The organism is Bacillus sp. FSL W8-0770 (genome assembly GCF_038008705.1).
Classification (GTDB): Bacteria; Bacillota; Bacilli; order Bacillales; family Bacillaceae_G; genus Bacillus_A; species Bacillus_A cereus.
The window spans coordinates 4,755,344-4,870,686 of sequence record NZ_JBBOZR010000001.1 but is presented as its reverse complement, the minus strand read 5'-3'; the positions used below and the strand labels follow the sequence as shown (position 1 = coordinate 4,870,686).

The window sequence follows — 115,343 nt, the reverse complement described above, 5'->3', positions numbered from 1 at the left end:
TCTGTATGTAATCATTATGGCGTTGATATGGATGTGCCTGTGAAAAATATACCGAAAGATTTATTTGATAAAGTGTTATACGGAAGCGGTGAAGAGAAGGTTTATTTCCGCTATGTAAATGAATTTGGTCAAGTAAAGGAAAATGAGATTTTATTTGAAGGTGTTATTCCAAATATTGAACGTCGTTATCGTGAAACGAGCTCCGATTACATTCGTGAGCAAATGGAAAAATATATGGCAGAACAAGCTTGTCCGAAGTGTAAAGGTGGACGCTTAAAGCCTGAGAGCTTAGCTGTATTTGTTGGCAATAAAACGATTGCTGACGTAACGAAGTATTCAGTTCAAGAAGTACAAGAATTCTTCTCGAATGTAGAGCTAACGGAGAAGCAACAAAAAATAGCTCATTTAATTTTAAGAGAAATTCAGGAGCGCGTTGGGTTCTTAGTGAACGTTGGTTTAGATTATTTAACGTTAAGTCGTGCCGCAGGAACTTTATCAGGTGGTGAGGCGCAGCGTATTCGTTTAGCGACGCAAATTGGTTCTCGTCTAACTGGCGTACTTTATATTCTTGATGAACCTTCAATTGGTTTACACCAGCGTGATAACGATCGTCTTATTCGTACATTGCAAGAAATGCGCGATTTAGGTAATACGTTAATTGTTGTTGAACATGATGAAGATACGATGATGGCTGCTGACTATTTACTTGATATAGGGCCTGGTGCAGGTATTCACGGTGGACAAGTCGTATCAGCAGGTACACCGGCTGAAGTGATGCAAGATGATAATTCATTAACAGGGAAGTATTTAAGCGGTAAAGAGTTTATTCCTGTTCCACTTGAAAGACGTAAAGGTGACGGAAGGAAAGTGGAAATTGTCGGCGCAAAAGAGAATAACTTAAAGAATGCGAAGATGTCATTCCCGCTTGGTACGTTTGTAGCGGTAACAGGGGTATCTGGTTCTGGTAAAAGTACGATGATTAATGAAGTACTATATAAATCGCTAGCTCAAAAGTTATATAAAGCGAAAGCGAAGCCAGGTACTCATAAAGAGATTAAAGGTCTTGAACATTTAGATAAGGTAATTGATATTGATCAATCACCAATCGGTCGTACACCACGTTCTAATCCAGCGACGTATACAGGTGTATTCGATGATATTCGTGATGTGTTTGCACAAACGAATGAAGCGAAAGTGCGCGGATATCAAAAAGGACGTTTCAGCTTTAACGTAAAAGGTGGCCGTTGTGAAGCGTGCCGTGGTGATGGAATTATTAAAATCGAAATGCATTTCCTACCAGATGTGTATGTTCCGTGTGAAGTTTGTCACGGTAAACGATATAATCGTGAAACGTTAGAAGTGAAATATAAAGATAAGAATATTTCTGAAGTGTTAGGGATGACAATTGAAGATGGAGTAGAGTTCTTCGCTAATATCCCAAAAATTAAGCGTAAACTTCAAACGCTTGTAGACGTTGGGCTTGGTTATATGAAATTAGGGCAACCAGCTACGACGTTATCTGGTGGTGAAGCACAACGTGTAAAATTAGCTTCTGAATTACACCGTCGTTCTACAGGACGTACGTTATACATTTTAGATGAACCAACGACTGGTTTGCATGCGCATGATATTGCACGTCTTCTAGAAGTGTTGCAACGTCTTGTTGAGAGCGGTGAGACGGTACTTGTAATTGAACATAATTTAGATGTAATTAAAACGGCTGATTATATCGTTGACCTTGGACCAGAGGGTGGAGATAAAGGTGGACAAATCGTTGCTTCCGGAACGCCAGAGCAAGTAGTGAAAGAAGAGCGTTCATATACAGGTAAATATTTAAAAGAGATTTTAAATCGTGATAAAGCAAGAATGAAAGAGAAGATAAAAGAAGTAGAGTTATCTCAATAAGTGTATTACGAAAAACCGAGTGGAAATGGCACTCGGTTTTTCGTTCATAGGGGGAGAAAATGGAATTTGTAGATGTTTTAAGAAAGAAAAATATGAAGGTAAGAGAGTTTCAAAATTGGGGTGTATATTTTCGGAAGCGCTGGGAGGATAACTTTGCAAATCATTTAAGTGATGAAGAAAAAGAAGACATTTTTCTTTATGGAGATAAGTATGGATGTGGGTATCTTTGGCACATATTTAGTTATGAGAAAAAGAAGTGTTTAGAGGGTAAAGAAGCAAAGAACGCGTTTCATAATGAAGTGAAAAAGGATTGCTACATTTTCTACCAACACTGTGATGAGGTACTGTTAATAAAGGATGCGAGTTTGTTACATATGGATGATATATTGTGTGAGAGGGACGATATGTATAAGGGTGACATCTATATTGTAGATAAGGAGTTCACTTGGACTTTTGTAAAAACTCATGAACATAGATGGTGCGGCCCTTATTTTACTAAGAAATGTTAGTAGGTATACAAGCATGAAAGATAGAATAAGTTGATATAAGTGTTCGTATCATACTTGCGTTTCTTATCTATTAGCGTATGATGAAATATATATGTTTAAAAGGATGTGTAACGAAATGAGATGGATTGTATCACTTCTTGTAAATAGCGTTGTGTTAATCGCTGTATCGGGACTTTTAAAAGGGATTGCACCAGATGCATTTTACGTAGCAAATATACAAACTGCAATTATTGCGAGTATTATATTGGCGGTTTTAAATGTGTTCGTAAAGCCATTTTTAATTTTAATTACGCTACCAATTACTGTTGTAACTTTCGGCTTCTTCTTAATTGTTATTAATGCGATTACGTTAAAAATAGCAGATTCATTATTAGGAGATGCTTTTAATATATCAGGATTTGGTGTAGCGATTGTTGCGGCAATTTGTATTTCAATTTTTAATATGATAATTGAAAAGGCAATTGTTGAGCCTCTATATGAAAAAAAGAGAAAGTGACAAAAAGAAAAACATTTCATTATTCGTATGAAATGTTTTTTTCTATTTATTAGAAACCGTATTTCTTGTTTTCAGAAAAAAATGGTACAATATCCGATAGAATGGAATTTTACATCAAACGAGACTGAACCCGCAGCGGAGTGGAGGTTTATACATATGCCGAAAGTAAGGACAAAAGATTTAATTGAACAATTTCAATTGGAGTTAATCAGTGGTGAAGAAGGTATTCATCGTCCAATTGATACAAGTGATTTATCACGACCTGGAATTGAAATGGCAGGGTTTTTTACATATTATCCAGCAGATCGTGTGCAGCTTCTTGGTAAAACGGAGCTTACTTTCTTTGACACGTTAACGTCAGAGCAAAAACAAGAGAGAATGAAAGCGCTTTGTACTGAGGAGACGCCATGTATTATTGTAACTCGTAATCAAGATGTACCAGATGAGTTATTACAAGCATCACGTGAATCAGGTATGCCTTTATTACGTTCTTCTCAAACGACAACGAGATTATCAAGTCGTTTAACAAACTATTTAGAAGGTAAGTTAGCACCAACAACAGCTGTGCATGGTGTGTTAGTAGATATTTACGGCGTTGGTGTTTTAATTACAGGTCAAAGTGGTGTTGGTAAAAGTGAGACAGCTCTTGAGCTTGTAAAGCGTGGTCACCGTCTTGTTGCGGATGATAGTGTGGAAATTCGTCAAGAAGATGAAGACATGTTAGTCGGAAGTTCACCAGATTTAATCGAGCATTTATTAGAAATTCGTGGTCTAGGTATTATTAACGTTATGACGTTATTCGGTGCAGGGGCTGTACGAAATTATAAGCGTATTACACTTGTTATTAATCTTGAAATTTGGGATCAAAAGAAAAATTACGATCGCTTAGGTCTTGATGAAGAGAAGATGAAAATTATTGATACAGAGCTTACGAAGATTACACTTCCAGTTCGTCCTGGTCGAAACTTGGCTGTTATTATTGAAGTAGCAGCGATGAACTTCCGTTTAAAACGTATGGGAGTCAATGCAGCACAGCAGTTCTCTGAACGATTAATGAGTGCAATTGAGTTAGGAAATCAGGAGTAAACTTTGGAGAGGGAGGTCATATACATATGCTGTTAGCTTCTGTACCACAGCTTGACCGTGTAGCTATCCAACTTGGGCCGTTTCCTGTGTATTGGTACGGGATTATTATCGGTACAGGTGTGCTATTAGGTCTTTGGCTGGCAACTCGCGAGGGAGAAAGGCTAGGTATTCCAAAAGATACATTTGTTGACCTTGTATTAATTGCAGTACCGATCGCTATTCTTTTTGCGAGAATGTACTATGTTATTTTTGAATGGGAATATTACGCACAAAATCCGAGTCAAATTATTAATATTCGTCAAGGTGGTTTGGCGATTCATGGTGGTTTAATCGGGGCTGTTATTACAGGTGTTCTTTTTGCGAAACGACGCGGGGTTTCCTTCTGGAAGTTGGCAGATATTGCTGCACCAAGTATTTTACTAGGACAAGCAATTGGCCGATGGGGAAACTTTATGAACCAAGAGGCGCATGGTGATGAAGTAACGAGACAGTTTTTAGAAGGTCTTCATTTACCAGATTTCATTATTAATCAAATGTATATTGAGGGTGTGTACTATCATCCGACGTTTTTATATGAATCATTATGGAATTTTGCAGGCGTAATTTTACTACTTGCATTAAGAAAAGTGAATTTACGTCGCGGGGAGTTATTCTTCACATATTTAATTTGGTATTCAGTAGGACGCTTCTTCGTAGAAGGCTTACGTACAGATAGTTTAATGCTAGGACCACTTCGTATTGCACAAGTAATGTCAATTGGACTTGTTGTTATTTCTATTATTTTCATTATTGTGAGACGAAAAATGGGGCAAGCTGATAAAAGATATTTAGAAAATTAGAGACAAGTAGCATCTTATTATAAGATGCTGCTTCTTTCATATTCAGGAAGGCGAAAGGACTAAGGCGATGAGAATAAATACCGTGTTATTTGATTTAGATGGAACTTTAATTAATACAAATGAACTTATTATTTCTTCGTTTTTACATACTTTAAATACATATTATCCAAATCAATATAAGCGTGAAGATGTGTTGCCATTTATCGGTCCATCTTTGCATGATACTTTCAGCAAGATTGATGAAAGTAAGGTTGAAGAGATGATTACTAGCTATCGCAAATTTAACCATGATCATCATGATGAATTAGTAGAAGAATATGAAACTGTATATGAAACAGTTCGAGAGTTGAAGAAGCAAGGTTATAAAGTTGGTATTGTTACAACGAAAGCGAGACAAACCGTTGAGATGGGATTACAGTTGTCAAAGCTTGATGAATTTTTTGATGTTGTCGTGACAATTGATGATGTAGAGCATGTGAAACCACATCCGGAGCCACTTCAAAAAGCGCTTGAATTATTAGATGCAAAACCAGAAGAGGCATTGATGGTTGGGGATAATCATCATGATATTGTCGGTGGTCAAAATGCGGGGACGAAAACAGCTGCGGTTTCATGGACGTTGAAAGGTAGAGCGTATTTGGAGGCTTACAAGCCGGACTTTATGCTAGATAAAATGAGTGATTTGTTACCGATTTTGTCTAATATGAACCGTTCATAAAGGTCCAAGTAAGTTAGTAGAGGAGCGAGCTAAGTGCGACGGACAACGCGCTATCCTGTTTCAGGAGAAAATTCGTTATGGAATGTGTATAAAACAGTGTCTTTTTGGAAGGTAATGAAAAACTTTATTATTATCCAAATTGCGCGTTACACGCCATTTTTATCCGTAAAAAATTGGTTGTACCGCACTTTTTTACGGATGAAAGTAGGAAAGAAAACATCATTTGCGCTTATGGTAATGCCGGATATTATGTTCCCAGAAAAGATAACTGTGGGAGAGAATTCGATTATTGGCTATAACACAACGCTTTTAGCACATGAATATTTAATTCGTGAATATCGACTTGGCGAAATCGTCATTGGAAATGAAGTAATGATTGGAGCGAATGTAACAATATTACCAGGTGTGAAAATTGGAGACGGTGCGACTGTCTCAGCTGGCACACTTGTTCATAGAGATGTACCGAGCGGTGCTTTCGTAGGTGGAAATCCAATGCGTATTATTTATACGAAAGAGCAAATGACCGCAAGAGAAGGTTCATGGTGAAAATGTAACATTTCTCCTCTTTTTTTATGAATAAAAAGGAAATAATTGAGTATAATATACTGTTTTGTTTTTTACGGAATCGTTTATACTTATAGATAGAAGAATGTGTGAACGAAGAAAACAAAAAACTGGAGGATATATGGGGAAAAATCAAAGGATATATAAGGAGAACGGACAAGTTATCTCTTTTAGTCAATTAGCGGACTTCTTTTATAAAAAAGGGATGAGAGCTTACAAAGGACAAAAATTGCAAGATGCAATTAAATATTTTCGAAGAGCGGCACAAAGTGAGAAGGAGCCGTTTATTTTATGTCAATTAGCATCAGTATTATCTGAGGCTGGTGAATATCAAGAATCGAATCAAATCTTCTTAAAGTTAGTTAGATCTAATCCAGAACTTGAACAGTGCTATTATTTTATTGCAAATAATTATGCATATATGGGGTTATTTCAACAGGCGAAGAAATATGCAGATCGTTATTTAGAAGTTGCAAAAGAGAAGGAATTCGTAGAAGATACGTTAGAACTTCTTGAGATTATGGAAGAAGAAGCAATGGGTGCGGAAGAGATTGAAGATGAAGATGATTTAATTGTTATGCAGGAAGAAGCGAATCGCTATATTCGTAATGGACAATTGGAAGAAGCAATTGCTACATTAGAAATTGTTACGAAAGATTATCCGGAATTTTGGTCAGGTCATAATAATTTAGCCATTGCACATTTTCAATCTGGTAATGTAGACAAAGCACTGAAGTTAACAGAAATGATTTTAGAGAAAAATCCTGGCAATATACATGCGCTTTGTAATACGCTTATTTTTCTATATTCAATTGGAGAGCATAAACAAGTAGAGGCATTAGCGGGACAGCTAGTTTCGGTATATCCGATTTCATTTGAACATCGTTTGAAACTGGGAACTACACTCGCAACAATTGGTTATTTCGAGCATGCATATAAGTGGTTCAAACTATTAAAGCGTCAAGGATATGAGGGAGACGTTAGTTTTTATTATTGGTTTGCATATTCTGCGTATATGGTGAAAGACCAGCAACTAGCTGAAAAAATGTGGCAATATGTCGTGGAATTACATCCTGATAAAAAGGGAAAAGAACCGTGGAATGCGCTGAATTTAGCAGATGAAGGGCAAAATGTGTTATTTGAAGAATTACGAAAATCATTTCAGCAAAGTGCGACGCTAGAAGAACAAATGCTAGCTTTATATTTAATGAATGAATTGTCAACGCCGGAGAAGGTTGGATTCTTCTTTGATATAACGCAAGCGAAGAACGGTGTTCCCATCGTATCGCAACTTGCAAAGTACTTCTTTTTACTTAATAGTCATAAGAGTATTCCAGCTGATTTACAGCAATTTGAGCAGTGCGCGAGAATTGCGGATGCATTATACAATTATACGAAAAAAGATGATGAATTAATTGAAGAGTGTTTACACTTTTGGTTTTGTACGTTCATACGTTTATATACATCTGGAGACATATTTACAAATGTGTACGGCTGGTCAGCTGCGATTGAATACATTGTACGCGGCGAACAAGGAAATAAAATGACACAGTCGGAGCTTGGAGATGTATATAATGTATCTGTAGCGACTGTCCGAAAGTATGTGCAAGCTGTTAAGCGTACGCACACATAAGATAAGCAAATCATTGGGAAAAAAATGATGCTAACAGTATAATGAGGGTAACTTAATTGTGTAGGAATGGATAGGAGTGAATAGTGTGTCAGAAGAAAAAATTTATGATGTCGTTATTATTGGTGCAGGACCAGCTGGTATGACAGCTGCAGTATATACATCTCGTGCAAATTTAAGCACATTAATGCTTGAGCGTGGTATTCCAGGTGGCCAAATGGCAAACACGGAAGAAGTAGAAAACTACCCAGGTTATGAGTCTATTTTAGGACCAGATTTATCAAATAAAATGTTTGAGCATGCGAAGAAATTTGGTGCTGAATATGCATACGGTGATGTGAAAGAAGTCATCGATGGTAAAGAATACAAAACAATTATTGCTGGTAAAAAAGAATATAAAGCACGTGCAATTATCGTTGCAAGCGGTGCAGAGTATAAAAAAATTGGTGTACCGGGTGAAACAGAACTTGGCGGCCGCGGTGTATCATATTGTGCAGTATGTGACGGAGCATTCTTTAAAGGAAAAGAGCTTATCGTAATTGGTGGCGGAGATTCTGCTGTTGAAGAGGGTGTGTTCTTAACACGCTTCGCATCAAAAGTAACGATCGTTCACCGTCGTGACACGCTTCGTGCACAGAAAATTTTACAAGACCGTGCTTTCCAAAACGAAAAAGTAGATTTCATTTGGAATCACACTATAAAAGAAATCAACGAAGCAAGTGGTAAAGTAGGAAGTGTAACACTTGTGGACGTAAATAGTGGAGAAGAGAAAGAAGTCAAAACTGACGGCGTATTCGTATACATCGGTATGTTACCTTTATCAAAACCATTTGTTGAACTAGGTATTACAAATGAAAATGGTTACCTTGAAACGAACGAGCGTATGGAAACGAAAATTCCTGGTATTTTTGCAGCTGGTGATGTTCGTGAAAAAATGCTTCGTCAAATTGTAACTGCAACAGGTGACGGTAGTATTGCAGCGCAAAGTGCACAACATTATGTAGAAGAATTATTAGAGGAATTAAAAACTGTATCAGAAAAATAAGGGATAATATACCTTTTGAGAAGAAAGCTACCGACAGGAGCTTTCTTCTTTTTTTGTGTGAAAATGTCAAAGTTTTGTCAAAAAATATAAGGATTATAAGCTTTCTTATTGATATACTGGACTTTACGGAAAAAATCACTATAAGAAATGAGGAATTTATTCAGTATGGAATGGCGTAATATATATCGTGGATTTTGTATGGGCGTTAGTGATTTAATTCCTGGTGTGAGCGGCGGTACAATCGCTGTTGTGTTAGGGATTTATGAACAATTGCTTGCGGCAATTAGTGGATTCTTTAGTCGTGAATGGAAAAAACATTTAGGATTTTTAATTCCCCTTGCAGCTGGTGTGGCAGCTGCATTTTTAACGTTAAGTCACGTTATTAAATATTTACTTGCAAATCATTATGAACCGACTCAATTTTTCTTCCTCGGTTTAATTATTAGTATATTACCGATGTTAATGAAGGAAGCTGATGCAAAGTCATCGTTTAAAGGTAAGCACATCGTTTTATTAATAGTTGCAGCAATTCTTGTTGCGATTACAGCTTTCTTTAAACCAGATAAGGCAGCAGATCCAATTACGACTTTAACAATTTTAAATGCAATTGGTTTATTTTTCGCAGGATGGATGGCTAGTATGGCCATGCTGCTTCCTGGGATTAGTGGATCGTTTATTTTATTAATTATTGGTGTGTATCCAACAGCAATTAACGCTTTAACTACACTTAATTTACCTTTAATCGTGGTTATCGGTGCTGGTGTTATGGTCGGATTTGTTGTAAGTAGTAAAGGCATTAGTTTTTTATTAGATCGTTATAAAAGTATGACATTTGCGGCAATTATTGGACTTGTAATCGGTTCGATTGTAATTGTATTCCCTGGGATTCCGACTGGTGGATTTACAATTATAAGTTCAATCATTACCTTTATTTTAGGATTTGCGATTGTTACTTATTTCGGTAAGAAATAAGGGCTTTAATCCCCTTGGCGATAAAAATCGTTAAGGGGATTTTTCATGCTATTCATTAAAAGTCTAAGCATTTACATTGCTTGTTATAGAAAGCTTTTTTAAAATTGCTGAGTAGCATATGCTTAGCGAAAGAGGACTGGCTCCTTCGTTGTAGCAAACTGTTTTTGATAGTATAATGAAAGAAGTATGCAGTGAGGAATTTTACTGCAAGTAGCTGAGGTGAAGAAACATGCAAAGAGTGACAAACTGTGTGTTAATTAGAGATAATGAAGTACTCTTACTCCAAAAACCTCGCCGGAATTGGTGGGTTGCACCAGGCGGGAAAATGGAGCGTGGTGAGACTGTAAGAGATTCCGTTGTTCGCGAATATCGCGAAGAAACAGGTATTTATTTGAAAAACCCAGCGTTAAAGGGGGTCTTCACCTTTGTCATCCAAGAAGGTGATAAAGTTGTTTCTGAATGGATGATGTTCTCCTTTTTAGCGACAGATTTTGCAGGAGAAAACAAACTAGAGAGCGAAGAAGGCATCATTGGTTGGCATACATTTGATAAAATTGATGATTTAGCAATGGCGCCAGGAGATTATCACATTATTGATTATTTAATTAAAGGAAATGGCATAATCTACGGTACATTTGTATATACCCCAGATTTTGAGTTGCTTTCATATCGATTAGATCCGAGTTAAACCGTCAAGGAGAGGATACGATGACAGAGAATAATGATATAAAAATGGTAATTATTACAGGGATGTCTGGAGCTGGAAAAACAGTAGCTTTACAAAGTTTTGAAGATTTAGGATATTTTTGTGTAGATAATTTACCACCGATGTTATTGCCAAAGTTTATTGAGCTTATGGCGGATTCAAAAGGGAAAATGAATAAAGTGGCACTTGGTATTGATTTACGTGGCCGCGAGTTTTTCGAACATTTATGGGGAGCACTTGATGATTTATCAGAACGTACATGGATTATTCCTCATATTTTATTTTTAGATGCGAAAGATAGTACGCTTGTAACTCGTTATAAAGAAACGAGACGTTCGCATCCACTTGCACCAACTGGTTTGCCGTTAAAGGGAATCGAAGCAGAGCGCAATTTATTAACAGATATGAAAGCACGAGCGAATATTGTGCTTGATACATCGGATTTAAAACCGAAAGAATTACGTGAAAAAATTGTTCACTTGTTCTCAACAGAAACTGAGCAAGCATTTCGTGTAAATGTTATGTCATTTGGATTTAAGTACGGTATTCCAATTGATGCAGATTTAGTATTTGATGTTCGTTTTTTACCAAATCCATATTACATTCCACACATGAAGCCATTAACAGGACTAGATGAAGAAGTTTCTTCGTATGTACTGAAATTTAATGAGACACATAAGTTTTTAGAGAAGTTGACGGATCTGATTACTTTCATGCTGCCTCATTATAAAAGAGAAGGCAAAAGTCAACTTGTAATTGCAATTGGATGTACAGGTGGACAGCATCGTTCTGTTACGCTTACAGAATACCTTGGGAAACATTTGAAACCAGAGTATAGTGTTCATGTATCTCATCGTGATGTGGAGAAGAGAAAGGGCCATTAAGGGATGAAAAAAGAGAGAAAACCTAAAATTGTCATCATGGGAGGCGGAACTGGACTCTCAGTTTTATTAAGAGGATTAAAGCAATATCCTGTTGATATTACAGCAGTTGTTACAATCGCTGATGATGGTGGCAGTTCGGGTCGATTACGTGATGAGCTAGAAATTCCACCTCCAGGTGACATCCGTAACGTACTTGTTGCGTTATCGGATGTAGAGCCACTGGTGGAAGCTTTATTTCAGCACCGTTTCACAACAGGAGACGGACTGAAAGGTCATGCGTTAGGAAATCTATTATTGGCAGGTATGACCTCGATTACAGGAGACTTTTTCCATGCAATTACAGAAACAAGTAAAGTATTAAATGTCAGAGGACGTGTATTACCAGCAGCGAATCAAAGTGCGGTACTTCATGCGGAACTTGAAGATGGGGAAATTGTAACAGGTGAATCAAAGATTCCTTATTACGGAAAGAAGATTAATCGTGTCTTTTTAACTCCAGAAGATGTAGAGCCATTGCATGAAACATTGGCTGAGATTAAACGAGCTGATTTACTTGTTTTCGGTCCTGGCAGTTTGTATACGAGTATATTGCCCAATTTAGTTGTTAACAAAATTGGAGACGCTGTTCTTGCTGCAAAGGCGAAGAAGGTATATGTATGTAACGTTATGACACAAGCGGGTGAAACGATGGGATATACTGCTTTTGATCATGTGCAGGCGTTACACGATCATTTAGGGCAACCATTTATCAATACTGCAATTGTAAATAACCGTGAGATTCCTTGTGAATTACGTAAGTTATATGATGAAGAAATGTCTACACCAGTTGTAGTGGATGAAGAACGTTTTGTTGAAAATAATATTGATGTTATTCAAGAGGGATTAGCGAAGTATGATGATCATGTTGTAAGGCATGATACGTTAAAGTTAGCTTCCATTTTATATTCATTGTTATAAATATGCGTTGCCTCGTTTGAGGTAGCGCTCCTCATTCATATAGGACAAGAATTTTGTTCCGCAATAATCGTATAAGGAGGTGTTGACTGTGTCATTTGCATCAGAAACAAAGAAAGAGTTGACGAATCTTGAGATGAAGGAATGCTGTGAGAAAGCAGAATTATCAGCGTTACTTCGAATGAACGGGTCGCTTTCTTTTTCAAACCGTCGTCTATCTATCGATATTCAAACGGAAAATGCGGCAATTGCAAGAAGGATTTATACGCTTTTGAAAAAAGGATATGATGTGACGGTAGAATTGCTTGTTCGTAAAAAAATGCGCTTGAAGAAAAATAATGTATATATTGTGCGGCTTGTTGAGAAGTCTCGTGAAATATTAGCTGATCTTCATATCGTTCGAGATGACTTTTCATTTATTCGAAATATATCACAAGAATTGATTGAGAAGAAGTGTTGTAAACGATCGTACTTACGCGGCGCATTTTTAGCAGGTGGTTCAGTAAATAACCCAGAAACATCATCTTATCATTTAGAGATCTTTTCGTTATATAAGGAACATAATGATGCTATATGTGAACTGATGAACGGATTTGATTTAAATAGTAAGACGTTGGAAAGAAGAAAAGGGTACATTACGTATTTGAAAGAAGCAGAAAAAATTACAGAGTTTTTAAATATTATAGGTGCTCATAATGCACTTTTAAGATTTGAAGATATTCGAATCGTACGTGATATGCGTAATTCTGTAAATCGTTTAGTGAACTGCGAAACAGCTAATTTAAATAAAACAATTGGTGCAGCACTAAGGCAGATTGAAAATATTCGTTACATTGATGAGACAGTTGGTCTTGATATATTGCCGGATAAACTACAAGAGATTGCACAATTACGAAGAGATTATCAAGATGTAACATTGAAAGAGTTAGGTGAGATGGTATCCGGGGGGAAGATTAGTAAGTCGGGTATTAATCATCGTTTGCGTAAAATCGATGAAATTGCAGAGAAATTACGCGCGGGGGAAACGGTAGCAAAAAAATAAGAGGTTAAAGGGGAAATGGAGCTGTGGTTCAAAAACGAGTTCAGGTTTCATTAAAAAACGGTTTACAAGCACGTCCGGCTGCGTTGTTTGTACAAGAGGCAAATCGCTTTCATGCAGATATCTTCATCGAGAAAGATGGAAAGACAGTAAATGCAAAGAGCATAATGGGGATTATGAGCTTAGCAATTGGAACTGGAAGCATGATAACAATTACAACAGAAGGTTCAGATGCAGAAGAGGCTTTAGAAGCATTAGCTGCATATGTACAATAAAAAGCTATCGCGTATATGCGATAGCTTTTTTGTTTTGTTGTCTGTGCGAATTAGCGGGGAGGGGTATTTAAGGAGAATGTGCTTGTCGAGGATTGTCGGTAAGTCGATAAGTGGTGTCGAAACGTCGATATATTAAAATAATCGCCGATATAATCGGAGTTACGGTCGATATATTTGAAAAATCGCTGATATATTTAGGTGAATACCAGGGTGGGTATCCGGACGGAGGTGCATGATAATAAAAAAGCGCCCTGTAATAGGGCGCTTTTTTATGTATCTAGCTTCAGCGGCTAGAATCTCCGGTTGTTTCGCCCCTTCATTCGAGGCAAAAAGCGCCTCGGAATCAGGTGCTCCATCGCCCTGCGATTCTGGCCGAGCCGCTTCCGCTTTTAGTTATATCCAGCTCCAGCGGCTAGAATCTCCGGTCGCTTCGCCCCTTCATTCGAGGCAAAAAGCGCCTCGGAATCAGGTGCTCCATCGCCCTTTGATTCTAAACGAGCCGCTTTCGCTTTAAATTAATTAACGATTTGTAAAGATTTTATCGATTAAACCGTATTCTAAAGCTTTTTCTGCTGTCATGAAGTTGTCGCGGTCTGTGTCGCGTTGTAGTACTTCAAGTGGTTGACCAGTGCGGTCAGCAAGAATTTGGTTTAGTTTTTCACGTAAGAATAGGATACGTTTTGCAGCGATTTCGATTTCAGTCGCTTGACCTTGTGCTCCTCCAAGTGGTTGGTGAATCATTACTTCACTGTTTGGAAGTGCATAACGTTTTCCTTTTTCACCTGCTGCAAGTAAGAATGCACCCATAGATGCTGCCATACCGATACAGATTGTTGATACTTGTGGCTTAATAAACTGCATTGTATCATAGATTGCCATACCTGCTGTGATAGAACCACCAGGGCTGTTGATGTAGATGTGAATATCTTTTTCTGGATCTTGAGATTCCAAGAATAAAAGCTGGGAAACGATTGAGTTAGCTACGTTGTCATCAATTGCACTACCAAGCATAATGATGCGGTCTTTTAATAGTCGAGAGTAAATATCGTAAGCGCGTTCTCCACGATTTGTTTGTTCAATTACTGTAGGAATTAAATTCATCTGTTATTTCCTCCTTATAAAGCTTTCTTAGTCTTATAATACAATTATGGTCAATAAAGGTCAAACGAAACCACTTTAAATCAAAAAAATATGTAGTTGTACCATGAAATATTCGCTATGTTTTCGAAATTCCCTGCTTATGTATCTTCAACATCATAACCGAATTACATAAATTTAAACGTTATGAAAACTGGAGAAAAAAGAAAAGAACGCCTTTTAACTGAAGCGTTCTTTCGATAATTAGTCTTTTAAAAGATAGGTTACTTTATTTAAAATCTTTTCGATTTGTTTCGCGTTTTTACTATACATTTCGCTTGCTGATTTCGACTTTGTTTCTAGGGAAAATAGTTCAAGATCAGCATGACATTTTTTTAAAGATGCTAATAATAAAGGTTTGTTTTGAGGAGAAGGCATTTGGAGTTTGTCATTGTAAATGTCGATAGTAAGTTGTCCGTATGAATCCACTTGACCGAGGAAGACATTTTCAATAACAACACCGAGTTTTTCTAATTCTGAATGTAGCCAAGCGCGGTTATGTCCGCTTGCTGAAAGAGGTTCATCTAGTACATTTCCATCCATAATAACAGTTTGTGGTTCTTTCTCGTTTGGTACTTTTAAACCGATATCTTTTGCTGTAAGTGGCTGGGAATCTTTCTTTAATAATACATTTAATTCTCCGCTCGGTTCTAAGACAGCAAATTCGACTTCAGCTACGCTGAACGCACTTTTTCCACGGAGAAGTTCCAGTAATTCGTCACTCGTATATTTTTCTTTCTTTAAGTTATCTTCGAGTATCTTTCCGTCTTTTATTAATACGGTAGATTTCCCTTCAAAGAAGTCCCGAGCTGTTTTGTTCTTTAAAGAGAGGATTCCTGTTAAAAAAGGTACCACAGCGAAAATGAGTATCGCAAAGACGCCGTGAAAAAATTTTGAATCGAGCCCTGTAGATACTTGGGCAGCGATGTCACCAATCGTCATTCCGGCTATGTATTCAAAAAAGGAAAGCTGAGAGATTTGTCTTTTCCCTAACCATTTCGTAATAGCGAATAAAATAATTAATATGAATACAGAGCGAAGAATGACAAGTGTCCATTCCGGCAGGTGAGACATAGTCGTTTCCTCCAGTCTACTTAAAACCCTTTATATTGAGGTTCTTCACGTTCTAATACTGAAATTCTATCCTTTAAATCAGCGATGACGCTGTCCATTTCTAACATACATTCATGAAATACGCGTTTTGATTCTTCGTCTTGTGAATTTAATGAAAGGGAGCTTAAACTTGCTTGAGCGCCCCTTACACTAGCAAGGCAAGTTTTTACGCTAGCGATAACAGTCATATAAACACCTCTTATCCTTTCGGTTTGAATAACAATGCTCCAATGAAGCCGAAAATAATAGCCGCTGATACACCGGCGCTCGTTACTTTAAACATGCCGGTAATAACGCCAACGATGCCATGTTTTGCAGCTTCTTCCATTGCGCCATGAACGAGGGCATTACCAAAGCTTGTAATAGGTACAGTTGCCCCGGCTCCAGCGAAATCAATTAATGGCTCATACAAATTAAATCCATCTAATATAGCTCCAGCAACAACGAGTGTTGCCATTGTATGAGCAGGTGTTAGTTTGCCGACATCAAACATAAGTTGGCCGATTACACATATGAGTCCGCCAATGACGAAAGCCCAGAAAAAAATCATTGCGTTGCACCTCCAAATTCAATCGAAACGGCGTGAGCGATACACGGAATCGTTTCTTCTTGTTGGAATGTAAGTGGAGATAGTAAAGCGCCTGTCGCAACGACAAGTATTTTTTTGAACTCTCCTCTTTTCATTCGGTTTAATAAATGACCGTACACGACTGTTGCAGAACATCCAGGTCCGCTAGCACCAGCTATGACAGGTTGTCCTTCTCTATAAATGATAATTCCGCAATCTTGAAATTGTTCGCTCGTTACTTTCGTGCCGTGTTTATGTAGTAAGTCATAAGCAATTTCGCGTCCTACATGTCCGAGATCGCCTGTTACGATTAAATCGTAGTAAGAGGCATCAATTTGACGTTCACGTAAATGGGCTTCAATTGTATCAACTGCAGCTGGAGCCATTGCGCCTCCCATATTAAACGGATCCGTTAATCCCATATCAACCACTCGGCCGATTGTTGCAGAGGTTACTCTTGGACCGTGTCCAGTATCGCTTAATATAGCGGCTCCTGCTCCGGTTACTGTCCACTGTGCAGTAGGCGGCTTTTGTCCACCGTATTCGGTAGGGTAGCGGAACTGTTTTTCTACAGCTGTATTATGGCTTGAAGCTCCAGTTAATAAATATTTTGCACCTTTTGCATTTACGATACTTGCCCCAAGTGCTAAACCTTCCATAGAAGTAGAGCAAGCCCCGAATAATCCGAGATAAGGAGTCCCAAGTGTGCGGCAAGCAAAGCTTGTTGGAGTAATTTGATTAATTAAATCTCCTGCGAGTACGAATTGAATATCATCTTTACGAAGTTCTGCTTTTTCAGTAGCGCGACTACAAGCTTCTTCGAATAAAATCTTATGTGCTTTTTCATAGGAATCTTGTCCGAGCCATAAATCTTCATGAAGGATATCGAAGTCTTCTGGGATGTTCCCCTTTGCTTCAAATGGTCCACCGACAACCCCTGTTGAAATAATGACTGGTTTGTTTTCAAATACCCACGTTCGGTGTCCTTGTAACATTTATAGCCCTCCCCATTGAACGAGAATAGTTTTAATAAGTGCGATGACGAAAGCGGAAAATACACCAAATAAAATAACAGAACCAGCTAGTTTAAACATATTACCGCCAACACCAAGTACAAAACCTTCCGTTCGGTGTTCAATACACGCGGAGATAACAGAGTTACCAAATCCAGTGACAGGTACAGCTGTTCCAGCGCCTGCAAACTGACCGAGACGATCGTATACACCGAATCCGGTTAGCAACATTGAGATAAAAATGAGAGTTGCGACTGTTGGATTTCCTGCTGAGCGTTCGGTAAAATCGAAATACGTAATATAAAAAGTTGATATCAGTTGCCCGATTAGGCAGATAAAACCACCAACGAAAAAGGCCTTTAAACAATTTTTTAGAACAGGGCGTTTCGGTTCGCGTTCTTGCTCAAATTTTTTGTATTCCTGTTGTACAGGGGTTAAGTTTTTATCTTTACTTGACATTGCAATCCTTCCTTTTCTATTCGAAAGCGTTAAGTGTTAGATTCCATTTCTGATCCGATTAGCTTTAACTGTTTTTTGATCTCATCTTTAGATACTTCTTTTTTCTTAATTTTGTTTGCAAGCTTTTCGAGTAACATAAAGATTTTTTTATCTGTACTAACACGAACATCGAAAGTAGGATATTCATCACTTAGTTGCTTTTGAAGTTTCTTGCGCAAAGGTTTTAATCCAAACCTTTCATGATGCTCAGGTATAACCGCTATGTAGAGATCTAAATTTGAATTCACTGCTGCGCTTTTTATGATTTCATCCATAGCAAGGGCCTTTTTCTTAGCTCCTTGCGATATAGATTGATTAAAGGATTCTGTACTCATCTTTGTTAATTTTGGACCCTTTTCTTTTTCTGTTCGTTTTGTTTCTTCTTTCTTTACCTTTTTATCTAATGGGCTATGATCACAACCGGTAAAAGAACTAAATAGAAGTATAAATAACGCGGTTATAAGTCCAATCTTTCGCATAATCATCATTCCATTTCTATTGCAATATGTAATGTGATAGAAAAAGGATGACTGCATATCATCCTTTTTCTATTTCACAGCAAGATTGGTTCGTTATTGCTGTGAGTATTGTGGTTCTTCTTGTTGGACTTCTTCAACACGTGGGTTTAAAGAATCGATAATCGTTTGTGTTTGCTGCGCAGCTGTTTGGAAAAGTTGCTTAGCTTGTTGGTTATCCGTATCAAGAGCGAATCCCTCTAAGCTAGCTTGGGCACTTTTTAATCCAGAAACAGTCTGCTTTAATTTTGTAATTACAGTCATTGAATGAAGCCCCCTTTGGAATATCAATTCAAAGATTATAATTTGTGAGTTGGGGAGAATTTATGATTGGAAAATTTAGGGGTGGAATGGATTTTATATGCTCTTAGCTAAGATGCATAAGGTATTACGGGGATATTTTTATTGATTTAGATGGATTTTATTGCTATTATTATGAGAAGAAAATGAAGTGTTTTCTATAATCATGCGCCCATAGCTCAGTCGGATAGAGCGGTGGTTTCCGGTACCACGTCTGCCGGGGGTTCGAATCCCTCTGGGTGCGTTATATACCGCGAAAGCCTTACTATATCTATATTCCTTTGCGAAAGCTTTTGGATAAACGTCATATATTTTGCGTTAATATGACACGTTCTAGTCTAAAACGGAAAGGTTTATGATATAAAGTAAGTGTCACTCAATAATGTTAATAACACGTAGAAAAAATAGTAGTAAGATTAGGGAAACCCCTTGTATGTGATTAGAAATAATCGTGTACAGGGGGTTTTTTCGTTATGAAAAGAGTTAAAAGACGTGCGATTGGAAAGCGTCGTGACATCGATACAGATATCGTTCTTTTTAAGCCTTCTATTACGGTTAATAGGGCGTTAGAACGTGTTATGGATATTTATGTGTCAGAAGGATATAGAGAACGTACTATAAGCGATTATAGAATGTTTTGGTCGGAGTTCATTAATGTTATTAATCGTCAACTCATTACCGAAGTTACGAAAGAAGATATAAGGAAATATGTGAATCATCTATTGAAAATTAGAAAGTTATCGCCTGTAACGGTTAATATTCGTTTGTTTGCTATTAGGGCGATTTTTAATCGTTTAGAAAAAGAAACGGTTATCGAAAACAATCCCGTGATGGGTGTTAGAAAATTAAAAGTCGATGAACAAAAGATTTATACTTTGACCGACAATCAAATAAAACGTCTATTTGCGATGGTCGATAAGACCTCCTATGCAGGATATAGGGATTATGTAGCCATGTTAGTAATGCTTAAATGTGGTTTACGTATTAACGAAATTAATGCCTTAGAAATCGACGACGTTGATTTTGATAACGGGGTTATTTTATTACCGGGTAGGAAAAACAAGAACCGAAAGAGTCGAGTAATTCCGATGTCTAAAAAAGTTCAAAATGAATTAGCCCAACTAGTAACCGAAACAGGAGAGTATTTTGAAGGACTAGGAACATCTGTATTCGTTAACTCGTTTGGTGACCCTTTGAATCCTGACCATATACGAAAAAGAATGAACTATTACGGGAAGGAAGCAAGTTTAACGAAAGAATGTAGATGTTCACCCCATAGTTTACGTCACACTTTTGCTGTTAATTTTTTAAAAAACGGTGGAGATATACGAACGTTAAGTCTTATTTTGGGTCACAGTGATTTATCGACCACGCAAGTATATCTAAGTTATTCAGATACTCACGTAGTTGAACAGTATATGAAAGCTAGTGATAACGATGATTTAGAGGTTTAGAACAAAGAAAAAAGCCACCTATTGCAGTAGGTGACTCGAAATTGAAAATTACGTTTTAAAACTAAATAGCGGATATTCCGCATACCTAGCACTTGTATTATACCATTTTTTGAAAATGGGTAGCAAGGGGTGTGATTTCCTATTGTCTTTTTTAGGAAATTGTAAGCGTTGGTGTGTGATAATTCCGAACGTGGAATTTTGCCTGATACCACGTATATAAAAACTGAAATGGTTTGTCGAAGCCGATGCAGGGGGTACTTAGTATACGCCTAGCACATGAGGAATGTGTAGTTCGTCCGTTGCCTACAAGTAACGTCGTTTGCCTTGTTAACGACTAGTAGGAACGTTATGGGAATCATAAGTCTGTTGATGCCTGTTGAGGGAATAAACCTCCAAAAGAAGCGTGACTGGGTGGGTTGTCTTGCATTACGGTGCAGGGTTAGTTATCAGATACTAGTATTCATGGCATTTGTCAGACACAATGAATATAGAAAGATAGCTATGACGAAAGGTCAATATTAACAAGGAATGATACATACGGATTCAATACGTGACACACGGCACGTCAGTATCAAATATACTCGTTGTTTCACTGTAAAAAGTGCTTGCAACGGGTATATTATGTCCAGCCGTTGTCCACCGTTCAACCGACTGTCAGTTTGAAGACCGTGAAGTCAAGTGATTTTAAAGACTTTAAAGAATTACACTACTAACTATGATAGAGAAGAACGGGACTTATACGATATGTAGATTAAGAATTATAAGGGGGATATGAAGAATTATGAGTAAGAAAAAGGGTTCAGGTAGACCGATAAGTAAGAAAAATAAAGCATATTGGGAAGCTAAAGAGAGATTAGAGAAGGTACAGGCTAAATATATACAGAAGCCTAAAAAGAACAGTAGTAAACCAATGAGTAATAAAGAAAAACAAAGTGCTGAATTAAGGGCAAAGAAGCGGTATAACGATAGAGTGTGGAAAGGTTGGAGAGAAACAGACGGGGTAACGTATCCTGTAATGGATTCGGGTGAAAAATCAGCAAACAAGTGGAAATAGAAAAACATCTAGCTATGATATAGGAATATATAAGCAACTATTACTTATGATGGTGGTAATATAGAATGTAAACGATGTGTAGATTAAAAACTAAAGTAAGAAGGTGGAGAAGTGAACAGAAAGACAGAAGGAGTAAGTATAAAGCCATTAAGAAAAGATAGTGAATTCATCGTTCTAACGTTGTTTCTTATCTTGGTGACATCGACAACAAGTTTTAAAAACCCCGGATTATCTGATTACGTTGGAATTGCATCAACAATTGTACTAATCGCAGCAATCGGACTTAAACTAATAGCAAATTGGTATAACAAAAAGGTCTAGAATCTTCTTCGCAATGCAATGGTACGTAAATTAAAAGTTAATAGTGTCAGAATGCGAATCTCGGTGATTCAAAATAGTAATTTTGGCTAGACTATTAAATGGGAAGTATCTTTTTAAATATATGTTCGTTTTGGAAACTTTGAGTTGAAATGTTGAAAAACACTAAACATTATATGTATAATGAAGATGTGAAATCGGTTTTGATTCAGTCTTGACGAACGTTTGTTTTCCGAGTAACATAGGTAGGTTCGTCTGATTATTTCTATCCGTTTTCGGATATTACTCAGGTAATATTTTATTTTGTAAAGAAAAAAAGCACCCTAAGTGCGGGAACACTTATGATGCTTTTAATAAAATATGGGTGAAACTATTTGATAAGGTTTAGCACGCCAAACATCACAGTAAAAATAACCATTAAAACGGCACACAACGCAGTTATGGTTTGATGTGGTTTCATACGTTCACCTACTTTCTAAAAAGCTTTTCGTACGGGAATACGGAAGGCTTTTTTCTTTTCTCTATTATTGTAGCCTAAAATACCGATTGAGAAAAAGAACAAATTCTCGATTGTATAAAAACATTCATATTTATATGTAATTTCATCGGTAATTCATCAGTAATAGAGGGATTGATGGTGTTGCCTTCTTATTATATTACGTTTCAAACTAAGACCCAAGATATATGTATAAATTCTTTCTTTTTTTAACTTTTATTTTTGGATATAATCATGGGGGTTTTTAATACAAAGACTATGAAACAACATTCTAAAACTCATGTCAATAAAGTGCTTTTCAAAAAAGTTGTCGACAAACTTTATTTTATTTTTTTAAAGTTAACAATGCTTTTTGTCATGAAATGGCAAATGCCGGAGAAGGTTTTTTATTTCTTATCTATAATTGTAGACAACAAAACTAGCATTTGTACACGTCTATGTTTATTTGTTCCAGATAAAACAAACTTTGATACATTTTACAATGCAATAGATTTGAAGAATGTTGCAAGGGGTTCATTCTGATATAAACGCAATCAAGGATATTTGTACCAGTAAAAATGCTAGGAATCGCTTTAGGATATGCGGAAAAAATCCGATTTAATTAATAATCACAAACGTTAGTGTCACACAAAATGGTACTCATGAGGTAACAGATTTGGGATGTAACTATAACCATTAAACAACATTAATAATATATAATATAAATATTATATAAACGCTAATAGTCACAAAATATGGTCTTCTTACTCCAAACGGTCTTATACAATTCTTAGAAGTCTCTTTCTACCTTCTTTTGTTGTACCTCTAATGTCGTTTTAAGGCGTCTATCGTTCGTTTTAAGAGTTTCGGAATATAAATATACTAGAAAGCACAAAAACCCGCTAGAAGCCAAAATATGACGTCTAGCGGGTGCTTTCTTGTTTATTCTATTGTCGTTTTGTGACTAACTTCGACATATCAAATAGTCCATTCGCTGATAAACCGATTGCTATGCCTATAAAAATAGATTCTGAAATAGGGTACTGGTGTAACAGAAACATAGCTAGTATTCCAAGTAATACAGACGATAACGGTAAAAAGCGTTTTGGAATATATTCATATCGTTTAGCCATTTCATTTAAGCCCACAATTAAAGCCGCTATAAATCCTAATTCAATCATGAAAATGATTCCCCTTTAATTAATTATAATTCTTTTAAAGATATTAATTAAGTTCTTTTAGTAGCACCCCGCCCGTTACCTATCGCCCGTTAGGTCAAGTAACGCCACCCGTGACCTATTCACATTTCTATAGGACACGATAGGGGTTCCCTGTTACAAATGAAGAAGCATTTATCCTTGACGCTAACATTCTAAGAATCATAGTCCTTTATGATTGCTTTGGGGTAAAATGGAAGGGTGTACTAGAAAGAGGGAATGGGGGAATATGGGCAAAAATCCCACAAGAATAACGCGTTTTTTGAATGTAGTTTAAAACGTTGATATAACAACGATGAAAGCGTATAAAAAAATATTTACAAAAACTTAACAATTATTTTCTTGTAAAAGGTGCTTTCAGTTGTCCTATTTATTAGAACTTACTTAATAACGATAATAACGATTAGACAATAATAAAATAATTAATTATTAAATGATTCGAAAAGCGAAAGCTTTGAAGAATATGTTTTTAATCTTTAATGGCTAGGTGTGTCCATCTCACGATAGACCGTTATTAAATATAATAAAAGATACAATTCGACCTAAAGGTCTCATTGGGGCTATCGCCCTTGGTTTGTTTAAAAGAGAAAAGATTAATTATCTATTTCCAACAAACTACAAGAGACAAAATAAAACAACTAGGATGTTCTTACGTTTTGTTGCTGTTTTCTTCACTTCATAACCGCTGACTTTTTCATCCCTCCTTTACCTCGTGATTCCTTATCGGATTGCGGGGTTCTTTTTTGTATCTGTTACTTTCACAAATAATATAAAAAGTTTCATAAATCTCTTGTATTCGGCGGGGTTAGCTTGTCTTAAGGGTGAGGAAGTCTTAGCCGAACTTCTTCAAACAGTAATGCTAACATGTTGGATTTAAATTTCTTCCTAATAGTCTAGTCGGGCAGAACGTGATGTAGGAGTCACATTCCGTCCTTTCTTTTTAACACAATCAAATTCATATATATAAATGGGGGTTACGTTATGGAACAGAAAGAACTGAAAATGCCGGTTACGTTGAATTATAAAACAATCGGTATTTTACGAAAGATTAGGGGTGTCACGGCTTCTCAATTGGCGGATAGGATGTTTATCGGTCATTCAGCGGTAAAGAAAGTAGAATGCGGACAAACAGCGATTTCAGACTTAATGAACGTGCGTTTATGGAAAGCTTTAACGGGTCTTGGCTATTCCGTTGAAGAGATTTATATTGCAGATGCGTTTGTAAAACATAAAGGGGGTGGGTGTTAATGAAACCACGTAGACGTCTCACGCCAAAACAACTAGAAATCTTGACCGAAGTATTCGAACGCCAAAGAAGTGGGCAAACTTTAACAGCCATCGCAAAAGATATGGGAGTTTCCCGAAGGAACATCTACAATTGGCGAAAATCTGAAGAGTGGGTTGAGATGGAACGTCAATTAAAAGAGAAACTAATATCAGATGCTTATTTTAGTGTCATGGATACGTTGGTTCGTCGGGCGATTGAAGGACGTTCTCCCAAGTTCATTGAGTTGTACTTGAAAACACAAGGGAAGCTTACGGATGTATCAGAGGTTCATCAAAAACAACAACTTAACATCGTACAGGACGGCGTAACGGATGATATATTTGCCGAACTTGATGAATTATTAAAGGGGTAGTAATAACTATGACAACAACTAATAAACCAGTATTAGCACAAGCCGAAAGCGTCGTACAAAAGACTGCAGCGGAACGTAATAAACTACATATCCGTCTTATTCAATTGAACAGTGAAATAGCTTATTTACAAAGTGAAATTGCGTCGGGGAATGAAAGCCTTCAAGGAATGTTAAATGAACGTTTAGCGGAGAAGACAACCGTTGAAACGGAATTGAATCGTCTTAATGATGTGTTTCTATCTGAATTGAAATCAATGAGAGACGACTTGCTTCGGGAACGCCTATCGGTTCTGAAATCGGGGAAAGACCAGCAAGAAGGTTTTGCGGCTGAAATCAAGCGTATGAAAGTAACCTATTTAAAGAACGTTATGGCGTTGAAGGCGAAGGCAGACGATACCTTCGAGGAAGTGAGTTCTTACAATGAAATCATGGCTTACATCAATCAGAACCCAATAAACGAAAAAGATACGATTGTATATCCATATCCGGTAGCGGCGGGGGATAACCGTTATCAGCCATATGTAACGCCACTAGAGATTCAAACGGCGTATGACGGTGCTATGCCGTACGAGACACGACAATATGAAACTACAAACATGCGTAAAGCATATTAACCAGGGGGAATTAAAATTATGAATAACAGATTATCAGCGACAGAACTATTATCAATCGGCTACAACAACGGATTGACACCAGAAGAAAAGACAGAAGCTGCTGTACAGCTAACGGCACGTAAGGAACAACAAGCGAAAGAAAGACAAATGGGGCTTGGAAATCCATTTCTTAAGATGTGTGCGGCATATGATAGTAGCACATCCCGCCGAGAAGCACGTCAACAACAAGAGTTACTTGAAGCTAGAATGAAGCGTTTGGCAGAGTTAGAAGCGAAAGTACAGAAGGCGAACGAAGAACACGCGGCAAAGCAGAAACTTGAAGCGGATATGAAGCGTTTAGAACATTTGGAACAGGCTGAGTCCGTTGGTTTGATTTAGTAGGGCGTATATACGAGGAACGACGGCATACAGCGGTTGTTCCTCTCTTTTTTGTATATATGAAGTTTATATTGTAATCATTTGGGCGTCGTTATGGTGACGCTAGACACGTTAAAATAGACGATGCAATCCCCGCAAACCCTCCCAAGTGCGTAACAGATTTCAATTTGATGTTTGTGCGAAGAAGCCGAGGAATCCGTACCATTACTAGATTTGTAGACAATCGCGAATGGTAGGAATAAAGGGAATTGTGAAAGAAATCGGGAATTCTTGCAAGTCATATTTGCATACAATTGAATATCGTATTCAAAATGACTGCCTATAACATTGGTTATGTAAACTGAAATGCGAACAAATACAATTATATCAATGGATTGTTATTTTTCTGTTAGTTTCTCGTCATGCACTATTTTATACATTGGCATTAAATCAACGTTTTCAAAGAAGGGATTCCTTAGTTTCTTCGCTACAGAATGAATAAACTGAAGGTTCTGTCATAGGTTATTGTCGTTCATTTATTCAATATTAACATGCAAGTTTCTTGTTATTAAAATTAAAGGGGCGGTGCATCGTATCCCCGCCCTGTCTTCGTAAATGTATCCGCAAGGTCATCGCAAATTAATGGGGGCATCGCATTAACAGAGGGCAATACATTTCAAATGGGGCTATGCATTTAAAACGGCGTACGTTCTTTGTAAGCCGCCCTGTTAATCGTTAGGGCTATATTGATGTATATGAATACCATCAGCACCGTACACGGCACGGCAGGACGACTATATATACAATCACACGTCAATACCAATTCATTACTATTTATTAACACATAATCACAGCCACATAGCGTTGGACTTATCGTACAACATTATGGATATCGTATCCCATTCCACATTGTAATAGTTATTACCTAATACTATTAACCTGTTTTATAACTCCATCGTTTATGAAACAATATTTGTCACTGTTACTGAATCCCTCTAAATCAACATTCATTTTGTTTCATAACTTTGTATCAAAACCTTTTCTAGTTTCCGAATTATTTTCTTTGTTTGAATTGCTTCATTTTGATTATTAATATTCAATTCTTCGTTCATTACTTCTTCGTCAACAAACCTTCTTGAAGAATCCATTCCATACAAAATATATATATAAATTTAATCGAATAAAGGTAAAGACCTCTCACCATGGGGGACGCCCCTCTTAGTTTGCCTTGTAGGGTATTCCGACAATACACAATATGATTTTCAGCCGAAGACGGGCAGTATATTAATCGCTATTGTAAAAAGGTACGTAAGCCTTTATAATCGAAAGATACAAGCATACATAACGTTGTATGTTCATGTCTAAAAAGATTATTTCTACATTATATATAAGGAAATACCTTGTTTTTACTGATATTTCACGTAAAAATTAACGGGTGGTTTCCGGTACCACGTCTGCCGGGGGTTCGAATCCCTCTGGGCGCGTCAAAAAGTCCTAACTTACGTTTTGTAGGTTAGGACTTTTTTTATTTACCTCTTGTTATATCTAGTAATAAGATTTACTATTAGTACTTGATAATAATTTTTAACTTTATTATTTTCTTTCAATATTATTCAAATTTCGGTTGTAAGTTGTAAATCGCATTAATACATATAAATTAATAATATTTTGGAATGGGTGTCTGCGTGAGGATTCTCCTTTTACCAAACTTATTGTACAATAGAAACAAGGGGGAGATTAGTTTGAAGGCAAGTCTTTTACAAGAACAAAGCTTACGTTTGGCAATGACACAAGAGTTAAGGCAAGCGATTACAATGCTCCAGTATAATGTACAAGAATTATCGGAGTTTTTGTATGAGCAATCGTTAGAGAATCCCCTTATTGAGTTAGGTGGTTTTGAGAGGGAGAAGAAAAAGAGCTCTAACAACAGTAAAAGTACCAGCAAACAAGTCGAGAATCAGATGGAGATCTACAGTGTGGATTCTACAACGATTCAGCAACATTTATTAAATCAAATACAGTATTATAAAATAGATGAAGAAGAGCGAAAAGTAGCTTCTTTCATTATTATGAACATGGATGGAAATGGATATTTACAAGAAACGAATGAAGAGTTAGCAGAGCTCCTTTCTGCACATATTCATGTAGTCGACCGTTCTGTAGAGCTTGTCCAATCACTGGAGCCAGCAGGGGTAGGGGCGCGTAATATTCAGGAATGTTTAACCTTGCAATTGAAGCGCTTACAAAGACGTAATGGATTAGCAGAAGAGGTTGTAGAAGATCATTTCGCTTATTTCGTGAAGAAAGATTGGCGAAAGCTCGTTCAAGTGTTGAAGTGTAGTAATGAGGAATTGCAGAGTGCGGTAAATTGTATAACGTCATTACAACCAAAACCAGGTCTTGCGTTTTCTTCAGATAAACCACTTTACATTGTACCTGATATGGCGGTGAAAAAAGATGGCGATCGCCTCGTTTTACAAATGAATGAGAGAAATATGCCGAGAATTGAAATTCATTCTGAATATAGTGCGCTTCTTAATAATAGTGAAAGTGAAGTAGCATCTTACGTATCAGAAAAGTATCAGCATGTGCAGTGGATTATGCGCAGTTTGAAGCAGAGAAAACAGACATTGCTGCAAGTAATGACTATTATTATGGAAAAACAACGTGATTTCTTCTGGAAAGGTCCAGAGTATTTAAGACCTCTCGCTTTAAAAGAGGTAGCGGAAGAGTTAAGTGTGCATGAATCGACAATTAGTCGTGCGACGCGAAATAAATATGTGCAAACACCACACGGTTTATTTGAGATGAAATCGTTCTTTAGCAATGCCGTTTCGACGACTGAAGATGAAGCAGTTTCTACAAAACGTGTAAAACAATTTATTCAAACGCTAATTGGGGCAGAGGATAAGAAAAAGCCACTTTCAGATCAAAAGATTTCAAAATTATTAGAAGAAGAGCATGAAATTGTTATTTCTCGAAGAACAGTGGCGAAGTATAGAGAACAAATGCATATCCCAGCTTCGTCATTACGAAAAACGATCGGATAGGTGAAGAAGATGAAAGTTGTACTGTATACTAAAAAAGATTGTGGCCTTTGCGTGAAGGCAAAACAAGTTTTACAGGAAGTACAATGTGAATATTCTTTTCAAATCGAGGAAATAGATATATATGAAGATAATGACCTTTTAGAAAAATATCACTTAATGATTCCGGTTGTAGAAATGGACGGAAAACAAGTAGAATATGGTAACATTCACAAAGGTGTCATAATAAACTATATAAAGAATGCAGTTAAGAGTTGAATAAGTTTCTATCTCCTGTTACAATAATACACGTAGCAGGGATTATTTTTTTAACCTATGTGGGACACAAAATGTCACTACGGGACGTAAAGTGACCACGAGGGAAAATGAACCGATGTAGTGAGGAGAAAAGATATGCGCTCATGGATTCAGAACACAAAAAAATTATTACCTGATCTGCTACCTGTTATGCAAACGAGAATGCAAATTCTTCAATACATTAGGCTCATGCAGCCGATTGGAAGAAGAAACTTATCAGCAAGTCTCGGTATGACAGAACGAGTATTGCGAAGTGAAGTTCAAGTTTTGAAAGAACAAAACTTAGTTCACGTCGCTTCTTCTGGAATGACTTTGACAGAAGAAGGAACAGCTTTAGTTCTTGCTTTGGAAGACTTTATGAAAGAAATTTCCGGGTTAAAGGTTTTAGAAAAGCAACTTAAGGAAACATTAGACTTGGATGAAGTTTTCGTTGTCCCTGGTGATAGTGATGAATCACCTTGGGTCAAACTGGAGATGGGCCGTGCTTGTGTGACTTGTATAAAAGACCGTCTGACAGCGAATAATATCGTTGCTGTGGCTGGAGGAACTACACTAGCTGCTGCTGCGGACATGATGCAACTTGATTGCAAAGATTTACATATGCTGTTTGTCCCAGCACGTGGTGGAATTGGAGAAGGTGTTGAATTAGAAGCCAATACCATTTGTGCCAAGATGGCGCAAAATACGATGAGTAATTATCGCTTATTGTATGTTCCAGACCATGTTAGTAGCGAAGCATATGCGTCTATTGTGACAGAGCCTTCCGTGAAAGAAGTTCTTGAGTTGATTCGATCTTCCAATATCGTCATTCATGGAATAGGTGATGCGTTAACAATGGCACGTCGCAGAAGTACTTCAGAAGCAGATTGGTTAAAGATTCAGGCAAGCGAAGCAGTTGGCGAAGCTTTCGGTTACTACTTTAATGAAGAAGGAAATGTTGTTCATAAAGTAAGAACAGTTGGTATGCAACTAGAGGACTTACAAAATGTATCTCATGTTGTTGCAGTCGCTGGAGGTTCTTCAAAGGCAAAAGCAATACAGGCTGTAATTAAACAAGGGCACACTTCAATTCTAATTACAGATGAAGGTGCAGCAAAACAGTTAACAAAGGGTTTTACCCTTTAATATAATCCCCCAAGGAGGAAATTCAAATGACTAAAATTGGTATTAATGGATTTGGACGTATCGGACGTAACGTATTCCGCGCAGCTCTTAACAACTCTGAGGTAGAAGTAGTAGCAATCAACGACTTAACAGATGCTAAAACATTAGCTCACCTTTTAAAATATGACACAGTTCACGGAACTTTAAATGCAGAAGTATCTGCTAACGAAAACAGCATCGTTGTTAACGGTAAAGAAATTAAAGTTATCGCTGAGCGTGACCCAGCTCAATTACCATGGAGCGACTACGGAGTAGAAGTAGTAGTAGAATCTACTGGCCGTTTCACTAAAAAATCAGATGCTGAGAAACACTTAGGTGGATCAGTTAAGAAAGTTATCATCTCAGCTCCAGCTTCTGACGAAGATATCACTGTAGTTATGGGTGTTAACCACGAACAATACGATGCAGCTAACCACAACGTAGTATCTAACGCTTCTTGTACTACAAACTGTCTAGCTCCATTCGCTAAAGTATTAAACGAAAAATTCGGCGTAAAACGCGGAATGATGACAACAATTCACTCTTACACTAACGACCAACAAATCTTAGACTTACCACACAAAGATTTACGTCGTGCTCGTGCAGCAGCTGAAAACATGATCCCAACATCTACTGGTGCAGCTAAAGCTGTAGCATTAGTATTACCAGAACTTAAAGGTAAATTAAACGGTGGCGCTGTACGTGTTCCAACTGCTAACGTTTCTCTAGTTGACTTAGTTGTTGAACTTGACAAAGAAGTAACAGTTGAAGAAGTAAATGCAGCATTCAAAGCAGCAGCTGAAGGCGAATTAAAAGGTATCCTTGGATACAGCGAAGAGCCATTAGTATCTATCGACTATAACGGATGTACAGCTTCTTCTACAATCGATGCATTATCTACAATGGTAATGGAAGGTAACATGGTTAAAGTACTTTCTTGGTACGATAACGAAACTGGTTACTCTAATCGCGTAGTAGACCTAGCAGCTTACATGACTTCAAAAGGTCTTTAATTCTTAATTATATAAGTTATCAATGACAAAACGAGGGAGAGGGTTTGTTCCCTCTCTCTCTTCTTTCGTTTTAAAAGCAAATGTGTTAAGCTTTTGAGTGGGTTTTGTCAATCCTAACTAGTAGTCGGAGGGAAATCCAATGAACAAAAAATCAATTCGTGACGTAGATTTAAAAGGTAAGCGTGTATTTTGCCGCGTTGATTTCAACGTACCTATGAAAGAAGGCAAAATTACAGATGAAACTCGTATCCGTGCAGCTCTTCCTACAATTCAATATTTAGTAGAGCAAGGTGCGAAAGTTATTTTAGCAAGTCACTTAGGCCGTCCAAAAGGTCAAGTAGTAGAAGAAATGCGTTTAACTCCAGTAGCAGCACGTTTAGGCGAGCTTCTTGGTAAAGACGTTAAAAAAGCGGACGAAGCATTCGGACCAGTTGCACAAGAAATGGTTGCAGCAATGAACGAAGGCGACGTATTAGTTCTTGAAAACGTACGTTTCTATGCGGGCGAAGAAAAGAACGATGCAGAACTTGCGAAAGAATTTGCAGCACTTGCTGACATCTTCGTAAACGATGCATTCGGTGCAGCTCACCGTGCTCACGCTTCTACAGCAGGTATCGCAGACTACCTACCAGCAGTATCTGGTCTATTAATGGAAAAAGAGTTAGATGTACTTGGTAAAGCACTTTCTAACCCAGAACGTCCATTTACAGCTATCATCGGTGGTGCGAAAGTAAAAGATAAAATCGGTGTAATTCGTCATCTATTAGACAAAGTAGATAACTTAATCATCGGTGGTGGACTTGCTTACACATTCGTTAAAGCTTTAGGTCATGAAATTGGTCTATCTCTATGTGAAGACGACAAGATCGAACTAGCTAAAGAATTTATGCAACTTGCAAAAGAAAAAGGCGTAAACTTCTACATGCCAGTTGATGTTGTAATCACTGAGGAATTCTCTGAAACTGCAACAACTAAAATCGTTGGTATCGACTCTATCCCTTCTAACTGGGAAGGCGTGGACATCGGTCCTAAAACACGTGAAATTTATGCAGATGTAATTAAAAATTCTAAGCTTGTTGTATGGAATGGACCAATGGGTGTATTCGAAATGACTCCATTCGCAGAAGGTACAAAAGCAGTAGGACAAGCATTAGCAGATGCAGAAGATACATACTCTGTTATCGGCGGTGGTGACTCTGCAGCAGCTGTTGAAAAATTCGGTATGGCTGATAAAATGAGCCACATTTCTACTGGCGGCGGTGCGTCATTAGAATTCATGGAAGGTAAAGAGCTTCCAGGTGTAGTTTGTCTTAACGACAAATAAGTAGCAGCCAAAGAAAAAGGACGGTGCAAAGCATGCGTAAACCAATTATCGCAGGTAACTGGAAAATGAATAAAACTCTATCTGAAGCAGTTAGCTTCGTAGAGGAAGTTAAAGGTCAAATCCCAGCAGCTTCAGCTGTTGATGCAGTAGTTTGCTCTCCAGCTCTATTCTTAGAGCGCCTTGTAGCAGCAACTGAAGGAACTGACTTACAAGTAGGTGCACAAAACATGCACTTCGAAAAAAATGGTGCATTCACTGGCGAAATTAGCCCAGTAGCACTTAGCGACTTAAAAGTTGGCTATGTAGTACTTGGCCACTCTGAGCGTCGTGAAATGTTTGCTGAAACAGATGAGTCAGTAAACAAAAAGACTATCGCAGCATTTGAACATGGTTTAACACCAATCGTATGTTGTGGTGAGACTTTAGAAGAGCGCGAAAGCGGAAAAACATTTGATCTAGTAGCAGGTCAAGTGACAAAAGCACTTGCAGGTTTAACAGAAGAGCAAGTTAAAGCAACTGTTATCGCTTATGAGCCAATCTGGGCTATCGGTACAGGTAAATCTTCTTCTTCTGCAGATGCAAACGAAGTATGTGCGCACATCCGTAAAGTTGTTGCAGAAGCTGTTTCTCCAGAAGCTGCAGAAGCTGTTCGTATCCAATACGGCGGTAGCGTAAAACCAGAAAACATTAAAGAGTATATGGCACAATCTGACATCGACGGCGCTTTAGTTGGCGGTGCTAGCTTAGAGCCTGCTTCGTTCTTAGGTCTTCTGGGGGCGGTAAAATGAGAAAGCCAACAGCTTTAATCATTCTTGACGGTTTCGGACTTCGTGAAGAAACTTACGGGAATGCTGTAGCACAAGCTAAGAAACCTAATTTTGATGGTTACTGGAACAAATTCCCTCACACAACGCTTACAGCTTGTGGTGAGGCGGTAGGTCTTCCAGAAGGTCAAATGGGTAACTCTGAGGTTGGTCACTTAAATATCGGTGCTGGCCGCGTAGTATATCAAAGCTTAACACGCGTTAACGTTGCAATTCGTGAAGGTGAGTTCGATAAGAACGAAACTTTCCAAAATGCAATTAAAAGTGTAAAAGAAAAAGGTACTGCACTTCATTTATTCGGTTTACTTTCTGACGGTGGTGTGCACAGTCACATGAACCATATGTTTGCTCTTCTTCGCCTAGCAGCAAAAGAAGGCGTGGAGAAAGTTTATATCCATGCCTTCTTAGACGGCCGCGATGTTGGACCACAAACAGCAAAAGGTTATATCGATGCAACGAATGAAGTAATTAAAGAAACAGGAGTAGGACAATTCGCGACTATCTCTGGTCGTTATTACTCTATGGACCGTGACAAGCGTTGGGATCGCGTAGAAAAATGTTACAGTGCTATGGTGAATGGTGAAGGCCCTACTTATAAATCAGCAGAAGAGTGTGTAGAAGACTCTTATGCGAACGGTATCTATGATGAATTCGTATTGCCGTCTGTAATTGTTAACGAAGATAACACGCCAGTTGCAACAATCAATGATGATGATGCAGTTATCTTCTATAACTTCCGTCCAGACCGTGCAATTCAAATTGCTCGTGTATTTACAAACGAAGACTTCCGTGAGTTCGATCGTGGTGAAAAAGTACCTCACATTCCAGAATTCGTATGTATGACACACTTCAGTGAAACTGTAGATGGTTACGTGGCATTCAAGCCAATGAACCTTGATAACACTTTAGGTGAAGTTGTTGCGCAAGCGGGATTAAAGCAACTTCGCATCGCGGAAACTGAAAAGTATCCGCACGTTACATTCTTCTTTAGCGGTGGTCGTGAGGCTGAATTCCCAGGAGAAGAGCGTATCTTAATTAACTCACCGAAGGTTGCAACGTATGACTTGAAACCTGAAATGAGCATTTACGAAGTAACGGACGCTTTAGTAAATGAAATCGAAAATGATAAACATGATGTTATCATTCTTAACTTTGCGAACTGTGATATGGTTGGCCATTCTGGGATGATGGAACCAACAATTAAAGCAGTAGAAGCAACTGACGAATGTTTAGGAAAAGTTGTAGAAGCGATTCTTGCAAAAGATGGTGTAGCACTTATTACTGCTGACCATGGTAATGCTGATCAGGAGTTAACTGCTGATGGCGGTCCTATGACAGCTCATACAACTAACCCGGTTCCTTTCATCGTTACAAAAAATGATGTAGAGCTTCGTGAAGGTGGTATTTTAGGAGATATCGCTCCAACAATGCTTACACTTTTAAATGTGGAACAACCGAAAGAAATGACAGGTAAAACAATTATTAAATAATTTGCTTATATAAAAAGGAGAGAATTTATTATGTCAACAATTATTGATGTTTATGCTCGCGAAGTCCTTGACTCTCGTGGTAACCCAACTGTAGAAGTAGAAGTTTACACAGAAAGCGGCGCTTTCGGACGCGCTATCGTACCAAGTGGTGCATCTACTGGTGAGCACGAAGCAGTAGAATTACGTGACGGTGACAAATCTCGTTACCTTGGTAAAGGTGTTGTTAACGCAGTAAACAACGTTAACGAAATTATCGCTCCAGAAATCGCTGGTTTCGATGTAACTGACCAAGCTGGTATCGACCGTGCTATGATCGAATTAGATGGCACTCCAAACAAAGGTAAACTAGGTGCTAACGCTATCCTTGGTGTATCTATGGCAGTAGCTCACGCAGCAGCTGACTTCGTAGGTCTTCCATTATACCGTTACCTTGGTGGATTCAATGCAAAACAATTACCAACTCCAATGATGAACATCATCAACGGTGGTTCTCACGCTGATAACAACGTTGACTTCCAAGAGTTCATGATCTTACCAGTTGGTGCTCCAACATTCAAAGAATCAATCCGTATGGGTGCTGAAGTATTCCATGCACTTAAAGCTGTATTACATGACAAAGGTCTTAACACTGCAGTAGGTGACGAAGGTGGATTCGCTCCAAACCTTGGTTCTAACCGTGAAGCTTTAGAAGTAATCATCGAAGCTATCGAAAAAGCTGGTTACAAAGCTGGCGAGAACGTATTCTTAGGAATGGACGTTGCTTCTTCTGAGTTCTACAACAAAGAAACTGGTAAATATGACCTTGCAGGCGAAGGCCGTACTGGCTTAACTTCTGCAGAAATGGTTGATTTCTATGAAGAGCTTTGCAAAGACTTCCCAATCATCTCTATCGAAGATGGTTTAGACGAAAACGACTGGGATGGTCACAAATTATTAACTGAGCGTATCGGTGATAAAGTACAATTAGTTGGTGACGATTTATTCGTAACTAACACTCAAAAACTTGCTGAAGGTATCGAAAAAGGTATCTCTAACTCAATCTTAATTAAAGTTAACCAAATCGGTACTTTAACTGAGACTTTCGAAGCTATCGAAATGGCTAAACGTGCTGGTTACACAGCAGTTGTATCTCACCGTTCTGGTGAAACTGAAGATGCTACAATCGCTGACATCGCAGTTGCAACTAACGCTGGCCAAATCAAAACTGGTTCTATGAGCCGTACTGACCGTATTGCTAAGTACAACCAATTATTACGCATCGAAGACGAACTAGGCGAAATCGCTGTTTACGATGGTATCAAATCTTTCTATAACATCAAACGATAATTGTAGGAAATAAACGACAGACCGTGAGAAATCACGGTCTGTTTTTTTATGCTAAAATTGTTCACCCGTCATAAGTGACATGAAATGTTTGAAGAAGCGGTTATAGTCAAAATCAATTGCGATTTGATGAACCGGCCAATCAATAAATGGCTTCTGGTTCACTAGAGAGCGAAATTCCCCTATGCTTGCTCCTTGTGCAGAGGATTCTGTCATGACAACAATAGGTGATTTATGATACGTGAACATAGAGTTATCAAATAAAGCGAGTATTGGCATTGTGTCATGGAAGGGGCTCCCCTTTAAATGTGGTAGGGCGTCTTTATAATATCCGTAGTAATAATGATCAAATAACGGTTTGACAAGTGGAGCTTTTCCTTTTGCCTCAATGTATTCTGCCATTTCTGGTGTAATGATGGAGTATTGAGTGACGTTTAATGGGTATATGTACATGTTAACTGCGGATTGAAGGACTATATTAGCGGCAGTAGGATCGCCATAAAAGTTTGCTTCGGAAATAGGGGTAACATTACCAGGATGTAAAAAGGCACCGCCCATTACGTAGTAAGATTTAATTTGTTTCATTAACTGTTTGCACATGATAAACAAAATTGCTAGGGAGGTAAGTCTTCCTAAACTCACAATGATTAATTCATCTTTATACTGTTCAATAAGAGGAATGACTTCAAAAAAATTCTCCATTTCCCCGTTAGTCACATTCACCTTTGGAATAATTGGACCGAGCCCCTGTTTCCCATGTACATCCGTAAAAAACGCAGGTGGGGCACCTGTAAGGGGACGTTCTGAACCACCGAATATCTTGATATTTCTATTCTTTGTTTCGTTATTAAAAAAATGAGCATTTTCTACGGCCATTTTTTTTGGAACATTGCCGTAATCAGCAACGATACCGACGATTTCTATTTCATCGATAAAGAATGCTAAGAGGAGAGCCATCGTATCATCAATCCCAGGATCACAAAAAATGAGAACTTTTTTGGGCATATGTTCACCACCTATCTTGTTTATCCGGTACAAATCCGCTTGGTGAGGGATAATAATTAATGGGGATGAGGAAAATCTCAATGATTAAAGTTTCACTTTATATATATGTAAGTTTAAGGATAAAAAGATTATTTTATTGAAATAATAGTCTTTTAAATTCAGAAAATAAAAACTTTTTATATTAGGTCAAGGTTTTTGACGTAATTTCTGTTTAGAAATGCAGTCATATCAAGGTTGTAAGCGTATAACATAGGCTGTTTTTGCTATCAAGTTGATAAATTGCAGCTTTTTACAATTTATACTATGATAAAGATATTAACAGAAGATCGTATAAACATGAGGGATGATGAACATGAAATTTACAAAGATTCTTGTCCAAATTGCTGCTCTTTACGTGTTTTATATGGTTGGAACTTGGGTGCAAGAAATGTTAAATATTCCGATTCCAGGAAGTTTGATTGGAATGTTCCTCTTACTTGTTTTACTTAGCCTAAAAGTTCTTCCAGTGAAATGGTTCGATTTAGGAGCAGAAACACTCGTTGCTATTATGCCGTTTTTATTAATTCCGCCAACGCTTGGCCTAATGAATTACGGTGCTTTTTTTATGAGTAAAGGAATTTCTCTTTTCATTACAGTTGTAGCGAGTACATTTTTAATTATTATTGTCGCAGGACATACAGGACAATATCTTGCGAATAGGAAGGAAAGAGAGTCGCGATGAGCCAAATATTAATCGGAATTGGTTGGGTTCTTTTTACGGTGCTATTATATCAATTATCTAAAAAAATCTATAAATTATTTCCAACACCATTCACCATTCCAATGCTTGTAGCAACTGGATTAATGGCTTTCCTATTTATCGTGCTTGATATACCATATCAACATTATATGGAAAGTGGTGGTGGCTGGATTGCAAAGCTACTTGGACCCGGTGTTGTAGCATTTGCAATTCCTCTTTATAAACAACGTCATGTTCTGCAAAAATATGTTGTACCGATTGCTGGCGGGGTATTAGTAGGTACAACAGTTGCAATCGCTAGTGATTTTGCGATTGCTTCACTTATGGGAACAGATAAAAGCTTAATCTTATCGTCATTACCAAAATCGGTGACAATGCCAGTTGCGATGAGTGTTTCTGAACAAGTTGGTGGTGTACCTTCCTTAACAGCAGCTTTCGTTGTTATCGCAGGTATTACTGGAACGATTACAGGACCCCTTTTATTAAAATGGAGCCGTGTTACAAACTCAGTTGGTAAAGGTATCGGATTTGGATGTGCTTCTCATATTATGGGCGTGATGAGAGCAATGAAAAATAATGAGCATGAAGGTGTTATTGGATCGGTAACAATGACATTAACAGCAATTTTGACATGTTTACTTGGACCGTTATTTGCGATGATGTTTATGTAATAGAAGAAAAGCGAGAGCGCCTCTATAGCTCTCGCTTTTCTATAGAATTTATGCTACAGTTACAATAACTGAATCTTTGTAGGAGGTACGCCAAGTGCATACGTTATTATCAGTTTTACTTATTATTGTATCGATTTTAATGATTGTTATGGTACTTATGCAATCTAGTAATAGCTCAGGCCTTTCAGGTGCAATTTCAGGCGGTGCGGAGCAATTATTTGGTAAGCAAAAGGCACGTGGAATTGAAGCGGTATTAAACCGTATTACAATTGTTTTAGCTGTATTGTTCTTTGTATTAACAATTGGTGTTACGTACTTCAATTTATAGAATTGAAAGAAGAAGCGTTAGTGAATGGTACTAATGGTTCTTCTTTTTTTGTTTTGCTATTTGAAAGATGTTTCTAATTAGATTATAGAAATACAAATATGGTACACTAGATATAGAAAGAATACGACTAGATTACAGAAGAGAAAGAGGAGAAATACATGATGAAATTAGCATCTCCGAAACCATTTACATTTGAGGGTGGAGACCGCGCTGTTTTATTACTACATGGATTCACAGGGAACTCAGCTGATGTACGTATGTTAGGGCGTTTCTTAGAAAAGAAAGGCTATACTTGTCATGCGCCAATTTATAAAGGGCACGGTGTACCACCAGAAGAGCTTGTTCATACAGGGCCTACAGATTGGTGGCAAGATGTAACGGAGGCATATCAGCTTTTAAAAGATAAAGGTTTTGAGAAAATTGCTGTTGTTGGATTGTCACTTGGCGGCGTATTTTCTTTAAAATTAGGTTATACAGTACCGGTTTTAGGTGTAGTACCAATGTGTGCACCGATGTATATTAAGAGCGAAGAAACGATGTACCAAGGTATATTGGCATATGCCCGCGAATATAAAAAACGTGAGCAAAAATCACCTGAACAAATTGAACAAGAAATGTTGGAATTCCAAAAGACACCGATGAATACATTAAAAGCATTACAACAATTAATTGCTGACGTACGTAACAATGTGGATATGATTTATGCACCAACATTTGTTGTACAAGCACGTCATGATGAAATGATTAATACAGATAGTGCTAACATTATTTATAACGGTGTAGAATCTACGTTAAAAGACATTAAATGGTATGAAGACTCTACGCATGTCATTACACTTGATAAACAACGTGACGAGCTACATGAGGATGTATATAACTTCTTGGAGCAACTAGATTGGTAAGATCTAGTTGCCTCTTTTTTTCATAAGGAATTTTTTGTGAAAACTGTAAAAATCATAAGGGGAGTATTGAAGTTTCACTTTATACATCCCCTATCTTTCGGATACACTAAATAATATAAGGTTTTAAAGGAGGTATTTTTGCTTGGAAGAAATCATACAAGAACATATTGATAAGTTGTTATTATTTATGAGAGAAGAAGCGTATAAACCGCTAACGATACAAGAGTTAGAAGAGGCATTTGGGATTGAAGGTTCTGAGGGCTTTAAAGATTTCGTAAAGGCACTTGTAACGATGGAAGAAAAGGGACTTGTTATTCGTACTCGTAGCAACCGTTACGGTCTTCCTGAAAAGATGAATTTAATACGCGGTAAGTTAATTGGACATGCACGTGGTTTTGCATTCGTTGTACCAGACGAGAAGAAAACGGGAGACGATGATCTTTTCATCCCGCCTACAGAATTAAACGGTGCACTTCATGGCGATACAGTATTAGCACGCCTTAGTTCTCAATCGAGCGGTTCGCGTCAAGAAGGTTCAATTGTACGCATTTTAGAGCGTGGAACGAAAGAACTAGTTGGTACATATACAGAATCGAAAAACTTTGGATTCGTTATACCTGACAATAAGCGCTGGACGAGTGATATCTTTATCTTGAAAAGCGCATCGATGGGCGCTGTAGAAGGTCATAAAGTAGTTGTGAAAATTACGAGCTATCCAGAGAATCGTTTAAGTGCAGAAGGTGAAGTTATTCAAATTCTAGGTCATAAAAATGATCCAGGAGTAGATATTTTATCTGTCATTCATAAACATCATTTACCTTTAGCATTCCCTGAGGAAGTGATGGAGCATGCAAACAGTGTACCAGAAACGATTTCAGAAGAAGATTTAAAAGATCGCCGCGACCTGCGCGATCAAATGATCGTAACGATTGATGGTGCAGATGCGAAAGACTTAGATGATGCTGTTACAGTAACGAAGCTTGAGAACGGTAACTACAAGCTAGGCGTTCACATTGCGGATGTAAGTCATTACGTTCAAGAAGGCTCTCCAATTGATGTTGAAGCAGCGGAAAGAGCGACGAGTGTATATCTTGTTGACCGTGTAATCCCGATGATTCCGCATCGTCTATCTAACGGTATTTGTTCATTAAATCCGAAAGTAGACCGTCTGACGTTATCTTGTGAAATGGAAATCAACAATTTAGGTGATGTTGTTAAACACGAGATTTTCCAAAGTGTTATTAAAACGACAGAGCGTATGACGTATGCTGACGTAAGAAGCATTTTAGAAGATGAGGACGAAGAGTTAATTAAGCGTTATGAGCCGCTCGTACCGATGTTTAAAGAGATGGGGCAATTGGCACAAATTTTACGTGAAAAACGTATGCGCCGTGGTGCAATTGACTTTGACTTTAAAGAAGCGAAAGTATTAGTGGATGAAGAAGGAAAACCGACTGATGTTGTTATGCGTGATCGTTCTGTTTCAGAGAAGTTAATTGAAGAATTTATGCTTGTTGCGAATGAAACAGTAGCAGAGCACTTCCACTGGATGAACGTACCGTTTATGTACCGTGTCCATGAAGATCCGAAAGAAGATAAGCTTGAGCGTTTCTTCGAGTTTGTAACGAACTTCGGATATGCGGTAAAAGGACGTGCGAATGAAGTGCACCCTCGTGCGCTGCAACAAATTCTTGAAATGGTTCAAGGACAGCCAGAAGAAGTAGTTATTTCAACAGTTATGCTTCGTTCTATGAAGCAAGCTCGTTACGATGCGGATAGTTTAGGACATTTCGGTTTATCAACTGAGTTCTACACACATTTCACATCACCAATTCGTCGTTACCCAGATACAATCGTTCATAGATTAATTCGTGAATACATTATTAATGGTAAAGTCGACAACGAAACGCAAGCAAAATGGCGTGAAAAATTACCTGAGATTGCAGAGCACTCTTCTAATATGGAACGCCGTGCTGTTGAAGCAGAGCGTGAAACAGATGAGATGAAAAAAGCAGAGTATATGGTTGATAAGATCGGAGAAGAGTATGACGGTATGATTAGCTCTGTAACAAACTTCGGTTTATTCGTAGAGCTTCCAAATACAATTGAAGGTCTTGTACACGTTAGCTACTTAACGGATGATTACTACCGTTATGACGAGCAACATTTCGCTATGATCGGAGAACGTACAGGAAACGTATTCCGCATCGGTGACGAAATTACAATTCGCGTTATTAATGTAAACAAAGACGAGCGTGCAATCGACTTTGAAATCGTTGGCATGAAAGGCACACCTCGCCGTAAGTTCAAAGATCGTCCAGTCGTTATCGAGCAGCCAAGAACAGGCAGAAAGAAACGCGGTGGACGTAGCGAGCGCAGTAATGAGCGCGGCGGTGAACGTGGCACAGGTAGAAAATTTGACCGTGGTGGTAAAGGAAAAGGAAGAGGATCTGCATCCGCATCCGCATCCGCATCCGCATCCGCATCCGCTTCTGCTAGCCAGCCAGGAAAAAAAGATGGTAACGGTAAGAAGAAAAAAGCATTCTTCGAAAATGTACCAGGATTCAAGAAGAAAAAGAAAAAGCGTAAGTAAGAAAAGAGTGGCTTCGCTTTGATGAAAAGCGGGGCCTTTTCTTTTTTCTTCGTGGCTTAAGAGCGAGCCACTTTCGCTTTTAATGGAATCCAGCTACAGTGGCAAGAATCTGTTGGCCATTTCACTCCCTCGGCCGAAGCAAAAAGCGCTTCTCTGTCGGGAGTTCCAATGTCCAAAGATTCTGAGTGAGCCACTTTCGCTTTTTATTAACATTTGTTACAATAGTAAAAATAGAGGAGGGACGTTATATGCCAAAGGGTACAGGTAAGGTTATTGCACAGAATAAAAAAGCATTTCATGATTATTTCATCGAAGAAACATACGAAGCAGGGCTTGTCCTTCAAGGAACGGAAATTAAGTCGATTCGCGCTGGACGCGTAAACTTGAAAGATGCGTTTGCACGTGTACATAATGGTGAAGTATGGGTTCATAATATGCACATTAATACGTACGAACAAGGGAATCGTTTCAACCATGATCCACTTCGTACGAGAAAATTACTTCTGCATAAAAAAGAAATTGATAAACTAGCGGGCGCTGCGAAAGAAACAGGTTACGCATTAGTTCCACTTAGAATTTATTTAAAAAATGGATTTGCAAAGATGGCACTTGGTTTAGCAAAAGGTAAGAAGCAATACGATAAACGTCACGATTTAAAAGAGAAAGAAGCTAAACGTGAAATTGCACGCGCGTTCCGTGATCGCCAAAAGATGTAATACAGATATTTACATTTGTAAAATGGAGCGCGTATGTTATAATAACTTATGTAAGGTTGTTGCACATTGAAAAACAGCTCTTAGTAGCTATCACGATATTTTCTTCGTATGCTCCATTTTTATCATGGGGACGTTACGGATTCGACAGGGATAGTTCGAGCTTAGGTTGCGAGTCGAGGGGATCGGCCTCGTTAAAACGTCAAAGCCTATAATTGGCAAACAAAACAATCTTTCTTTAGCTGCTTAATTGCACTAAAGGTTCCTCCCTCCATCGTCCATGTGGTAGGGTAAGGGACTCAAACTAAGTGGACTACGCCGGAGTTCGCCGTCTGAGGACAAAGGAAGAGAACAACCAGACTAGCAACTTGGAAGCCTGTCGATAGGCCGAAGAGTTCGCGAAATGCTAATATATCGACTACACTCGTAGAAGCTTAAGTGCCGATATTTTTGGACGTGGGTTCGACTCCCACCGTCTCCACCAATACATATTTGGTGGTTTTTTATTTTGTATAATATGAACCATAATTTTGCCAGGTTGGTGAGGTTATGGTTCTTTTTGTTTGTGGTTTTATAGAATGCTGAAGTTGATGGGACGGTATCCCTGAAAGAGAGAATAAAAAATGGTTATTGATGATAAGCGGGTAGATACTATAGCAGATTGTAAACGCTCAATTGTTAAGTGGTTATTATTTTTTTACTTTATTCGAATCTTCATATGTTTTGTGTTTTTATCCATACCTATTGTAAGATTATATAGAGTTCTCCTAATAAACTGTTTTAATGGATTATTTAGGGGTTTTAAATTTATAAATCTTAAATTATTTTTTCGGGATAATTTTTTTATCTAAATAATTTATATTGAAGTAGAGGTGAACCATCGGTGAAGCAGGTGTTGGTGATTAAAAATGAACGGTCTTCAGCAAAGAAAATCGTAAGCGGTTTAACGCAAGAGGGCCATTTCATTTTAAAACTTCACAATGAAAACCAAGATTTAAATATAGCATATGAGCAAGATTGGGATATTATCATATTGGATTGGGATTCATTAAGTATATCGGGACCAGAAATTTGTAGACAAATACGACTTGTTAAAACGACACCAATCATTATTGTGACCAACAATATTTCTAGCGAGGATTGCATAGCAGGGTTACAAGCAGGAGCAGATGATTATATTAGAAAACCATTTGTGAAGGAAGAATTAGTAGCGAGAGTTCAAGCTATTTTAAGAAGAAGTGACTATAACCAGCAAAATGAGACAAACTTTTTTCAGTTTAAAGATCTCTTTGTTGATGCATCTAGCAATATTGTGAAAAAAGGTGGCAAAAATCTCTCGCTTACGAAGCGCGAGTACGATTTACTTGTATTTTTAATTAAGAATAAAAATACGATATTAAGCCGTGAAATGCTTTTGAATCAAGTTTGGGGATATGACGTAGTAGTAAATCCGAATGTAGTAGACTTATATATTGGGTATGTAAGAAAAAAGCTAAAGTGCGAGAAGAAAGATAGATATATTCAAACGATACATGGCAGAGGCTATTCAATGGTTGAATGATAAAAATAAGATAATAAAGTAGTTTCTGTGAAATATTAGCTATTACTGCGCGTATTTTGTAAGGGAAGGTCTCTGTCCCGTATTTGTTGAGAAAGTATTTAATGAAGGTTAATCAACAGTCCTGACCGCACATATTACTTTTTATGCTTGATTTTATGAATTCATACGATTCACAAGATTTTCACAGAATTAATGACTATACTAATTAACAGGATGTTCAAATGAAAATGATTATCAATAGCGATTCAATTGAATAAAAGTTACCTTCTAATTCAATCTATGGATGTCATCATTTTCGAAATAAATCACACTATAAGGAGTATACATATGAAAAAATCTATGCTTTTAAAATTAGTGAGTATTCTAGCAATTTTCACTTTAATGTTAGTGGCTTGCTCAGATTCAAGTAAAGAAACTTCGAAGGCTAATAATAAAGATAATGGTAGTGATAAGCCAAAAACGGTTGAAATCACTGATGCTCATGGAACTGTTAAAGTACCTGTAAACCCAAAGAATGTAGTTGCTTTGGATAACAGAACTTTTGAAACTTTATCTGATTGGGGAATTAAATTAGCGGCTGCTCCAAAGGATATCATGCCTGCTGATTCAGCATATAAAAAGGATGAAAAAGTTCAAAATATTGGGAATCACCGTGAACCAAATCTAGAAATTATTGCAGCGGCAAACCCTGATCTTGTAATCGTTGGTCAAAGATTTGCTGATCATTATGAAGAAATCAAAAAATTAGTGCCAAATGCAGCTGTTATTGATCTTAATTTTGATGTTTCTGAGAAGGCTACTAAGCCTGGAGAAAACTTAGTAAAAGGACTTAAAGATTCTACAACTACTTTAGGTAAAATCTTTGCTAAAGATAAAGAAGCTAAACAATTAGTAGCTGATTTTGATAAATCTATTGAAAAAGCAAAATCTGCTTATAACGGAAAAGATAAAGTTATGAGTGTTATCGTTACTGGTGGAAATATTGGCTTTGCTGCGCCGCACTCTGGTCGCGTTTGGGGACCTATGTATGACATTTTCGGTTGGACTCCAGCATTAGAAGTTTCGAATTCTACTGCAGGTCATAAAGGTGATGACGTTTCTGTTGAAGCTATTGCACAAACAAATCCTGATTGGCTTTTCGTATTAGATCGTGATGCTGCAACATCTGATGCAGCTAAGTCAACACCTGCTAAGGATGTTATTTCTAAATCACCTGCTCTTCAAAACACAACTGCTGTTTCTAAAAAACAAGTTATTTATGCACCAGAAGATACTTACACAAATGAATCAATTCAAACTTATATAGAGTTATTTGGAAATATGGCAAAAACTTTAGCTAAGTAGTGTAAAGGGGTACGAAACAGTGTCAAAAAATATGATTTCTAGGGTTGAGAATATTTCTCAACCCCAGTTTTATAATCAAAATAAAATATGGACAAAACCTTTTATAATAGCAGTTATAGTTGTTATAATTTTAGGGATTATATCACTGTTTACTGGAGTTTATGATATACGTGGACAAGAGGACGGAATGGAGATGTTTTTCATCACTCGTGTTCCAAGAACGTTTGCATTAATGCTTACTGGAGCTGCGATGGCGATGGCAGGGCTCGTCATGCAACTTATTACACAGAATCGCTTTGTTGAACCTACTACAACGGGGACTATTGAATGGTCAGGCTTAGGCCTGCTTTTTGTGTATTTATTATTTCCTGCCCCGACTTTAGTTCAAAGAATGACTGGTGCAATCATTTTTTCTTTTATAGGAACTATGATTTTCTTTCTATTTTTAAGAAGAGTTAAGCTTCGTTCGTCTTTAATTGTTCCGATTATTGGATTGATGCTTGGAGCAGTAATTTCTGCAGTGTCTACTTTTTTAGGACTCCTTTTTCAAAAGACGCAAAGTATTGAAACTTGGTTTGTAGGTTCATTTGCTAACATTCAGGTGGGAAGATATGAATATTTATGGCTGATTGTTATCATTACTTTTCTTATTTTTATGTATGCTAATAGATTGACTTTAGCTGGACTAGGAGAAGATGTCGCAACAAGTCTTGGAGTTAATTACAATAGAATTGTTCTTTTTGGGACTGCTCTTATCTCTGTTGCAGTTGGAATTGTTGCAGCTGTTATTGGACACTTACCTTTCTTAGGATTAATTGTGCCAAATATCGTTTCAATGTTTAGAGGTGATGATCTTAGGAGTAATTTACCTTGGGTTTGTGTGATCGGAATGGGATCAATAACTGCCTGTGACATCATTTCTCGAACAATTATACAGCCTTTTGAATTACCTGTTTCTTTAATACTTGCAACAGTGGGAGCAGTCGTGTTTATTACTATTTTATTGAGACAAAGAAAACCAAGGAGGCTACGATGATCACATTAGAATATAGAAAAAAAGAAAATGTCGAAATCGATTCTAGCCTTCATAATGAAAGTAGATCAGCTAGCGCTTTTCGGTCTAAGAAGGAAGCAAGACGTTATTGGATTTTACTGATAACATTGATTGCTTTAGGTCTTCTTTCTTCATATGGACTTTTAGTTTATAACAATCCAGTTCCGCTAGATTCACCTTCTTTTATCCCAGTCGTTAAGAGAAGGATAGTAGCTATTGTTGCAATGATTATTGCTGCGGTTTGCCATAGCTTGTCGACAGTTGCTTTCCAATCTATTACGAATAATAAAATTATTACTCCTTCACTTTTAGGTTTCGAATCACTTTATTCAGCAATTCAAACGAGTACAGTATTCTTCTTTGGTGCTAGTGCGTTAATAAATTTTAATGGAATTGGATCATTTTTATTCCAAGTTGTTGTTATGGTCTTCATGAGTTTAATACTTTATGGATGGTTACTTTCCGGTAAATACGGGAATTTACAACTTATGCTTTTAGTTGGAATTATTATTGGTACCGGGCTAAATTCTGTGTCAACTTTCATGAGAAAACTACTTGCGCCTTCAGAATTTGATATTTTACAAGCAAGATTATTTGGTTCTGTTAATCATGCAGATCCTGCATATTTTCCTATTGTAATTCCTATGATCATAATTGTAGCGGTATTAATTTTTGCTCATTCTAAGAATTTGAATGTTTTGTCACTAGGAAAAGATGTTGCTACTTCTTTTGGAGTTAAATATCAACCTAGTGTAATTTATACGCTTGTATTAGTAGCTATTTTGATGTCTATTTCAACAGCTCTAATTGGGCCACTTACTTTCTACGGCTTTTTAGTGGCAACTTTGAGTTATCAGGCAGCGTCAACTTATGATCATAGATATATTTTTCCGATGGCTTTTGCTATAGGATTTTTAATAATGACGAGCGCATACTTTTTAATGTATCATGTATTCCATGCTCAAGGTGTAGTTTCAGTTATTATTGAATTATTTGGTGGAATTATATTCTTAACTATAGTTTTAAGGAAGAGGGCTTTATGATAAAAATTGATAATGTTAAAAAGTTCTATACTGATAAGGTAAAAATAGGACCTTTGGATATTGAAATACCAAAAGCAGGCTTTACTTCTTTAATTGGACCAAATGGCGCTGGAAAGTCCACGACACTTTTGATGATTGGCAGACTTTTAGATATGGATGAAGGCCAAATTCAGGTAGCAAATATGGATGTTTCTGAATCCAAATCAAAAGACTTAGCAAAAGTTTTGACTATATTGCGACAAGAAAATCATTTTGTAACTAGGCTTACAGTTAGACAATTAGTTGGATTTGGGCGCTTTCCTTATTCAAAGGGAAGATTGACTAAAGAAGATGAGGTTATCATTTCTAAATATATCGATTTCTTAGATTTAACTAGTTTAGAGAATAGATATTTAGATGAGCTTTCTGGTGGTCAAAGACAAAGGGCATATGTAGCGATGGTATTGTGCCAAGAGACGGAATATGTACTTTTGGACGAACCTTTGAACAACCTTGATGTTGCTCGTTCTGTTCAAATGATGGAGCATTTAAGACGTGCAGCTAATGAATTTGGAAGAACAATTTTGACTGTCATGCATGACATAAATTTTGCAGCTAAATACTCGGATAAAATTTGTGCTATGAAAGATGGACAAATTGCTGCTTTTGGAACAGTAGAAGAGGTTATGGACTCAACACTTTTGACAGATATTTTTGAAACAAAAATAGAAATTATTAATGGTCCTTATGGGCCAATCGCAGTTTATTAGTTATAAAATGTAAAAAATACCGTAGCTTGCGTAGATTATGCAAGCTACTCTAGTTGAAGCTGCTGTCTGTATTTTATAGGCAGCAGCTTTTTTTATGTGATTACTCATAAAATGCAGAAGAATGCTTCACCTTTTCAAGTATGTACTAAACGAAAAAAATATCCCTGTATAACTTTTTAAAAGAATTCAGCTTGTTTTTTGATATGTAATATTGCATATCAGAGTGTATTGATAAAAGTGTAAGGGGTCACTATAATGAGGGCATAAAGATAAATCACATTTTCGTAGCAATAAAAAGGAGGAAATAATATGGAAATCGCAATGGCAGTTTTAAAATTTGTAGGTGGCGTAATCCCGTTAATTCAAGAACTTTTAAAAGCATTTATGTAAGTTTATCAGTTACCTATCATTTATCAATCATTATCATATTTTACTAAAAAAAGAACGGGGTGATTTTTCTGAATATTAAGAAAAACACTAAAAGAAGAAAGTTCCTTACATGTTTATTAGTTAGTCTATGCACTATTAATTATTCATCTATTTCCTTCGCAGAAACACAAGCAAGTAATGTAACTGATGTAACCAAAAATGCTAGTGGCATTAATACTGGTATAGCAAATCTTAAATATAATAATCAAGAGGTTTTAGCTGTAAATGGTGATAAAGTAGAAAGTTTTGTTCCGAAAGAAAGTATCAATTCAAATGGTAAATTTGTAGTAGTGGAACGTGAAAAAAAATCACTTACAACGTCACCAGTCGATATTTCAATTATTGATTCTGTAGTGAATCGTACGTATCCAGGAGCTGTACAACTTGCAAATAAAGCTTTTGCAGACAATCAACCGAGTTTATTAGTGGCTAAGAGAAAGCCTTTGAATATTAGTATAGACTTACCGGGCATGAGAAAAGAAAATACAATCACTGTCCAAAATCCGACATATGGTAATGTAGCTGGAGCGGTAGATGATTTAGTATCTACTTGGAATGAAAAGTATTCTACAACACATACGTTACCTGCAAGAATGCAGTATACGGAATCTATGGTTTATAGTAAATCACAAATTGCAAGTGCTCTTAATGTTAACGCTAAATATCTTGATAACAGTCTAAATATTGATTTTAATGCAGTTGCAAATGGAGAGAAAAAAGTGATGGTAGCGGCGTATAAGCAAATATTTTATACGGTAAGTGCTGAACTACCTAACAATCCATCTGACCTTTTTGATAATAGTGTTACTTTTGACGAGTTAACTCGAAAAGGCGTAAGTAATTCGGCTCCACCTGTTATGGTTTCAAATGTAGCTTATGGTAGAACGATTTATGTAAAATTAGAAACAACATCTAAGAGCAAAGATGTACAAGCTGCTTTTAAAGCCTTACTTAAGAATAACAGCGTTGAAACGAGTGGACAGTATAAAGATATTTTTGAAGAAAGTACCTTTACTGCTGTAGTATTAGGCGGAGATGCGAAAGAGCATAACAAGGTTGTTACTAAAGATTTCAATGAAATCCGAAATATCATTAAAGATAATGCTGAATTAAGTCTTAAAAATCCAGCATACCCGATTTCATATACAAGTACTTTCTTAAAAGATAATGCAACTGCTGCTGTTCATAACAATACAGATTATATTGAGACGACAACTACAGAATATTCAAGTGCTAAAATGACACTTGATCACTACGGTGCTTACGTTGCTCAATTTGATGTATCTTGGGATGAATTCACATTTGACCAAAAGGGTAACGAAGTACTAACACATAAAACGTGGGATGGTAGCGGAAAAGATAAAACGGCTCATTACTCTACAGTTATCCCACTCCCACCAAATTCAAAAAATATAAAAATTGTAGCAAGAGAATGTACAGGTCTTGCATGGGAATGGTGGAGAACAATTATTAATGAACAAAACGTTCCATTAACAAATGAAATAAAAGTTTCAATTGGAGGAACAACATTATACCCAACAGCTAGTATTAGTCATTAAGTATAAAACAAGCGCCCTATAAGTAGGGCGCTTTTTACTTGGTCACAAATTTTATTTTGTATCGGTATGTTTTTAAGTTTTGTAAATCATCAACTATAAGGTGGGAATATTGTGCAGACGAAAAGCTACATGTTTTTCGTCTTTTTGTTCTCTTGCTTAATAAGAAAGATCCTGTAACTCAGTACAGGATCTTTAATCAAACGTTTTTAAAAGCTAAATTGTGGTTTCATATCACCTTTATAAGGTTCATGTTCAACGAATATAGTTATATCCTTACCAGCTTGGTCTTTACCAGTTCTCTTATACGTAAATTTATTCTTATTTAGTTCAGTAAGTTCAAGAGCAGCACCGTATTTGTTATTTCCAATTGAAACATGGGCTCTTATTTTATTTTCGTGTACAACATCGAAGTAGCCATAATCACCGCGGCTTTGACCTGTTTCGCTATTGAAGAACTCATATTTATTAGATTTGTCATCAAATTTTGCTAGACTTATAAAATTCGAATTAAACTGTGTTACATCGTTACCAGCTTCGTCTAATACCTTTGTTCCGTGCCAAAGGGTATCGCCTAAAATTTTATCTCCATCAACGTTTTTAACAATATCTCCTGTAGTCGTGTTCAGCTGCTTGTCCGGATCAGTGAAAGAAAGTTCTTTTTCTTTATATGGGACATGTTCAACGAAAACTTCTACATCTTTACCGTTAGCGTCTTTCCCTATTCGTTTATAAGTAAATACATTTTTATTTAGTTTTGTCATGTCAACGACAGCTTGATACTTCATTGATTCTGAAATTAATATTCTTTTTTTTCCATCATTTGTGATAAAGAAAGTTCCTTTATCGCCACGACTTGCACCTGTTTTAGCATCAAAAAATTCATATCTGCCTGACTTCGCATCATATTTTGCAAGACCGATGAAGTTTGCATTCTCTTTTGTTAAGTCATTCTTATCTTTGTCATACACTCGTGTACCTTGCCAATTTGTCTCGCTAAGAATATTAGCCATTTTTTGCCCTTTAGTTAATTTATTTTCCTTTTTTGTTTCTTTAGCAACTTGTTCTTGCTTTTGTTTCCCATGATTTTCTTCAGCTTTAGTACCAGCACACCCTGTTAATGCTAATGTGAATCCGAGCAGTATGGATGATAGTGTTTTTGTTTTTTTGTTCATGTTTTATCGTCTCCTTATTTTATGATTTTAAGTAGTACGGTTAGCGATTATAGTAGCAGTGCGTCATATACGAACTTAGTTGCTACGTTTCTTATGTTAATACTCGACTATAAACTGCCTCTAAATAAAACATTAAAAAAAGATAAACTAATTCCTAAAATTTTTTCATACTTATAAAAAGGTTTTTTACATGGGGTGAATGTAAGTCTCTCATTTTGAAACTGGCGTAATCACATTGGGGTATACACATTATGCTTACAGTGCGATTTTAGATGTGGTGTTATACTGTGTATAAGATTTTATGTGTGTATGTTGTGTCGGTTTTTGTCGGTAAGTCGATATATTTCGAAAATCGCTGATATATTTGGAGTTGCGCCGATATATTTCGAAAATCGCCGATATATTTGGAGTTGCGCTGATATATTTGAAAAATCGCTGATATATTTTGGAGGGGGATAAAAATGATTGTGAAAGAGCGGAAACTGCCCGTATATTTGCTGCAATTAGAAGCTTTACTTAGAAGATTGCCTGCTCATTATCCAAAAAGGAATGTGGTGGTTGAAAGTCTAGCGAAATTTATGGCCGGCTATAAAGGAGAGCAGGCGGTTGAGTATCCGCTGAGTTTTCTATCCGAAGCAGAATACCATATTTTACATGATATTAGGTTATTTGATCAAAAACATTATTTCCAAATTGATACTCTCATAGTTTCATCTTATTTTCTTCTTTTTCTTGAAATAAAAAATATTATTGGTACATTAATTTTTGATGCAAATTTCAATCAGCTTATTCGAATAGCAGATGGTACTACGGAAGAAGGATTCCCAGATCCGCTTTTACAACTGAAACGGTAAGAGATGCAACTGAGAAAATGGCTGAATCTACATAATTTACATAATATTCCAATTGAATCCCTCGTTGTAATTAGTTCCCCTCGTACAATTATTAAAACTTCAGATGAAATACTGTCTAGTAAAATTATCCACAGTGCAAATTTACCTAATAGAATAAAACAGATTAAAAATCAATATAAAGAAAAAGTGATTGATAATATAAATGGACTTATAGGCCAGATTATGAATGAGCATATTCCGCAACGTCAAAATGTTCTTGCGCAATATAAAATTAAAAAAGAGGAATTGCTAAAGGGTGTACAGTGTGAGGAATGTTTTACAATGGCAATGTTAAAAGAAAGGCAGGGATGGCGTTGTTCAAATTGCAATAGTATGTCTAAACATGCTCATTTACGTGCTGTACAAGATTACACACTTCTGTTTAGTGTGATAACTACTAATAGCGAATTGAGGGAATTTCTTAATATGGAATCTAGTTCTGCGGTTAAAAGACTCCTCCAAACAATGAACATCACCTTCACTGGCAACAACAAAGGACGAATATATGATTTAACTTCTTTCCAATCGTAATTTTGCTATAATAAATAAGTACTTATACGAAGGGGAGTCTAAAGAGAAAATGAAGTCATTTAATATCGATCATGTTATAGCTAGTGTTTTGCAATGGATATTAAATATAGCCTTAATTATATTATCCATTGTGTTATCAATTTTCTTAGTGAATGAGACAATTACGTTCGTGCAGTATATTTTTTCGGCAAAAGAGTATACGTCTTATAAATTGGTTGAAAGTATCATCGTCTATTTCTTATACTTCGAGTTCATTGCATTAATTATTAAGTATTTTAAATCGAATTATCATTTCCCGTTACGTTATTTTATTTATATCGGAATTACGGCCTTAATTCGATTAATTATTGTGTCTCATGAGGAACCGATGGAGACGTTATTATACGCAGGAGCAATTCTTGTTTTAGTTATTGCTTTATACATATCAAATATGAGAGATTTGAGAAAAGAGTAGTAGTGCAGACATAAGTTTGCACTACTTTTTTATTTGTAATTTTCCACCCTATGATTTTGGGGATGTAATCAAATGAATAGTGTCAGGACATTCTAATTTATAAGTTACTTTGTTGTCTTCAATATCTTTCTTTATCTTTTGACATGTGTTATTCGAATATTGAATCTCTTGATTTTCATTATGTTTCTCATGTGTTTTTGTGTGGTCAACGTCATAATAGACGGAGGTAGATCCCTTTTCTTTTTTTACAGTCAAATCAATAATAACAGGCTCGTTCTTATTATTAAATTTAGTAATTCTAACTGAATCGTCTTTATTTGAATTATAGTTTTTTACGAAAGTATCTAATTTTTCTATGTTATAAACTTCATTGTTTTTCTCAATAATATCACCACGTTTTTTGGAAACCTCAAAAGTATATGTCTCGTTTTTATCGTTTTTATGCTCATTATTAGTACAACCAATAAGAGTGAATAAGACTAACGAGATTACAGGTAATGCATACTTTCTATATTGTATTTTCATAGGTTCATCTCCTTTTCTTAATTTTTAGCGATGATATATTTATAATTTTATTTTATCTTACTGAGCTTTTTGGAAAGCAAAAAGACTGTTCTTTTTTCGTTAAGTTACTGTAAATACCTACATTTTTTATTAATTGGTTATAAATTTCGGCATAATATTGTTACATCTTGACCTTCAAGTTGCTTGAAAGTTTACAATGAAATTAGGGCGTTTGAAATCGAAAAAAATTGAGAAATTAAGTGAAGAGGTTTCTTTTACTTGGAGGTTATAGGAATGAATCAGGAATTGAAGTTACGTCCATTAGAACGAGAAGATTTAAAGTTTGTACACGAACTGAATAATAATGCGCATATTATGTCGTATTGGTTTGAAGAGCCGTATGAGGCATTTGTGGAGCTGCAAGACTTATATGATAAACATATACATGATCAAAGCGAACGCCGATTTATCGTTGAGAAAGACAATGAAATGGTTGGATTAGTTGAGTTAGTAGAAATCGATTATATTCACCGTAGAACAGAATTCCAAATCATTATTGATCCGAATTATCAAGGATATGGTTATGCAGTGGATGCGACGCGTTTAGCAATGGATTACGCTTTTTCCGTACTAAATATGCATAAGATTTATTTAGTTGTGGATAAGGAAAATGAAAAGGCAGTACATGTTTATAAAAAAGTTGGGTTTATGGTAGAAGGTGAGCTTATCGATGAGTTTTTCGTTGATGGTAACTATCATAATGCAATAAGAATGTGTATGTTTCAGAAGCAATATTTTGAAAACAAGTAGTTGAAAGATTCGGAAGTAATGTTGACGCTTCGTAAAACCGTATGCTAAAATCCTTTTTAAGTATTAAGGAAGGTGCATAATATGCTTTATATAAAATTTGTAAAACTCATTAGAAAACTTTGCTCCGCACAAATGTATACGGTGAAGCGTTGTACGGAGCTTAATCAAGGGGCATAAATCCCCTATATTCATCGGCTGAATAATTTTTCTAAAAAAGTATAGTTTATCTATGCTTATTTCGTTATGGTTTTTCAGCTGGTGTATAAAATAGATTAAGGGGCCATAGACAATGCTTTGTCTATGGCCCTTTGTGTATATTATTCCGATGAGTCTTTACTGTAAATTGGAGTAGTATAGGAAAAACCACGAAGCAGAGGGCTAGTGTCGAATGACGCTATCTCTCTGCTTTTTTTAATTTCAGGAAAAGAGGAATAAAAATGAGTTTACTTAAAGTGGAAAGTTTATCACATAGTTTTATAGATAAAGTATTATACGAAAATGCTTCTTTTGATTTGCATAAAGGGGAGCATATGGGAATTGTTGGGCAGAATGGTGCAGGAAAAAGCACATTAATGAAAATATTGGTGGGGGAAATTATTTCTGATAAGGGAGACATAAAGTGGCAACCTAATATTCAAATTGGACATCTTGATCAATACGCAGAAATTGATGAGGGTTATACCATTTCACAATATTTAAAGAGAGCCTTTTATGATTTGTATGCAATGGAAAAGAGAATGAACAAGTTATATGAAGAAAGTGCGATGACTGGAGATGAAAATCAACTATTGAAAGCGGCAGAAATTCAAGAACTGCTCGAGGCCCGTGATTTTTATTCAGTAGATAGTATTACGAATAAGGTGGCAGCCGGTTTAGGTATTGATGTGATTGGGATGGATCGTGTGATTGGTGAATTAAGCGGAGGGCAGCGTGCAAAGGTAATTTTAGCGAAGCTCTTATTAGAAGAGCCTAATATTTTATTGCTAGATGAACCGACGAATTTTCTCGATAAGGAGCATGTGGAGTGGCTTACTAATTATTTAATGAATTTTGAAGGAGCGTTTATTGTCGTATCACATGATTTTGATTTTCTGGAAAAGGTAACTTCTTGCATATGTGATGTAGAGTTCGGAACAGTTAAGAAGTATTACGGCAAATACTCAGATTTTGTAAGACAAAAGGAGCATTTGCGAAAAGATTATATTCGCCAATATTATGCACAGCAAAAGAAAATTGAAAAAACGGAAGAGTATATTCGTAGAAATATTGCTGGGGTGAATTCAAAAATAGCGCAAGGTCGTAGAAAACAATTACAGCGTATGGAAAGAATTGCGCCACCAAGTTTTACTCATAAACCGTCTATTCATTTTCAGGAACTTCCCATTTCAGTTCAGACAGTTCTTGAAGTAAATAATCTTGAAGTTGGTTACGACTTCGCTCTCTTACCAAAGTTGAATTTTTCAGTAATGGGTGGGCAAAAACTTGTCATTACAGGTTTCAATGGAGTAGGGAAATCTACTTTATTAAAAACAATCGTTGGAAATATTGCTAGTATTTCTGGAGAGTTTCACTTTTCAGAGCAAATAAAGATTGGATATTATGAGCAAGATTTAAATTGGAGCAATGATTCTTTAACGCCGCTTCAAATTATTTCAGAACAGTTTCCTAAACTGAATATGAAGGAAATACGCCATCATTTAGCTGCGTGTGGAGTGAAGGATACGCACGTTTCGCAAGAAATTCGTACGTTAAGTGGTGGTGAACAATCGAAGGTGAAACTGTGTGGATTATTACTATCACCTTGTAACTTCTTAATTTTAGATGAGCCGACAAATCATTTGGATGCAGAAGCGAAGGAAGCTTTGCAAAAGGCGTTAATTAAGTTTAAGGGCAGCATTATACTCGTATCTCACGAAGCAAGTTTTTATCTTGATTGGGCAGATAGCATCTTTCATATAGAGACGGGATTAGTTAAGGGGGTGTGAAACATATGAGTGAAAACAATTGGAAAACGAAAATTATATTATTTTTGACCGCTCAAACTATTTCGTTGTTCGGTTCCTCTCTCGTGCAATACGCGATTATATGGTATATCACCCTTACAACATCATCAGGAGTGATGTTGACTATTTCAACTGTTTGCGGTTTTCTACCACAAATTGCGATATCTTTGTTTGCAGGTGTTTGGATTGATCGTTATGATCGTAAAAAGATGATTATGTTATCGGATGGAATTATAGCGATTGCGACGTTAGTTTTAGCAATTTTATTTTTAACAGGATATAAAAGTATTTGGTTACTTTTTACTGTGTTACTCATTCGTTCAGCTGGAACAGGAGTACAAACGCCAGCTGTGAATGCATTAATTCCGCAAATCGTTCCGAAAGAGTATCTTATGAAAGTAAATGGAATAAATAGCAGTATTACATCTTTAATTATGTTTCTTTCTCCAGCAGCAAGTGCTGCGATTCTTTCTATTGCCAGCATTGAAACAACATTTTTTATTGATGTTATTACAGCTATGATTGGAATTAGTATTATGTTTGTCATTCATGTGGAAGGACATGTGAATGTAGAAAGTAAGCAAAAATCTAATCTACAAGGAATTAAAGAAGGGTTCACTTATTTAAAAGAAAATGTATTTATTAAAAGGCTAATCGTTTTATTAATTATCGTCATGATTTTAATAAGTCCAGCTGCTTTTTTAACACCTTTAATGGTAACTCGTTCTTTCGGGGCCGAAATGTGGAGACTTACTGCTAGTGAGATGACCTTTAGTGCGGGTGCGGCAGCTGGTGGCGTATTGATTGCAGCGTGGGGTGGTTTTCGTAATCGTATGCATACAACAGCGCTAGCTTGTGCATTATATGGACTGCTTATGATTGGACTCGGAATAGCACCGATATTTATTATGTATTTAGTCTTTAATTTTTTAATTGGTATAACAATGCCGTGCTTCAATACACCAGTTACTGTGTTATTGCAGGAGAAAGTAGAACCATCAATGCACGGACGGATGTTTAGCCTTGTACAAATTGCGAATTCATGCGCGCTTCCTTTAGGAATGATAATATTTGGTCCGTTGTCGGATATGTTTAGTGTAGAGATTTTGTTAATTTATGCTGGGATATTCGTGCTATTTTGCGCAATGTATATTGTATTAAGCAAGAGGTTTGAAGTGTAAATATTTATAATTTAGAAGGTTTGCGAAGTGATTTAAGATGCTTTGCAAACCTTTTTGTTATTTGTTTAGTCAATAATTATTTTTTAGATAATATGATGGTAAGAATCTAAGGGGAATTACATAAGTAGAGGAGAATGTGAAATGAAAAATAAATACGTAGTAGCTATTTCTTTCATGATTTTAGCGATTATTTCTTTAACGATACATGCTTCAAACAGTAAAGTAGGAGCGGATGGATTTCTTGAAGAACCTTTCTTTTTCCTAGTACCGATAAGTTATATATTGTTCCTTAGTGGTATTGGTATATTGCTATTTGGATTTATTACTTCAAAGCTGAAAAAGGGCAATAGATAGGGACAAAACACTCACTATGAAATAGAAACATACCATATGGAAGAAAAAGAATAAGTGAGATGAATCATGATGAATCATTATTTTTATAATGGTAGACAAGTAGGGGCAGCTATTACGCTGGCTGGGGCACAAGGGACAATTCATGCTGTGAATCAAACTATTCAAATGCAGCAACAAGCATATTTTGCACAAATGATGCAAAGTCAGTATATGCCCTATTCACAACTTCCGATGCAAATTGTACATTACGATGTACATCCAGCTGGTTTATTTTCCATTCCATATGGCGGGACATATTTCTTATGAAAGAAAGCGACTCAATAGAGTCGCTTTTTTTATATTCCGCCTAGCTTCATTCCAAGGAAGGCGAAGAGGATACCAATTATGTAAGTAGCACTTAAATATAAAAGGAAGATGTATAGCTTTTTACGATTGAGAAGCTGAACAGATTCTAATTTAAGCGTAGAAAATGTAGTGAATGCGCCCATAAATCCAGTACCTAATAATAGTTGCCAGCCTGTAGTAACTCCGTTGCCGATTATATATCCAAGTAAAAATGCCCCTGTTATATTAATAAGGAATGTAGCAATTGGAAATTGTGTTTTATTTCTTTTCTTAAACCAATTGCTAATTGCAAATCGTGTAATCGCACCGAAAAATCCTCCTGTTGCGACTAATAAAGCTTCTATCATGAGTAATCACCTTCCGTAAGAGATTTCTTAATTAAGAAATCTCCAAGTGTATAGCCAAGGCCAGACATAATGAGGCCACCAAGTATGCTACATGATACATATAAGAAGGCTATGCTCCACTCAGAATGATTGATCAATTGCACAGTTTCTACACTAAATGTTGAAAAAGTCGTAAAGGAACCGATGAATCCAGTTCCGATGCCTGTGATAACCTCTGAAGGTAAGATGTTTAGCCGAGCGATATAAGTAGTTAGCCACGCTAAGAAAAAGCAACCGATTAAGTTAATGAGTAATGTTGCCAATGGAAATGAATGATGCCAAAATGTGTTGATATTAAGACCTAAATAATAACGAGAAAGAGCTCCTAATATACCAGCAATGCCGACGATAATATAAATCAATTTTCTCACCTCTTTAAATAGCTTGCTCAAAAAAATAGACTCCTACCAGTATCCATACTGGTAGGAGTCATTAGCTAAGCAGCGTTTATGGCGAACTCCATCGCCTATGATTATTACATATAGTGTACTAAATATACCGTTTAATTTCCAGTGAGGAGGAGGGTGTAACTTTTCTTTTTTTGATGTCTGAAGGCTTTTTAAGTAATTAAAATGGGATCGATTACTTATAAACTAAATATAGTGATATACGGTTTTAATTATGATAAAATGTTTCTTATGTGTGTCGTTTTGTTTTATTTGACTGAAAATAAAGAAAAATAAATTTGCGTGAAAAGGAGTCATTTATTTGAAGAAATTTTTAAAAATCGTATTTACATGTGTTTTAGTAGTAGCGGGCATTGTAGGAGGATTTCTAGCTTATATGACACTTACTAAAGAACAGCCTGCTGATGTTATAAGCTTGAAGGTAGAGAATAATAAGGAGCGCGTATTAGCGACTGGAAATGAATTTAAAGTTACAACATTTAATATTGGATATGCTGGGTTAGATAAGGATCAAGATTTCTTTATGGATGGTGGAAAGGGATCTGGTTCAAGTAGTAAAGAGCAAACGGAAACTAATTTAAAGAATATGCTTTCGTTTTTACAAAATGAGAATAGTGATTTTGCACTATTACAAGAAGTTGATATAAAGTCACTTCGTTCATTTGATGTAAATGAACATGAATTTTTGAAAAAAGGATTACCTGATTATGTTTCGTCATTTGGCAAGAACTACGATACGAAATGGGTTCCAGTGCCAATAACAAATCCAATGGGATATGCGGAGGCTGGATTAAGTACGTTTTCTAAATACACTGTTCAAGAAGCGAAGAGGTTCCAGCTGCCTGGAATGGAGCCTTGGCCAAAGCGTTTGTTTGATTTAGATCGAGCAATTGTGGAATATAAAATTCCTGTTAATAATGGAAAACATGTTAGACTCGTAAATTTACATTTGTCTGCTTATGATGAAGGCGGGAAAATTAGAAAACAGCAAGTAGAGTATTTAAAAGAATATATGAACAAGCATTATGAAAATGGTGATTACGTAATAATGGGTGGAGATTGGAATCAATTGGTTTCGAACGCTCAATTAAGTGATCCGAAGTTCGTGAAAGAGCGTCCTGAGTGGTTAGTAGAGTTACCGAAGGACTTTACAGACGGTGGCTTTAAGTGGGCTGTAGATCCGTCTGTTATGACTGTAAGAGATGATGTAAAGAAATATGTAGAAGGTGAAAATTTCGTCACTATTATTGATGGCTTTATCGTTTCACCGAATGTAGAGATTGTAAATGTACAAGGGAAAGATTTAAAGTTTGAAAATAGCGATCATAACCCAGTAAGTGCGGTATTTAAACTGAAGTAATTGATATGTATAAGTAGAAGGTGGGGCTTCATATGGAGTGGTTAAAGAGGACTTGTTTTTCTAACCTTGAGAAAGAATCACAGAAAAATCATTTATTACTGTTTATAACGATTTGTAGTTTCTTCCTTGGGATAATCGCGATTGGGTATTATGGATATATTTTTACAGAGAGAGCAATAGCATTTTGGATTTGTGGTATTTCTGTCGTTGCATTTGGAACGCTTTTTACTTTTATAAAAAGTATGGAATCAGTGTATAAATATATCATGACATTTATGTTGCTTACAATGTCTTACATTATGGTACAAGCTTTTAATGAAAGCCCGGCTGTATTTCAAATGGTCTATTTTACATTAGCTGTTTCACTTATTTACTTAAGTGAGCGCCTCATTTTAATTCTTGGCGGGATAGCTGTTGTGATCACATTTATCCTTTGTAGCTATTGGCCGGAGCAATTTTTTGCTTATACAGCCTCGTCTGAAGCTGCTAATTTCGCAAGTTTGTTAGCGATTGTAACAATCGCTATGTGGGGCGTCACGAAAATCGGTTCTAATCTGCTCCTTCGTTTAAGTGATGAGAAGCAAGAAGTAATGAGAAAAGCTCAGGAGTTAGAAGAGACGCAAAGACTTATTGAAGAAACAGTTGTGAAACTAGATAGTAATTTCAATCATTTAAGACAAAATATGAACACGTCGATGGAATCGATGAGTGAAATTAATTTTGCCTTTGAAGAGGTGGCAGTTGGTACACAATCACAATCAGAGATGATGTATCGTTCGGTAGAAGTATTGAATGATATGGAGGGAAATATTGAAAAAATCATCTCTCAAGTAAGAACTGCATCGGCTCATGTGGATGAAAGCTTAGAAATTTCAAAAGGTAGTGTACATACTCTAAGAAATTTTGAAACTAACATGAGAAGTTTAAATGATGTTGTTTCACAGTCTGGAATTATATTTAGAGATTTAATGATGCAATCGAAACAAATTAATGAAATTGTAGATGTAATAACGAATATTTCAAGTCAGACGAGTTTGCTAGCTTTAAATGCAAATATTGAAGCTGCGAGGGCAGGCGAGCATGGAAAAGGTTTTGCTATTGTAGCGAGTGAAGTGTTAAAGCTTGCTGAAGAATCAAATCGTTCTGCGGGAAGAATTCAAGGGATTTTGAAGGAGTTTAGTAATCAAGCAAGTAAGGTAGAAGTGCAAGTAGAGAAGTCAGAAAGAGTACAAGAAGAATGTAACGAGATGTTAGCAAGCGTTTTAACAAATGTAACTGATTTAGGGAAGTTTATTGATGCGATTAATGAAGTAATGCGAGAGGTTGTTGTTCAACAAGAAAGTTTCCAAGTTAAAACGACGAATATCGTAAAGGATGTTACGCATGCTTCTAACGTAATTCAGCAAACTTCTACAGCTACAGAAGAAGTGCTAGCGAGTGTGGAAGAAGAAAAACATCGAAATGATACGTCAGTGAAGACGTTACAAACTGTTAGCGAGCAAGTGAAGTTGTTAGAAGATATTTTAGAAAAGTAATATTGCTTAGAAAGAGCACGAGTGATGTGCTCTTTTTTCATTGAAACGAATACTTGATAGGAATTTAATTGCTTTTCTGCGCGTTTTCTGCCAAGCTTAAGGAGATAAAGTGAGACTAGTACATACTGATTATTAGCCCTCACCAATCAAGCTATCCGCAAATAGCGGAATAAAATACTTCAAAGAAAGAATTATATAGGTGACGCATATGATCGAAGTTAAGACTTCTGAACTTAGTGATGGAGAATTTAATAGAGGTGTATTTGCAACTCGTGATATTAAAAAGGGTGAGTTGATACACGCAGCACCAGTTATCTCTTATCCGAATGAACAGCATGAACATATTGAGAAAACGTTACTTGCTGATTACGCATTTGAGTATGGAATCAATCATACGGCAATCCTTTTAGGATATGGTATGTTATTTAATCATTCATATACACCGAATGCAACGTATGACATCGTTTTTGAGAATCATACATTTAACTTCTATGCTTATAAAGATATAAAAGCAGGAGAAGAAATTTTAATCAATTATAATGGTGAAGTTGATAACGATGAGCTGTTATGGTTTGATAAAGAAAAAGAAGAGAACGAAAAGTAATATAAAGAGTATAAAAAGAGCACATTCTGTGGGATGTGCTCTTTTTTATTGATGTAAATAAAGTAAAAAGTACAAAAAAATACCACTTTCTTTTTATATGGTATAGTAAGATACTGAGGGATAGTGTTTTGAAAAAGTCACATATTTTACAAATTGTTGTCTTTCTGATGACATGTCAAGTTTAGTAGTCCATTTGGGTTGCTTTATTATGCAATATATATTTTAATATGATTGGCACCTCTTATAAATTAAGAGGTTTATAGGTGTCTCGAATTGATTTTGGGTACACTGTATCCACCACTTTAGGTTCTTTCATGTACGTGGGGATATTATGGGCCCGTATAACGGGATAAAATGAATATAGAAATAGAGGAATCGTAAAATGAATATGCAAGAGGTTTATAAATATTTAAGTACGGTATTGCCTGAAGGACATGTTAAACAAGATGAAATGTTAAAGAATCATACGCATATTAAAGTTGGCGGAAAAGCAGATGTTTTTGTTGCGCCTACAAATTATGATGAAATTCAAGAAGTTATTAAATATGCGAACGAATATAATATTCCAGTTACGTTTTTAGGAAATGGATCGAATGTCATTATTAAAGATGGTGGAATTCGCGGGATTACAGTAAGTTTAATTCATATTACAGGTGTTACTGTAACAGGAACGACGATTGTAGCACAGTGTGGTGCAGCAATTATTGACGTATCACGTATTGCCTTAGACCATAACTTAACGGGTCTTGAATTTGCTTGTGGTATTCCAGGTTCAGTTGGCGGAGCATTATATATGAATGCTGGTGCATACGGCGGTGAAATTTCGTTTGTATTAACAGAAGCTGTCGTAATGACAGGTGATGGAGAGCTACGTACTTTGACGAAAGAAGCATTTGAATTTGGATATCGTAAGAGTGTATTTGCGAACAACCATTACATTATTCTTGAAGCGAGATTTGAACTTGAAGAAGGTGTACATGAAGAGATTAAAGCCAAAATGGATGATTTAACGTTTAAACGTGAGTCAAAACAGCCTCTAGAATATCCTTCATGTGGTAGCGTATTTAAGCGCCCACCAAATAACTTTGCTGGTAAGTTAATTCAAGACTCAGGACTACAAGGTAAGCGAATTGGTGGAGTAGAAGTTTCTTTAAAACACGCTGGATTTATGGTGAATGTTGATAACGGAACAGCACAAGATTACATCGATTTAATTCACTTCGTACAAAAGACAGTTGAAGAGAAATTTGGCGTGAAGTTGGAGCGAGAAGTAAGGATTATTGGAGAAGATAAAGAATAACGAAATACGTATGAAAATATGAATTATTTTAAAATAACATTTGGGTATTGTTGACAATTTGTTTTCAATTCAATATAATGGCTAATAATTTAACAAATAACATACGTTGAAAGAGCCCAGTAGCAGTTTGTCACTGTTAACGAGAGAGCTAGGGGTTGCTGGAACCTAGCACAAACAAACTTGCGAATTACACTCTGGAGTATCTTAGGTAATGCTAAGCGGACTAGCAATCGATATTATTGCTAAGAGTGGTATGAGTAGCTATGCTATTTATGCAAACTGGGTGGTAACACGGTGAATAATCGTCCCTATGTCTATCGTAGACATAGGGGCTTTTTTGTTTTTAAAAAATAAAGGGGATGACAAAAGATGAATATTATTGATGAATTAGAATGGCGCGGCGCCGTTAATCAGCAGACTGACGAAGAAGGCTTACGTAAGCTAGTAGAAGAGAAAAAGATTTCACTATATTGCGGAGTTGATCCAACTGGTGATAGTATGCATATCGGACATTTGATTCCGTTTATGATGATGAAGAGATTCCAATTAGCTGGCCATCATCCTGTTATTTTAATTGGCGGGGCAACAGGAACAATTGGTGATCCGAGTGGACGACAATCAGAGCGTCAGCTTCAAACGTTAGAAGTGGTTCAGCATAATGTAGATGCGTTAACAGCACAAATGAAAAAGCTATTTGATTTTGGTGGAAATAGCGAAGTGAAGATGGTAAATAACTATGATTGGACACATGAAATAAATATTATTGAGTTTTTACGTGATTACGGGAAAAACTTTAGCATCAATAGCATGTTAGCGAAGGATATTGTAGCAAGCCGTTTAGATACAGGTATTTCTTTCACAGAATTCACGTACCAAATTTTGCAAGCGATGGACTTCCATCATTTATACACGAAAGAGGATGTTCAACTTCAAATTGGTGGTAGTGACCAATGGGGAAATATTACGAGTGGTTTAGATTTAATTCGTAAGTTAGAAGGTCATGAGGCGAAAGTATTCGGATTAACGATTCCGTTATTATTAAAATCGGACGGTACGAAGTTTGGTAAATCAGCAGGTGGTGCGGTTTGGCTTGATCCTGAAAAAACGACACCGTTTGAATTTTACCAGTTCTGGGTAAATACAGATGACCGTGATGTAATTAAATACTTGAAATACTTTACGTTCTTAACGAAAGAGCGTATTGATGAATTAGCAGCGAAGGTAGAAACAGAGCCTCATAAACGTGAAGCGCAAAAAGTGTTAGCGGAAGAAATGACGAAATTTGTTCATGGAGAAGAGGCGTTCCTGCAAGCTGAGAAAATTACAGCAGCGTTATTTAGCGGAGATATTAAATCGTTAACAGCTGATGAAATTGAACAAGGCTTTAAAGAAATGCCAACATTCCAGTCTTCAAAAGAGACGAAAAACATCGTAGAGTGGCTAGTCGATTTAGGGATTGAACCATCTAGACGACAAGCACGCGAGGACATTAATAATGGTGCGATTTCTATGAATGGTGAGAAAGTAACAGATGTGGGTACAGATGTTACTGTAGAAAATTCATTTGATGGAAGATTTATTATTATTCGTAAAGGGAAGAAGAACTACAGTCTTGTGAAATTAGGATAATAAGTAAGGCTGGAAAATATATCGGCGATTTTTCGAATATATCGACCGTAACTCAAATTATATCGGCGATTTTCGAAATATATCAGCGCAAATCCGAATATATCAGCGATTTTCCCAATATATCGATTTACCGACAAAAAGCGACAATAAGAGCTGTTCCGAACGGGACAGCTTTTATTATAAAAAGTCAGTATATTTAGATAAATTTAAAGGGTATATAATTTTTTTGACGAATAAATAAGTTAGAGAAAATTACGGATAAAAAATAGCCCGAACCATGCAGGGCATGATTCGGGCTTATATTCAGCTTAGTAAGCTAAGCTGAATAGACCTTTAATGTGTGATAAGTAACGAACGTTACTTGCTTCTTTCATTAATGATGCTGGTAAGCCTTTAAGTGGAGTATTGCTTGCTCCAATTGTAGCAACCGCATCTTTACGTCCTAGACTAGCAAGTGTTCCAGAGTTTACAGGTGCGAACTCTTCTAATGCTTTGCCTTCTAGTGCTGCGTATAAGTTGTATCCAATTAACTCACCCATTTGCCAAGCGATTTGTGCAGTTGGTGGGTATGGACGTCCGTCTGGAGCGAAGACAACAGCGCTGTCTCCAGCAACGAATACGTCTTTGTGAGAAGTAGATTGTAGGTATGCATCAACTGTTGCACGTCCACGGTTAACTTCAAGACCTGATTCACCGATTAATGGGTTACCTTGTACGCCGCCTGTCCAAACGAATGTGTTAGCAACAAGTTTTTGACCGTCTTTTAAGTCGATTTCATTGCCAGCAACGTTTGTTACAGGAAGACCAGTTAAGAATGTAACACCGCGTGCTTCTAGGCTAGTAGTTGCACGTTCGATTAAGTGGTCTGGTAATACTGGAAGGATTTTTGGACCTGCTTCAACAAGAAGAAGTTTCACTTCTTTTGGATTTACGCCGTGGCTTTTTGCAAGTTTAGGCATAATGTCAGCAAGCTCACCAACTAGCTCAACGCCAGTTAATCCGCCACCACCGATTACGATTGTAGCATCAGCTTCGTTTTTCGTTTTCGCGTATTCACGAATGCGGTCTTCAACGTGTTTGTAGATTTTGTTTGCATCAGCAGCAGATTTTAATACCATGCTGTTTTCTTCTAGTCCTGGAATACCGAAGTAAGCAGTTTTACTTCCTAAAGCAACTACAAGTGCATCGTAAGATAAAGTAGTGCCACCAGCTAGTTTGATTTCTTTGCTATCAACTGAGAATGACTCAACTGTTGCGATTTTAAGATCGATGTCTTTCCCTTTGAAAAGCTTTGTAAGTGGCATTGCAACTGCTTGCTCAGACACGTTACCAGCTGCAAGGCGGTGTAGTTCAGTGATGATTTGGTGTGTTGGGTATTGGTTAATCACTGTAACTTGTGCTTCTGATTTGCTGTAATATTTACGTACGTTTAAAGCGGCAAGAAGACCGCCATAACCAGCGCCTAAGATGACAATTTGTTTTGACATAGTATGATATCCCCCGTCTTTACTAATTGTTGTTATAAGTTAAATTATTTATTGTTACGTTCTGCACTAATTTGAAGATATGCGTTCACAAAGCGGAACATTTTTTGTGCTTGTGGATCTTTTAGTAATTTTAACAGACCGAATAGGCCGATAACTTCGTTGCTTTCTTCAGCACGATCTTTCGCTTCGATTGCAGTTGCAGCCATGCTTTTCACTGTATCTTTTACAGGTTCTACAAGCTCTGTAATTGCACCAACAGTGTCGCTTTTTAATACTTCATCAGTAGCAACAGTTTGAGCGAAGTCATAAGACTTAGTTAAAATGTTAACAAGCTCAGTTAATTTTGGAAGCTGTTCTACTAGTGTTGTTAATGATTCTTGTACCTCAGGTTTTAACAACTGATCAAGTACATCAAGTTGTCCTTGGCTAGCAGAAATTTGTACAGTTTCTTGTTCTGGCTTTGTTTGAGTCATAGTTTCTGGCATCTCCAATTCTCCTTTACGATAGCAATACTCTTATTTTTTATAAGTAAGATAGTAAACGTTTACGAAACTTTATACAAAGTTTCACAAAACACAATAAAATGCCTTTAAATTTATGACAGCAAGTAAGCTGCAAACATAAATCTAAAACCATAACGTCTTACTTATTATTTATGAACTGTCCGATACATGGCTTGTCCGCATAATGGAAAAGCTCCGTTACCGGAAAGTGTATATAATATATATCCTATATTATATACTATATACACCTATGTTAACATAAAAATGATTCCTAATTATTTGATATTGAGTGTATAACGTAGTGCTGACAAGGTATGAAAGCGTATAAAATATTTTGTTCCAGTTAGAAATGTATATACATATAAAGAAAAAAAGGAAAAAATGAACAAATTCATGTTCGTTTTTTCCTTTTTCCTATTATTCACCTTCTACAATTAGCATCGATGTGTTACCGCTTTTTTCAAGATGGCATTCGCCCCAAGTACAAAGAGAATCAAGAATGGACTCTAAAGACCAACCGTATTCTGTAAGTGAATATTCTACTTTTGGTGGTACTTGATTGTATACCTTTCTTTGAATAACCCCATCGTCTTCTAATTCACGTAATTGCTGAGTTAACATTTTTTGTGTAATCCCAGGCATTAAACGTTTTAGTTCACTCGTTCTTTTTGTGCCTTTCGTTAGATGACAAAGGATAACAACCTTCCATTTTCCACCGATAACCTCTAAAGTCGCTTCAACGGGAATATTATATTTCTTCATATAAAAATCTCCTTTGATGAATGTAGATTTAAGTTCTCCAACAAAAGAAGCTAAATAATTAAATGTTACTAAAAAGTGCCTATAGCACTTTAAAGTACGTACTTTTTATCATGTTGAATATGTTCCATAATAGCATACGTAAGAGGGAAATGAGTAGTACGGTACTAAAAAGTGCCTATGTTACTTTTAGGTACCTATCGTACTTTTAAGTGCGTTCTTCAAAAAAAGAGTAAAGCCATTCATAATAGCATATATCAACAGTAAAGTTATTTTTGTAGAAGATAAAAAGGCCTTTTTATCATACTATTATGATTGGATTTCTCGCATTAAGGAGGAGTTCAATTGAATTCATATACAGTATCTTCTTCGGTTATGCAGACGAATCGGAGAAGTATGTTTGCTTTATTAGCACTAGCAATTAGTGCGTTTGGAATTGGTACAACTGAATTTATTAGTGTCGGCTTATTACCATCTATCTCAGAGGATTTACATGTTTCTGTTACAACAGCGGGGTTAACTGTTTCTTTATATGCATTAGGAGTAGCGTTTGGTGCTCCAGTATTAACGTCATTAACAGCTAGTATGTCGCGAAAGACGTTATTAATGTGGATTATGATTATTTTCATTATTGGTAATGGAATTGCGGCGGTAGCAACAAGTTTTACTGTGTTACTTATTGCGAGGGTTGTATCTGCATTTGCGCATGGTGTTTTTATGTCAATTGGATCTACAATTGCGGCTGCGCTTGTACCTGAGAATAAACGTGCAAGTGCAATAGCATTTATGTTTACTGGTTTAACTGTTGCGACTATTACAGGTGTACCAATTGGAACATTTATCGGTCAACAATTTGGCTGGAGGGCCTCGTTTATTGTTATTGTGGCCATTGGAATCGTTGCTTTAATCGCCAATAGTATGCTAATTCCTTCTAATTTAAAAAAAGGTACGTCTGTATCATTTCGCGATCAATTTAAGCTGATTACGAATGGAAGACTGTTACTTGTATTTATTATTACTGCATTAGGATACGGGGGAACGTTCGTAACATTTACGTATTTATCTCCGTTATTACAAGAAGTAACAGGATTTAAAGCAAGTACCGTTACAATTATTTTGTTAGTATACGGAATTGCAATTGCGATTGGGAATATGGTCGGGGGAAAATTATCAAATCATAATCCGATTCGAGCGTTATTTTACATGTTCTTTATTCAAGCGATTGTATTATTTGTTTTAACATTTACAGCGCCATTTAAAGTCGCTGGATTCATCACAATTATTTTCATGGGACTATTCGCATTTATGAATGTTCCAGGGCTACAAGTGTATGTTGTTATATTAGCTGAGAGGTTTGTACCTAGCGCTGTTGATGTAGCATCGGCGATTAACATTGCAGCATTTAACGCAGGAATTGCTCTTGGTGCTTACTTGGGCGGTATTGTAACGAACTCGTTAGGATTAATTCATACGGCTTGGGTAGGTGGAATTATGGTAGTAGGTGCTGTTGTTTTAACTGCGTGGAGTATGACATTAGAAAAAAGAGATCAAGTAAAATAAAAGGAGAGAAAATAAAATGAAAAACTTACAAAGTAAAACAGTATTAAATAATGGTGTAGAAATGCCTTGGTTCGGTTTAGGTGTATTTAAAGTAGAGGATGGACCAGAACTTGTAGAAGCAGTGAAATCGGCAATTAAAGCAGGATACCGCAGCATTGATACAGCTGCAATTTACGGAAATGAAAAAGCTGTAGGTGAAGGAATTCGCGCAGGTATAAAAGAAGCAGGCATTTCTCGTGAAGATTTATTCATTACTTCAAAAGTGTGGAATTCGGATCAAGGATATGAAACGACACTTGCTGCATATGAAGAAAGCTTAAAAAAATTAGAGCTGGATTATTTAGATTTATACCTTGTTCATTGGCCTGTAGAAGGGAAATACAAAGATACGTGGAGAGCGTTAGAAACACTTTATAAAGAAAAACGCGTACGTGCAATTGGGGTAAGTAATTTCCAAATTCATCACTTACAAGATGTAATGAAAGATGCAGAAATTAAACCAATGATTAACCAAGTAGAATACCACCCTCGTTTAACACAAAAAGAATTACAAGCTTTCTGTAAAGAACAAGGTATTCAAATGGAAGCATGGTCACCACTTATGCAAGGTCAATTATTAGATAATGAAACATTACAAGAAATTGCTGAGAAACACGGTAAAACAACAGCGCAAGTTATTTTACGTTGGGATCTTCAAAATGGAGTAATCACTATTCCAAAATCAACGAAAGAACACCGCATTATTGCAAATGCCGATATATTTAATTTCGAATTAACGAAAGAAGATATGGAAAAAATCGATGCGTTAAATCAAAATCACCGCGTTGGTCCAGATCCTGATAACTTCGATTTCTAAGATTAAAGTAAGAAAGAAGAGTGCGTAAAAGCACTCTTTTTTTGTGCATAAAAATAGTTTCTAAATAAATACTACTTAGTATTAAGTTTGTGATAAGGGGCTGTAAACATGAATATAAAGCAATCGTTCAAGATTTTAGCTATGTTTTTAAGTGTTTTATTTGTGTTATTCCCGCTTCAAAAAGCATTTGCAGAAGTTATGGACCATACAAAGTATGAAATGAATTGGAGTTATAGTAAGTCAAAGAAGAAACCAATTCGAACAGAGCTTATTAAAACCGCAGATGGCAAAATTGCTTTTTGCTTAAATGTAGATTTGAAATCTCCAAGCGGTCAAGATTTACCGGAAATGGGGAAAGTGGATATTAACGTATACCGTGTACTATTGAATGGATATCCACAAAAGAGTCCACAAGAATTAGGTGTTTCTGATTGGAGAGAAGCACATTACGCAACGCAGCTTGCAGTGTGGAATGCGTTAAAACAAATCGATATTAATGATTTAGATTTCCGAAATAAAAATGTAGAGAAAGTAACGAAAGACATCGTTGCAAAAGCAAGCGCTAGTGAAGAGTTACAAGAAATTACGATGAGTGTAACTCCTACAGAAGAACAAGAAGCAGTATTAAAAAATGATTTCTTTGAAACAGGTTTATATACAGTAGAAACAAATGCAAAAAGCGGAACGTATAAAGTGCAAGCAACAGGTGCACCAGCGGGCGTGAAATTTGCAAATGAAAAAGGCGAAACAAAAACAGAATTTAATGTAGGAGAAAAGTTCCGCATTTTAATTCCGAAACAAACACCAGCTGGTGGATTTAGCTTTAAAGTATCAGGAAATTTAACGAAATTACAAGGGATTGCGCATAAAGGTACACCGACTATTCAAAATGCAGTAGTATTACTTGAGCGTAGTGAAGAAAAAACAAGTCCAGAGTTAGCGGTAAGTTGGAAAAAGGCTGAGGCTCCAAATAAACCAAATAAGCCATATACTCCAAATGAACCGCATAAACCGAATCAAAAAAGATAATAAAAAAGCATTGGCGTATGCCAATGCTTTTTGTATGTGAGGATAAAAGTTATATTGAAAAAAATAAAATGGATAGAAATAGTGTTTTTAAAGGTTAAATTATATTTAAAAATAATATAAATATAATAAAATCCTGACGTTACGATTAATAGATTAAATTCACAAAATTGTAATATTATTCTTGGAGGGAGGCTATTAAATGAAGGTAAAAGCGTGTAAAATTCATTTGGAAAAACTACCTATAGATGGTCATATATGAAGAAAATGTAAGTTTTTATTGCTATTTTTATTTTTAGATGTATAGATGACAATACTGAAAAATATCTTTTACTATTCTCTTTTTTATGTAGCAAGAGAACTCATCACAAATAGAGAGAAGTGAGGAGGGCATATTACATAAAAATTTTACAATGTAAGAAAGCGAATGCATGGAGAGAAATGCGGTAGTAATATATACAGGTGCGCGAGGTGTTAGTCCATTCATCAAATGTTTTTATATAAATAATAGGATTACTTATTAGATGAATATATAGGGTAGTTTATCTAAATAAAGGAACAGGGGACACAGATTATGTCGAAGAAAAAGACGAGTAGGGTATTAGTAGCTGGAATATGTATATCTACATTATTATCGCCAGTAGCTTTCGAAGCATCGAACGGGTATGCGGCGCCTTTGGAAGAAAATAAAGGTGGGAAATTAGAAGAGGTAAAAGAGAATAAGTTTGAGCAGAGAGTATTTCAGTTGCCGGGGAAAGGTAGCGTAGAAGAAGAAAATAATCGTTTAAGAGTTACTTGGAAACTTTCCGCTAATGAACCGACTGGAATTTATGCGGAGCCAAATGAAGAGATTACAATTGACATAAAAGGAACGCAGTCTATCCAAGCTTTTATTGGAACGAGATCTTATGATGAAAAGGACCCAGAGGAGTTTGATTTAAAACCAGGGAAAAATGTTATTTCATCTTCAAGAGGCGGTATTTTATATTTTTATAATATGAATAACGAAGGAGAAGTAACAGCTTCCGTTACAAATGGTGGTAGTCACTTTCCTTTATTTATTTTAGGTAAGCATACAAAAAAAGATTGGGATGAAATGTTAAAAAAATATAAGGATCCTTATGCAGTTGAATTAAAAGGTGAGAGAAGCTTAATTACTACTACTTACGATTCTGTGCAGAAATATATGAAGAATACGGATCCAACAGATTTAATGAAATTGCATGATAAGATTATCCGTTTAGAAAACGCAGTGGCAGGATTATCTGAGGACAGTGTTGGGGTTGCAAAATCTCCAACTCATTATGTTCAGTTTGTTGAAAAACGGAAGCCTGCTAAAGGGGACTTTATGTTTGCAAAACATTATCATACAGGATATATTCCAACTGCAATGAATAGAGTTTTAGATATAGAGGTACTTGAGAAGGATGGATGGGGACCGTGGCATGAAGTTGGTCATTTACATCAGCAAGAACCGTGGAAGTGGTCTAAAGTAAGGGAAGTAACAGTAAATATTTACTCATTAGCTGTTCAAAAGGCGTTAGGGAATCAATTAGAAATGGATGAGCACTATAAAAACTCATTTGAGTATTTAGAGAAGCCTAAAGCAGAAAGATTCATTGATGACATTAATCCTCTTACAATGTTTTGGCAATTAAATGTAGTGTATGGAGAACATTTTTATCCTAGGTTACATCAAGTTTATCGTTTGTTACCTCAGAGTGAAATGCCTCATTCTGATGAAGAGAAAAAGCAGCTATTTATTTATATGACATCGCAAGTGGCAGGGCAAAATTTAATTCCTTTCTTTGAGGAATGGGGATTAACACCAAATGATGATATTAGAGAGAAAATAGAAAAATCAAAGTTACCTAAATTAGAAAAGGAAATCTGGAAAGCTACAGATAGTAATGATATTCGTGAGAAGCAAGTTGAACCGTATAAGGTTCCATATGGTGAACCTGCTAATGAAGTACAAAATCTTTTAGTTGGTACAGATTCTGACGAGAATGAAGCAAGTAAACTTGTTCGAAATTTAGGTGAGAATGTAAAAGTAACAGGAAAGATTGTATGGCCTAAACTAGAGAATGGTAAACAGGAAGTGTTAGTAGAAATTGGGGATGAGAAAGGAAATAAAAATTCAATTCCTGTCCAAGTTAACGGATTTTATGATGACAGTATAGTTTTTCAAGGACTTTCAGATGATGTAATGTCGACAGTGACACTTCACCACAATAAGAAGAAATTAAATGTAAACTTTACTAATAATGAAATACATTACCGTTTTGAAAAAGAAGAATATATGGGCTTAACGCTATATGACCGAAATGGGATTGAAAAGAAACGTGTATCTGCAGAAGGACAAGAAACGGGAAAAAGATTTGCGATGGAACTAAATGAATTGGATTTTGAATATGGTGATGTAGTAAAAGTATTCCATGCAGAACCGGATCGTCTGAAGTGGTACCAAAATAATACACTTGTAGATCAAGGGAAGGCTAAAAATAAAAAAGAGAAATTATTCCAAATCACTGAGCAAGGGTTCGAATTAAAAGATAGTTTACAAGAAGTGACGGCGAAACCGCAAAAAGTAGTAGTCGGAATGGATGTAGACAAACTAGATCCGAAAGAATTTGTACAAGTAAAAGATGGAGAAGTGGTTGGTTTTGCAGAAAAACCAAATACATCAAAAATCGGAGAACAAAAAATAAAAGTAGAAACGAAAGATCGATTTGGAAATAAGAAAGTGACAGAAGTTCCTCTAACAGTAACATATGGAGATAGCCTACTTGTATATGGGCTAAGCTATAGAGATGGTGACTTAAAATCAATTGTAACTTTGCATCATGATACGAAAAAACTGAGTGCGACAGATACAAAGAACCTAATTCATGATTACTTTAAAGATGAAAAGTATTTTGAATTCACATTGTACGATAAAGAAGGAAGAGTGAAGAAAAATATAGCAGTAAAAGGTTTAGAGAATACGCAAGAATTTGCTAAGGAAGTAAATGGAATTGCATTTGAGTATGGAGATGTAGTGAAAGTATATCATGCGGAATCTTCTCGTTTACATTGGTATCAAAAAGATGTATATGTGGGCGAAGGAAAAAGTAAAGAGATAAAGGAATTAGTCTTCAAAATAACTGAAAATGGATTTGAAAGATTAGACGGTGAGCAAACAGTAAAAGCAAATCCGCAGCAAGTAGTAATCGGAACAAATAGCGAAACGCTAGACGTGAAGAACTTTGTTGAAGTACAGGGTGGAGAAGTAGTAGGTTTTGTAGGGAAAATAGATATGACAAAAATTGGTCAGCAAACAGTGAAAGTAGAAACGAAAGATCGTTTTGGAAATAAGAAAGTGACGGAAGTTCCTGTAGAAGTGACATATGGGGATAGTCTAGTCTATCAAGGTGTGTCCGATGTTACACGTTCAATTATTACGTTAAACCACGCTGAAAAGAAATTACATGCAACATTTACAAATGATGAGATTCATTATCGCTTTGTAAATGAACAGTATATAGGCCTTACGATTTATGATCAAAATGGAAATGAGAAAAAGCATGTAACCGCAGAAGGACAAGAAACTTCGCAGAATTTTGCAGAACAAGTAAATGGTATGGCGTTCGAGTATGGTGACGTATTGAAAGTGTATCATGCCGAGTCAGATCGTTTAAGTTGGTATAAAAACAGTGAGTTCGTTGGAAAAGGAGATAAGAAAAAGTTTAAAGAAATTTCCTTTAAGGTTACTCCAAATGGTTTAGAACAAGTGTAACAATAAAAAAATCTCGTAAAACATTATGTTTTACGAGATTTTTTTATTATTCAGCTTCAGAAACTACTGTGAAGCGTTCGTTTACATGTTTTGGGTTTTCAACTTCATCAAGTGCTGCAACTGCGAAGTCTTCGTAACTTACGTAGCTATCACCTTTTGCGTTCACAAGAAGGTTGTCTTTACCAGCTTTATAAGAACCAGTACGTTTTCCTAATGCGAATAGTGCAGAAGGGCTGATGAATGTCCAAGTGATGTCATTTGTTTGTTGTAAGATTTCTAAGTTTTTACCTTGGTTTTGAGCTGTTGCAAGATATTCTTTCGGGAAACCTGGTGTCTCAAATACACGTGTTGTTTTCTCTTCGTCTACAAACAAGCTTCCAGCGCCACCAACTACAAGTAATTTTGTGTTAGGTGCACCTTTCATCGCTTCAATTAGTACGTTTCCTGCATCTACGTGAAGGTGTTCTTGTCCTGCTGGAGCACCGAATGCATTTACAACTACATCGAATGCTTGCAAGTCGTTAGATGTAAGAGAGAATACATCTTTCTCTAAAACTTTTACATTGTCTTCCTTAATTTTTGCAGCGTTTCTTACGATTGCAGTTACTTCATGTCCGCGATCTAATGCTTCTTTTAAAATACGACTTCCTGCTTTACCATTTGCTCCGATGATTCCGATTTTCATAATAAATCCCTCCAAAGTGTTTTGTTAAAGTGTATATCTGAAAGTAAATGAATGTGTTGTAATAAGGTTTGTTACAACCTGATGTAATCATTATAGTTACAGGTAGACGCTTTTGTCAATGGGGTAGTTTGTAGATTTATTTTTTGTTTTAGTATGCACAGTTAGAGGGAGGGTAGTCAGTCATAAAGATATTGTTACTGTGAACCTGGCTAATATTTGGAAATTGCAAATTGTCGAAAAATGTTGATTTTTGAATGTTTTTTAAATATAATTCGTTTTATGGAGAAAAGGAGGGGTTAATTGTATGAATATTTTGGAACAATTCGTTTCGTCAACGAATACAATTCTTTGGTCATATATTCTTATTGCAATGTTAATTGGTTTAGGTCTTTATTTTTCTATTAAATTGAAATTCGTACAAATTACTCATTTAGGGGAAATGATTCGTTTAATGAGTGATGGGTTAACTGGAAAGACGCGTAAAAAAGGCAGTGTATCTTCTTTCCAAGCATTTTGTATGAGTTCTGCAGCTCGTATTGGTATAGGTAACTTAGCTGGTGTAGCGTTAGCTATTTCTATGGGAGGACCTGGAGCAGTATTTTGGATGTGGGTTATTGCGATTATCGGGGCTTCTTCAAGTTTCGTCGAAAGTACGCTTGCACAAATTTATAAAATAAAAGATGGCAGTGGATTCCGTGGTGGTCCTGCTTATTATATGGAAAAAGGTTTAAATAAACGTTGGATGGGGATTTGGTTCTCTATTCTGATTACAATTAGTTACGGTTTAATTTTCAACTCAGTACAAGCAAATACAGTTACATTAGCGTTTAAAAATGCATTTGGTATTGAGCGTTACGTTGTTGGGATTGTATTAGCAGTATTAGTTGCGGTTATTATTTTTGGTGGTGTAAAAAGTATTGCGCGTATGTCGGAAATGATTGTTCCGCCAATGGCAATTCTTTATATTGCAGTAGCGATTTTCGTTGTTATTAAAAACTTCTATTTACTACCAGATGTGTTTACAGAAATCTTTAAAGGTGCATTCGGTTTAGATTCAGCTGTAGGCGGTGGTATCGGTGCTGCGATGAAATATGGTATTCAGCGCGGGTTATTTGCGAACGAAGCAGGTATGGGTAGTGCGCCGAACGCGGCAGCAACAGCTGATGTAACGCATCCAGCCAAACAAGGTTTTATTCAAACAATCGGCGTTTTAGTAGATACATTCTTAGTATGTACATCAACAGCATTTATCGTACTATGTTCTGGTGCATATAAAGCAACGAACTTAGAAGGTATTGAATTAACACAAAATGCATTAAGCTCACAAATTGGCCCATGGGCGAGCAGTTTCTTAGCGATTATTATTTTCTTATTCGCTTTCAGTTCACTTCTAGGAAACTACTACTATGGTGAAACAAATATTGAATTTATTAAGCAAAGTAAAACGTGGTTAACAATTTACCGTGTTGCGGTAGTTGGAATGGTATTATTCGGTTCTGTTGCGACGCTTCAAGTTGTATGGAATATGGCAGACTTATTTATGGGTCTAATGGTAATAACGAACTTAATTGCGATTACACTTCTTGGCCGATTTGCGTACGCGGCATTAACAGACTATGTAAGGCAAAAGAAACAAGGGAAAGATCCAGTCTTCAGTGCAGATTCTATTCCTGGTTTAACGAATACAGAGTGCTGGGATAAGCCAGTGGTAACAGATAAAGAAAAAGCAGTGTAATTGAAAAGGCGAGCATCGAGGTAAATTTGATGCTCGCCTTTTTTGTTGTAGTAAATGATGAAAAGGGTGAGGGGTAATTATTAATATAACTTTTTTGTTTGTTCCTCTCGTTATTTGTGGGGAACGTACTGTTTTAAAAGTATGGCTGGTCGAAGAGGATAAGAGATTGAGTATTGGATAAATGCATGTAATAGCTATATTTTTATGAAAAAAACACGTATGTTAAGATAGTTAACGTATTCATGTCATAAAACCTAACATAAAGTTCTTGATTACTAAAAGTTTTTAGAATATAATTTTCTTATTGTTAGGAAGAGGGGGCAATGCAAATATGGATTTTTTAGCTAGGGTAATTGGGGATGTAAATAATATCCTTTGGTCATATGTCATTATTGCGATGTTAATTGGGTTAGGGCTCTATTTTTCATTTCGTGTGAAATTTGTCCAAGTTCGTTACTTCGGTGAAATGATTCGATTACTTGGGGATGGAGCAAGCTCGAAAACGAGGAAAGCACAAAAAGAGAAGAGCGGCGTATCATCATTCCAAGCATTTTGTATGAGTACAGCTTCTCGTGTAGGTACTGGTAACTTAGCTGGTGTAGCTATCGCAATTTCAGCGGGTGGTCCAGGAGCAGTATTTTGGATGTGGTTAATCGCGGTAATTGGGGGTGCTTCTGCATTTGTAGAGAGCACATTAGCGCAAATTTATAAAGTGAAAGATGGGAATGCATTCCGTGGGGGCCCAGCGTATTATATGGAAAAGGGTTTAAATAAACGCTGGTTAGGTGTTGTGTTCTCTGTTCTAATAACAGTAAGTTTCGGATTGATTTTTAATGCTGTACAGTCTAATACTGTAGCGGCTGCCTTTGATGGGGCATTCAAAACAGATAGTAGGTTAGTAGGTCTTGTTATGGCTGGTTTACTTGCCGTTATCATTTTCGGCGGAGTAAAACGAATTGCTCGCGCGGTTGAAATGATTGTTCCAGTAATGGCAATTATTTATGTAGCAGTGGCATTATTCGTTGTTGTGACAAACATTACGGCAATTCCGTATGTATTTAAAGAGATTTTCTTACATGCTTTCGGAATTAAAGAAGTAGTAGGTGGGGGACTAGGAGCCGCGATTTTACTAGGGGTAAAACGCGGATTATTCTCAAATGAAGCAGGTATGGGTAGTGCGCCGAACGCAGCAGCGACTGCGAACGTAACGCACCCAGTTAAACAAGGTTTCATTCAAACTTTAGGGGTATTTACAGATACATTATTAATTTGTAGTTGTACAGCATTTATTATTCTTTTATCAGATGTGCATAATGCAGCTGATTTAAATGGAATTCAATTAACGCAGCAGGCGTTAAGTCAACATATCGGTCCATGGGCTTCTATATTTGTAGCAGTTGCAATCTTCTTGTTTGCATTTAGTTCATTAGTAGGTAACTACTACTATGGTGAAACAAATATTGAATTCTTAAATGGAAGTAAAGTGCTATTAACAGCGTACCGCATTGCTGTACTTGGTATGGTTATGTTAGGATCTGTAGCGACAATTCAAATCGTTTGGGATGTAGCAGATTTATTCATGGGTATTATGGCTGTTATTAACTTAGTGGCGATTGTATTCCTCTCTAAGTATGCTTTTGCGGCATTATCAGATTACGTAAAGCAAAAGAAACAAGGGAAAGATCCGGTATTCTATGCGGATTCTATTCCAGGTTTGAAAAATACAGAGTGCTGGGATAAGTCAGCAGTAGCTGATAAAGAAAAAGCAGTATAATGAGGTGAGCATCAAGTGAAACTTGATGCTCATTTTTTGTTTTATCCAGTTGTTTATAGATGGTAAAAGACGAACATTTATGAGCATTTCATAATTAAATGTAATTTTTTAAAGAAAAGTGCGGATATGAGTTGTGATTTATGTTAGAATGGAAAATGCCTTTGAAACAAGAGTTTTCATGACATTTCCTATCCAATCGAAGGTTACGGAGGAGAAATGGAAAGTTCGGATTATTTCTTGTTTTGAATGGTCAGACGTTCAACGTTAATGAAGAGTTAAATGGAGGATTTTATTAATGAAGTTTGTTATGTTTCTTGTAGGATTACTCGTTGTATTTGTACTCGGTTTTCTTATAAGTGCCGATCGAAAGAAGATTAAGTATAAACCAATCGCAATTATGCTTATTATTCAGCTAGCATTATCTTATTTCTTATTAAATACGCAAGTTGGTTATATTTTAGTAAAAGGAATTTCAGATGGATTTGGCGCACTTCTTGGATATGCGGAAGCTGGAATCGTTTTCGTATTTGGTGGTCTTGTTAATAAAGGAGAGGTTTCATTCTTCTTAACAGCGCTATTACCAATCGTATTCTTTGCGGTTTTAATCGGAATTCTGCAACACTTTAAAATTTTACCGATATTTATTCGTGCTATTGGTACGTTGTTAAGTAAAGTAAATGGTCTAGGAAAACTAGAATCATATAATGCAGTAGCAGCTGCCATTGTTGGACAAGCAGAAGTATTTATTACAGTAAAAGATCAATTAAGTAAAATCCCAAAACATCGTTTATATACATTATGTGCATCTTCTATGTCGACAGTGTCGATGTCAATCGTTGGTTCTTATATGAAAATGATCGAACCGAAATATGTAGTAACAGCACTTGTATTAAATTTATTTAGTGGTTTCATTATCATTCATATTATTAACCCGTACGATATTACAGAAGAAGAAGATACACTGAAATTAGAAAATAAGAAAAAACAATCATTCTTTGAAATGCTAAGCGAGTACATTATGCTTGGTTTCACGATTGCGATTACAGTAGCAGCTATGTTACTTGGTTTCGTAGCATTAATTACAGCAATTAATAGCTTGTTTGATTCAATGTTCGGTATTACATTCCAAGCTATTTTAGGATATATTTTCTCACCATTAGCATTCGTAATGGGTATCCCGCAAGCTGAGATGGTAACAGCGGGACAAATTATGGCAACAAAATTAGTATCAAACGAGTTTGTTGCGATGCTTGATCTTGGAAAAGTAGCTGGTGATTTATCGGCTCGTACAGTTGGTATCCTTTCTGTATTCCTTGTATCATTTGCGAACTTCTCATCTATCGGAATTATCGCAGGTGCAACGAAAGGTATCGATGAAAATCAATCAAATGTTGTATCATCATTTGGTCTACGCCTTGTGTACGGTGCGACATTAGTAAGTATTCTATCAGCGATTATCGTTGGTGTTATGTTATAAAAAAAGATGGTCCTAGCTCATAGCTAGGGCTATTTTTATGGTAAATTTGCATGAAAAAACCAATTAATTAGGAATATATTAACATATAAAAATCTTTTAAAATTTATATTGCATTTCGTCTAGATAACGCTTACAATTTGATTTGTAGGTGGTATCAATTTCAGACTTTCAATTATGGTAGGAGAGAAGAAGCTACCTTTTATAAATTGCAATTTATGTAAACGCTTACTGATTTTAGATGACAGTTGAATAGTTTTAGGGGTTTTAAATTTTTTTAACAACAATGGTCAGACGTCATTCGTTATACGTTATACGACCAATAACTCGTGGGAGAAGTGGAGGATTCACATATGAAGTTCGTAATGTTTCTAGTCGGTTTACTTGTAGTGTTTGTACTAGGTTTCCTTATCAGTTCAGATCGTAAGAAAATTAAATATAAACCAATTGCACTTATGCTTGTCATTCAATTGGTACTTGCGTATTTCTTACTAAATACAAAGGTCGGATTCGTATTAGTAAAAGGAATCGCAGATGGATTTGGCGCTATTTTAAAATTTGCGGAAGCTGGGGTTAATTTCGTATTTGGTGGTCTAGCAAACGATGGACAAGCACCATTCTTCTTAACAGTATTATTACCGATTATTTTCTTAGCAGTATTAATCGGGATTCTGCAACATATTAAAGTTTTACCGATTATCATTCGTGCAGTCGGTTTCCTATTAAGTAAAGTTAACGGTTTAGGAAAACTAGAATCATATAATGCGGTAGCAGCTGCAATCGTTGGTCAAGGGGAAGTATTCATTACAGTAAAAGATCAACTAAGCAAATTACCGAAAAATCGTTTATACACACTTTGTGCATCTTCAATGTCTACAGTATCGATGTCAATCGTCGGTTCTTATATGAAAATGATTGATCCAAAATATGTAGTAACAGCACTAGTATTAAACTTATTCAGTGGATTCATTATCGTTCATATCATTAATCCATATGAAGTAAAAGAAGAAGACGATATTTTAGAATTACAAGAAGACAAGAAACAAACATTCTTTGAAATGTTAGGCGAATATATTATGCTTGGTTTCTCAATCGCTGTAACAGTAGCGGCGATGTTAATCGGTTTCGTAGCATTAATTACAGCAATTAACGGTGTATTCGATTCAATTTTCGGAATCACGTTCCAAAGCATTTTAGGATATATCTTCTCACCATTAGCATTCGTAATGGGTATTCCAACATCAGAGATGCTACAAGCAGGACAAATTATGGCAACAAAATTAGTAACGAACGAATTCGTTGCAATGCTTGACCTTGGTAAAGTAGCTGGTGATTTATCAGCTCGTACAGTAGGTATTTTATCTATCTTCCTTGTATCATTTGCGAACTTCTCATCTATCGGAATTATCGCAGGTGCAACGAAGAGTATCGATGGCAAACAAGCAAACGTTGTATCATCATTCGGTTTAAAACTTGTATACGGTGCAACGTTAGTAAGTATATTATCAGCGATTATCGTTGGGGTTATGCTTTAATAAATTAAGAAAAGCAATGAGCGTAGGCTCATTGCTTTTTTGTTTAACTTGCTTTATCCAAGTCTCTTTTAAAACGTGGTTTCTCTAAATAAGTTCCCAGTCTCCACGCATATTCCACTGGCCCCATTCGGTATTTTTGGAGCCAATAGGTGCTAACGAATAATTGAATCGTATAAATTCCGATGGTTAAAAGAATACCAAAGAAATAGCCAATTTTCTCGTATAAGCCAAATCCATATGCGTAAAAAATGGTTGTTGCGATAATAGATTGCGCTAAGTAATTACTAACGGACATTTTCCCCATGTTCGCCATGTATGTTAGTAGACGGGTTGCTTTTTTGTAATGGAATAATAAAATGATTGTGCTTCCGTAAAAGAAGGTCATAGTTACTGGTGTAAGGCCATCTTGTAACATAATTAAAAGCGGGTGCTTTACGAACATAGCTAAGATTTTAATTGTAAAAGAAAAGAGACCGGTGGCAAACCATATTTTTTTGACAGCAGGTATATGTTTATTGACCTCAAATAGCCAGCCTTTTTTCCCTACATACATTCCGAGTAGAAACAGTGGAGACATAAAAATTATTGCGAAAACTGATATGAAAAATAATCCGAATGCACCGTCAATTCCCATGTAATCAAAAGGATTTTCAGTCAATCTAAAGTTGACGTGATCCATATAGCTTCCAGTTTGATGGACTTTATGTTCTTTTTCAGTATAAGGTGCAAAATCATTTATATTTGTAGATGGATCAGTTTGATAAGACATAAGTGTAATAAGTGCGAGTAGAATAATCGCCCAAATGAGCAAAGTTTTCGGTTTTCGATTGATGAACATCATTAAGAAAATCCCAATTATTCCGTATGCAAATAAAATATCTCCCTCCCAAACAAAAGTGCCGTGAATGTAGCCGAGTAGTAAAAGAATGATAATACGTCTTATGTATGTGGGGAAGAATTTTTTTCCTTTTGCGATAATACTTTTTTGTAACAAAATAATGCTAAGCCCAAATAGAAAAGAAAATAGGGATATAAAGTTATGTGTGCCGAAGAATTGAATAAACCAATTAGCGCCTTTATCAAGATCGCCGAATAGATAAGTTGGTTTTTCACTGGTGAAGAACCCGAATTGAATTAATGTCATATTGACTAGTAAAATGCCAAACAAAGCGAAACCACGAATTGCATCAACAGCTTCTACACGTTGATTCATTTTTCCTCTCCTCGTATATTCGTTTTTATATTGAAAATAATACCATTTTATAGCTGGCACTATGTCAAATATGAGGAAATTTAAGGTGATTTTAAGATAGAGAGCAAACAAAAAAATCACCTCAATACATGTATTAAGGTGATTGAAATATTATTCAGCTGGAGGCGTAAATGTACGTTTCTCTAATTCAGCATCTAGCATAAACAGTGCGTTTGAATCGCTTGTAATACGTTTTAATTTTTGAATGATGCTATCGAATGAAGCTTCTTCTTCAACTTGTTCGTCAACGAACCATTTTAAGAATGTAATTGTTGCATGTTCACGCTCGTCCCAAGCGATATCAGATAAGTTATAAATACGTTTCGTTACTTCACGCTCGTGCTCAAGTGCGACTTCAAAAGCGTTTAATACAGATTCGTATTCGTTATTTGGATTATCAAATCCAGTAATAATAGCGCGTTCTCCGCGGTCATTAATATAGTTGTAAAGCTTCATTGCGTGGAAACGTTCTTCTTCAGCTTGTACAAGGAAAAAGTTAGCGAATCCATCATAGCTCTCAGCTGTACAGTAAGCAGCCATTGCCATATAAGCATGGGCAGAGTAAAATTCAAAGTTCATTTGTTCATTTAATGCGTCGTGCAATTTTTTTGATAACATAAAATCCCCCTTAGTATTGTGACAAGAATATTATACCATAATTGATAATATTCTCATTTAGATACTTCGAACCTTTTCGAAAGCTTTGTGACGTGTGCATCCATAATGTCTTGTAAGTCTAAATCATATTTTTGCGAAAGAATAATAAGGTTAGATAGTACATCGCCAAGTTCTTCTTTTAGTTCTTGTTTTAGCTCTTCTTCTGTTTTCGCATCTTCATCAGGGCGATCGCGGCCAATTTCAATAGCACGAACGACTCGTGAAACTTCCCCAACTTCCTCGGTTAAGAAATTTAAGCGAATAAAGGCATTATACTGTGACCAGCTTCGTTTTTCGTAAAATTCCTCAACCCATCTTTGAAATGCAACGATATCCATTTCTTCCTCATCTCCTCAATATGTTGTACAATGTTCATTGTATCATAACAATATATAGTTTCGGGGTGTAGGGATGAGAAAGATTTGTGTGTTTGCAGGTTCTAATTTAGGGGAGAGACCAGAATTTAAAGAGCAGGCAATTCAGTTAGGTAAAATGTTTGTTGAGAACGACTATGAGCTCGTATACGGTGGTTCATGTGTCGGATTAATGGGAGAAGTAGCAAACGAAGTTCTTCGTTTAGGTGGACGTGTAACAGGTGTTATGCCGCGCGGTCTATTCCGAGGAGAAATTGTGCATACAGGATTAACAGAATTAATTGAAGTAGAGACGATGCACGAACGTAAAGCTAAAATGGCAGAGCTTGCAGATGCTTTTATTGCGCTTCCAGGCGGATACGGAACGTTTGAAGAACTATTTGAAGTTGTATGTTGGTCACAAATTGGTATACATAATAAGCCGGTTGGTTTATTAAACATAAAAGGTTTTTATGGACCAATTTTGCAAATGGTTGAACGTGCAGCAGAAGAAGGATTTATGAATCCATCAAATAAAGAATTGATCGTTTCAGCAGAGACAGCAGATAAACTAATTCATGCAATCCAAAATTATGAGCGTCCTGTTTTGGGAACGAAGTGGAAGCAACTATCATAGCAAATACGGAAACACATGTCGTTTTAATTTAAGATGGCATGTGTTTTTAATTTGGTTAAATATGTTAATTTTTAGATGTAATGTTTTTGGAAAAGGAGAAAGAGATGGAGGAGTTTGTGTATTTAAGACCGGTTTTTAAAAGTATTTTAGCAGCATCTATTCTTGTTATGCTAATTGTTTTGAGACAGAAGAAAGAGTTGATTAATGAATTTTCACTTTGAGTTATCTCGGTATTGTGTATCGGTGTTTCCGCGATAACGTTGTTTATGTCTGGATTCATCGTTGATGAGTATAATCTAGCCGGAGATGTGCAGAGTTTTAACATGTTTATTGCGATTGGTTGTATTAGTGGTCTGAATTTCATTATTTATTACAGAAGGCAATAAAAAGAGGCATTCCATATTACTTTGGAATGCCTTTATCATTTTGATTGCTTTGTTTTTTATACAGGTACCAGCCACCCCAGCCGCCACCAATTGCTACGACAACGAGGAAAGCATAGTCCTTAACCTCGACACGTATATTGAAAATATTAGCTATAAGTAAGAGAATCCCAACTGTTATTAACGCAAAAAATGCTCTAATTAAGTAGCCTTTCAACTGAACCACTCCCGTCATTTAAGTAGTAAATGATGAATTTGGAAAAGCTAAAGGGTGTTGCCTATATTTTAACATAGATGAGATTGTAATATATTGATAAAAGTAGGGGAGAGGGGCGTGTTAATATTGTCGTGATTTGTCGATAAGTCGATATAATTGAAAAATCGCTGATATGTTGGGGGGAATCGCCGATATATTGGAAAAATCGCTGATATAAATTTCATGTACCAGCATGCGCGATCAATCTATAGAAAAAAGCGACTCTGAACGAGCCGCCTCCGCTTTAAATGATATCCAGCTCCGGTAGCTAGAATGTTCGGTGGCTTCGCTTTTTCCTGCGAGGCACAGAGCGCCTCTACGTCAAAAGCTCCATCCCCCTCACATTCTGAACGAGCTACCTCCGCTTTTAAGTAATATCCAGCTCCAGCGGCTAGAACAGTCGGTTGTTTCACTCCTTCATTCGAGGCAAAAAGCGCCTCGTAATCAGGAGTTCCAACACCCTCTTGTTCTGAACGAGCCGCTTCCGCTTTTAAGTGATATCCAGCTCCAGCGGCTAGAACAGTCGGTTGTTTCACTCCTTCATTCGAGGCAAAAAGCGCCTCGTAATCAGGAGTTCCAACACCCTCTTGTTCTGAACGAGCCGCTTCCGCTTTTAAGTGATATCCAGCTCCAGCGGCTAGAACAGTCGGTTGTTTCACTCCTTCATTCGAGGCAAAAAGCGCCTCGTAATCAGGAGTTCCAACACCCTCCTGTTCTGAACGAGCCGCTTCCGCTTTTAATTATTATTGATTCAAGAACGCACGTAGCATCCAAGCGTGTTTTTCTAGTTCTGTGTAGATGCCTAGTAGTAGGTCAGATGTCATTTCATCGTCAGAGTCTTGAGCGATTTCCATGCCTTTTTTCAGTTCGACTAGCATCATTTCGTAGTCTTTCATGATTGCTTCGACCATCCCTTCTGCAGTTTCTCCGTATGCTGCTTCTTGAATAGAAGATAGTTCTAAGTATTCTTTCATTGTTGCTACTGGTTTGCCGCCAATTGCTAAAATACGTTCTGCAATTTCATCGATGTGAGTAGCTGATTCTGTGTAAAGTTCTTCGAATTTCTCGTGTAATGTGAAGAATTGAGGTCCTTTTACGTACCAATGGAAGTTGTGAAGTTTTGTGAATAAAACGCTCCAGTCTGCTACTTGTTTGTTTAATACTTCGATTACTTGTTTGTTCATTATGATCAATCTCCTTTTGAGTTGTTATGTGATATCAATTACTAATTTATAATTATTATAATCTAGTAATCTGTATAAATCAACCCTTTTGCTGGAATTAATTTGAACAAATTATGAACTGTTGTAAATAAAAGGCCCTATTACGGTGAAGTAATAGGGCCTTTGTTTGTTAAACAGCCTTTTGTTTTTCTTCTACATCTTGCCCATCCCAACACTCTGTATTCTTTAAGCCAGGGATAGAGTTTGCAACGAAGACAGGATCTTTTCCTTGTTTCTTTTGCTTCAAATAGTCTACTAATGCAGCGTAAGCAAATTTGCTAAGGAATGAGATGGCAATTAAGTTTGTGAATACCATTAGTCCCATGAATAAATCAGCTAAACTCCAAACTGTTTTAAGAGCAGCGATTGATCCGAAGAATACCATTCCGACAACTGCAACACGATAAATCATTAACCATGTTTTACTTTCTTTAATGAATGCGATATTTGTTTCACCATAATAGTAGTTTCCTAGAAGTGAACTGAAAGCGAATAGGAAAATAATAATCGCTAAGAAAGTGCTTGCCCACGGTCCAATTTGTGAACTTAATGCGTTTTGTGTTAATTCGATACCTTCTAAATTTGATCCTTTGTAAAGTCCAGAACATAATACGATAAATGCTGTTGATGTACATACTAAGAATGTATCTACGAAAACGCCTAACGCTTGAACAAGCCCTTGTTTTACAGGGTGAGATACATCAGATGTTGCGGCTGCATTAGGAGAACTACCCATTCCCGCTTCTGTAGCGAATAAACCGCGCTGAATTCCGAACTTGATTGCTGCTCCAATACCACCAGCGATGGCTTGGTCTAAACCGAATGCACCGTTAAAGATTTCCATGAAAATGCTTGGTAACATACTGAAGTTGTTAATAACGACAAAAATAGCCACGCCGATATAAACGATTGCCATTGGCGGAACAATCATTTCTGTAATACGTGAAATGCTCTTAATGCCACCAAAAATAATAACTGCAACTAATAAGGCTAATAGAGCTCCTACGATTGTTCGCTCTAGTCCAAAAGCATTTTCAAACGCTATTGTTACTGTATTTGCTTGCACTGAATTGAAAATTAATCCATACGCAACTGTAATAAGAAGTGAAAACCAGACGCCCATCCAGCGTTTGTTTAACCCTTTTTCCATGTAATATGCTGGTCCACCACGGAACCTACTGCCATCTTTTACTTTATAAATTTGCGCAAGTGTACATTCTACAAAACTAGTAGCTGCTCCGATAATTGCGATAAACCACATCCAAAATATTGCGCCAGGTCCACCCATTGAAATTGCTAATGCTACACCAGCTAAGTTTCCGATACCGATACGTGCTGCTGCACTTAAGCAAAATGCTTGGAATGGTGAGATGCTATCTTTCTTTTTTTCTTTTCGATTAAACCCTTTACTAATTAAGCTGACCATCTCACTGAAATGAGTAATTTGGACAAATTTTAATTTAAAAGAGAAGTAAAGACCGAAGCCGATTAGCATTGCAATAAGAATATATGACCATAAAATATTATTCGTTACCTCAAGGAATCTGCTAAAGATATCAACCATATAATACACTTCCTTTTTTTCGTAATAAGAAAATTATATGCAAAAAATATACGAGAATCAATTTTTCTAAAAAATTATGTTACTTAAAACTTTTTTATGTTATGATTATGTTACATCGTAATATTTTTAGAATTATTTACATTTTAAAAAACTAAATTTAAAGCGAGAAGGTGGGGATAATTTGAAAGAAGATTCTTTATGGAAAGTAAGCCTTCAGAGTTTGAAAATGAGAAGTAATATATTTTTTATCATTACATCTTTAAGTATCTTTTTAGGGTCCACTTATTATTACAATAAAAGATTTCCAAATCACAAATATCCTGAGTGGTTAGAATTTCTAAAGTTGATTGGATGAATAAAAGACAGAAAAACAGAAAATTAAAATAAACAAGTTATGGAGGAGCTAAAAATGAATATTAGAGAAAGTGAACTTCCGGGTATTGGTTATAAGTTTCAAATCGTTACGAAAGGTAATGAAAAGATGGTAATTGTCATTCATGATGATGGTCGTAGAGAAATGTATCATTTTGATTCAGACCATGAAGAAAGCATCTCAAGTATTTCACTACGTGACTCAGAGGCAAGACAAATCGCTGCAATATTAGGTGGAATGGTATATAAGCCTAGGGCGTTAGAAAATGTTGAGATGGTTTTTGAAGGTTTAGCGATTGAGTGGTTCAAGGTGGAGAATACAGCTCCAGCAATCGGAAAAACAATTGGCGATCTTGAAATAAGAAAAACATATAGCGTAACAATAATCGCGGTTATGAAGAAGAACATGAAGAAGCTATTTAATCCAGGACCAGAAACAGTAATTGAAGAAGGAGATATGCTTGTAGTTTCAGGTGAGAGAGAAGAAATTAAAAAAATCATTAATGAATTACTTTCAAATAGGGGGGACTGATTAGATGGATACGTTAATTTTTGAAGTTGGTACAGCTTTAGTTTTAGTGGCAATTGCAGCAGTAATTGCTGGAAAATTTAAATTCTCAGTAATTCCTTTTCTAATCGTTCTTGGAATGTTAGTAGGACCGCATGCACCGACAATAGGTGTTATCGATCTCAAATTTATTGAAAGTGCAAGTGTAATTTCCTTCCTTGGACGGATTGGGGTTCTATTCCTTCTATTCTATCTAGGATTAGAATTTTCAATGAAAAAACTAATTAAATCTGGACGCTCTATTGCGATTGGTGGAACGATTTATATTTTAATTAACTTTTCACTTGGTTTGTTATACGGATTTATAATGGGATTCCCATTACTAGAAATCTTAATTATTGCGGGTATTATTACGATTTCTTCTAGCGCTATCGTTGCTAAAGTGTTAGTGGACTTAAGAAGAACTGGTAATAATGAAACCGAATTAATTTTAGGAATTATTATGTTTGAAGATATATTCCTTGCTGTATATTTATCAGTTGTTTCTGGTTTAGTACTAGGGGATCACGCTTCCTTCTTAGGTGCCCTTACTTCAATTGGAATTGCTTTAGGATATATGCTTCTATTCTTTATAGTAGCTAGAAAGGCTACGCCGTTATTAAATAAATTGCTCAATATTAGCTCAGATGAAATCTTTATTATTGTAGTATTTGCTTCGTTATTCTTCATTGCTGGTTTTTCAGAAACAATTCACGTTGCAGAAGCAATTGGAGCACTTCTTCTAGGATTAGTTTTCTCTGAGACAGAGCATAGTGACCGAATTGAACATCTTGTTGTTCCATTTAGAGACTTTTTCGGAGCTATTTTCTTCTTCAGCTTCGGGTTAAGTATTGATCCGTTCTCATTAGGCGGAGCGATATGGTTAACGTTAGGTGCTGTCCTTCTTACGATAATCGGTAACTTTGTAGCAGGAATGATTGCAGGAAGACAAGCTGGATTATCTCATAAAGCATCAACAAATATCGGATTAACAATCGTTTCAAGAGGAGAGTTCTCCATCATTATGGCTAATATCGGTATCGCTGGTGGTTTAATGTCAGTACTGAAACCATTCTCAGCACTATACGTGCTTATACTATCCATTTTAGGCCCACTTCTGACAAAGGAGTCGAAGAATGTATATAAATTCTTAAATAAAATCTTTAAGTGGGATATGAAGAAGAGCTGAATTTTTTTAAATCAAAGTACAAGATATTTATGAAAAAAGGGATTTATGTCGACATAGATCCCTTCTTTATTGGCATTTTTTCAAGGATGAAAGAATACGTTTAATATTTACTATATTGTGGCATACATATAGAAAAAGGGTGCTTGGAAAGGGGAATAAAGAGAAATGGAACTCCAGTTTCAAAATGTATATCAACAGGTAGAGAATTGGTATGTGTTGGATTCGGAGCTTCCTTGGGATGTCAAAAAGCTGAGAGAGGATTTGTGTTCTCTTATTGAAGTATGTAAAACACCCGTTATTTTTTGTGATACGTGTGATGCAAATGATGTACTTCTATCATTAGGGGAAGAGGAAGAAGAGTTCCTATTCCCAGTAGGTGGTTTTTATCATAAAGAAAAGCAATTAATTTTCGTTTGTATGTGGGAAGAGTATGAGCAAGTTCTCAAAACGCTACTGCATGAATTTCGCCATGCGATGCAGCATAAGAGAGATATATTGTATGTGGAAAGTGAACGGTACGAAGAGCGATGGATTGAAAAAGATGCGAGGAAGTTCGCGGAGAGGAAATTGGATGAATATAAGAGTAGAAAGTTAATGTAAAGCATAGTGGAGAAATAGCGCTGTGCTTCCTTTTTACTTATTAAAAATAAGTATTTGACTTTTATTAAGTTTAGTTCTAAACTAATGATATGAAACGAGCGAGGTGATGAAATGAAAACAGAAGATAGACTAGGGCTACTATTATGGTTTCGTTTGTCACGCTTTTATAATAAGAGTATTCGTGAGACGAACCAGCATTTGAAAAGATGGAATGTATCTGCCGCCCAGTTTGATGTGTTAGCTCAAGTGGGAGGACATAATCGTTTAACGCAGCAAGAACTTGGAAATAAGCTATTTGTTACGAAAGGAAATGTAACGCAGCTTTTAAATAAAATGGAGCAGCTTGAGTGGATTTTGCGTGAACAAGAGGGTACTACGAAATATATTTCTTTAACAGAAAAGGGAAGAGCTTTATATGAGGAAATCGTCCCACCTCAAGAAACGTTCCAAGCAGAGAAGTTTCATAATTTAAATATAGAGGAACAAAAGCAATTATTAACACTACTAAAAAAGTTACAGTAAGAAAAAATTTTGAAATAAATCTCGAATTCGAGATAGTATGAGGTGAAGGATATGTTTAGAAAAGTTGATCATAAAAATATGGGCAGAGCAAATCATGGTTGGTTAAATACACATTTTCATTTTTCTTTTGCCAATTACTATAATCCAAATAACATGAACTTCGGAGCGTTACGTGTTATTAATGATGATCTAGTAGCGGCGCAAACTGGTTTTGATATGCATCCACATCGTGATATGGAGATTATTTCTTACGTTGTAGATGGTGCTTTAACACATGAAGACAGCATGGGAAATCGTGGAACGATTGAGCGTGGACATGTTCAATATATGAGTGCTGGCACGGGTGTATTTCATAGCGAGCATAATTTAGGCGATAAAACGCTGCGTTTATTACAAATTTGGATTTTACCAGACCGTGCAGATCATAAACCAAACTATGGTGAGTTTAAATTTGATTGGAGCAAGCGTGAAAATGAATGGTTCCATATGGTATCTTCAGTAGAAGGAAATGCACCAATTCAAATTCACCAAGATGCGAATTTATATTCCTTATCATTAGAGGCTGGAAAAGAAATTCATTTTCCAGTGAAAGAAGGCCGTCAATTGTACCTTGTACAAATTGAAGGAAGCAGTGTAATCAATGGTGAAAATCTTGTTATGCGTGATGCAGCAGAAGCGGTAGAAGAAGATATTCATATTGAAGCAAAAGAGCAATCTCATTATTTAGCAATTGAATTGAAAAAACAATAAAAGGTTTATAGAAAAGAGGACATCCGATAGATGTTCTCTTTTTTTGATTGGAATTGTCTGAAAAATGTTTCTCAAAATTTTGGTAGAGGTATCGGCTGGGAAAATAAGAATTGTATAAAAGTGTCAAAAATCTTTATGGGAATGGGGAATGTTATAGTGAAAAAGCAAGTCATTTCATCAGCATTAGCGTTAACTGTTATCGCAGGGGGATTTGGAGCGTTTGGGGCAACGACAACGAAAGCGGAAGAACAAAAAATTCAATATCATCAAGAATTTAAAACACCTGCATACATAGGTGAAGAATGGAAAGCACCGGAAGGACTAGATAAAAAAGAGACAGTCTTTCAATACTTAGAGAGTAAGAAAGATATGTTTAAATTAGCAGGAAATATTGAAAAGCATTTTAATATCGTTGGGGAAGAAAAAGACGCTGAATCTGATACGACACATGTGAAGCTAGTTGAAAAACATAATAACATTCCTGTGTACGGTTCTGATCAAACTGTTACACTTGATAAAGAGAATAATGTAAAAGCATTCTTCGGACAAGTTATTCCGAATTTAGATGATAAAAATATTCCTGCAGCTGCAAGCATTACTGCGGAACAAGCAGAAACGATTGCAAAGGCAGATATTGAGAAAGAAATTGGTAAAGTAAAGAGTTATGACGGTGTGAAAAAAGATTTATTTGTATATGAAAAGGACGGTAATTACTACCTTGCATACTTAGTTAAGGCATCGATTTCAAAACCAGCTCCAGGATATTGGCATTATTTTGTTGATGCAACGAATGGAAATGTTATTGAGAAATATAACGCTGTAGATAACATTACTGGATTTGGTTACGGAGTATTAGGTGCTAGACAATCATTTGAAATTGCTCAAGATACGAAAACAGGACAATTCAACTTGTTTGATGGTAAACGAGGACAAGGTGTTCATACATTTGATGCAGAAAATATGGACGAGAACTGGTTTAATTTATTCTCACAATGGCTTGGATATACAGGAGAAGAAGTTGAAAGTAAATCTAAGTTCTTCGAAGATAAAGCTGCAGTTGATGCGCATGTAAATGCAGGGAAAGTATATGATTACTACAAAAAGACATTTAATCGTAACTCTTTCGATGATAAAGGTGCGAAGCTTATTTCAACTGTTCACGTAGGTACAGCTTGGAATAACGCAGCTTGGAATGGTGTGCAAATGATGTATGGTGATGGAGATGGAAAAACTTTCATTCCATTATCTGCTGGACTTGATGTTATCGGTCACGAATTAACGCATGCTGTAACTGAACATACAGCAAACCTTGTTTACAAAAATGAGTCAGGGGCGTTAAATGAATCGTTATCTGACATTATGGGCGTTATGGTTGAGAAGAAGAGCTGGGATTTAGGTGCTGACATTTATACACCTGATAAACCAGGCGATGCACTTCGTTCATTAAAAGATCCAGCGTCTATTCCAAACCCATTAAAACCAAGTGAAGGTTACCCAGATCACTATAGTAAACGTTATACTGGAACAGCTGATAATGGCGGCGTTCATATTAACAGTAGTATTAATAATAAAGCTGCTTATTTAGTATCTGAAGGCGGAGATCATTACGGCGTGAAAGTAACTGGAGTGGGCCGTGAAGCGACAGAAAAAATTTACTACCGTGCGCTTACGAAATATTTAACTGCAAACTCTGACTTCAAAATGATGCGTCAAGCTGCACTTCAGTCAGCTGAAGATTTATACGGTAAAAACTCTAAAGCTGTACAAGCTGTAACGAAAGCTTATGATGCAGTAGGTGTAAAATAATAAGAGAAAAGACCTGACATCCTAGTCAGGTCTTTTCTTTATCCCGCTATCCCTAAATGATGAAATTTCCACTTTATTTAGTCGCGAATACTTAATGCGATTTTCGCCATACGTGACATACGTTCTTTCGACCAGGGCGGATTCCAAACGACATTTACTTCTATTTCATTAACTTCAGGTACGTTTGTTGATAATACTTTTTTAACGTCTGATACGATTTGCCCAGCCATTGGACAACCGATAGAAGTCATAGTCATCGTAATGACAGCATTATTATTTTCATCTGCTGTAACGTCATACACTAATCCAAGATTAACGATATCAACACCTAGTTCAGGGTCAATAACAGCTTCTAAATTGGCAAGTAATTTATTTTCAAATGCTTCTTGTGACATAAGCAGCCCCTCCTACACTTTAATGATATCGATTCTCATTATAACGGAAATGAGCATAATGTGCAGGAAATGAGCTCAAAAAAATATCCCTCTTTCAAAGAAGGGATATTTTTGAACATCTATTCTGTTTTAAAATGAGATACGAGTTGATCTAACTCTTCAACTGTTTGTTTCATTTTTCTAGCAGTTACTGTCATTTCATTCATAACAATAACTTTCTGTTCAGCAGATTGCGCCGTTGCGGCAGTTTCGCTGGATACTTCAGTAGAGATAGAAGCGATGTTATTAAGTGAAGCATTCATTTCTTCAGCACTTGCAGCCATTTCTTCAGCAGTTGCTGATATATCTTGCATTTGAGTAGATACTTTATTTACTTGTTCCACAATTGTTGTGAAAGAAGTACCAGCTTCACGAATAACATTGATACCTTCAAATGCTTCAGAACGGCCTTGAGACATCATAGAGCTAGCAGTTTCTGTATCATTTTGAATTTGATGTAGTAATTGATTAATGTCTGTTGCAGCTGTTTTAGATTGTTCAGCAAGTTTTCGAACTTCGTCAGCTACGACAGCAAATCCTTTTCCGTGCTCGCCAGCACGAGCTGCCTCAATAGAAGCATTTAAAGCAAGTAAGTTTGTTTGCTCAGCAATATTAGAAATAGATTGTACAGCAGTATCAATATATTTCGTATGAGTGATTAGACGTTCAACCACTTCTGACGTAGCATTTACAGCTTCGTGTATTGTTGTCATTTGTGAAACAGATTTTTGGATAACGGTACTTCCATCGCTAGCATGTTCAGATGTGGCAACAGCAAGTTCCGCTACAGATGAAGCAGATTCAGCGATACGCTGAACACTTACTGCCATATCGTCCATTGCAGTTGAACTTTCTTCCATACTAGAAGTTTGTGATTGAATACTTGCATTTAAGTTGGACATCGAGCTTTGGACTCTTAATGTCGCCTCACGTGATGTATTCGTTTTTTCCAGCATATTTTCAGAAGCGGTTTGTACTTCCACTGATGTTTTTTGAACACGATTAATGATATGTTGTAGGTTTTCTAACATTTTATTAAATGATGTTGCGATAGCACCTATTTCATCGTTGCTATTTACTTGTAGACGTGCCGTTAAGTCACCTTCTTCAGAGGCTAATTCTTTTAGTTTTGTATCAATTTGTTGAATTGGTTTCACAAGTTTACCAGAGAACCACCATGCAAGAATAATTGCAACGACAATACAAATAACAAGTGATAGAAAGACTGCATATTCAATTCCTAGTGAAGATTGATCAATTTGTTCAATAGATTGTTCACGTAATTTAGCTTGTTCATTACTGTAATTTGTGAAGTCACCAATTACTTTATAGACCGTTCCGTTTTCTGAAGAAGCTACTTGTAAAGCTTCTTCCCATTTTTGTTCTTTTGCAAGAGTGAATACTTTTTCTTCAACGAACTTTCTCCAAGTAGACCCTAATTCCATTGTACTTTTTACGGATGAAGAAAGATTTGGATTAGAAAGAAGTTTATCTTTTGAATCCTCAAGACGTTTACTCATCTCATTAAACTTGTCTAATTCGACTTGATCATGTTGTAGTAAATAACCTCTTAAAGCAGATAGCTGTACTTGATAAGCGTCTCCACGTTCTTTCAATTCTGTTGCCAGTGGAGAAATTTCTTTTTGTAATGTTTCAGCTTTACGAGATTGGTCAATAGCAAAAAATAAAATAAAAGCTAAGGCGATGCCAAATAAAGCGCAAATCGTTCCCATCATGAATATAAGTTTTTTTCTGATACTTACAAAATTCATATAATTAAAAGCCTCCTTTGTGAAATCTTAGTATTAGAATTAATAAATGTAAAAAATTGAAAGAAAGCTTTACTCCAGTTGGAATAAAGCTTTCTTATTTCCTTTAGGAATTATAGCAGACGGAATGAGAGATAGAAAGAGATATTTTAAAGTGAAAAAGGAGAACCTGTAAAACTTTCTTTCCTATACCTTTGAGCTCGTGTCATTTTCACTTTAAGCGTTTGTTTTGAAATGAGAGACGAGAACTTCAAGTTCTTGTACGATTGTTTTCATTTCAGATGATTTGTTAGCCACGATACTCATTTTGTTTACTTGATCACCAGCTGAATGTGCTGTTTGTGATGTTTCTGCAGCAACTTCATTTGAAATAGAGGCGATATTATTTAAAGCTGCGTTCATTTCTTCAGAGCTTGCAGCCATCTCTTCAGCAGTTGCAGACATTTCTTGCATTTGCGTAGAGACTTTGTTAATGTGGTTAACAATTTCTGAGAATGAAGATCCGGCAGTACGAATAACAGTAATTCCTTCAGAAGCTTCTGCTTGACCTTGTGTCATCATGTCATTTGCTATTTTAGTATCGGCTTGAATTTGATGCAGTAAATGGTTAATGTCAGTTGCGGCTAGTTGAGATTGTTCAGCAAGTTTTCGAACTTCATCAGCAACAACAGCGAATCCTTTTCCATGTTCACCAGCACGAGCTGCTTCAATAGAAGCATTTAAAGCGAGTAAATTTGTTTGCTCGGCGATATTCGAAATAGATTGAAGTGCAGTATCGATATGATTTGTATGTGTAATGAGTCGCTCAACTACTTGTGATGTAGCGTTAACAGCTTCGTTAATTGTGTGCATTTGTGTAATAGATTTCTCAATGACTTTATTCCCATCATCTGCTTTTTCTGAAGTTGTGACAGCTAAACTAGTAACAGAAGAGGCGGACTCAGCGATACGCTGAACACTTGTTGCCATGTCATCCATTGCAGTTGAACTTTCTTCAATGCTAGAAACTTGTGAACGAATATTGTGTTCAAGAGCATTCATAGTTTCTTGGGTCCTTGCGGTATTTTCCATAGAAGCAGTCGTTTCGATAAATACATTTTCGGAAGCTTCTTTTACACTTGTTGATGTTTGTTGAACTTGTTTTATTATATGCTGTAAGTTAGTGAGCATTTGATTAAAGGAATTTGCAATGTCACCTATTTCATCTTTACTTGTTACGTGTAATCTAGCCGTTAAATCTCCATCTTGAGAAGCTAATTCTTTTAACTTCTCATCAATTTGTCGAATTGGTTTAACGAGTTTACCAGAGAACCACCATGCTAATAAAATAGACGTTAATGTACATGTAATGAGTGAGAAGAAAATAATATATTGAATAAGTGATGAAGAAGACTCGACGTCAGCAATTAATGCGTCACGTTTCTCATTCTCTTCATTTGTATATTTATTAAAACGATCTAAAAGATCATTTACATAATCTGTTTGTGCTAAAGCAATTTTGGATGCTTCGTCCCATTTTCCTTCACGAGCAAGAGGTAGTACCTCATTATCTATGACGCTACGCCATTTTCCCCCCATTAAAATAGCTTCTTTCATTCCTTCTGGGAGCTTCTTGTCACTTGTTACTTTCTCTCTAGTATCAGCTAATTTTTTCCCTTCTCGGTTGAACTTATCTAATCCTTTTTGATCATGTGATAGTAAATATTCTTGTAAACCAGCAACTTGTGCTTGGAACCAATCGCCACGTTCTTTTAAAATCGTCGCTCTTTTTGATACATCATTTTTTAACGTTTCGATTTCACTTGCTTGATTCATGGCGAATGAAAGAATAACTATAAGAGCAATGCTAAATAAAGAAGAAATGCTTAAGAGTGTGAACAGTAGTTTTTTTCGAATACTAACATATTTCATCGTTACCCCTACCCTCATTTAAACTGTTTATTATGATTTATGGATATTTAAAACGAAATTAATAAAAACATTATTATGAAGTTATTAATCTGTTCAATAAAAATTATAGCAGATAATGGAAGGAGTCAGATTGGTATTAGAAAAAGTTCTTAAAATGTATACATTTGCATATCATAAAATTCATAAATAAATATTAGAAATGCTATTGAAATTTGAAATGACATCATGTATACTTCTAATTAGTTGATAACGATTATCAGTATCAACTAAAACATTACTCTTCGTTATGTTGGTCATACCCCTTTTTGACGACGTAAGTCAGAGACGAAATGTTGAAATATCTTGTGTCCTATTCTACAGAATTATGGTAATCTCCAACCTCAACTTATATGCGTGAGCATGCAAAAAGGATCCTATCCGTGAAGGGATCCTTTTTTGCATGCTGTCGTAATTATTGTATATAGACCAGGGATACGTTCTTCGATTCCTTCCGGTGCAGTAGAAGGGAAGAGCCATCTTTGATGAGGTCCGTGTTCTTCAACTAGTTTTTCAATTTTAAAATGTTCTTCCGCGAGTGTTGTAATAATTTCTCCTAACGTCCAGCGACGGATGGTTGTTTTAGGTAGCGATTCTTTCTGTGCTTCTGTAAGAAGGATGCTATAAGCAACATCATCTTCAATTAATTCTTCATCGAAATAATTTCCACTTGCTCGAAATGATGGATGGTCTACTCCTAATAGCTTTGTGTATATTGGATGGTAATCGCGAAGGATAAGTATTCCACCGGGCTTTAGTAGTTGAGAGATTGTTATAAAAAGTGGCTTTAAATCTAGAAAGTAATGAAGTACACCAAGTTCCAGTAATACGATATCAAATGATTTGGAGAGATTTACATCTAGTACATCAGAAACGATGTAATGAATAGAGACGCCTGCGGCTTCCGCAAGTTCATTTGCATATTTTGCATTACTTGCTGAAATATCAACAACTGTTACGTCAGCTCCTAAAAGAGCGAGTGCGACAGCTTTATTTCCTTTTGAGCCGAGTAAATTAATAATACATTTTCCTTTTGGAGATTGTATGTAAGGTAAATAATGTGCTACTTCGCGCGTGGGATCTTTCATGATTTTTTTCGCATAATCAGCTGGTGCCCCGTGGTGATTCGTCCAAGCTTCATAAGCAACTGTATTCCAGCTTTTTTCATTTATAGTGCTTAGTTGTTTTTGGTTCAATGTTATCACTCCTTTTGTGAACGTATAGTTATTCGGCAGAGGGATGGGATTTCCTTTTCTTTCTGAATAAAAGTTTGATTTTTCTGTTATTAAGTCGTACAATACTTTTTATACGTAAAAGCGTTGAAAAGGAAAAGTAGGATGAACACATTCTTTCCAGAGAGCTTCGGTAGCTGAGAAGAAGCAAGAATATTCATTTGAACAATGGCCTTTGAGCTTCGTCCTGAACTTATCAAATGATAATAGTAGGTGGCGACGAGAGTTGGTACTCGTTATCAAAACCACAGTATAAGAGCATATAGCTCCGTACTTGTTAAGGCTAATTATGTGAGTAATTGGCGAAATAAGGTGGTACCGCGACTGTTTATACAGCCCCGCCCTTATCTTTTTTAAGATAAGGGCGGGGCTTTTTATATTTAAAAGGAGGAATGTAAGATGAGTATTTTTATTGGAGGCGCTTGGCCGTATGCAAATGGTTCGTTACACCTTGGCCATATTGCGAGTTTGTTACCTGGAGATATTTTAGCGCGTTATTACAGGGCAAAAGGTGAGAATGTGCTGTATGTTTCAGGGAGTGATTGTAATGGAACACCGATTGCAATTAGGGCAAAACAAGAAGGTGTGACAGCGAAAGAAATTGCTGATAAGTATCATGAAGAGTTCCAGCGATGTTTTCGTAGCCTTGGTTTTACTTATGATTGCTATACACGTACAGATAGTGAGCACCATCATGAAACGGTTCAAAATGTTTTTTTACGTTTATTAGAAGAAGGACATATTTATAAAAAAACAGTGGAACAAGCGTATTGTGAAACGTGTACGCAGTTTTTACCGGATCGTTATGTAGAAGGAATATGTCCACATTGCCATGAAGCAGCAAGAGGAGATCAATGCGATGCGTGTTCAGCTATTTTAGATCCACTCGATTTGTTAGAAAAGAAATGTAAGTTATGTGGTAGTACACCATCCGTACAGGAAACAGAGCATTTCTATTTTGCGTTGCATACATTTCAGCAGAAAATTAAAAAAGTTGTAGAAATCGCAAAAGAAAAAGGAACATGGCGTGATAATGCAATTCAATTAACAGAAAGATATGTAAAAGAAGGGTTACAAGATAGGGCAGTATCAAGAGATTTACCAATCGGGGTACCAATTCCAGTAGAAGGGTATGAAGATAAGAAAATTTACGTATGGATTGAAGCAGTGACAGGCTATTATTCAGCGAGTAAACATTGGGCTGAAGAAACAGGGAAAGATGATCAAGAGTTTTGGGATAGCGAAGCGAAAACATATTATGTGCACGGAAAGGATAATATTCCGTTTCATTCCGTCATTTGGCCAGCGGTATTACTTGGAATAGGGGAGGAAGCAATCCCGCGTCATATCGTTTCGAATGAATATTTAACAGTTGAAAAAAGAAAATTATCTACAAGTAAAAACTGGGCAGTATGGGTGCCTGACATATTAGAACGCTATGATCCAGATTCTATTCGTTACTTTTTAACTGTCAACGCACCAGAAAATCGCGATACTGATTTTTCATGGCGGGAATTTATTTACAGTCATAATAGTGAATTATTAGGTGCATACGGGAACTTTGTGAACCGGACATTAAAGTTTATCGAAAAATATTATGGTGGTATCGTGCCGAAGGGAAGTATTGAGGTAGAGCTGAAAGATAAAGTAGGAGGATTATATAAGCGTGTAGGAGAGGCGATTGAGCAAACTAAATTTAAGGTGGCGCTAGAAACAATATTTGATACAGTACGTTTTGCAAATAAATATTTTGATGAAAAGCAGCCTTGGAAACAAAGAGAAGATGATCCAGTTTCATGTGAAGAAACGATTTATAACTGTGTGTATCTTATCGCTAATTTTGCCCATCTCCTTGAACCATTTTTACCATTTTCAAGTGAAAGAGTTCGAAACACATTGTCGATTGTGAACCGAAATTGGGAACCACAAAATACGTTGCCAAGTAGAATTGATAGCGTGCAGCCATTATTTGAGCGAATCGATGTAAAACAAATTGAGCATGAGATAGAGAAGCTGTATGGAGCGGTAAAATGAGATAGAGAAAAAGACCTTTCAAGTAAATGAAAGGTCTTTTGTTATGCAGTATGATTCTCTTTCTTATCTTTCAAAAAGAAAAGTACAGCAAGGATTACAAGAATAATAGCTGCAATATCATACGTTATTTTAAATGTAGTATTAAAGTTTAAGTACTCTACGAAAGGAGTTTTCACTGCTCCTGCATATATACAAACGGGAATGAGAAGTAAATCGTAAAATTTCTTTTCTTTCATATATCTTATTAGGAAGAAGATACACATAATAGCAAAAAATATGATGCTTAAAATAGTCATTTATACCTCCAGATAAATTTACTTATTTTAATTGCAGTTATATCTTTTATATAAATTCTGTATTTTTTCAAGCGCTATGCACGCGATTGTGTTTCCTTTCTTTCCTAGCCGTAAGCAGCTGAGGAGTGAAAATCCCAACCAATATAAAAATAATACCAATCCACTGCATGAATGTTACGACTTCATGTACAAGTGTAATAGAAGCGATAATAGCAGTTGGTAATTCAGCTGCACCTAATATTGTACCAAGCCCTGTTCCAACCTTTGGTACACCGATTGAAAAACAAATGACAGGTACAACAACGCCGAATAATCCGAGGAAGAAAGCATATTTCCATAGGCCAGCTTGCAAAGCACCGTCTGTTAAAAAGGTTGGCGGAAAGAATAGGCATACGATAAGAGTAGCACTTGTTGTCATAAGAAAGCTTTTCGTATAAGGCGGAACATCCGTAGCGACGCGCCCGCTTGCAAAAACATAGAATGAAAAAGAGACCGCAGCTAATAGCCCAAAGATAATCCCTTTCGTAGAAAAACTTTGTCCGAGGCCTTCAAATACACCACCTGCAAACAATGTACCAGCAAATAAAATAAGGATAGATATGATCTTATCGCGGCTTGGAAATGTTCGATTTGCAATGGCTTCGATAATGACACCAATCCAAGTGAACTGAAAGAGTAGGACGACAGCGATAGATGCGGGTAGTTCTTCTACAGAAATAGCGTAAAAAATCCCAGTCATACTCATTGTTGTTCCGACGGTTAGTAATGAAAAAAATTGTTTTTTTGTTACTTTATGTTGTGAAAAGAAAAGAACGAGTAGAAATAGTCCAATCCATCCGAAGACATATTGTCCCCCTAGGAGTTGATGTGCTGAAAATCCATTTATGAATCCGAGTTTGAAAATAGTTGAAAGTATGCCGTAGCTGCAAGCACCGAATAAAACGAGCAATGAATATTTAAACTTTTCCATAAAAAATCCTCCTTTTAAGTAATAAAAAACGCCCGCTATCCAAATAAGGATAACGGGCGAACGAAACAGAGTAAGACACTCTACAAAATTCCGCCACTCACACATGAAGTATGAGTTTGGGATATGTAATTATAGTGAATGTTACATTGCTTTTGGGAATACAATGGAGCATTTTACACCTTGAGCTGTGTTTTGTATCCCGTAAGGAAACTGATGTTTATCTAATATTTGTTTCACGATATATAATCCAAGACCACTACCTTGTACTAAACCGTGTTTATCAGGGTTTGCGCGATAAAAAGGCTCAAATAAATGAGCAAGTTTATCTTCATCAATTTGTGAACCTGTATTTAATACTTCTAATGCGTAACCATTTGGTTTTTCATAAAGCTTTATATATACGTGCTGATGGTCAATTGTATAATGAATTGCATTTGAAATAATGTTAAAAATAGCAGTTTGAATAAATTTAGGATCAGCTAAAATTTGTACGTCGTGTTTAATATTAGATTGTACATTTAATTGTTTTACAGATACAAAGTAATCTACTTTCTTCATAACATCCTCAATAATATTAGATAAAGAAATGACTTCTAAATTCGGTTTAAATTGAGGGTTTTGTATTTTGGATAATTCCGACATTTTTTCCGTTAATATGTTAATGTCTTGCATCATCTCGTAGGAACGTTTCAAATACTTATCTCTATCTTTATAAGCTCCAATTCCGTGAATCATGCCATCTAGTTGTCCCATGACGGCTGCGATTGGTGTTTTTAATTCATGGGACACCATAGACATAAATTCTTTACGAGATTGTTCTAATTGTTGTTCCTTCTTGAGCTCGTTTCTTAAATCTTGATTGCTTGCATGTAAATTCTTCACAATATTTGGTACTTGTGAAGCAGCTACTTGCAAATTAAAATCTGTTTGATCTGCATTTTTGTTAAGTAGCTTTTTATCGGAGAAATCAAGATTCATAATATCTTTTAAAGCATCACTCATATATTGAAAAGGTTTGGCAATTAGTTTTGTATAAATTAATGATCCGAGTAGTGATAATGCAAGCATTGTCGCGCCAATATGTGGAGCTAATTGCTGCAACGCATCTGCTAACTTTGGATTATCATTTGTATCATTTGTTTTACTTGCTGCATTTTGTGTATGTAAGGCATCATTATTAGCGGCTTTCTTTTCTGCTTCTGTAGGCGGATTAGAAGTGCTATTTTTCCCCGAAAGATTTTGTGTATGTTCTTTTGCCTTTGCAGTTTGGCTAGGCTGCAAAAGGTGATTGATAGCTGTAGAAAGAGATTTATAATCTATAATAGAAGATTGGAAATTAGAAATACTCCCCTTTGACACAGCTTTATTTTGCTTCGTTTTACTTCCGTCGTTTTGCTTATCTGAATCGGCCTGTTCTGTAGTCGGCGTTCCATTTTCTTTCGCAAAACGTTCTTTATCGTAGTTTGAAGCTAGAAAGTAAATAATTTGATAAAGACAAAGTGATAAAAGAATACAAAATAATAAGGTTTTGATGAAAATATTTTTGGTGATGTTGTCTTTGCTACGATTCGATTTTGTAGCCAATGCCTTTCACCGTTTTAATATAAGGAATTCCTAATTTTTTTCTTAAGTTTTTAATATGTGTATCTATAACTCTTACATCACCATAATGTTCATAGCCCCATACCTTATTCAACAAATCACTTCTTGATAATACTTTTCCTCGATTTTGCAGTAAAGTATAAATAATTTCAAATTCTTTTGTTGTCAATTCAATTTGATTACCATGAACATAAGCTGCATATGCTGTAGAGTTTAACATCAATTCATGGAATTGTAGTATAGTTGCAGCTTCTGCTTCCTTCGTTGCTGCCCTTCTTAATACAGCCTCTACACGCTTAATAAATACAGTGTAATGGAACGGTTTCGTAATATAGTCATCAATACCTAACTCAAATCCTTTAATTTCACTTTCTTCATTATGTAAGCCTGTTAACATAATGATTGGTACATCAGATTGTCCTCGCATAATTTTACAAATACTATAGCCATCTATATCTGGTAACATTACATCGAGGAGGACAAGATCGTATGAATTTTTTTGGAAAAGAAGAATACCTTCTGTTCCGGCACCAACTACATCAACGGTAAAGTTTTGTGCCATTAGAAATTCACGAATCAGTTCTTGTATATCTGGGTTGTCTTCAATCACCAGTATATGCGTCATAGTAACACCTCCTAAATAACGCTTTTTACTGCAATATTCGAATTCATCATTTTTCGAGTGACTCAGATTGTTTATACATATAATAAGCCCCCGCTATAAAATAATCATGAAGGTAGCAAGGGGAATAGTTTAGTGTTACTGAATAATTCAGAATTACAGTAGTTCTATTATAGTATGTATTATAAAATTTATAAAATATTATAACTGTATAATTTTAATATCTACGTTTATCAATGTTTAAATATTAGCTAATCAAATCTATTCCTATTATATATGTAAATACAGTTGTTTTGCTACTGTAAATGAATAAATAAAATAAGCCAAGACATAAAATTCTTGGCTACACATAAATCTTGTTTTTAGGCTATTTTACAGTGACAGTAGCTTGCTGCTGAACGCGCTCAAATAACCAGTGTATATCATTGTTATACATACGAATACAACCAAGTGTTGTCCATTTGCCGATTGCTTGATTATTGTTAGTTCCGTGAATCGCATAAGTTGTTCCGTAAGTTCCTGCCATATTTAATCCGAGCCAACGGTCACCAAGTGGATTACGTGGATCGCCGCCTTTAATTTTGCCTGTATAATAAGGGCGGTTTTTAATTTTATTTACGATTTGAAAAGTGCCTTTAGGTGTAGGTGTTGCAGCTTTTCCAGTAGCGACAGTAAAACTTTTTATAAATTTTCCATCCTGATAATAATCCATTTTATTTAACTGAGTGTCTACGATTAATTGATCTTTCGTTGTAGCTGCCTCTGCACTAGCGAATGGAAGAGTTAAAAATCCTAATGATAATAGTGCGCTTAATAATAATTTTTTCATTGTTATTCTCCTTTTACTATCGTAATAGTCTTACATACAATGAAGTTGTAATCCTCGTAATGCTTTATTTACATTTTCATCTAATGTTTCAAAGAATGTAGTGATTTTGCTGTTGTGTTTGTTGTTATCAATAAGTAATCTTTCATTTAATAAAAGCTCACCACGTAGGCCAAAACTTTGAACTTGAATATTTAGCTCATCTTCATTTTCAGAAATGATTGGTAAGAAATAGTGAAAAGCTTTTGTTGGAATGATGTAGCTTTTGCCAATCATGCTTTCTTGATTTGAATTAATCCATTTTTTCGTGACAATTTTAATATTCTTTTTTGAAACGATAAAAGATAGTGTTGTAGATTTTGTTAAACTTACGTCAAATTCACTTGTTTCACATATTTGTAAATTAAAAACGGTTTCATTTTGATGAGATTCAACATTTGTATTAATAAAATCGTGCATTTTATATGCTTCCATTTCGTATTCACCCTTTTTTCAATTTCGAAAAACGACTTATATTTATTCAAATTAATGCTTAGTCATATATTGGTTAAATTTTTCAACAAATTCCGATATAATCTTACAATACGTATATGAAGCTAATATGAAGTTAGCATGAGTTTGTGATGGTTTTTTATTGAGAACAAAATAAGAGAGCTTTTTTAGTGCTAAAAAATGGATGAAATCTGCATGTTATTAATGCGTCTTTTCGCTATTTCGACTTGGAAAATAATTTTTACTATTTAATAAAGAACGAAAATCATTAGTGTGACCCTTACAAAAATGTAATAAAAATGTAAGCTATTGTGATAGTTATTTCGACAATTTTTTTATACAATAATAGTAAGAAGTTGTACGGGATTGAAAGGAGAGATGACATGGAATGGATTCATGAATTATTTCAGCAATACGGGTATTATGTTGTACTTGTCGGCTTGCTGTTAGAATATATTGCACTTCCGTTTCCGGGAGAGCCAACATTAGCATATGCGGGATTTTTAGCACATAAGGGTGATTTAAGTTTACCGATTTTAATTATTCTATCCTTTATTGGGACAAGTGTAGGAATGACGATTCAATACTTTTTAGGAAATAAATTAGGTATGCCTTTCATTCAAAAGTATGGGAAATACGTATTTTTAACACAAAGAAAAATTGACTTAACGAGAATGTGGTTTGATAAGTATGGGTACTTCCTAATTTTTATTGGTTTCTTTATTCCTGGTGTACGTCATTTCACAGGATACTTTGCAGGAATTATTAATTTACCATTCCGTCGTTTTGCCATTACAATTTATTCAGGCGCTCTATTTTGGGTATCATTCTTCTTAATCGGTGGTTACTGGTTAGGTGGAAACTTACATGATATCTTTGGAGTGCTAGAAGGTCATATCGGTAAAATTATTTTTGGAGTTATTGTGATTGTAGCGGTTACGTTAGGTATTCGTTTCCGTAAGCAGTTAAAACGAGTATTACTACAAAACGCAAGCTAATATGAAATCCATTCTATGTCAGAATTTAGGAAGGCAGTGCAAAAGCACTGCCTTTTTTATTTTATTTTTAAGACTATGTTTAATGCACATTTTACATTCTTTATAGGAATTTGATACAGGATAAGAAATAAGTGTCTTGTCAATTATTATAGTCGTAATGACAATTATAATTGACAAATATAAGGATATTATTTACAATTTTAATTAAATAAATGAAAAAGAGGGAAGACATGAAGCTTCAAAATCGAGTGAGGGAATTGCGAGCAAAGCATCGTTTATCACAAGGGGATTTAGGGAAAGCGATTGGATCATCACGGCAAACGATTAGTTTAATTGAGCGTGGGGATTATGCACCATCTATCGTATTGTCGTTAAAAATCGCACAAATTTTCAATGTACCGGTGGAGGAAATATTTACGTTAGTAGAGGGGGAAGAGGACGATGAAGAGTAAGCGAAAAAAACAATTTGATTCTGTGGGGAAAATAGCATTAAGTATGATGGGTGGCTTTTTAACGTCTTATATAGCTTTAAATTTACTCTCGGATGAACCGAGAAAATTATCATCCAATACATTTATAGGTATATGTACTATTTTTGGAATCTTAATGATGTACTATACTTGGAAGAATACACGTATGTTAGCAGAGGCACGCGATGAAGAAGAGAGCGTACAAGGCAGAAAATTAGGCATTATAAGTATATATTTACGTGTAGGTGATATAGTTACGCAGGCATGGTTTGTATATGCAGTTATTACATGTAGACGTGCACTGTTGCAGGATACAAATGTTTCATTTGCGGTGTGGAATTTAGTAGCTTCTATTGCTTGTTTAACTACTGTAGTAATTATCGGACTCATAACAAAAAATCGTTATAATAAGCTATATCCTGAACAAGGTGTAACGTATATGGAATCTATGAAAATGTGGACGAAAAACGCAGATGAAGGATTAAAGCACATTGTGCATGAGGCTGGATATAAAGCATATGAATTTACGAATACAATATTGGCATATGTATGGTGGGCTGCCGTTATATATACAGCTGCTAGTAATATCAATTTTGTATTAATTGGCTTAATCTCATTTATTTGGATATTGCATCTTGGGAAGTTCATGTACGAAATGCAGAGGAAAATGATTTATTAAGGGGAGAAAAAGGTGGATATTTTAAGAAGGCCAGCTGGCTCAATGACAGTGGCGCTAATTCTGTCCATTTTATACGGAGTAATCCGAACTGGGAAATTAGAAGTAATTTTGAACCTATGGGCAATAGTTGGAATTTTTTTATTAGTGTTAGCCATTCATGAGCTAGGACATGTAGTATTTGGTGTAATAGGTGGTTTAACATTTAAATTTATGACAGTAGGACCCATTACTATTCAAAAAGAAAAGGGAAAATTACGCATTCGAGAAAATAAATTATGGGCTTACTTTGGAGGCGTTGCAACACTAGTACCACCTTCTATAGAGACACCGAATCTTTCGAAAAAGTGGGCATGGCTCACTTTAGGTGGACCGATTACGAGTTTACTGTTTGGTATTACTTCCGGTTACATATACATGGTGAGTTATTATCAATATCTTTTATATTTTTCCTTTTTCCATTTTGCAATCTTTGCGGTTACAATTGTGCCGATAAAAGGAACGCTTATGAGTGATGGGATGCAATTTCTTATTTTAATTAAAGATGATGAAAGAGCTAGAAATCATTTATATGAGATTCAAATATCGAGTGAGTTATTTAGTTATAAAAGACCGAAAGATTGGGATGAAAGATTAGTAGAATTGAGTGAGGAGAAAATAAAAGAGAATAAAGGGATAAGAGAGATAATGAGTAGACTTATGCTTGTCTTCCTTGCTCGTGCAGATCAAGAGGGAATGAAAAGAGCGATACCGTATATAGAACGAATTGTTCAATTACCTGTAACGAAAGAAAATAAGTTTTTCGTTAGTAATTTTCATAGTTGGTATCTTTTATATAAAGCCCTTTATGAGATGGATAGTCTTTCTTTGCAAGAAGCAAAGGAACATGCAAAGGCTATTACAAAAATGGACTTAAACGGATATTATCGTACACAAGGAATTATCAAATATTTAGAGAATGATCTAGAAGCTTCCCATACTTATATGAAGAAAGCTGATAAAGAATTAAAGAGCGCCGAGAAGAGTGAGATGGGATATTTACAATTAGAAAGAGAATGGTTTGAGCAGTTGAAGGTGAGGGTATCTTACGATGGGTGAGGTATCCTCTTTTTTCTATGTCGCCTTATGCCGTTCCATAAATAGCCCGGGGCGAGTAAAATGAGATAAGAAGAGCAAAGCTTGGAGGAAGTAAATATGGAAATTTTATCAATTATTTTGATAGTCTTGCTCATTTATGTTGTTTTTAAAGTGGCATATGTAGCATTAAAGATACTCGCGATCTTATTAATTATCTTTTTAATCGTAGAGTTCGGCAGTAAGTTGCTTGGGGGATAGGGTATGTTGTGCGTTTCGAGTGTCGAAAGATGTCGTTAAATCGATATCTTGTGTTGAACCGTCGATATAATGAAAAAATCGCTGATATAAGTGGAGAAATCGCCGATATATTTGAAAAATCGTTGATATAATCCGGTTGGTACTGGATGGGGTATATGGAAAAGAAGTTGCCGTGAGGGTAACTTCTTTTTATCGTGATGCGGGGATATGCAAAACAATATAAAAAGCTGGAAGAGTATCTTCCAGCTTAAGAGTTACTTTCAATTTGACGACCGCTATCTTCTTCAGTGTCTTGTAATAGGTTGAATACGTCTGCTAGGCAGAATGCAATGAACCAAGTCCATAGACCGTGGAAGAAAGCTGAGCTTAATTGAAGTGGTAATGTATAGTTTGTCATTGAGTAGGAAATACATCCACCAACGATTCCGATCATTGTTAATAACATTGTTTTTTGAGCATTTTCTTCTGGATTGAAGAGGAAGTAAATGTATCCGCCTAAAATTGAAGCGCTTACAAGTGTTTCGATTCCATTAAAGATGATATTCTCTCCAAGCTGAGTGTTTGTCCAGAAGCAGATTGTTCCGCCGATAATAGCAAACAGGACAGCTATTGTATATCGTATATATTGATTCATATGTTCATCTCCCTATGTAATAAGATGATTTGGAAGTCAAAAAGGTAGGTATAGTATATTGAAGTGAGTTTTAATTGTACGTATCTTTTTATAAAAAGATCATTGAAGAGTAACTAAGATGATCGGTTGTTTAAACCGTTACGTGTATGGTGTCTGAAATATACCCGACTGCTCGTTTCTTTTTGCTTGTAAAATAAGAGAAACTTCCAAGTCTATATACTCTTTTTTGTGAGTCTGCTTTCATTATAACACATTTAGGGACATAATGATAGAATTATCTGATTTTGTAATAAGTGTAAAAAATAAAAAGCGTAAGGAAATACCATTAACGGTGCAGTTTAGTGGAAGAAGGATTTTAATTTATTATGATGAAATATGTAATCAAGGTGAGATCTAAGAATGAGGCCTAAATACTATAAAAAATGTTTTATAGCATGAATGTAAGGGAGGAGAGCTAACTTGGAGTTCACAACAGAAAGATTAATAATTAGACCTTTTAAGAGTACTGATTTACAGGATGTATTTGCTATTTATAATAGTGATGATACATGTAAGTTCCTATTACATAATAAGTGGACTCATGAAGACATGCAGAAAAGATTTAATAAGAAGCTAGCAAATAATGTACTTACTAAAGAAACAATATTAAGTTTGGCAGTTATATACAAAACTAAAGTAGTTGGTGATTTATCCGTATGGTACACAAATATGAAAGACACTGTTGAGATTGGTTATAGTTTTTCAAATGAAGTAGCTGGGAGAGGTTTGGCAACAGAAGCAGTAAGTAGTTTGGTATTGAAATTATTTAATGAATGTAATGTACATCGTATACAGGCTAATCTTGATGCACGTAATACAGCTTCACAAAAATTGTGTGAACGAATAGGCATGAGAAAGGAAGCCCATTTCATACAAGATTTTTGGAATAAAGATGAATGGACAGATAGTATTGTATATGGAATGCTATCCTCCGATTTGTAGTAATAAACTTAGTGATTTTATTATGCTAAAAGGTACGTTAGTTGAATAACAAAGGGCATAACATATATGACTAATATGTTATGCCCTTTAATTTATTAACCTGTTTTATATGCGTTTGAAACGGCCGACAATTTCAACTGTTTCAGTAATGTTCATAAATGCTTTGTTATCCACTTGACGGATAATACGTTTCATTTCGCCTAACTCATAGCGAGTCACGACAGTGTAAATCATTTTTTTCTTATGGTTTGTATAGCCGCCGACAGCGTCTACCATTGTCACCCCGCGTATGCCGTGATGTAGTAGTGCGCTTTTTATTTCCTCGCCTTTTTCTGTAATAGTCATTATCGTTAATTTAATATGTTTCGTATGCACAGCGTCGATAACTTTGCTGACTACAAATCGACTAATTAACGTATAAAGTGTAATATCCCATCCGAAAATAAAACCTGCTGCTACAAGTAAGATTAAGTTGAATACAAATATGATTGCTCCAATTGAAACATCTCGATATTTCGCTACAATCAATCCAACAACATCAAAACCACCTGTTGAAGAAGCAAATCGGAATATAATTCCTGAAGCTGCTCCGCAGATAACACCACCGAATACAGAAGAAAGTAAAATATCGTCTGAAACTTGGTGTACCGGGATAATGTTCATCGCTAACGATGAAACAGCTACAAAGTACGCTGTTAAAAAGGTTGTCTTCTTTCCTAAGTAAAAGTGACTTAAAATAAGAAGAGGAATGTTTAGTAAAAAGATAAGTGCACCGATATTGTAGTGCATTAAATAACCGATAATCATCCCTACACCAGCGAATCCACCGCTAATCATATTATGCGGGATAAAAAACATATTCATAGAAATTGCATACAAAATAGAAGCTATAAAAATAACAACCAACTGTATCATAAATTCTAAGTGAAATGTTTTAGCTGCTGGGAAGGATAAAAAGGCGGTGTCGGGAACGTAATCGGCGTCTCCTAGTTGACCCATAGTATGTTTCATCTCCATATTCATTTTTGATTACAAGAAGAGAATAAAGGTTTTTTCAAAAACTGGCAATAGTTTTATTATAATGCAAAAATTTTATAAATTTCTAATAAATCAAGCCTATTCATTGATGTGTGTGAATATGCTAAAGAAAGCGAATACAACGTTTCTTAATTATTGTTTTTTTGAGAAAATATGCAAAATACTTTTTTTGAAAATAAAAGGAAATAGAGAATATTTGCCCGATGTGCTAAAATGACCTTATTAAGGATGTGAAGCGATGGAATTTTTATTGCAGGATGCAATTCTATATATATCGTTTGTAACGACAGCACTTTGTTTATTAGAAGTTTTCTTCCTTGCTAATGTTTCTCGCTTTGTGCGTCAACAAGCATCAAGCGGTAGACAAAGAGCTTTTGCGTTAGTTGATACATGTGAAGATAGTGCGGGAAATGTACCGCTATTTTCAATTTTTTATAAATATGGAATGATTCGTTCTGTACGCAGACAAGAATCAAGTGAAGAGAATGATGAGGTTGGTCCGTATACACCAATGTTTCGCTAAATAATTACGAAACATTGGAGGAATGAACATGTTAAAATCATACCGAGCTGCGCTCATTAGTTTATCAGTAGTACTTGTTTTTGTTTTATCTGGCTGCAGTAATGCAGGCACAATTGATTCACATAGTACGGGAATATGGAACCACTATTTCGTATATCCAATCTCGTATATGATTCAATTTGTTGCTCATCATATACCGGGAGCTAGCTTCGGGGTTGCTATCATTATTATGACGCTCGTTATTCGTTCAGCCATGATTCCATTAGCTGTTTCGCAATATCGCAGCCAAGCGAAAATGAAGAAAATGCAACCTGAATTGCAGAAGCTAAAGAAAAAATACGGTGATGTAAGCAAAGACCTTGAAAAACAAAAGCAGTATCAAAAAGAAATGTCAGAACTAATGAAATCAGGCGGTTGGAATCCACTTGCTGGTTGCTGGCCAATTTTTATACAAATGCCGATTTTCTCTGCTTTGTATTATGCGATTAGCAGAACGGAAGAGATTCGCACATCTTCGTTTTTATGGGTGAACCTAGGACATGCAGATCCATATCATATATTACCGATTATTGCAGCGTTAACGACATTTATTCAGATGAAAGTTTTCCAATCGAATATTACACCTGGAGAACAAGTACAGATGCTAAAGATACAGCAAATTATGATG

General features: G+C 36.1%; 114 protein-coding genes, 1 tRNA gene, 1 other RNA gene, 2 pseudogenes, 1 riboswitch and 2 other annotated features (2 of these 121 running past the window's edge). Of the genes and pseudogenes, 81 read left to right on the top strand and 37 right to left on the bottom strand.

Annotated features, from left to right (window positions below; genetic code table 11):
* The 15 genes from uvrA to NST27_RS25150 all read left to right on the top strand — a co-directional run.
* Nucleotides 1-1,905 carry the 3' portion of an excinuclease ABC subunit UvrA gene (uvrA, locus tag NST27_RS25220; protein ID WP_000045558.1) on the top strand. It extends 972 nt beyond the left edge of the window, so the window shows 1,905 of its 2,877 coding nt (coding positions 973-2,877); its start codon lies off the left edge, out of view; the stop codon is at nt 1,903-1,905.
* A 59-nt stretch (nt 1,906-1,964) separates the two neighbouring features.
* Complete coding sequence (locus tag NST27_RS25215) at nt 1,965-2,414, top strand: DUF4275 family protein (RefSeq protein ID WP_000397422.1); 450 nt, start codon at nt 1,965-1,967, stop codon at nt 2,412-2,414.
* A gap of 115 nt (nt 2,415-2,529) precedes the next feature.
* The gene (locus NST27_RS25210; protein ID WP_001267308.1) at nt 2,530-2,910 is read left to right on the top strand and encodes a phage holin family protein; all 381 of its coding nucleotides are present in this window, start codon (nt 2,530-2,532) and stop codon (nt 2,908-2,910) included.
* 156 nt (nt 2,911-3,066) lie between these two features.
* Nucleotides 3,067-3,996 carry an HPr(Ser) kinase/phosphatase gene (gene hprK / locus NST27_RS25205; protein WP_001127250.1) on the top strand — a complete coding sequence of 310 codons (930 nt, stop codon included), beginning with the start codon at nt 3,067-3,069 and terminating at the stop codon, nt 3,994-3,996.
* A 26-nt stretch (nt 3,997-4,022) separates the two neighbouring features.
* On the top strand, nt 4,023-4,835 hold the full coding sequence (lgt, locus tag NST27_RS25200) for a prolipoprotein diacylglyceryl transferase (protein ID WP_000922850.1): 813 nt from the start codon (nt 4,023-4,025) through the stop codon (nt 4,833-4,835).
* A gap of 67 nt (nt 4,836-4,902) precedes the next feature.
* Nucleotides 4,903-5,553, top strand: a complete 651-nt coding sequence (gene ppaX, locus NST27_RS25195) for a pyrophosphatase PpaX (protein ID WP_002097946.1) — start codon at nt 4,903-4,905, stop codon at nt 5,551-5,553.
* 33 nt (nt 5,554-5,586) lie between these two features.
* Nucleotides 5,587-6,099, top strand: a complete 513-nt coding sequence (locus NST27_RS25190; protein ID WP_001255070.1) for an acyltransferase — start codon at nt 5,587-5,589, stop codon at nt 6,097-6,099.
* 139 nt (nt 6,100-6,238) lie between these two features.
* On the top strand, nt 6,239-7,750 hold the full coding sequence (locus NST27_RS25185) for a tetratricopeptide repeat protein (RefSeq protein ID WP_047387182.1): 1,512 nt from the start codon (nt 6,239-6,241) through the stop codon (nt 7,748-7,750).
* An 85-nt stretch (nt 7,751-7,835) separates the two neighbouring features.
* Entirely contained in the window at nt 7,836-8,792 is a 957-nt protein-coding gene (trxB, locus tag NST27_RS25180) for a thioredoxin-disulfide reductase (protein WP_016110952.1), read from the top strand.
* A gap of 165 nt (nt 8,793-8,957) precedes the next feature.
* The gene (locus NST27_RS25175; protein ID WP_047387176.1) at nt 8,958-9,764 is read left to right on the top strand and encodes a DUF368 domain-containing protein; all 807 of its coding nucleotides are present in this window, start codon (nt 8,958-8,960) and stop codon (nt 9,762-9,764) included.
* 229 nt (nt 9,765-9,993) lie between these two features.
* Nucleotides 9,994-10,452 carry an NUDIX hydrolase gene (locus tag NST27_RS25170; protein ID WP_001190080.1) on the top strand — a complete coding sequence of 153 codons (459 nt, stop codon included), beginning with the start codon at nt 9,994-9,996 and terminating at the stop codon, nt 10,450-10,452.
* A gap of 20 nt (nt 10,453-10,472) precedes the next feature.
* Nucleotides 10,473-11,354, top strand: a complete 882-nt coding sequence (rapZ, locus tag NST27_RS25165) for an RNase adapter RapZ (protein WP_000138459.1) — start codon at nt 10,473-10,475, stop codon at nt 11,352-11,354.
* Nucleotides 11,355-11,357: 3 nt separating this feature from the next.
* A complete protein-coding gene (locus NST27_RS25160) occupies nt 11,358-12,311 on the top strand; it encodes a gluconeogenesis factor YvcK family protein (RefSeq protein WP_000712186.1) in 954 nt (317 codons plus the stop codon).
* A gap of 88 nt (nt 12,312-12,399) precedes the next feature.
* Nucleotides 12,400-13,350, top strand: a complete 951-nt coding sequence (gene whiA, locus NST27_RS25155) for a DNA-binding protein WhiA (protein ID WP_000006560.1) — start codon at nt 12,400-12,402, stop codon at nt 13,348-13,350.
* A 23-nt stretch (nt 13,351-13,373) separates the two neighbouring features.
* Entirely contained in the window at nt 13,374-13,622 is a 249-nt protein-coding gene (locus NST27_RS25150) for an HPr family phosphocarrier protein (protein ID WP_000250307.1), read from the top strand.
* A gap of 519 nt (nt 13,623-14,141) precedes the next feature.
* Here NST27_RS25150 and clpP read toward each other — a convergent pair.
* From clpP to NST27_RS25110, 8 genes are all read right to left on the bottom strand, one after another.
* Nucleotides 14,142-14,723, bottom strand: coding sequence for an ATP-dependent Clp endopeptidase proteolytic subunit ClpP (gene clpP / locus NST27_RS25145; RefSeq protein ID WP_001049162.1), 582 nt, complete (start codon nt 14,721-14,723; stop codon nt 14,142-14,144).
* A gap of 240 nt (nt 14,724-14,963) precedes the next feature.
* Nucleotides 14,964-15,833 carry a DUF421 domain-containing protein gene (locus tag NST27_RS25140; RefSeq protein ID WP_000018924.1) on the bottom strand — a complete coding sequence of 290 codons (870 nt, stop codon included), beginning with the start codon at nt 15,831-15,833 and terminating at the stop codon, nt 14,964-14,966.
* Nucleotides 15,834-15,853: 20 nt separating this feature from the next.
* Nucleotides 15,854-16,060, bottom strand: a complete 207-nt coding sequence (locus tag NST27_RS25135) for a DUF1657 domain-containing protein (protein WP_000215909.1) — start codon at nt 16,058-16,060, stop codon at nt 15,854-15,856.
* An 11-nt stretch (nt 16,061-16,071) separates the two neighbouring features.
* Nucleotides 16,072-16,422 (bottom strand): stage V sporulation protein AE, encoded by a 351-nt coding sequence (gene spoVAE / locus NST27_RS25130; RefSeq protein ID WP_000575919.1) that lies wholly within the window; start codon nt 16,420-16,422, stop codon nt 16,072-16,074.
* Entirely contained in the window at nt 16,419-17,435 is a 1,017-nt protein-coding gene (gene spoVAD / locus NST27_RS25125) for a stage V sporulation protein AD (protein WP_000938972.1), read from the bottom strand. The genes spoVAE and spoVAD overlap by 4 nt, the downstream gene beginning before the upstream one ends.
* Nucleotides 17,436-17,912, bottom strand: coding sequence for a stage V sporulation protein AC (gene spoVAC / locus NST27_RS25120; RefSeq protein WP_000095408.1), 477 nt, complete (start codon nt 17,910-17,912; stop codon nt 17,436-17,438). It lies immediately after the preceding gene.
* A gap of 29 nt (nt 17,913-17,941) precedes the next feature.
* The gene (locus NST27_RS25115) at nt 17,942-18,430 is read right to left on the bottom strand and encodes a YhcN/YlaJ family sporulation lipoprotein (RefSeq protein ID WP_001226064.1); all 489 of its coding nucleotides are present in this window, start codon (nt 18,428-18,430) and stop codon (nt 17,942-17,944) included.
* 93 nt (nt 18,431-18,523) lie between these two features.
* A complete protein-coding gene (locus tag NST27_RS25110) occupies nt 18,524-18,730 on the bottom strand; it encodes a DUF1657 domain-containing protein (protein WP_000216166.1) in 207 nt (68 codons plus the stop codon).
* A 204-nt stretch (nt 18,731-18,934) separates the two neighbouring features.
* On the opposite strand from NST27_RS25110, the gene NST27_RS25105 reads away from it, so the two are divergent.
* The 4 genes from NST27_RS25105 (at nt 18,935) to NST27_RS25090 (ending at nt 21,595) form a co-directional block, all read left to right on the top strand.
* Nucleotides 18,935-19,010 (top strand) — tRNA-Arg (locus tag NST27_RS25105).
* Between the two features lie 229 nt (nt 19,011-19,239).
* Nucleotides 19,240-20,220, top strand: coding sequence for a tyrosine-type recombinase/integrase (locus NST27_RS25100; RefSeq protein ID WP_047387173.1), 981 nt, complete (start codon nt 19,240-19,242; stop codon nt 20,218-20,220).
* 781 nt (nt 20,221-21,001) lie between these two features.
* Nucleotides 21,002-21,274, top strand: coding sequence for a hypothetical protein (locus tag NST27_RS25095; RefSeq protein ID WP_047387170.1), 273 nt, complete (start codon nt 21,002-21,004; stop codon nt 21,272-21,274).
* Between the two features lie 111 nt (nt 21,275-21,385).
* A complete protein-coding gene (locus NST27_RS25090) occupies nt 21,386-21,595 on the top strand; it encodes a hypothetical protein (protein ID WP_047387166.1) in 210 nt (69 codons plus the stop codon).
* A 1,419-nt stretch (nt 21,596-23,014) separates the two neighbouring features.
* Here the strand turns inward: NST27_RS25090 and NST27_RS25085 are convergent.
* Entirely contained in the window at nt 23,015-23,248 is a 234-nt protein-coding gene (locus tag NST27_RS25085; RefSeq protein WP_047387161.1) for a hypothetical protein, read from the bottom strand.
* A 1,017-nt stretch (nt 23,249-24,265) separates the two neighbouring features.
* Here NST27_RS25085 and NST27_RS25080 point away from each other — a divergent pair.
* The 12 genes from NST27_RS25080 to eno all read left to right on the top strand — a co-directional run bounded on the left by NST27_RS25080 (nt 24,266) and on the right by eno (nt 36,359).
* Nucleotides 24,266-24,532 carry a helix-turn-helix domain-containing protein gene (locus NST27_RS25080; RefSeq protein WP_047387158.1) on the top strand — a complete coding sequence of 89 codons (267 nt, stop codon included), beginning with the start codon at nt 24,266-24,268 and terminating at the stop codon, nt 24,530-24,532.
* A complete protein-coding gene (locus tag NST27_RS25075) occupies nt 24,532-24,924 on the top strand; it encodes a phBC6A51 family helix-turn-helix protein (protein ID WP_047387155.1) in 393 nt (130 codons plus the stop codon). Before NST27_RS25080 ends, NST27_RS25075 begins: the two co-directional genes overlap by 1 nt.
* Before the next feature lie 8 nt (nt 24,925-24,932).
* On the top strand, nt 24,933-25,538 hold the full coding sequence (locus NST27_RS25070) for a hypothetical protein (RefSeq protein WP_047387154.1): 606 nt from the start codon (nt 24,933-24,935) through the stop codon (nt 25,536-25,538).
* Nucleotides 25,539-25,556: 18 nt separating this feature from the next.
* Nucleotides 25,557-25,916 (top strand): hypothetical protein, encoded by a 360-nt coding sequence (locus NST27_RS25065; RefSeq protein ID WP_206702933.1) that lies wholly within the window; start codon nt 25,557-25,559, stop codon nt 25,914-25,916.
* A gap of 1,721 nt (nt 25,917-27,637) precedes the next feature.
* Entirely contained in the window at nt 27,638-28,945 is a 1,308-nt protein-coding gene (gene rpoN, locus NST27_RS25060) for an RNA polymerase factor sigma-54 (RefSeq protein ID WP_000647955.1), read from the top strand.
* A gap of 9 nt (nt 28,946-28,954) precedes the next feature.
* Complete coding sequence (locus tag NST27_RS25055; RefSeq protein ID WP_000869730.1) at nt 28,955-29,200, top strand: glutaredoxin family protein; 246 nt, start codon at nt 28,955-28,957, stop codon at nt 29,198-29,200.
* Between the two features lie 135 nt (nt 29,201-29,335).
* Complete coding sequence (gene cggR, locus NST27_RS25050) at nt 29,336-30,364, top strand: gapA transcriptional regulator CggR (RefSeq protein ID WP_001258185.1); 1,029 nt, start codon at nt 29,336-29,338, stop codon at nt 30,362-30,364.
* A 26-nt stretch (nt 30,365-30,390) separates the two neighbouring features.
* Complete coding sequence (gap, locus tag NST27_RS25045; protein ID WP_000161236.1) at nt 30,391-31,395, top strand: type I glyceraldehyde-3-phosphate dehydrogenase; 1,005 nt, start codon at nt 30,391-30,393, stop codon at nt 31,393-31,395.
* Nucleotides 31,396-31,534: 139 nt separating this feature from the next.
* Nucleotides 31,535-32,719 (top strand): phosphoglycerate kinase, encoded by a 1,185-nt coding sequence (locus NST27_RS25040; RefSeq protein WP_001036350.1) that lies wholly within the window; start codon nt 31,535-31,537, stop codon nt 32,717-32,719.
* 32 nt (nt 32,720-32,751) lie between these two features.
* A complete protein-coding gene (tpiA, locus tag NST27_RS25035) occupies nt 32,752-33,507 on the top strand; it encodes a triose-phosphate isomerase (protein WP_001231038.1) in 756 nt (251 codons plus the stop codon).
* Nucleotides 33,504-35,033, top strand: a complete 1,530-nt coding sequence (gene gpmI, locus NST27_RS25030; RefSeq protein ID WP_001231158.1) for a 2,3-bisphosphoglycerate-independent phosphoglycerate mutase — start codon at nt 33,504-33,506, stop codon at nt 35,031-35,033. The genes tpiA and gpmI overlap by 4 nt, the downstream gene beginning before the upstream one ends.
* A gap of 30 nt (nt 35,034-35,063) precedes the next feature.
* Nucleotides 35,064-36,359, top strand: coding sequence for a phosphopyruvate hydratase (eno, locus tag NST27_RS25025; protein WP_000103951.1), 1,296 nt, complete (start codon nt 35,064-35,066; stop codon nt 36,357-36,359).
* Between the two features lie 51 nt (nt 36,360-36,410).
* Here eno and NST27_RS25020 read toward each other — a convergent pair whose 3' ends face one another.
* On the bottom strand, nt 36,411-37,361 hold the full coding sequence (locus tag NST27_RS25020) for a nucleoside hydrolase (protein WP_001125050.1): 951 nt from the start codon (nt 37,359-37,361) through the stop codon (nt 36,411-36,413).
* A gap of 352 nt (nt 37,362-37,713) precedes the next feature.
* Between NST27_RS25020 and NST27_RS25015 the strand changes: the two genes are divergently transcribed.
* The 13 genes from NST27_RS25015 (at nt 37,714) to alo (ending at nt 51,046) form a co-directional block, all read left to right on the top strand.
* Nucleotides 37,714-38,082 (top strand): CidA/LrgA family holin-like protein, encoded by a 369-nt coding sequence (locus NST27_RS25015; protein ID WP_000673222.1) that lies wholly within the window; start codon nt 37,714-37,716, stop codon nt 38,080-38,082.
* Nucleotides 38,079-38,771: an LrgB family protein gene (locus tag NST27_RS25010; RefSeq protein WP_000078304.1), complete on the top strand. Its 693-nt coding sequence runs from the start codon at nt 38,079-38,081 to the stop codon at nt 38,769-38,771. The genes NST27_RS25015 and NST27_RS25010 overlap by 4 nt, the downstream gene beginning before the upstream one ends.
* Nucleotides 38,772-38,865: 94 nt before the next feature.
* Nucleotides 38,866-39,099, top strand: a complete 234-nt coding sequence (secG, locus tag NST27_RS25005) for a preprotein translocase subunit SecG (protein ID WP_000557264.1) — start codon at nt 38,866-38,868, stop codon at nt 39,097-39,099.
* Between the two features lie 161 nt (nt 39,100-39,260).
* A complete protein-coding gene (gene estA, locus NST27_RS25000; RefSeq protein WP_000761986.1) occupies nt 39,261-40,001 on the top strand; it encodes a carboxylesterase in 741 nt (246 codons plus the stop codon).
* Between the two features lie 142 nt (nt 40,002-40,143).
* Nucleotides 40,144-42,594: a ribonuclease R gene (gene rnr, locus NST27_RS24995; RefSeq protein ID WP_061661784.1), complete on the top strand. Its 2,451-nt coding sequence runs from the start codon at nt 40,144-40,146 to the stop codon at nt 42,592-42,594.
* A 248-nt stretch (nt 42,595-42,842) separates the two neighbouring features.
* Nucleotides 42,843-43,310, top strand: coding sequence for an SsrA-binding protein (smpB, locus tag NST27_RS24990; protein WP_001123919.1), 468 nt, complete (start codon nt 42,843-42,845; stop codon nt 43,308-43,310).
* A 126-nt stretch (nt 43,311-43,436) separates the two neighbouring features.
* Nucleotides 43,437-43,791, top strand: a transfer-messenger RNA (tmRNA) gene (gene ssrA / locus NST27_RS24985).
* Nucleotides 43,792-44,190: 399 nt separating this feature from the next.
* The gene (locus NST27_RS24980) at nt 44,191-44,868 is read left to right on the top strand and encodes a response regulator transcription factor (RefSeq protein ID WP_000815808.1); all 678 of its coding nucleotides are present in this window, start codon (nt 44,191-44,193) and stop codon (nt 44,866-44,868) included.
* Nucleotides 44,869-45,195: 327 nt separating this feature from the next.
* Nucleotides 45,196-46,212: a siderophore ABC transporter substrate-binding protein gene (locus NST27_RS24975; RefSeq protein WP_000749435.1), complete on the top strand. Its 1,017-nt coding sequence runs from the start codon at nt 45,196-45,198 to the stop codon at nt 46,210-46,212.
* 19 nt (nt 46,213-46,231) lie between these two features.
* Entirely contained in the window at nt 46,232-47,248 is a 1,017-nt protein-coding gene (locus NST27_RS24970; RefSeq protein WP_000042072.1) for an ABC transporter permease, read from the top strand.
* Nucleotides 47,245-48,309, top strand: coding sequence for an iron chelate uptake ABC transporter family permease subunit (locus NST27_RS24965; RefSeq protein WP_000631246.1), 1,065 nt, complete (start codon nt 47,245-47,247; stop codon nt 48,307-48,309). Before NST27_RS24970 ends, NST27_RS24965 begins: the two co-directional genes overlap by 4 nt.
* Nucleotides 48,306-49,058 (top strand): iron ABC transporter ATP-binding protein, encoded by a 753-nt coding sequence (locus NST27_RS24960; RefSeq protein WP_000590071.1) that lies wholly within the window; start codon nt 48,306-48,308, stop codon nt 49,056-49,058. Before NST27_RS24965 ends, NST27_RS24960 begins: the two co-directional genes overlap by 4 nt.
* Before the next feature lie 449 nt (nt 49,059-49,507).
* Complete coding sequence (gene alo / locus NST27_RS24955) at nt 49,508-51,046, top strand: anthrolysin O/cereolysin O family cholesterol-dependent cytolysin Alo (RefSeq protein WP_000576745.1); 1,539 nt, start codon at nt 49,508-49,510, stop codon at nt 51,044-51,046.
* A 206-nt stretch (nt 51,047-51,252) separates the two neighbouring features.
* Here alo and NST27_RS24950 read toward each other — a convergent pair whose 3' ends face one another.
* Entirely contained in the window at nt 51,253-52,218 is a 966-nt protein-coding gene (locus NST27_RS24950; protein WP_047387144.1) for a DUF4822 domain-containing protein, read from the bottom strand.
* A gap of 461 nt (nt 52,219-52,679) precedes the next feature.
* On the opposite strand from NST27_RS24950, the pseudogene NST27_RS24945 reads away from it, so the two are divergent.
* Nucleotides 52,680-53,642: pseudogene (locus NST27_RS24945) on the top strand (nuclease-related domain-containing protein).
* A gap of 49 nt (nt 53,643-53,691) precedes the next feature.
* A complete protein-coding gene (psiE, locus tag NST27_RS24940) occupies nt 53,692-54,096 on the top strand; it encodes a phosphate-starvation-inducible protein PsiE (RefSeq protein WP_000834708.1) in 405 nt (134 codons plus the stop codon).
* A 48-nt stretch (nt 54,097-54,144) separates the two neighbouring features.
* On the opposite strand, the gene NST27_RS24935 is transcribed toward psiE, so the two are convergent.
* Complete coding sequence (locus NST27_RS24935) at nt 54,145-54,621, bottom strand: DUF4362 domain-containing protein (RefSeq protein WP_000701816.1); 477 nt, start codon at nt 54,619-54,621, stop codon at nt 54,145-54,147.
* Nucleotides 54,622-54,894: 273 nt separating this feature from the next.
* On the opposite strand from NST27_RS24935, the gene speG reads away from it, so the two are divergent.
* From speG to NST27_RS24910, 5 genes are all read left to right on the top strand, one after another.
* Complete coding sequence (speG, locus tag NST27_RS24930) at nt 54,895-55,410, top strand: spermidine N1-acetyltransferase (protein WP_001071092.1); 516 nt, start codon at nt 54,895-54,897, stop codon at nt 55,408-55,410.
* A gap of 437 nt (nt 55,411-55,847) precedes the next feature.
* Nucleotides 55,848-57,395, top strand: coding sequence for an ABC-F family ATP-binding cassette domain-containing protein (locus NST27_RS24925; protein ID WP_000054871.1), 1,548 nt, complete (start codon nt 55,848-55,850; stop codon nt 57,393-57,395).
* Nucleotides 57,396-57,400: 5 nt separating this feature from the next.
* Nucleotides 57,401-58,594 carry an MFS transporter gene (locus NST27_RS24920; RefSeq protein ID WP_001293761.1) on the top strand — a complete coding sequence of 398 codons (1,194 nt, stop codon included), beginning with the start codon at nt 57,401-57,403 and terminating at the stop codon, nt 58,592-58,594.
* Between the two features lie 141 nt (nt 58,595-58,735).
* Nucleotides 58,736-58,948, top strand: a complete 213-nt coding sequence (locus tag NST27_RS24915) for a DUF3955 domain-containing protein (protein ID WP_000792610.1) — start codon at nt 58,736-58,738, stop codon at nt 58,946-58,948.
* A gap of 66 nt (nt 58,949-59,014) precedes the next feature.
* Nucleotides 59,015-59,254 carry a DUF3947 family protein gene (locus tag NST27_RS24910; RefSeq protein ID WP_000980957.1) on the top strand — a complete coding sequence of 80 codons (240 nt, stop codon included), beginning with the start codon at nt 59,015-59,017 and terminating at the stop codon, nt 59,252-59,254.
* A 29-nt stretch (nt 59,255-59,283) separates the two neighbouring features.
* Here the strand turns inward: NST27_RS24910 and crcB (NST27_RS24905) are convergent, their stop codons facing one another.
* Together crcB (NST27_RS24905) and crcB (NST27_RS24900) are read right to left on the bottom strand one after the other, a co-directional pair.
* Nucleotides 59,284-59,640 (bottom strand): fluoride efflux transporter CrcB, encoded by a 357-nt coding sequence (crcB, locus tag NST27_RS24905; protein WP_000568585.1) that lies wholly within the window; start codon nt 59,638-59,640, stop codon nt 59,284-59,286.
* On the bottom strand, nt 59,637-60,041 hold the full coding sequence (gene crcB, locus NST27_RS24900; protein WP_000639312.1) for a fluoride efflux transporter CrcB: 405 nt from the start codon (nt 60,039-60,041) through the stop codon (nt 59,637-59,639). The genes crcB (NST27_RS24905) and crcB (NST27_RS24900) overlap by 4 nt, the downstream gene beginning before the upstream one ends.
* Before the next feature lie 54 nt (nt 60,042-60,095).
* Nucleotides 60,096-60,155, bottom strand: a riboswitch (Fluoride riboswitch).
* Between the two features lie 232 nt (nt 60,156-60,387).
* On the opposite strand from crcB (NST27_RS24900), the gene NST27_RS24895 reads away from it, so the two are divergent.
* From NST27_RS24895 to tyrS, 5 genes are all read left to right on the top strand, one after another.
* Nucleotides 60,388-61,446, top strand: a complete 1,059-nt coding sequence (locus NST27_RS24895; RefSeq protein WP_000714051.1) for an endonuclease/exonuclease/phosphatase family protein — start codon at nt 60,388-60,390, stop codon at nt 61,444-61,446.
* A gap of 32 nt (nt 61,447-61,478) precedes the next feature.
* Complete coding sequence (locus NST27_RS24890) at nt 61,479-62,981, top strand: DUF4077 domain-containing protein (RefSeq protein WP_000455086.1); 1,503 nt, start codon at nt 61,479-61,481, stop codon at nt 62,979-62,981.
* A 208-nt stretch (nt 62,982-63,189) separates the two neighbouring features.
* On the top strand, nt 63,190-63,585 hold the full coding sequence (locus NST27_RS24885) for an SET domain-containing protein (protein ID WP_000573649.1): 396 nt from the start codon (nt 63,190-63,192) through the stop codon (nt 63,583-63,585).
* Between the two features lie 382 nt (nt 63,586-63,967).
* Entirely contained in the window at nt 63,968-64,885 is a 918-nt protein-coding gene (gene murB / locus NST27_RS24880) for a UDP-N-acetylmuramate dehydrogenase (protein WP_001057102.1), read from the top strand.
* Nucleotides 64,886-64,982: 97 nt separating this feature from the next.
* Nucleotides 64,983-65,198, top strand: a binding site (T-box leader).
* Between the two features lie 56 nt (nt 65,199-65,254).
* The gene (gene tyrS, locus NST27_RS24875) at nt 65,255-66,514 is read left to right on the top strand and encodes a tyrosine--tRNA ligase (RefSeq protein ID WP_001021093.1); all 1,260 of its coding nucleotides are present in this window, start codon (nt 65,255-65,257) and stop codon (nt 66,512-66,514) included.
* Nucleotides 66,515-66,822: 308 nt separating this feature from the next.
* On the opposite strand, the gene NST27_RS24870 is transcribed toward tyrS, so the two are convergent.
* The 3 genes from NST27_RS24870 to NST27_RS24860 all read right to left on the bottom strand — a co-directional run bounded on the left by NST27_RS24870 (nt 66,823) and on the right by NST27_RS24860 (nt 69,266).
* Entirely contained in the window at nt 66,823-68,001 is a 1,179-nt protein-coding gene (locus tag NST27_RS24870) for an NAD(P)/FAD-dependent oxidoreductase (protein ID WP_000043203.1), read from the bottom strand.
* Between the two features lie 44 nt (nt 68,002-68,045).
* Nucleotides 68,046-68,486, bottom strand: coding sequence for a DUF1641 domain-containing protein (locus tag NST27_RS24865; protein ID WP_001115311.1), 441 nt, complete (start codon nt 68,484-68,486; stop codon nt 68,046-68,048).
* 435 nt (nt 68,487-68,921) lie between these two features.
* Entirely contained in the window at nt 68,922-69,266 is a 345-nt protein-coding gene (locus tag NST27_RS24860) for a winged helix-turn-helix transcriptional regulator (protein WP_000760475.1), read from the bottom strand.
* Nucleotides 69,267-69,638: 372 nt separating this feature from the next.
* Here NST27_RS24860 and NST27_RS24855 point away from each other — a divergent pair, with 372 nt between their 5' ends.
* The 4 genes from NST27_RS24855 to NST27_RS24840 all read left to right on the top strand — a co-directional run bounded on the left by NST27_RS24855 (nt 69,639) and on the right by NST27_RS24840 (nt 76,483).
* Nucleotides 69,639-70,823: an MFS transporter gene (locus tag NST27_RS24855; protein WP_162840098.1), complete on the top strand. Its 1,185-nt coding sequence runs from the start codon at nt 69,639-69,641 to the stop codon at nt 70,821-70,823.
* 16 nt (nt 70,824-70,839) lie between these two features.
* Complete coding sequence (locus NST27_RS24850; protein ID WP_000793550.1) at nt 70,840-71,679, top strand: aldo/keto reductase; 840 nt, start codon at nt 70,840-70,842, stop codon at nt 71,677-71,679.
* A gap of 108 nt (nt 71,680-71,787) precedes the next feature.
* The gene (locus tag NST27_RS24845) at nt 71,788-72,708 is read left to right on the top strand and encodes a thioester domain-containing protein (RefSeq protein WP_001022514.1); all 921 of its coding nucleotides are present in this window, start codon (nt 71,788-71,790) and stop codon (nt 72,706-72,708) included.
* A 571-nt stretch (nt 72,709-73,279) separates the two neighbouring features.
* On the top strand, nt 73,280-76,483 hold the full coding sequence (locus tag NST27_RS24840; protein ID WP_047387140.1) for a putative mucin/carbohydrate-binding domain-containing protein: 3,204 nt from the start codon (nt 73,280-73,282) through the stop codon (nt 76,481-76,483).
* A gap of 46 nt (nt 76,484-76,529) precedes the next feature.
* Here NST27_RS24840 and NST27_RS24835 read toward each other — a convergent pair whose 3' ends face one another.
* Nucleotides 76,530-77,168: an NAD(P)-dependent oxidoreductase gene (locus NST27_RS24835; protein ID WP_000689875.1), complete on the bottom strand. Its 639-nt coding sequence runs from the start codon at nt 77,166-77,168 to the stop codon at nt 76,530-76,532.
* Between the two features lie 304 nt (nt 77,169-77,472).
* On the opposite strand from NST27_RS24835, the gene NST27_RS24830 reads away from it, so the two are divergent.
* The 4 genes from NST27_RS24830 (at nt 77,473) to NST27_RS24815 (ending at nt 83,686) form a co-directional block, all read left to right on the top strand.
* On the top strand, nt 77,473-78,903 hold the full coding sequence (locus NST27_RS24830) for an alanine/glycine:cation symporter family protein (protein WP_001022940.1): 1,431 nt from the start codon (nt 77,473-77,475) through the stop codon (nt 78,901-78,903).
* A 331-nt stretch (nt 78,904-79,234) separates the two neighbouring features.
* A complete protein-coding gene (locus tag NST27_RS24825) occupies nt 79,235-80,677 on the top strand; it encodes an alanine/glycine:cation symporter family protein (RefSeq protein WP_000346415.1) in 1,443 nt (480 codons plus the stop codon).
* A gap of 295 nt (nt 80,678-80,972) precedes the next feature.
* Nucleotides 80,973-82,154: a NupC/NupG family nucleoside CNT transporter gene (locus NST27_RS24820; protein ID WP_000673839.1), complete on the top strand. Its 1,182-nt coding sequence runs from the start codon at nt 80,973-80,975 to the stop codon at nt 82,152-82,154.
* A 350-nt stretch (nt 82,155-82,504) separates the two neighbouring features.
* On the top strand, nt 82,505-83,686 hold the full coding sequence (locus tag NST27_RS24815) for a NupC/NupG family nucleoside CNT transporter (RefSeq protein WP_000673874.1): 1,182 nt from the start codon (nt 82,505-82,507) through the stop codon (nt 83,684-83,686).
* A 43-nt stretch (nt 83,687-83,729) separates the two neighbouring features.
* Here NST27_RS24815 and NST27_RS24810 read toward each other — a convergent pair whose 3' ends face one another.
* The 3 genes from NST27_RS24810 to NST27_RS24800 all read right to left on the bottom strand — a co-directional run bounded on the left by NST27_RS24810 (nt 83,730) and on the right by NST27_RS24800 (nt 85,933).
* Nucleotides 83,730-84,899: a DUF418 domain-containing protein gene (locus NST27_RS24810; protein WP_001076354.1), complete on the bottom strand. Its 1,170-nt coding sequence runs from the start codon at nt 84,897-84,899 to the stop codon at nt 83,730-83,732.
* Between the two features lie 150 nt (nt 84,900-85,049).
* Nucleotides 85,050-85,556 (bottom strand): ferritin, encoded by a 507-nt coding sequence (locus NST27_RS24805; protein WP_000949403.1) that lies wholly within the window; start codon nt 85,554-85,556, stop codon nt 85,050-85,052.
* A gap of 53 nt (nt 85,557-85,609) precedes the next feature.
* Complete coding sequence (locus NST27_RS24800) at nt 85,610-85,933, bottom strand: MazG nucleotide pyrophosphohydrolase domain-containing protein (RefSeq protein WP_000355749.1); 324 nt, start codon at nt 85,931-85,933, stop codon at nt 85,610-85,612.
* A 73-nt stretch (nt 85,934-86,006) separates the two neighbouring features.
* Here NST27_RS24800 and NST27_RS24795 point away from each other — a divergent pair, with 73 nt between their 5' ends.
* Both NST27_RS24795 and NST27_RS24790 read left to right on the top strand, forming a co-directional pair.
* Entirely contained in the window at nt 86,007-86,585 is a 579-nt protein-coding gene (locus NST27_RS24795; protein WP_001225751.1) for an LOG family protein, read from the top strand.
* A 104-nt stretch (nt 86,586-86,689) separates the two neighbouring features.
* Nucleotides 86,690-86,971: pseudogene (locus NST27_RS24790) on the top strand (hypothetical protein).
* 16 nt (nt 86,972-86,987) lie between these two features.
* On the opposite strand, the gene NST27_RS24785 reads toward NST27_RS24790, so the two are convergent.
* The 4 genes from NST27_RS24785 to NST27_RS24770 all read right to left on the bottom strand — a co-directional run bounded on the left by NST27_RS24785 (nt 86,988) and on the right by NST27_RS24770 (nt 90,011).
* Nucleotides 86,988-87,185 (bottom strand): hypothetical protein, encoded by a 198-nt coding sequence (locus tag NST27_RS24785; protein ID WP_047387135.1) that lies wholly within the window; start codon nt 87,183-87,185, stop codon nt 86,988-86,990.
* Between the two features lie 245 nt (nt 87,186-87,430).
* Complete coding sequence (locus tag NST27_RS24780; RefSeq protein ID WP_341035222.1) at nt 87,431-87,883, bottom strand: hypothetical protein; 453 nt, start codon at nt 87,881-87,883, stop codon at nt 87,431-87,433.
* A gap of 84 nt (nt 87,884-87,967) precedes the next feature.
* On the bottom strand, nt 87,968-88,408 hold the full coding sequence (locus tag NST27_RS24775; RefSeq protein ID WP_001041895.1) for a Dps family protein: 441 nt from the start codon (nt 88,406-88,408) through the stop codon (nt 87,968-87,970).
* Between the two features lie 169 nt (nt 88,409-88,577).
* A complete protein-coding gene (locus NST27_RS24770) occupies nt 88,578-90,011 on the bottom strand; it encodes an alanine/glycine:cation symporter family protein (protein ID WP_000227591.1) in 1,434 nt (477 codons plus the stop codon).
* A gap of 409 nt (nt 90,012-90,420) precedes the next feature.
* Between NST27_RS24770 and NST27_RS24765 the strand changes: the two genes are divergently transcribed.
* The 6 genes from NST27_RS24765 (at nt 90,421) to NST27_RS24740 (ending at nt 95,797) form a co-directional block, all read left to right on the top strand.
* Complete coding sequence (locus NST27_RS24765; protein ID WP_001026075.1) at nt 90,421-90,915, top strand: cation:proton antiporter regulatory subunit; 495 nt, start codon at nt 90,421-90,423, stop codon at nt 90,913-90,915.
* A gap of 4 nt (nt 90,916-90,919) precedes the next feature.
* Nucleotides 90,920-92,119: a cation:proton antiporter gene (locus tag NST27_RS24760; protein WP_000380222.1), complete on the top strand. Its 1,200-nt coding sequence runs from the start codon at nt 90,920-90,922 to the stop codon at nt 92,117-92,119.
* A 165-nt stretch (nt 92,120-92,284) separates the two neighbouring features.
* Nucleotides 92,285-92,719: a DUF3920 family protein gene (locus tag NST27_RS24755; RefSeq protein ID WP_000422796.1), complete on the top strand. Its 435-nt coding sequence runs from the start codon at nt 92,285-92,287 to the stop codon at nt 92,717-92,719.
* Between the two features lie 111 nt (nt 92,720-92,830).
* The gene (locus NST27_RS24750) at nt 92,831-93,241 is read left to right on the top strand and encodes a MarR family winged helix-turn-helix transcriptional regulator (protein ID WP_000845487.1); all 411 of its coding nucleotides are present in this window, start codon (nt 92,831-92,833) and stop codon (nt 93,239-93,241) included.
* Nucleotides 93,242-93,292: 51 nt separating this feature from the next.
* Nucleotides 93,293-93,991, top strand: coding sequence for a pirin family protein (locus tag NST27_RS24745; protein ID WP_000488931.1), 699 nt, complete (start codon nt 93,293-93,295; stop codon nt 93,989-93,991).
* Between the two features lie 156 nt (nt 93,992-94,147).
* On the top strand, nt 94,148-95,797 hold the full coding sequence (locus tag NST27_RS24740; RefSeq protein WP_033685825.1) for a M4 family metallopeptidase: 1,650 nt from the start codon (nt 94,148-94,150) through the stop codon (nt 95,795-95,797).
* Nucleotides 95,798-95,874: 77 nt separating this feature from the next.
* On the opposite strand, the gene NST27_RS24735 is transcribed toward NST27_RS24740, so the two are convergent.
* The 4 genes from NST27_RS24735 to NST27_RS24720 all read right to left on the bottom strand — a co-directional run bounded on the left by NST27_RS24735 (nt 95,875) and on the right by NST27_RS24720 (nt 101,143).
* On the bottom strand, nt 95,875-96,192 hold the full coding sequence (locus tag NST27_RS24735) for a metal-sulfur cluster assembly factor (RefSeq protein ID WP_000076423.1): 318 nt from the start codon (nt 96,190-96,192) through the stop codon (nt 95,875-95,877).
* Nucleotides 96,193-96,311: 119 nt separating this feature from the next.
* On the bottom strand, nt 96,312-98,003 hold the full coding sequence (locus tag NST27_RS24730; RefSeq protein ID WP_001012188.1) for a methyl-accepting chemotaxis protein: 1,692 nt from the start codon (nt 98,001-98,003) through the stop codon (nt 96,312-96,314).
* Between the two features lie 213 nt (nt 98,004-98,216).
* Nucleotides 98,217-99,911 (bottom strand): methyl-accepting chemotaxis protein, encoded by a 1,695-nt coding sequence (locus NST27_RS24725; protein ID WP_000878438.1) that lies wholly within the window; start codon nt 99,909-99,911, stop codon nt 98,217-98,219.
* 413 nt (nt 99,912-100,324) lie between these two features.
* Complete coding sequence (locus NST27_RS24720) at nt 100,325-101,143, bottom strand: class I SAM-dependent methyltransferase (protein ID WP_047387127.1); 819 nt, start codon at nt 101,141-101,143, stop codon at nt 100,325-100,327.
* Nucleotides 101,144-101,257: 114 nt separating this feature from the next.
* Nucleotides 101,258-101,528: a binding site (T-box leader), on the top strand.
* A 50-nt stretch (nt 101,529-101,578) separates the two neighbouring features.
* On the opposite strand from NST27_RS24720, the gene metG reads away from it, so the two are divergent.
* The gene (gene metG / locus NST27_RS24715) at nt 101,579-103,213 is read left to right on the top strand and encodes a methionine--tRNA ligase (protein ID WP_000021561.1); all 1,635 of its coding nucleotides are present in this window, start codon (nt 101,579-101,581) and stop codon (nt 103,211-103,213) included.
* 41 nt (nt 103,214-103,254) lie between these two features.
* Here the strand turns inward: metG and NST27_RS24710 are convergent, their stop codons facing one another.
* The 6 genes from NST27_RS24710 to NST27_RS24685 all read right to left on the bottom strand — a co-directional run bounded on the left by NST27_RS24710 (nt 103,255) and on the right by NST27_RS24685 (nt 108,003).
* Nucleotides 103,255-103,509 (bottom strand): hypothetical protein, encoded by a 255-nt coding sequence (locus NST27_RS24710; RefSeq protein ID WP_000154123.1) that lies wholly within the window; start codon nt 103,507-103,509, stop codon nt 103,255-103,257.
* Between the two features lie 67 nt (nt 103,510-103,576).
* On the bottom strand, nt 103,577-104,479 hold the full coding sequence (locus NST27_RS24705) for an EamA family transporter (RefSeq protein WP_000410478.1): 903 nt from the start codon (nt 104,477-104,479) through the stop codon (nt 103,577-103,579).
* 141 nt (nt 104,480-104,620) lie between these two features.
* Nucleotides 104,621-106,063 carry a sensor histidine kinase gene (locus NST27_RS24700; RefSeq protein ID WP_000201959.1) on the bottom strand — a complete coding sequence of 481 codons (1,443 nt, stop codon included), beginning with the start codon at nt 106,061-106,063 and terminating at the stop codon, nt 104,621-104,623.
* Nucleotides 106,041-106,706 carry a response regulator transcription factor gene (locus tag NST27_RS24695; RefSeq protein ID WP_000148833.1) on the bottom strand — a complete coding sequence of 222 codons (666 nt, stop codon included), beginning with the start codon at nt 106,704-106,706 and terminating at the stop codon, nt 106,041-106,043. Before NST27_RS24695 ends, NST27_RS24700 begins: the two co-directional genes overlap by 23 nt.
* 364 nt (nt 106,707-107,070) lie before the next feature.
* A complete protein-coding gene (locus tag NST27_RS24690; RefSeq protein ID WP_000735058.1) occupies nt 107,071-107,532 on the bottom strand; it encodes a L,D-transpeptidase in 462 nt (153 codons plus the stop codon).
* A gap of 30 nt (nt 107,533-107,562) precedes the next feature.
* On the bottom strand, nt 107,563-108,003 hold the full coding sequence (locus NST27_RS24685; protein WP_000388768.1) for a DUF3978 family protein: 441 nt from the start codon (nt 108,001-108,003) through the stop codon (nt 107,563-107,565).
* Nucleotides 108,004-108,404: 401 nt separating this feature from the next.
* Between NST27_RS24685 and NST27_RS24680 the strand changes: the two genes are divergently transcribed.
* The 5 genes from NST27_RS24680 to NST27_RS24660 all read left to right on the top strand — a co-directional run bounded on the left by NST27_RS24680 (nt 108,405) and on the right by NST27_RS24660 (nt 111,500).
* Nucleotides 108,405-109,019 carry a DedA family protein gene (locus tag NST27_RS24680; RefSeq protein WP_000454754.1) on the top strand — a complete coding sequence of 205 codons (615 nt, stop codon included), beginning with the start codon at nt 108,405-108,407 and terminating at the stop codon, nt 109,017-109,019.
* Nucleotides 109,020-109,249: 230 nt separating this feature from the next.
* Nucleotides 109,250-109,471, top strand: coding sequence for a helix-turn-helix transcriptional regulator (locus NST27_RS24675; protein WP_000776168.1), 222 nt, complete (start codon nt 109,250-109,252; stop codon nt 109,469-109,471).
* Nucleotides 109,461-110,168, top strand: a complete 708-nt coding sequence (locus NST27_RS24670; protein ID WP_047387122.1) for a DUF3169 family protein — start codon at nt 109,461-109,463, stop codon at nt 110,166-110,168. The genes NST27_RS24675 and NST27_RS24670 overlap by 11 nt, the downstream gene beginning before the upstream one ends.
* 42 nt (nt 110,169-110,210) lie before the next feature.
* Nucleotides 110,211-111,263 carry a site-2 protease family protein gene (locus NST27_RS24665; protein WP_002097959.1) on the top strand — a complete coding sequence of 351 codons (1,053 nt, stop codon included), beginning with the start codon at nt 110,211-110,213 and terminating at the stop codon, nt 111,261-111,263.
* A gap of 96 nt (nt 111,264-111,359) precedes the next feature.
* The gene (locus NST27_RS24660; RefSeq protein WP_000404758.1) at nt 111,360-111,500 is read left to right on the top strand and encodes a DUF3985 family protein; all 141 of its coding nucleotides are present in this window, start codon (nt 111,360-111,362) and stop codon (nt 111,498-111,500) included.
* Between the two features lie 247 nt (nt 111,501-111,747).
* Here NST27_RS24660 and NST27_RS24655 read toward each other — a convergent pair whose 3' ends face one another.
* Entirely contained in the window at nt 111,748-112,134 is a 387-nt protein-coding gene (locus tag NST27_RS24655) for a DUF3938 domain-containing protein (protein WP_001077776.1), read from the bottom strand.
* A 459-nt stretch (nt 112,135-112,593) separates the two neighbouring features.
* Between NST27_RS24655 and NST27_RS24650 the strand changes: the two genes are divergently transcribed.
* The gene (locus tag NST27_RS24650) at nt 112,594-113,115 is read left to right on the top strand and encodes a GNAT family N-acetyltransferase (protein WP_000397307.1); all 522 of its coding nucleotides are present in this window, start codon (nt 112,594-112,596) and stop codon (nt 113,113-113,115) included.
* 105 nt (nt 113,116-113,220) lie between these two features.
* Here NST27_RS24650 and NST27_RS24645 read toward each other — a convergent pair whose 3' ends face one another.
* Nucleotides 113,221-114,114 (bottom strand): YitT family protein, encoded by an 894-nt coding sequence (locus NST27_RS24645; protein WP_000530044.1) that lies wholly within the window; start codon nt 114,112-114,114, stop codon nt 113,221-113,223.
* Between the two features lie 277 nt (nt 114,115-114,391).
* Between NST27_RS24645 and NST27_RS24640 the strand changes: the two genes are divergently transcribed.
* A complete protein-coding gene (locus NST27_RS24640) occupies nt 114,392-114,676 on the top strand; it encodes a hypothetical protein (RefSeq protein WP_000394930.1) in 285 nt (94 codons plus the stop codon).
* Between the two features lie 28 nt (nt 114,677-114,704).
* On the top strand, nt 114,705-115,343 hold the 5' portion of the coding sequence (locus NST27_RS24635; protein ID WP_047387116.1) for a membrane protein insertase YidC. Its footprint extends 144 nt past the window's final position; the window shows 639 of its 783 coding nt (coding positions 1-639); the start codon lies at nt 114,705-114,707; its stop codon lies off the right edge, out of view.

Bases quoted from the DNA above. Each gene is read 5' to 3' on its own strand.
- NST27_RS25215 (WP_000397422.1), top strand. From the start codon at position 1,965: ATGGAATTTGTAGATGTTTTAAGAAAGAAAAATATGAAGGTAAGAGAG.
- NST27_RS25210 (WP_001267308.1), top strand. From the start codon at position 2,530: ATGAGATGGATTGTATCACTTCTTGTAAATAGCGTTGTGTTAATCGCT.
- hprK (WP_001127250.1), top strand. From the start codon at position 3,067: ATGCCGAAAGTAAGGACAAAAGATTTAATTGAACAATTTCAATTGGAG.
- lgt (WP_000922850.1), top strand. From the start codon at position 4,023: ATGCTGTTAGCTTCTGTACCACAGCTTGACCGTGTAGCTATCCAACTT.
- ppaX (WP_002097946.1), top strand. From the start codon at position 4,903: ATGAGAATAAATACCGTGTTATTTGATTTAGATGGAACTTTAATTAAT.
- NST27_RS25185 (WP_047387182.1), top strand. From the start codon at position 6,239: ATGGGGAAAAATCAAAGGATATATAAGGAGAACGGACAAGTTATCTCT.
- NST27_RS25175 (WP_047387176.1), top strand. From the start codon at position 8,958: ATGGAATGGCGTAATATATATCGTGGATTTTGTATGGGCGTTAGTGAT.
- NST27_RS25170 (WP_001190080.1), top strand. From the start codon at position 9,994: ATGCAAAGAGTGACAAACTGTGTGTTAATTAGAGATAATGAAGTACTC.
- rapZ (WP_000138459.1), top strand. From the start codon at position 10,473: ATGACAGAGAATAATGATATAAAAATGGTAATTATTACAGGGATGTCT.
- NST27_RS25160 (WP_000712186.1), top strand. From the start codon at position 11,358: ATGAAAAAAGAGAGAAAACCTAAAATTGTCATCATGGGAGGCGGAACT.
- clpP (WP_001049162.1), bottom strand. From the start codon at position 14,723: ATGAATTTAATTCCTACAGTAATTGAACAAACAAATCGTGGAGAACGC.
- NST27_RS25140 (WP_000018924.1), bottom strand. From the start codon at position 15,833: ATGTCTCACCTGCCGGAATGGACACTTGTCATTCTTCGCTCTGTATTC.
- NST27_RS25135 (WP_000215909.1), bottom strand. From the start codon at position 16,060: ATGACTGTTATCGCTAGCGTAAAAACTTGCCTTGCTAGTGTAAGGGGC.
- spoVAE (WP_000575919.1), bottom strand. From the start codon at position 16,422: ATGATTTTTTTCTGGGCTTTCGTCATTGGCGGACTCATATGTGTAATC.
- spoVAD (WP_000938972.1), bottom strand. From the start codon at position 17,435: ATGTTACAAGGACACCGAACGTGGGTATTTGAAAACAAACCAGTCATT.
- spoVAC (WP_000095408.1), bottom strand. From the start codon at position 17,912: ATGTCAAGTAAAGATAAAAACTTAACCCCTGTACAACAGGAATACAAA.
- NST27_RS25115 (WP_001226064.1), bottom strand. From the start codon at position 18,430: ATGCGAAAGATTGGACTTATAACCGCGTTATTTATACTTCTATTTAGT.
- NST27_RS25110 (WP_000216166.1), bottom strand. From the start codon at position 18,730: ATGACTGTAATTACAAAATTAAAGCAGACTGTTTCTGGATTAAAAAGT.
- NST27_RS25100 (WP_047387173.1), top strand. From the start codon at position 19,240: ATGAAAAGAGTTAAAAGACGTGCGATTGGAAAGCGTCGTGACATCGAT.
- NST27_RS25095 (WP_047387170.1), top strand. From the start codon at position 21,002: ATGAGTAAGAAAAAGGGTTCAGGTAGACCGATAAGTAAGAAAAATAAA.
- NST27_RS25085 (WP_047387161.1), bottom strand. From the start codon at position 23,248: ATGATTGAATTAGGATTTATAGCGGCTTTAATTGTGGGCTTAAATGAA.
- NST27_RS25080 (WP_047387158.1), top strand. From the start codon at position 24,266: ATGGAACAGAAAGAACTGAAAATGCCGGTTACGTTGAATTATAAAACA.
- NST27_RS25075 (WP_047387155.1), top strand. From the start codon at position 24,532: ATGAAACCACGTAGACGTCTCACGCCAAAACAACTAGAAATCTTGACC.
- NST27_RS25070 (WP_047387154.1), top strand. From the start codon at position 24,933: ATGACAACAACTAATAAACCAGTATTAGCACAAGCCGAAAGCGTCGTA.
- NST27_RS25065 (WP_206702933.1), top strand. From the start codon at position 25,557: ATGAATAACAGATTATCAGCGACAGAACTATTATCAATCGGCTACAAC.
- NST27_RS25055 (WP_000869730.1), top strand. From the start codon at position 28,955: ATGAAAGTTGTACTGTATACTAAAAAAGATTGTGGCCTTTGCGTGAAG.
- cggR (WP_001258185.1), top strand. From the start codon at position 29,336: ATGCGCTCATGGATTCAGAACACAAAAAAATTATTACCTGATCTGCTA.
- gap (WP_000161236.1), top strand. From the start codon at position 30,391: ATGACTAAAATTGGTATTAATGGATTTGGACGTATCGGACGTAACGTA.
- NST27_RS25040 (WP_001036350.1), top strand. From the start codon at position 31,535: ATGAACAAAAAATCAATTCGTGACGTAGATTTAAAAGGTAAGCGTGTA.
- tpiA (WP_001231038.1), top strand. From the start codon at position 32,752: ATGCGTAAACCAATTATCGCAGGTAACTGGAAAATGAATAAAACTCTA.
- gpmI (WP_001231158.1), top strand. From the start codon at position 33,504: ATGAGAAAGCCAACAGCTTTAATCATTCTTGACGGTTTCGGACTTCGT.
- eno (WP_000103951.1), top strand. From the start codon at position 35,064: ATGTCAACAATTATTGATGTTTATGCTCGCGAAGTCCTTGACTCTCGT.
- NST27_RS25020 (WP_001125050.1), bottom strand. From the start codon at position 37,361: ATGCCCAAAAAAGTTCTCATTTTTTGTGATCCTGGGATTGATGATACG.
- NST27_RS25015 (WP_000673222.1), top strand. From the start codon at position 37,714: ATGAAATTTACAAAGATTCTTGTCCAAATTGCTGCTCTTTACGTGTTT.
- NST27_RS25010 (WP_000078304.1), top strand. From the start codon at position 38,079: ATGAGCCAAATATTAATCGGAATTGGTTGGGTTCTTTTTACGGTGCTA.
- estA (WP_000761986.1), top strand. From the start codon at position 39,261: ATGAAATTAGCATCTCCGAAACCATTTACATTTGAGGGTGGAGACCGC.
- smpB (WP_001123919.1), top strand. From the start codon at position 42,843: ATGCCAAAGGGTACAGGTAAGGTTATTGCACAGAATAAAAAAGCATTT.
- NST27_RS24975 (WP_000749435.1), top strand. From the start codon at position 45,196: ATGAAAAAATCTATGCTTTTAAAATTAGTGAGTATTCTAGCAATTTTC.
- NST27_RS24965 (WP_000631246.1), top strand. From the start codon at position 47,245: ATGATCACATTAGAATATAGAAAAAAAGAAAATGTCGAAATCGATTCT.
- NST27_RS24960 (WP_000590071.1), top strand. From the start codon at position 48,306: ATGATAAAAATTGATAATGTTAAAAAGTTCTATACTGATAAGGTAAAA.
- NST27_RS24950 (WP_047387144.1), bottom strand. From the start codon at position 52,218: ATGAACAAAAAAACAAAAACACTATCATCCATACTGCTCGGATTCACA.
- psiE (WP_000834708.1), top strand. From the start codon at position 53,692: ATGAAGTCATTTAATATCGATCATGTTATAGCTAGTGTTTTGCAATGG.
- NST27_RS24935 (WP_000701816.1), bottom strand. From the start codon at position 54,621: ATGAAAATACAATATAGAAAGTATGCATTACCTGTAATCTCGTTAGTC.
- speG (WP_001071092.1), top strand. From the start codon at position 54,895: ATGAATCAGGAATTGAAGTTACGTCCATTAGAACGAGAAGATTTAAAG.
- NST27_RS24925 (WP_000054871.1), top strand. From the start codon at position 55,848: ATGAGTTTACTTAAAGTGGAAAGTTTATCACATAGTTTTATAGATAAA.
- NST27_RS24920 (WP_001293761.1), top strand. From the start codon at position 57,401: ATGAGTGAAAACAATTGGAAAACGAAAATTATATTATTTTTGACCGCT.
- NST27_RS24915 (WP_000792610.1), top strand. From the start codon at position 58,736: ATGAAAAATAAATACGTAGTAGCTATTTCTTTCATGATTTTAGCGATT.
- NST27_RS24910 (WP_000980957.1), top strand. From the start codon at position 59,015: ATGATGAATCATTATTTTTATAATGGTAGACAAGTAGGGGCAGCTATT.
- crcB (WP_000568585.1), bottom strand. From the start codon at position 59,640: ATGATAGAAGCTTTATTAGTCGCAACAGGAGGATTTTTCGGTGCGATT.
- NST27_RS24890 (WP_000455086.1), top strand. From the start codon at position 61,479: ATGGAGTGGTTAAAGAGGACTTGTTTTTCTAACCTTGAGAAAGAATCA.
- NST27_RS24885 (WP_000573649.1), top strand. From the start codon at position 63,190: ATGATCGAAGTTAAGACTTCTGAACTTAGTGATGGAGAATTTAATAGA.
- murB (WP_001057102.1), top strand. From the start codon at position 63,968: ATGAATATGCAAGAGGTTTATAAATATTTAAGTACGGTATTGCCTGAA.
- tyrS (WP_001021093.1), top strand. From the start codon at position 65,255: ATGAATATTATTGATGAATTAGAATGGCGCGGCGCCGTTAATCAGCAG.
- NST27_RS24870 (WP_000043203.1), bottom strand. From the start codon at position 68,001: ATGTCAAAACAAATTGTCATCTTAGGCGCTGGTTATGGCGGTCTTCTT.
- NST27_RS24865 (WP_001115311.1), bottom strand. From the start codon at position 68,486: ATGCCAGAAACTATGACTCAAACAAAGCCAGAACAAGAAACTGTACAA.
- NST27_RS24860 (WP_000760475.1), bottom strand. From the start codon at position 69,266: ATGAAGAAATATAATATTCCCGTTGAAGCGACTTTAGAGGTTATCGGT.
- NST27_RS24855 (WP_162840098.1), top strand. From the start codon at position 69,639: ATGCAGACGAATCGGAGAAGTATGTTTGCTTTATTAGCACTAGCAATT.
- NST27_RS24850 (WP_000793550.1), top strand. From the start codon at position 70,840: ATGAAAAACTTACAAAGTAAAACAGTATTAAATAATGGTGTAGAAATG.
- NST27_RS24845 (WP_001022514.1), top strand. From the start codon at position 71,788: ATGAATATAAAGCAATCGTTCAAGATTTTAGCTATGTTTTTAAGTGTT.
- NST27_RS24840 (WP_047387140.1), top strand. From the start codon at position 73,280: ATGTCGAAGAAAAAGACGAGTAGGGTATTAGTAGCTGGAATATGTATA.
- NST27_RS24835 (WP_000689875.1), bottom strand. From the start codon at position 77,168: ATGAAAATCGGAATCATCGGAGCAAATGGTAAAGCAGGAAGTCGTATT.
- NST27_RS24830 (WP_001022940.1), top strand. From the start codon at position 77,473: ATGAATATTTTGGAACAATTCGTTTCGTCAACGAATACAATTCTTTGG.
- NST27_RS24825 (WP_000346415.1), top strand. From the start codon at position 79,235: ATGGATTTTTTAGCTAGGGTAATTGGGGATGTAAATAATATCCTTTGG.
- NST27_RS24820 (WP_000673839.1), top strand. From the start codon at position 80,973: ATGAAGTTTGTTATGTTTCTTGTAGGATTACTCGTTGTATTTGTACTC.
- NST27_RS24815 (WP_000673874.1), top strand. From the start codon at position 82,505: ATGAAGTTCGTAATGTTTCTAGTCGGTTTACTTGTAGTGTTTGTACTA.
- NST27_RS24810 (WP_001076354.1), bottom strand. From the start codon at position 84,899: ATGAATCAACGTGTAGAAGCTGTTGATGCAATTCGTGGTTTCGCTTTG.
- NST27_RS24805 (WP_000949403.1), bottom strand. From the start codon at position 85,556: ATGTTATCAAAAAAATTGCACGACGCATTAAATGAACAAATGAACTTT.
- NST27_RS24800 (WP_000355749.1), bottom strand. From the start codon at position 85,933: ATGGATATCGTTGCATTTCAAAGATGGGTTGAGGAATTTTACGAAAAA.
- NST27_RS24795 (WP_001225751.1), top strand. From the start codon at position 86,007: ATGAGAAAGATTTGTGTGTTTGCAGGTTCTAATTTAGGGGAGAGACCA.
- NST27_RS24775 (WP_001041895.1), bottom strand. From the start codon at position 88,408: ATGAACAAACAAGTAATCGAAGTATTAAACAAACAAGTAGCAGACTGG.
- NST27_RS24770 (WP_000227591.1), bottom strand. From the start codon at position 90,011: ATGGTTGATATCTTTAGCAGATTCCTTGAGGTAACGAATAATATTTTA.
- NST27_RS24765 (WP_001026075.1), top strand. From the start codon at position 90,421: ATGAATATTAGAGAAAGTGAACTTCCGGGTATTGGTTATAAGTTTCAA.
- NST27_RS24760 (WP_000380222.1), top strand. From the start codon at position 90,920: ATGGATACGTTAATTTTTGAAGTTGGTACAGCTTTAGTTTTAGTGGCA.
- NST27_RS24755 (WP_000422796.1), top strand. From the start codon at position 92,285: ATGGAACTCCAGTTTCAAAATGTATATCAACAGGTAGAGAATTGGTAT.
- NST27_RS24750 (WP_000845487.1), top strand. From the start codon at position 92,831: ATGAAAACAGAAGATAGACTAGGGCTACTATTATGGTTTCGTTTGTCA.
- NST27_RS24745 (WP_000488931.1), top strand. From the start codon at position 93,293: ATGTTTAGAAAAGTTGATCATAAAAATATGGGCAGAGCAAATCATGGT.
- NST27_RS24735 (WP_000076423.1), bottom strand. From the start codon at position 96,192: ATGTCACAAGAAGCATTTGAAAATAAATTACTTGCCAATTTAGAAGCT.
- NST27_RS24730 (WP_001012188.1), bottom strand. From the start codon at position 98,003: ATGAATTTTGTAAGTATCAGAAAAAAACTTATATTCATGATGGGAACG.
- NST27_RS24725 (WP_000878438.1), bottom strand. From the start codon at position 99,911: ATGAAATATGTTAGTATTCGAAAAAAACTACTGTTCACACTCTTAAGC.
- metG (WP_000021561.1), top strand. From the start codon at position 101,579: ATGAGTATTTTTATTGGAGGCGCTTGGCCGTATGCAAATGGTTCGTTA.
- NST27_RS24710 (WP_000154123.1), bottom strand. From the start codon at position 103,509: ATGACTATTTTAAGCATCATATTTTTTGCTATTATGTGTATCTTCTTC.
- NST27_RS24705 (WP_000410478.1), bottom strand. From the start codon at position 104,479: ATGGAAAAGTTTAAATATTCATTGCTCGTTTTATTCGGTGCTTGCAGC.
- NST27_RS24695 (WP_000148833.1), bottom strand. From the start codon at position 106,706: ATGACGCATATACTGGTGATTGAAGACAACCCAGATATACAAGAACTG.
- NST27_RS24690 (WP_000735058.1), bottom strand. From the start codon at position 107,532: ATGAAAAAATTATTATTAAGCGCACTATTATCATTAGGATTTTTAACT.
- NST27_RS24685 (WP_000388768.1), bottom strand. From the start codon at position 108,003: ATGGAAGCATATAAAATGCACGATTTTATTAATACAAATGTTGAATCT.
- NST27_RS24680 (WP_000454754.1), top strand. From the start codon at position 108,405: ATGGAATGGATTCATGAATTATTTCAGCAATACGGGTATTATGTTGTA.
- NST27_RS24675 (WP_000776168.1), top strand. From the start codon at position 109,250: ATGAAGCTTCAAAATCGAGTGAGGGAATTGCGAGCAAAGCATCGTTTA.
- NST27_RS24670 (WP_047387122.1), top strand. From the start codon at position 109,461: ATGAAGAGTAAGCGAAAAAAACAATTTGATTCTGTGGGGAAAATAGCA.
- NST27_RS24665 (WP_002097959.1), top strand. From the start codon at position 110,211: ATGACAGTGGCGCTAATTCTGTCCATTTTATACGGAGTAATCCGAACT.
- NST27_RS24660 (WP_000404758.1), top strand. From the start codon at position 111,360: ATGGAAATTTTATCAATTATTTTGATAGTCTTGCTCATTTATGTTGTT.
- NST27_RS24655 (WP_001077776.1), bottom strand. From the start codon at position 112,134: ATGAATCAATATATACGATATACAATAGCTGTCCTGTTTGCTATTATC.
- NST27_RS24645 (WP_000530044.1), bottom strand. From the start codon at position 114,114: ATGGGTCAACTAGGAGACGCCGATTACGTTCCCGACACCGCCTTTTTA.
- NST27_RS24640 (WP_000394930.1), top strand. From the start codon at position 114,392: ATGGAATTTTTATTGCAGGATGCAATTCTATATATATCGTTTGTAACG.